The following is a 110,353-nucleotide window of genomic DNA, read 5'->3' as shown; positions in this document are numbered from 1 at the left end:
CGCGACCCCGACCGAGGCGGGCCTCATGACGATCCCGATGATCGCAGGGCTGCTGCTCTCGTCCATCGGCGTCGGAGCCCTCATCACCCGCTACGGACACTGGAAGCCGTACCTCGTGGTGGGCAGCATCCTGCTGACCGCGGGCGCCGCCCTCCTGTCGACCATCCACTACGACACGGACTTCTTCCTCGTGTCGGTGTACATGTTCCTTCTCGGTGCCGGTGTCGGCATGACGATGCAGAACCTCGTCCTGGCCGTCCAGAACAGCGCGAAGCCGAGCGAGATCGGCGTCGCGAGCTCGGGAGTCACCTTCTTCCGCAGCCTCGGCGGCACGATCGGCGTCTCGCTCATGGGCGCCGCGCTCGCCTCGCGGGTCGCCGACCTGTTCGCGGGCTCTCACGAGCGTGTCGTCGCGGCGCTCACCGCGATCGGCCCGGCCGGCGCGACGTGGGGAAAGCAGCTCAGCTCGGGAACGCTCCCCCGTGTCTCGGAGATGCCTGACCAGCTCCGCGTCATCGTCGAGGACATCTACGCCCAGGGGATCTCGTCCGCATTCCTGATCGCGGTGCCCTTCGGCATCCTGAGCATCCTCGCGGTGATCTTCCTGCCGAACCGGTCGCTCAGCACGATGACCACTTCGGAGCGTCGCAACGCCTCGGAGGCGGACCTCGCGACCGTCTCGGTCCCCGCCGCGATGGACAGCATCACCGCCACCGGCACCGTGCCCGTCACCGGTTCCGACGTCGACACCGATGCTCGCTCCGAGGCCGAGGCGACGCCCCGCCGATAATATGGCCGAGATGTCTACGCAGTCCGATCGAGAGGCGCGCACCCTGGCGGTGCGCGCCCTCGAGGGCGAGTTCAGTGATCTGATCGCCTTGTTCCGCCGCCGGATCACCGAGAACGCGAACCGGGTGAGCCCCGGCATGCTGCCGGGTGCGTACAAGGTCTTCACGACGATCGCGCGGCACGAGCCGGTGACGCAGTCCGCTCTCGCCGAGATGCTCGCCGTCGACAAGGGCCAGCTGAGTCGCACCGTCCGGGAGCTGGCCGATCTGGACCTCATCGAGCGCACCCCCGACCCGACCGACGGTCGCTCCAGCCTCCTGTCCGCCACGGCGCGCGGTCACGAGCGCCTCGCGGATGCCCGCGGCCCGCAGGAGGGGGCACTGCTCGAGGCCCTCAGCGACTGGCGCGTCGAGGACATCGAGAACCTCGCGCACCTCCTGCACGCCCTGGTCGCCGGGTCACGGCCCGACGGCAGATCCCTCTCTTAGGCCGCGCCGAGGGCCTCAGGCCGGGCTTCTTGCCCCGGTGATGCCGACGTAACACCGCCGAGACAATGGCGAGGTTGACTGGTCATCCACCGAGCACCTAGAGCGCCCGCCGTCGAGCGCTGGTGAGAAGGAGCCGCCGATGCGATTCCGGCCACTGCGACCCGCAGCCCCCACCGCGAGCGACCTCGTCGAGGTGACCGCTCCCCCCGCTGCCATGCGCGCCGTCGTGTACGACGGGCCGGGCGATGCCGGGGTCCTGCGCGAAGCCGACATCCCGGTCCCCGAGCCGGCGCTCAGCGAGCTGCTCGTGCGCGTGGTCGCGGCCGGCGCGAACCCCATCGATGCGAAGACGCGTTCCGGCCGGGGTGTCTCGGGGCAGATCCCGGAATACCCCTCGACCCTCGGGTTCGACTTCAGCGGCATCGTCGTGAAGAGCCCCTTCGAAGCTCACCCCCTGCAACCGGGTGATCAGGTCTTCGGCATGGTCCCCTTCCCGCGGTCGGGTGGCACTTACGCCGAGTACGTGGTCGTGCCGACGCTCTCCGTCGCACGCAAGCCCGCGTCACTGTCGCACGTCGAGGCCGCGGGGGTCCCCCTGGCCGCGTTGACGGCCTGGGGGCTGGTCGTCGAGACCGCTCACGCGCATGAGGGCCAGCGGGTGCTCGTCCACGCAGGTTCCGGCGGAGTCGGCCACTTCGCCGTGCAGCTGGCCGCCTACTTCGGAGCCCATGTCACCGCGACGGGATCAGACGGCAACCTCGGGTGGCTGCGTGAACTCGGGGCGTCGGTCGCGATCGATTACGCGACGACGCGGTTCGAGGACGTGGTCGGCGACGTGGACGTCGTGATCGACCTCGTCGGCAACGTCCACGACGACACGGGCGCCCGCTCTCTCGGCGTCCTGCGGCCCGGGGGCCTGTACATCATGGTCCCGACGGGCGGATGGGACGGCTACGCGGAGGCCGCCGCCTCGGCCGGCGTGCGCGCGACGACGTACAAGGTCGTGCCCGACGGGTCGGTGCTGGCGACCCTCGGTCGGCTGCTCGAATCGGGCGCCATCCAGGTCTACATCGACAAGGTCTTCGACCTCGCCCACGCCGCGGACGCGCACCGCGAGGTCGAGCGGGGTCACGTCCGCGGCAAGGTCGTCCTCAGCGTGACGGAGGCGTGATGCGGCGCATCCGTCTGGTCGTCCGCGGCATCGTCCAGGGCGTCGGGTTCCGCTACTCCCTGCAGCACATCGCTCGCGGCGCGGGCGCGACGGGATGGGTCAGGAACCTCGCAGGCGGCTCCGTCGAAGCCGAGGTGCAGGGGGATGCCGCCGCCGTCGAGTCCGTGGTGGACTGGGCGGCCACCGGCCCGCGCGGAGCGGTCGTGGACCACGTCGCGATGACCGAGCTGACGCCGGTCACGGACGAGGACGGGTTCGAGATCCGGCGCGACGCCTGAGGCTCAGTCCTCGAGCGGACGCAGGATGCGGTCGAGGAACCGCCGCGTACGCTCGTTCGTCGGCGCGGTGAAGATGTCGCGCGGGTGCCCGCGCTCGACGATGACGCCGTCGTCGAAGAACACGACCTCGTCCGCCACCTGCCGCGCGAAGGCCAGCTCGTGCGTGACGATGACCATCGTCCACCCCTCCTCGGCGAGCTCCTTCAAGACGAGGAGCACCTCGCCGACCAGCTCGGGGTCGAGCGCGCTCGTCGGCTCGTCGAACAGGAGCACGTCGGGCGCGAGGGCGAGCGCCCGGACGATGCCGACACGCTGCTGCTGACCGCCGGAGAGCTCGTGCGGGTACGCATCGCGCTTCTCGGCGAGTCCCACGCGACCCAGCAACCGCTCGGCCTCGGCGGTCGCGGCATCCTTCGACGCACCGTGGGCGTGCACGGGACCTTCGATCACGTTCTCGAGCACGGTGAGATGCGGGAACAGGTTGTTCTGCTGGAACACCATGGCGGACCGGTCGCGAAGGGCCGCGCGGTCGAGCTTGGCCGCGCGGCCCTTGAGAGGCTGTGCGAAGTCGTGACGCTGACCGTCGGAGAAGGCGACGACACCGGCGTCGGGCGTCTCGAGGCCGTTGAGGCAGCGGAGGACCGTCGTCTTGCCCGAACCGCTGGGGCCGATCAGGCAGACGACCTGCCCGGGCGCGACGGAGAAGTCGACGCCGTCGAGGACGACGTTGTCGCCGAACGACTTGCGGAGCCCGGTGACGGCGAGAAGGGGTGCGTCAGTGTGCGACACGGCGGTCGAGCCTCCGTTCGATGCGGTCCTGGCCGAAGGACAGGACGAGGCAGAAGAGCCAGTAGATGAAGGCCGCCTCGATGTAGACGATGAGGAACTCCGAACTGAACGCGGCGATGCGCTGCGCCGCGAGGAAAAGCTCCGCGACGGTGATCGAGGCGACCAGCGACGTGTCCTTCACGAGCGAGATGAAGGTGTTCGACAGCGGCGGGACCGAGACCCGGGCCGCCTGCGGGAGGATGATCCGCCGCAGCGCCGTGGCCCGCGAGAGCCCGACGGTGAAGCCGGCCTCCCACTGCCCCTTCGGCACCGACAGGATGGCCGCCCGGACGACCTCGGCGGCGTAGCCACCCACGTTCAGCGACAGGGCGATGACCGCTGCGAGGTACGCATCGATCCGCACGCCGATCTGCGGCAGACCGTAGAAGATCACGAAGATCTGCACGAGCAGCGGCGTGCCGCGGATGGCGGAGATGTAGACACGCGCGATCCCCGACAGGATCCGGTTGCCCGAGATCCGCATGAGGGCGGCGGTGATGGCGAGGAGCAGCCCGATGGCGAACGAGATCAGCGCGAGCGGGATCGTGACCGTGACCCCGGCGCGGAACATCGGCCAGAACGAGGTCAGGATCAGCTGCCATGTGTCGGTGTCCACCGGCATCCTTTCGCAGAACGGGGAACGGGCTCGGCGGTCGCGTCACCGCGCCGCGCCGAGCCCGTCGGGACGGGTGTCACTCGGTGACGTCGGCTCCGAAGTACTTCTCGCTGATCTTCGCGAGGGTTCCATCTTCGCGCAGGTCGTCCAGCGCGCCATCGATCTTCTCGATGAGCGCCTTCTTGTCCTTCGTCGTGACGACGGCGGTCTCGGCGGGATCAGTCTCGGCGGCGATCTTGAGGCCGGTGGGGCCATCGGTCTTCTCGTAGTCGAGGAACGTCAGCTTGTCATTGACGGTCGCCTCGACGCGGTCCTGACGCAGCAGCTCGACGGCCTGAGCCCAACCCTCGATCGGGGTGACGTCGGCGCCGGCCTCCTCGGCGAGCGTGAAGAAGTTGCTCGTGAGCGACTGCGCGGTTTTCTTGCCCTTGAGGTCGGCGAAGCTCGAGATCGAGTCGTCGCTGTCCTTGACCACCACGACGCTCGGCGACACCGTGTACGGCTCACTGAAGAGGTACTTCGCCTCGCGCTCCGGGTTGATCGAGACCTGGTTGGCGATCACGTCGACGCGACCGGCATCGAGACCGGCGAAGATGCCGTCCCACTGGGTCTCCTGGAACTCGATGTTCAGGTCGAGCTTCTTCGCGACCGCCTCGATGATCTCGACGTCGTAGCCGACGAGCTTGCCGCTCTCGTCGTGGTACGTGAACGGGCGGTACGTGCCCTCGGTGGCGACCGTCAGCGTGCCGCCCTTGGCGAGACCGAGGTCGTCGCCTGCGGCGTCCGTCCCGTTCGAGCTCGAGGAGCAGGCGGTCAGCGCCAGGACGGCGCTGAGGGCGAGGGCTCCGAGTGCGGCGGTACGACGACGGGACATGGGTCTCCTTGGTGAGGGGGAAGGGGAAGGCGCGCGAAGGCTGCGGCCCGCGCAGGCCCCTCAGTACAACACGCATCCGCGTGGATGATTCCCGCAGGTGACGGTCTGTGTCAGCGGGATGCCGGCGGAAGCCCCGCGGCGAGTTCGGCGAAGACCTCGCCCACGTCACCCCGGTGCGACAACCCCGCGGCCTGACCTGCCCAGAGCGAGATGAGGTCCGCGTCGTGAGGCGCAGCGGCGCGGAACGCGGCCGTCAGCCAATTCTGTGCCGGGAAGGGTGCGATCGCGCCCGCAGCCTCGATGGTCCGGACGGCCCGATTCGGGATGCCGCGGGCCAACCGCCCGCTCATCGCCCGCGTCAGCACGGTGTCCGTGTCGGCCGCTGCGCGCAGCGCCGTCCGATGCGCGTCGGAGGCCGCAGACTGCCGCGTCTGCAGGAACGCGCTCCCCACCTGGACGCCGGCCGCACCGAGCGCGAACGCGGCCGCGACGCCCCGTCGATCGGCGACGCCGCCGGCCGCGATGACGGGTACGTCCACAGCGTCCACCACCTGCGGCACGAGCGCGAACGTGCCGACGAGCGATTCCTCCGCCCGGCGCAGGAAGCTCACCCGGTGACCGGCGGCTTCCGCGCCGCTGGCGACGACCGCATCCACTCCCCCCTCCGCCAGCGCGGCGGCCTCGGCGACCGAGGTGGCGGTTCCCACGACACGGATGCCGCGGCGATGCGCCTCGTCGACGATCTCGGCCGCCGGCACGCCGAACACGACGCTGAGCACTGCGGGGGCGGCATCCCACACGGCCTCGAGCTGCTCGCCGAGGTCGGGGAGGAAGGTATCGGGGAGGACGGTCGCCGCCGCACCCGCCGCCGCCAGAAGCGGCGCCACGGCGACCCGGGCGGCATCGAGGTCCGTCTCAGCGGGCGAGACCTCGTCACCCGTCGGGAGCCAGAGATTCAGTGCGAACGGGCGGTTCGTCGCGGCGCGGAGAGCGGACGCCGTCTCGCGGATGCGGGCGCCGGAGTAGCCGTAGAGGCCGAACGAGCCGAGACCTCCGGCGTCGCTGACTGCCGCGGTCAGCGCGACCGAGGACAGACCGCCGAACGGCCCGAGCACGATGGGGGCGTCGATGCCGAACAGCGTCGGGATGTCGCGGGTCACGCGACGACGCTATCAAGGCGGGAACGACGAAGGGGCCCCACCCGGAGGTGGAGCCCCTTACTGTCTGGACGACTCAGACGAGAGCGTTGACGTCCAGCGGGATGCCAGGACCGAACGTGGTCGAGATGGCGCCCTTCTGGATGTAACGGCCCTTCGAGCTCGAGGGCTTCAGACGCACGATCTCTTCGAGCGCGGCGTTGAAGTTCTCGTTGAGCTGGTCCTCCGAGAAGGACGCCTTGCCGACGACGAAGTGCACGTTGGCGTGCTTGTCGACGCGGAACTCGATCTTTCCGCCCTTGATCTCCTCGACGGCCTTGGCCGGGTTGGGGGTCACGGTGCCGGTCTTCGGGTTCGGCATGAGGCCACGGGGTCCGAGGACCTTTCCGAGGCGACCGACCTGGCCCATGAGCTCCGGGGTCGAGACTGCCGAGTCGAACGCGGTGTAGCCACCGGCGACCTTCTCGATGAGCTCGGCGCCACCGACCTCGTCCGCACCAGCGGCGAGAGCGGCTTCAGCGGCGGGACCGGTCGCGAAAACGATGACGCGGGCGGTCTTGCCGGTGCCGTGGGGCAGGATGACCGTGCCACGGACCATCTGGTCCGCCTTGCGCGGGTCGACGGCGAGCTTCAGCGCGACCTCGACGGTCGAGTCGAACTTGGCCGAACCGGTCTCCTTGGCGAGGGCGACAGCCTGCTCGGAGGAGTAGAACGTGGAGCGGTCGATCTTGGCCGCTGCTGCTTCGTAAGCCTTGGACTTAGCCATTGTTCTGTTCCCCTCAGCTCTCGACCGTGATGCCCATGGAACGGGCGGTGCCGGCGATGATCAGCGAGGCGGCCTCGATGTCGTTGGCGTTCAGGTCGGGCATCTTCGTCTCGGCGATCTGGCGAACCTGATCCTTGGTGAGCTTCGCGACCTTGGTGGTGTGCGGGGTCGCAGAACCCTTGGCCACACCGGCGGCCTTCTTGATGAGCTCCGCGGCGGGCGGGGTCTTCAGGATGAACGTGAAGCTGCGGTCCTCGTAGACGGTGATCTCGACGGGGATGACGTTGCCGCGCTGCGACTCGGTCGCGGCGTTGTACGCCTTGCAGAACTCCATGATGTTGACGCCATGCTGACCGAGCGCGGGGCCGATCGGCGGCGCCGGGTTGGCTGCACCGGCGTTGATCTGAAGCTTGATCAGGCCGGTCACCTTCTTCTTCGGTGCCATTTCCTCTTCCTTTCACGAGCGAGGCGGATGCCTCGTTCTCCCACGCTCCCGGCGGATCCGGGTCGTGGTGGTGTCTGCGCGCACGACGAAACGGCGCACAAACCACATGAGTCTACCGCATCCGGCATCCCCCGGCATGACGAAGGCCCCGCCGGAGCGGGGCCTTCGCATCGCGCGATGCTGCGCTTACTGCTTGGTGACCTGATCGAACGACAGCTCGACCGGCGTCTCGCGCTCGAAGAGCGAGACGAGGACGGTGAGCTTGCCGCTCTCGGGCTTGATCTCGGAGATCGATCCGGGCAGGCCCGCGAACGAACCCTCCTTGATCGTGATGGTCTCGCCGATCTCGAAGTCGACCTCGGTGATGACCGAGCGGGCCTGCGTGGCGGAGCCCTTCGTAGCGGCTCCACCCTTGGCAGGCGCGACCTCCTTGGCCTCGACGAGCGGCTTCAGCATGTTGAAGGCCTCTTCGAAGCGCAGCGGCGTCGGGTTGTGGGCGTTGCCCACGAAGCCGGTGACACCGGGGGTGTGGCGCACGACGGACCAGGTGTCCTCGTTGAGCTCCATGCGGACCAGCACGTAGCCGGGGATCCGCACGCGGTTGACCATCTTGCGCTGGCCGTTCTTGATCTCGACGACGTCCTCCATGGGGACCTCGACCTGGTAGATGTCGTCCTCGACCTCGAGCGTGGACTTGCGCTGCTCGATGTTGGCCTTCACCTTGCGCTCGAAGCCGGCGTAGGAGTGGATGACGTACCACTTGCCCTCGAGGGAGCGGAGCTCCTGGCGGAACGCCTCGTACGGGTCGTCGGAGGTCTCGTCCTCGTCGTCGCCGAGCTCGGGACCGTCGTACGGAGCCACCTCGTCGGCGGCTGCCGCGGCGCGCTCCTCCTCTTCGTCGGCGAGAGACTCGGTGAGCACCTCGGCGGCGGCCTCGGCCTCGTCGGCCTGGTCGATCTCGAGCGCGTCGTTGACGATGCGGTCTGCCTCGGGGTCTTCGATCACGACGGCATCCTCTCCGGTCGGCTCGTCCTCGACGGGCTCGTCATCCTCGATGTGCAGGGCGGCGTGCTCGGCGGACTCGGCGGAACGCTCCTGGCTCGCCAGGACGTTGCCCTCCTGGGCTTCGTCGTCCTCGCTGGACTGCTCTGCGGCGGTCGACCAGTCGGCGTCGTCCACATATCTCTCGGTCACGTGATTCACTTCCCTGCAGGTTCGGCTTCGATGTTCAGCGGCGACAGCGGGTGCGTCCGGTTGCCCGGGATGCCGCCCGTCACCGCGACGGATGGTCGTCCGGTCGTCAGCTCGGTACGCCGAAGACGACGTCGACGACCCAGGTGAAGAGCAGGTCGAGGCCGTACACGATGGCCATCACCACCACGACGAAGCCCAGGACGACGAGCGTGAACTTGACCAGCTCCTGGCGAGTCGGCGTGACGACCTTGCGAAGCTCGGCGACCACCTGGCGGATGAAGAGGGCGATTCGCTGGAAGAAGTTGAGCTTCTTCTCACGGGTGGCGCCGCTGCTGGCAGCGACGACCTCGCCGTTCGGCTCATCCTGGACCATTCAACCCACCTGTTGCTCGGTTCGAGTCAGCTGACGCTGACGCGCAGGGCGGACAGGAATCGAACCTGCAACCTGCGGTTTTGGAGACCGCTGCTCTGCCAATTGAGCTACCGCCCTAAGGTCTTGCGACCCGGGAATCCGCATCCTGCCGGGCCCATGGGCACGGCAAAAGAATGCAGACAACTGCGTGGACAAGCATACGGCATGGCTCGGAGGGTGGCGAACGCGCGGCATCCCTCGTCGCCGTCGGGCGCCGTCGGTAGGCTTGATCGGCCGTCCCGCAGCCGGTGCATCGGGGGGTGCGGCATCGGACGAACGACGACTACCGAGGAGCGCGGTGACCGACAGTACTGCCGCCCAACAGTTCCAGGTCGACCTCCGCGGAGTCATCGACCTGCTGAGCCGCCACATCTACTCGAGCCCGCGGGTGTTCCTGCGCGAACTGCTCCAGAACGCCGTCGACGCGATCGCGGCGCGACGGGCGCTCGACGGGGGCGGCGGCCGCATCCGCATCACACCCGTCAGCGACGGGTCGACGGAGTTCGTGATGCGCGACGACGGCGTGGGTCTCACCGAGACCGAGGTCGCGGACCTGCTCGCGACAGTGGGACGCAGCTCGAAACGCGACATCTTCGATCTGCCGCGCGGCGACTTCCTGGGGCAGTTCGGCATCGGGATGCTGTCGTGCTTCATGGTGTGCGACACGATCGTCATCCGCTCACGGAGCGCCGCCGGATCGGCTGCCGTCGAGTGGACCGGCCACTCGGACGGCACCTTCACCGTCGCGCCGTACGCCCAGGACATCCCGGTCGGAACGAGCGTGCACCTGACTCCGCGCGCCGACACCCGGGCGCTCCTCGGCACGAGCACCGTCATGGAACTCGCCGAGACGTTCGGCCGGTACCTGCCGCACACGGTCGTCGTCGACCTCCCCGGCGGCGGCGAGACGACCGTGACCGAACCGGCGCCCTTCCTCGACGGCGACGTGGAACGACAGCTCGCCTACGGCCGCGAGCTCATCGGCGCCGAGCCTCTCGACGTCATCCCGCTGCACGTGCCGGGAACGCAGACGCGGGGCGTGGCCTTCGTCCTGCCCTTCGCCCCTCCCCCGACGGCACGTCAGAGCACCCGTGTCTACCTGCGGCGGATGCTGCTGACCGAGCGCGCCGACGAGCTGCTGCCCGCCTGGGCGTTCTTCGCCCAGGCCGTCGTCGACTCCGGCTCGCTGCACCCCACCGCCAGTCGGGAGTCGCTCGTCGATGACGACGCGCTCGAGCAGACCCGGCAGGAGATCGGCGAGGCGATCCGCCGCTGGATCCTCGACGCAGCGCTGCAGGACCCCCTGCGGCTGTCGCAGTTCGTGTCGATCCACGAGGTGGCCCTCAAATCGCTCGTCCGCCACGACGACGAACTCGCCCGGTTCATCGTGCGATGGCTGTCGGTCGACACGACCGCCGGGCGGTTGCGCATCGAGGAGATCGCCCGCCGTTTCCCGCTGGTGCGCTACGCCGAGAGCGTCGACGAGTTCCGCCAGGTCGCCAGCATGACCTCTGCCGGCGGCATCCTCGTCAACGGCGGCTACCTCTACGACGCGGACCTCGTCCGCCGCATCCCGGAGCTGTTCCCCGGTGTCGAGGTGGAGCGCGTCGACGTCGTCGGCGAGATCGACCGTCTCGATCTGGCGCCGCTCGACGACCGCGCTGCGGCGACCGCTCTCGAAGACCGGGCCCGGGCCGCACTCGAGGACGTGGACGTCGCCGTCCGCACCTTCGAGCGTCCGGAGCTCCCGGGTCTGTTCGTCGCCGACCCCGAAGTCCTGCGCGCACTCGATCGCGGCCGGGCACGCAGCGCCGGCGGAGCCCTGTGGGGCGGCGTCCTCGACCGGGCCGCGAGCGTCGTGTCGGGCCGCGGGGCGGAGGAGCCTGCCGCGCGACTCTGCCTCAACTGGACGAACCCGGTGATCCGCAAGCTCGCCGCGACCCCGGCGGGTCGCGTGTTCGACCTGAGCGTGCAGCTGCTGTACGTGCAGTCGCTGCTCGCGGGCCACCACCCCCTCGGACCGCGCGACCGCACGATGATGTCGACCGCACTCGCGGAGCTGGTCGACCGCGCGATCGACACCGACATCCCGCCCGCGACAGAAGGAGCCTCATGACCGGCTATGCCACCCGCATCCGATCCCTCTTCGACGAGATCGACAACACCCCGTGGGGCCCGCAGGAGCAGGCCCTCGTCGCACAGGCGGTCGCGCTGGCCCAGGAGAGCGGCGACGAGCGCCTGGAGTACGAGGCCCGCCTGCGGCAGACCTCGAGCGCCAACATGGGCGGCGACACCGACCTCATGCTGACGTCGTTCGCGTGGTGCCTGGCCCACCACGACGCCGACCCGGAGCGGTTCCCCGCCGAGGTCGACGGCGCCGGCGACGTGCTGTGGCAGTACAAGTGGATGGCGAGCGCCCTCGGCAACTCGCCGGAGTTCCCCTCCGAGCAGATCGCCGCCGTGCTCGATGACATGGAAGCCCACTATCAGCGCGCGGGCGTCGGTCCCAGCGGGGTGCTCATGGCCCGATTCGAGGATGCCTGGGCCGCGGGGCGCATCGACGAGGCGACGGAGCTGCAGCGGACGCTCGAGGCGACGCCCCGCGACGACTACAGCCACTGCGACGCGTGCGTGCGCAGCCAGTTCGCCGGGTTCTTCATCGAGACCGGCCGCGAGGAGGACGCCATCCGCCTCGTCGGCGAGATGATCGAGAACGGCTTCTCATGCGGCGAAGAGCCCGAGCATGCGCTGGCGCGCATCCTCCTCCCCTACCTGCACGCGGGGATGCTCGACGAGGCCCGAACCGCGCACCTGCGCAGCTACCGCCTCGCGAAGGACAACCCCGACAACCTCGCGATCGTCGCGAAGAACGTCGTGTTCTGCGCCGTCACGGGCAACGAGGCGCGCGCCCTCGCCCTCGTCGAGCGCCACCTGCCGTGGCTCGTCCACGATGGTCTCGATGCCGACGGACACGGCACGGCCCTCGGTGCGTTCGCACTGGCCCTCGACGCCGTCGCTGCGGCCGGCCACCCGGAGCTCACCGTCCGCGGGTCGGGCGCGGAGAACCTGGTCCCCGTCTTCGGTGAACACGACGGCCCGTGGCGCGTCGACGACCTCGCGTCTGCCGCCTGGGCCGCCGCGGGCTCGATCGCCGACGCCTTCGACCGCCGCAACGGCACGGACGCCCACACCCGGAACCTCGAGCGCCTGCGCGAGATCGGCACGGAGCGCTACGACGTGCCGATCCGCTCGCACGACTTCTCGACGGTGATCGCGGCAGCTCCCGTCCTCACGCGGGAGGACCGGGTCGCGCGCGCCGTCGCCCTCGCACACGCCGGCTCGTCCGCCGCGATCGACCCGCTCCGCGATCTGTTGACGGATGCCGATCCCGCTGAGCGCGTGACACTGTCGTCCCACCTGCTGGGCGGCCTCGTCGCCACCGATCGGATCGACGAGGCCGAGGCGTTCCTCCCCGAGCGCCTGGCCATCCTGCGCGCCGCCGGCCACGCCGAGCAGGCCGATCTCGAGGACCGCCTCGGCCTGGTCCTCTTCGGGAAGGATCTGGCGGAGGCCGGCGACGCCCTCCGAGCCGAGGCGGCCGCCGCTGTCGGCGCTCCCCCCGCGGTCCGGGCCGACCTGGTCGCGACGCTGGCGGTCGCGAAGATGTACGAGGGATCGTTCGCAGAGGCCCGCGACGACGCGCGCGAGGGCGTGCGCCTGTTTCTCGAGGCCGGCGACGCGGTGCGCGCGCAGGGCGTGCGACTGCTCGCGGTCGACGCCGCGGCATCCGCGTCGCTCTTCGACGATGCCCGCGCCGATCTGGACGCACTGCTCTCGGAACCGATCAGCGACGGCCGTCGGGCGCGGGCTCTCGCGGCGAAGGCCCGCCTGCACGGCGTGGCCGAGGAGTTCGCCGAGGGCGCGGCCGCCGCAGACGAAGCGGTGAGACTGCTCCTCTCGCTGGCCGCCGACGACCTGCGCGTGGGCGAGGCCTTCGTCCTGGCCGGAGCCCTGCACGAGGATGCGGGGGCCGCTTCCCTCGCCGCGGGGCGCTACCGGTCCGCGGTCGAGCGGTTCGAATCGGCGGGTGCTCCCACGGCCGATCCGCGGTACCGGCTGGGCCGGGCCGTGATCTCCGCCGGGATGCCGGAGGAGGCGGTCGACGCACTCCACCAGGTCCTCTCGGACGAGACCGCCGCTGAGGTGCCCGCCGGATCGCGCGCGATCACGGTGGGGCTTCTTGCCCGGGCCTACGAGGGCGCCCGCGACTTCGGGAACGCCGTCGGGGCGTGGGGCTTCGCCGCCGACCTCCACGAAGAGGCGGGCGAAGCCGAGGGTCAGGCCTTCGCGCTCGTCGCGCAGGGCCGCCACCTCGGCAACTTCGGCGAGTACGACGACTCCGTGATCGCGCTCGACACCGCCATCGCACTGATCGCCGGCCGCGAGGAGCAGATCGGCCTGCACGCCGAGGCGCTCCATCTGCTCGCGCAGGCGAAGATGCAGCGCGGAGACGAGGACGCGTTCGACGTCATCGACCAGGCGCTGACGCTCGGTCGCGCCAACGAGGCGCACTGGTACGTCGCCGACGTGCTCGACACCCGCGCCCGCCTGCTGGCCGCGCGCCAGCGCACCGACGAAGCGGTCGCGACCGCACTCCAGGCCGCGGACGGGTTCGCTCAGGCCGGCGACGCCGGCTCGGGCGCGGGGTCGGAACTCCTCGCCGCCCGGCTGCTCGTCGGCGCGGAGCGACCGGCCGATGCCGTCCCGCTCTACCGAGCCGCCATCGAACACGCGACCGCGAGCGAGAACGAGCCGCTCCGCCAGCAGGCGGCGCTGGAACTCGGCGACGTCTACGAGGGACTCGGTCGCCACGGCGACGCTGCGGAGGTCCGCGCGACGACCTCGGCCTGAGCGGGAACGACAAGGGGCGGCATCCGATCGGATGCCGCCCCTCACCACTCGTTCAGCCGATGCGGACGAGCTTCTTGTTGACGAACTCGTCGGCTGCCAGCAGGCCCAGCTCACGGCCGGTGCCGCTGCGCTTGATGCCGCCGAAGGGCAGGCCCGGCTCGTCGGCGAGGACGAGGTTGACGTAGACCATGCCCGCCTCGATCCGGTCGGCGACGCGGGTCGCCTGCTCGGGGTCGGTCGTGTAGACGTAGGACCCGAGGCCGAACGGGGTGTCGTTGGCGACGCGGACCGCCTCGTCCTCATCGGCCACGCGGTAGACGACGCCGGCGGGACCGAACAGCTCCTCGCGGTAGACGTCCATCTCGGGGGTGACGTCCGTCAGGACGGTCGGCGCGAAGAACGCCCCGTCGCGCGTGCCGCCGGTGACGATCGTCGCGCCCTGGGCCGCGGCATCCTGGATCTGCTTCTCGAGACGCTCGGCCGCAGCGACCGACGAGAGCGGGCCGAGGACGGTGTCGGTGCTCCACGGGTCGCCCACCGATGCCGCCGACATCTTCGCTGTGAACGCCTCGACGAACGCGTCGTACAGGCCGTCGACGACGATGAAGCGCTTCGCGCCGTTGCAGGACTGGCCCGTGTTGTCGAGACGCGCGTCGACGGCGGCCTGCGCAACCGCGTCGATGTCGTCGGCCGACAGCACGATGAACGGGTCCGAGCCACCGAGCTCGAGGGCGACCTTCTTGAGGTTGCGTCCGGCGACCTCGGCGACGGCGGCGCCGGCGCGCTCCGACCCCGTCACCGATGCACCGTGCACACGCGGGTCCGCGATCACGTCGGCGGCCTGCTCGTTCGTGAGGTACACGTTCGTGTAGACCCCCGCCGGGAAGCCCGCATCGCGGTAGATCGCCTCGATGGCGGCCGCTGACTCGGGACACTGCGGTGCGTGCTTGAGCAGGATCGTGTTGCCGACCGCGATGTTGGGGGCGGCGAACCGGGCCACCTGGTAGTACGGGAAGTTCCACGGCATGACGCCCAGCAGCACGCCGAGGGGCGCCTTGCGGATGACGGCGGTCCCCTCCCCCTCGATCGGGATCGGCGCGTCGGCGGTGATCTCGTCGATGTGGTCGGCGTAGTACTCGGTGATGTCGGCGGCGAAGTCGACCTCGCCGAGGGCACCGTCGATCTGCTTGCCCATCTCGCGGACGATGATCTTCGCGAGGTCCTCGCGACGCTCGCGGTGCAGCTGCGCCGCACGGCGCAGGAGGTCGGCGCGCTCGGTGGGAGTGGAGGTCCGCCCCCACCCCCGGGCGGCCTCGTCGGCGGCCCCGAGGGCGCGCTCCACCTCGTCGGCGGTGGCGGTGGGGTACGTCGCGTGGGTCTCGCCGGTGGCGGGGTCGATGACGGCGTAGTCGCTCATGATTCTCTCCAGTGATTCCGGTCGGTCAGGGGATCCGGTCAGGCCGGGATCAGGGTGTACTTCACGTTCAGGTACTCGTGGATGCCTTCGAGGCCACCCTCGCGGCCGATGCCCGACTGCTTCACGCCGCCGAAGGGCGCTGCCGCGTTCGAGACGACACCGACGTTGAGCCCCATCATCCCCGTCTCGAGGCGGTCGATCATGCGGTGCCCGCGGGCGAGGTCCTGGGTGAAGACGTACGAGACGAGGCCGTACTCGGTGTCGTTCGCGAGGCGCACGGCCTCGTCCTCGTCCGAGAACGTGCTGATGGCGAGGACCGGCCCGAAGATCTCCTCGCGGAGGATCGCACTGCCGGGGACGACGCCTTCGACGACGGTCGGCTCGTAGAACGTGCCGGGTCCTTCCAGGGCGTTGCCGCCGACGACGATGCGGGCCCCCCGCTCGACGGCGTCGCCGACGAGGTCCTTCGCCTTCGACACCGCACGGTCGTCGATGAGGGGTCCGATCTGCACGCCGTCCTCGGTACCGCGACCCACGGTCATCTCGCGGACCCGGTCGGCGACGCGGCGCGAGAACCCGGCGGCCACCGACTCGTGCACGATGAAGCGGTTCGCCGCCGTGCAGGCCTGGCCGATGTTGCGGAACTTCGCGAGCATGGCGCCGTCCACCGCCTTGTCGAGGTCGGCGTCGTCGAACACGACGAACGGGGCGTTGCCGCCGAGTTCCATCGAGACGCGGAGGACACCCTCGGCGGCCTGCGCGATGAGCTTCTGGCCCACCGGTGTCGATCCGGTGAAGGACAGCTTCCGCAGTCGCGGGTCGGCGATGATCGGCCCGGAGACCGCGCCCGACGATGCCGTGGTGATGACGTTGACGACACCGGCGGGGACGCCGGCCTCGGCGAGCAGTTCGACGAAGAACAGCGTCGTCAGAGGCGTGAGTTCGGCGGGCTTGATCACGACGGTGCAGCCGGCGGCGAGCGCCGGGGCGATCTTGCGGGTCGCCATCGCGAGCGGGAAGTTCCACGGGGTGATGAAGAACGACGGGCCGACGGGACGCTGCGAGACGACGATGCGCCCGGTCCCTTCGGGGTTCATGCCGTACCGGCCCGAGATACGGACCGCTTCTTCGCTGAACCAGCGGAGGAACTCGCCGCCGTAGGCGACCTCGCCACGGGACTCGCCGAGCGGCTTGCCCATCTCGAGCGTCATGAGGAGCGCGAGGTCCTCCTTGCGCTCCTGCACCAGGTCGAACGCCCGGCGGAGGATCTCGCTCCGCTGGCGCGGGGCGGTCGCCGCCCAGGCCTCCTGCGCGGCGACGGCGGCGTCGAGGGCGCGGATGCCGTCGGCCGGGGACGCGTCCGCGATGCTGCGGATGACCTCGCCCGTCGACGGGTCGACCACGTCGAGCGTCTTGCCTCCTTCGGCATCCACCCACTCCCCGCCGATGAAGAGCTGGTTCGGGATGCGGGACAGGAGGTCGGACTCGCGGGAGGTCATCGGAGGGTCTCACTTTCTGCGCGCAGCTTTCGCGCGCTCGGGGGTGCGTCGAGGGACAGGGTCTGGCCACGGAAGAACGCGGGACGACGGATCGACTGCCAGATCATCGTGACGATCCCGACGACGATGATCAGCATGCCGAGGATGAAGACGATCCCGACGCCGAAGATCTGCGAACCGGACCCGTAGGCGGGGTCCATCGAGTCGACGAGGGTCGTCACGAACAGTACGGCGAGGATCACGCCGCCGATCAGTGGGAAGAGGAACGTGAAGAACACGTTCCTCACCGAGTCGAACCACTGCTTGCGGAAGTACCAGACGCAGGCGAAGGCCGTGATGCCGTAGTAGAAGCAGATCATCATGCCGAGGGTGAGGATCGTGTCCCACAACGTGTCCTCGCTGACGATGCGCATCACGGCGTAGAAGGCGGAGGCCACGATCGCGGAGACGACGGTGGCGTAACCCGGCGTGAAGAACCGCGGGCTGACCTTCGCGAACGAGGGCGGCAGGGCGCCGTAGTGCCCCATCGCCAGGAGCGTCCGCGCGGGTCCCACGAACGTGGACTGCAGCGAGGACGCGGAGCTCGTGAGGACGGCGAGGGAGACGAGGAAGGCCAGCGGCCCGAGCACCGGATCGGACAGGAAGAAGAACACGTTCGCCTGGATGTCCTCGTTGCCGAGGCCGAGCTCCCCCGTGCCGACGCCGGCGAACATGATCATCGCCACCGCCAGCAGCAGGTACAGCGAGACGATGGTGATGACCGTGACAGTGGCGGCGCGACCGGGCGTACGCTCGGGGTCCTTCGTCTCCTCGTTCATCGTCAGGGTGACGTCCCACCCCCAGAAGATGAAGATCGACAGCGAAAGCCCGGCGGCGAAGGCACCGAACGAGGACACCGCGAACGGGTTGAACCATTCGAGGTCGAACGGTTGCGGGTCGAATCCGCCGCCGCTGACCGCCTGGACGATCGCGACGACCGCGAACAGGACGAGCACGGCGATCTGGAACGTGACGAGGACGTACTGGAGCTTCTGCGTCGTCTGCATGTCGCGGTACGAGATCCACGTGGCGGCGAGCATGAACAGCAGACAGACGCCGATGTTGATCGGCAGGATGAACGCCAGGTCGGCGATCCCCGGGTTGCCGGTGATCTGGGAGATCAGGAGGAAGAGGAACTCCACCGCGACTCCCGCGAGGTTCGACAGCACGAGGATCGTCGCGACGACGAGGCCCCAGCCGGCCATCCATCCGATCCACGGACCGAAGGCGCGGGTTGCCCACGTGAACGACGTCCCGGCATCCGGCATCCGGTTGTTCAGTTCGCGGTAGCCGAAGGCCACCAGCAGCATGGGGATGAACCCCACGAGGATGATCGCCGGGATCTGCGAGCCCACGACGGAGGCCGTCGGCCCCACGGCGGCCGTGAACGTGTACGCCGGCGCGATGCAGGAGATGCCGATGACGACAGCCCCGATGAGGCCGATCGTCCCGGCGCTGAGGCCCTTCTTCGAGAGGCCGCCGTCGGCGACGGGGGCCTTCTCTGCTGCGTGCTGGCTCATCGTCGAGCTCCTTCGGGTCAGCGGGACGGGTCGGTGGTACGGATACGGGGGACGACGACCATCGGGACCGGGATCTCGCTCAGGAGCTTCGCGGCGACGGAACCGAGGAAGAGGCGGCGCGGCTGGGCGAGCCGGCTCGACCCGACGAGGATCAGTTCGCCCGGCAGCCAGTCGAGGTGCGCTACGGCGTCCTCGATGCTGTCGCCCTTGGCGGTCACGATGTCGGCGCGGACCCCCTCCGGGATCGCCGCGAGCACATCGGTGAGGACCTGCTCGGCGTGCGCCGCGCCGGCGAGGCGGATGACACCCGTGTCGACGGATGCCGGCAGGTCGACCGTCACGAGCGAGACGAGCCGCAGCGAGGCACCGGTCGCCGAGGCGAGGGCGACGGCCTCCTCGAGGAGGACGTCCGCTCCGGCGCGCGTGCCGACGGCGACGGTGAGGCGCGGGACACCGGCATCCGTCACCCGCTTGCGGGCACCGCGCGGCACGAGGACGACCGGCACGTCGGAGGAGTGCAGGAGCTGGCTCGTCGTGGAACCGAGCCGGTGCCGTCCGCGGGCGCCGCCGTCGGCCGCACCGACGACGAGATGCGTCGCGCCGAACTCGTCCGCGGCCTCGACGAGCCCCTCGGCGAACGACTCGGCGTAGCGCGCGTGCTCACGGTGCACGACTCCCGCCTGCACCGATGCCGCGGCCTCTGCGAGCCAGGACTCCGCCTGACCGAGCAGGTACCGGTCGTACGAGGCGTCGGGCGGGGTGATGACGCTCCGCCCCTCCCCCGGCAGGACGAGGACGATGTCGAGTTCGGATCCGGATGCCGCCGCGATCCCGCCCGCGACGGCCACCGCATCGCGGCCCGCCTTCGTCGCGGTGTACCCGACGACGATGCGGTTGCTCATACCCGGCCGTCCGCGAGGACGTTCCGCGCGGCCAGGCGTCCCATGCGGATCGCGCCGTCGACGTGCTGGTAGCCGGCACCGGCGATGTCACTGCACGCGAACTGGATCGGGCCTACCGGGGTGCGGACGTCGGCGCCGTAGCGGTGCAGACCACCGAGGTCGAAGCTGGCCGCGTACGCGCCGCGGGTCCACTCCTCGGTGCCCCAGTCGCTCTCGTAGTAGACGACGGGGTCCTTCGCCTCGGGACCGTAGTAGTGCGACAGCGACCCGAGGATCCGTTCCTTGCGCTCCTCCGCGGTGAGGCGGAACATGTCGTCGGCGTTCCGGTCCGAGACGAAGCCCACGAGCGTCCCGCGCGGGTCGTCGTGGTTCGTGTTGTCGTACGCCTCGTGGCAGATCTCGTACGGGCTGAACGCGGTTCCCGAGAGCCCCTTCTCGCGCCAGAACGGCGTCTCGTACACGGCGTGGACCTTGATGACGAAGCCCATCGAGATGTGCTGGTGCATCTGGTGCTGCAGGCGCGGCATCGGCGGGACGAAGGAGATGCGGTTGTAGAGCACGGGTGCGACGGCGAGGACGGCGCTCCGGGCGCGGACCGTCAGTCCGTCCGCGTGCGCCGTGACCCCGGCATCCGACCACTCGATGGTGCGGACGGGACGGTTCAGGAAGACGTCGTCGCCGAGCCGCTCGGCCAGGAGGACGGGAACCTGCTGGAGTCCTCCGACGACGCGCTTGTCGAGGATGAAGTCCGCGTCGACGAGGTGCGAGTAGCTGCCCGCGCTCGCCGCCATGAGCAGCGACTGCAGCAGCGAGAACGCGTGCGTGGGCTTGGTGAGCATGGCGGATCCGGTCGCGAACGCGAGGTTGCGGACCGCCTCATCGTCGTCGGTCTGCTGGCGCAGCCACGCATCCCACGTGATCGTGTCCCACTCGGCGGCCTTCGGGTGCGCGAACGGACGGTCGGGGTCGATCTCGGCGACCATCGCGTCGAGACGCTGGGTGATCTCGTCGATCGTCCGCTCGGTCTCGGGGCTCACGGGGAACATCTCCCCCGTGAAGCGCGAGACGGTGCCGTCGGGTCCGACGTAGACGCTGTCTCCTTCGCGGTAGCGGCTGAAGGTGTCGAGACCCAGCTCGGCGACCGTGTCGATGAGCGCGTCCTGGTCGGGCGAGACCCACTGCCCGCCGAGCTCGAGCATGGCGCCGTCGATGACGTCGGTCCACAGACGCCCGCCGACGCGCTCGCGCGCCTCGAGGACCGCGACCGACAGGCCCGCCTTGCGCAGCTCGTGCGCGGCGGTGAGGCCGGCGGCGCCGGCGCCCACGATGACGACGTCTCGGGTGATCTCAGTCATTCACGACTCCTTCGTTGGAGGGGATGCGCTCGTTCGACGCGTGGTCGGGACGGCGACGGAGGTTGCGGCGGACGAGCGGCCAGAACACGAGGAGGACGCCGGTGGCGATGAGGCTCGTCCACACCTGGGAGCGTCCCGATTCGGACGTCAGCATCACGACGACCACGGCGGCGATCGCCGCGATGAGGAGGATGTTGAGCCACGGGTGGAACCACACCTTGAGCTTCAGCTTCGCCACCTCGTCGGGCGTCATCTTCTGGCGCAGTCGCATCTGCGTGAGGGCGATGAAGACATAGACGAAGAGGGCCACGAGGCCCGCCGAGTTCATGATGAAGTCGAAGATGCCCGAGGCGGGGGCGAGGAAGTTGACGAGCGTGGCGATGAGCCCGCCGATCGTCGAGGCGAGAAGCGCGACGACGGGGACGCCGGTCTTGGAGCGTGTGGTCACGGCCTTCGGCGCGAAGCCCTTGTCGGCGAGCGCGGCGAACATGCGCGACGCCGAATACAGGCCGGAGTTGAGAACCGAGAGCACGGCGGTGAAGATCACCAGCTGCATGATGACGTCGGCGCCGGGGATGCCGAACTTGGCGAGCGCGATCGTGAACGGCGCGTTGGCGACGTCGGTCGGCACGGGCAGTTCATCCCACGGGACGACCGCCACGATGACGAGGACCGATCCGACGAAGAAGAGCAGGATGCGCCAGATGATCGTGCTGGTGGCCTGACGGATGCCCTTTGCCGGGTCGACCGACTCGGCGGCGGCCATGACGGCGATCTCGGTTCCGAAGTACGAGAAGATCACGAGCGCGACGCCCGTGAAGGCGACGCCGATGCCGTTGGGGGCGAACCCGCCGTGCTCCCAGAGGTTGGGTACCGAGAAGGTCGCGTTCGGCCACAGTCCGAGCGCGAACAGAAGGCCGGCGCCGAGGAACACGACGATGGCGAGGACCTTGATGCTCGCCAGCCAGAACTCGACCTCACCGAAGGTGCGGACGGAGATCAGGTTCGTGCCGACGAAGATCGCGATGAGGATGAGGGACCACGCCCACGACGGCACGGCGGGGAACCACGTCTGCATCGTCTCGCCCCCGAGGACCGCCTCATAGGCGAGCACGCCGACCCAGAAGTACCAGTAGAGCCAACCCACGAGGTAGGCCGCCCAGTCGCCGAGCCCGACGCGGGCGTACTCCATGAACGAGCCGATCGCGGGACGGGATGCTGCCATCTCGCCGAGCATGCGCATGGCGAAGAACACGAGGAGGCCGCCGACGAGGTAGGACAGGACGGCGGCCGGGCCGACCGTCCGGATGACGTTGCCGGAGCCGACGAACAGACTGGCGCCGATGATCCCGCCCAGGGTGATCATCGTCACGTGACGCGAACGGAGCTTGTTCGAGCGCGCTTTGGTGACCGCTCCGAGTCCCGCCGAGGTCTCGGGCGAGACGGGATTCGACCAGTTGTCCGAACCCGCCATACTCAGGCCTTCCCCAGCGCCTCTGCGACGACGTCGAGTCCCTCCGCCAGGAGCTCGTCCGAGATGGACAGCGGCGGCAGGAACCGGATGACGTTGCCGTACGTACCGCAGGTCAGGACGATGACGCCCGCCGCGATGCATGCCTTCGCGATCGCCCCGGTGAGCGCGGCGTCGGGGGCGCCCGTGGTCGGATCGACGAACTCGGCGGCGATCATGGCGCCCCGTCCGCGCACCTCGCCGATGCGGGGATCGGATGCCGCAAGCTCGCGCAGCCGCGTCGTCAGGACCTTCTCGATCTCCTGCGCCCGCTCGATGAGGCCGTCGTTCTCGAACGCGTCCATCGCAGCGAGAGCGGCGGCGCAGGCGACGGGGTTGCCGCCGTAGGTGCCGCCGAGGCCACCGGTGTGCGTGGCATCCATGATGTCGGCGCGTCCGGTGACCGCGGCCAAGGGCATTCCCCCAGCGATGCCCTTGGCCGTGGTGATCAGGTCCGGCTCGATGCCGAAGTGTTCGCTCGCGAACATGGCGCCGGTGCGGGCGAACCCGGACTGCACCTCGTCGGCGATGAAGACGACGCCGTTCTCGCGGCACCAGTCGACGACGGCCGAAAGGAAGCCGTCGGCCGGGACGACGAAGCCGCCCTCGCCCTGGATGGGTTCGATGATGACGGCGGCCAGGTTGTCGGCACCGACCTGCGTCTCGATCATCGAGATCGCGCGGGCCGCGGCATCCGCCCCGGACAGTCCGTCGCGCAGCGGGTACGAACCGGGCACGCGGTAGATCTCGGAGGCGAACGGACCGAAGCCGCTCTTATAGGGCATCGACTTCGCGGTCAGCGCCATCGTGAGGTTCGTGCGGCCGTGGTACGCGTGGTCGAACGCGACGACGGCCTGCTTGCCGGTGAACTTACGGGCGATCTTCACCGCGTTCTCGACCGCCTCGGCGCCGGAGTTGAACAGCGCGCTCTTCTTGGCGTGGTCTCCGGGAGTAAGCCGGTTGAGGGTCTCGGCGACCTCGACGTACGACTCGTACGGCGAGATCATGAAGCAGGTGTGAGTGAGCTGCGCGGCCTGCGCGGCGATCGCCTCGACGACCTTGGGGTGGGCGTTGCCCACCGTCGTGACGGCGATACCGGAGCCGAGGTCGATGAGCGAGTTGCCGTCGGCGTCGAGGACGACGCCTCCGCCGGCGGCGACGGCCGCGATCGGGACGGTGTGACCGACGCCCGCAGCGACGGCCTCGGCCTTGCGTGCGAGGAGCTCCTGCGAACGGGGGCCGGGGATCGCGGTCTCGAGGCGGCGTTCCTGCGGAAGGGACGGTCCACCGAGGGGCGTGCTGACGGGAGCGATCGAGGTACTCATGCGGCGAGCGTAGAGGTGTGCGCGCGTGCGGTCACTCGCCATTGCGTCTATTCTCGGCGCAGGACTGTACGCGTCGTACACCGGAGAGGCCGACATGGTGGCACGGGATGCCGATCCCACCCTGCGCGCCCTCCTCGGTCGGGGGGAGCTGAGACTACGGCTCGCGGGCGCCGAGGCCGATCTGCCGCCGGGCGCCCTCGACCGGGCGACGCGGTGGGTGCACAGCTCCGACCTCGACGATCCGACACCGTTCCTCGCCGAGGATCTCGTGCTCCTGACGACCGGGACGCAGTTCCCCACCGGCATCCGCTACCCCTTCGACGCTTACGTGGGGAGACTCGTCGACCGCGGTGTCGCCGCACTCGGGTTCGGGACCGAAGTGGTGCGCGACGGCATCCCGCCGGGACTCGCCGTCGCCTGCCGCCGTGCGAACCTGCCGCTGTTCGAGGTGCCCTACAGCACGCCGTTCATCGCCGTCGCGCGCGCCAACGCCGAAGCCGTCGCCGCCCAGGCGTACGCGCGGCGCAGCTGGGCGCTGTCGGCGCAACGCGCGATCGCCCTCGCGGCGCTCCGGCCCGACGGACTCGACGCGACGATCGCCGAGCTCGCCCGTCAGCTCGACACGTGGGTGGGGATGTACGACGCGGCCGGCGAGCTCGTCCGCGAACACCCCGCCGGCGCCCTCTCGGTGGGAGCGGCGGCAGCACTCCGAGCCGAGGTCGGGGCGGTGCTGCGACGCGGCGCGCGCGCCGGTTCGTCGTTGCGCTCCGACTCCGACGCGTTCACGCTGCAGACCCTGGGGCGCGGCGGAGAGCTGCGCGGCGTCCTCGCGATCGCGGCGGGCGAGCTCGACCGCGCCGGCCGAGACGTCGTCACGGCCGTCATCGCGATGGCGGGCCTCGCCCTCGAACAGCACCAACGACTGTCGCGCGCCCGCAAGGCGCTACGGTCCGGGATGGTGCGCTCGATGCTCACCGGCGACCCGGGCCTCGCCCGGCAGATCTCCCGCGACGTGTGGGGCGCCCTTCCGCCCGCGCCGGTCGTGGTCGCGGTGACGAATGCCGCCGGTCGGCGCACGGACGCCCTCCTCGATCTGCTCGAGCTGCGCGCCGAGGAGCGCCGCGGCGGTCTGTTCTTCGGCAGCGTCGACGACGACGTCGTGATCGTGGTCCCCGCATCCGCTGCGCCCGTGCTCGACGAGTTCCCAGAACGGTTCGACGTGCGCCTCGGCCTGTCGGAGCCGGCACCCTACGCCGAATTCGCGCGCGCCCTCGACCAGGCCCGCGCGGCACGGGGCCGCGCCTCGGGCCCGGGGATCGTGAGGTTCGAGGAGGTGCAGGCCCGCGGCATCCTCTCAGCCCTGTCGGCAGGGCAGGCGTCGACGGTCGCCGCGGCGTACCTCGACCCGCTCCGCGAACACGATCGCTCGCACGGCGCCCGGCTCGAGGAGACCCTGCGGGCCTGGGTCGTCGCCGACGGCTCGAACGACGCCGCCGCGACCGCACTCGGGGTCCACCGGCACACCGTCCGCACGCGCCTCGCCGCCGCCGAGCGCATCCTCGGCGTCGACCTGTCGTCGTTCGCCGCCCGCGCCGAGCTGTGGGCGGCCTTGCACCTCGGGCGGTGACGGCGGGGCGGGCATGTCGTGTGGCGCGGTGCGGGACCGAACGGCGGAGAATCTCGCGCCGCGCCGGGCTCGCCGTGGCGGCGGGCGGCGTGTCCCGCTGGATCTCCGCCGTTCGTGGCACCGGGGAGTCCTCCACCCCCGCGGCGGCGGTTGCTCCGTCCACGACCTCGGCGGACGAACGGCCACGGCCGGCGGGTCTGCGGGAGGGTGCCGTCGTGTGCGAGGACGGGGCGGGGCTGACGACGACGGCGGAACTCCGGCGATCGGGGCTGAGCCCCGCGGCGATCGCTGCCGCAGTGCGGGCCGGAACGATCACGCGTATGCGCCGCGGCACGTATGCCGCACGCGGAGCATGCGTGCCCGTGCGGGAGGCGGCGCGGCACGGCGGCGTCCTCGGCTGCCTCAGCGCCGCGCGGCACCGAGGCCTGTGGACGCTCGAGGCCGGTACGGACCTCCACGTCTGGATGCGCGCCGATGGTCACCGCCTTCCCCATGACGGATGCCGGTGCCTCGACCACTGGGATGCCGCACCGTCGGCCGGGCGTCTCGCCGCGGCATCCGTTCCCCGCATCCTGAGGCAGATCTGGCTGTGCCGCGGCGTCGAGGAGTTCTTCGTGGCGGTCGAGTCCGCGCTGCATCTCGGGATGCTGACGCCCGCGGGTCGGGCGTGGCTGCGCCGTACCTGCGGAGACGGCGCCCGCGTGGCGCTGGACTTCGCCGGAAGCGATTCGGAGAGCGGCCTCGAATCGCTCCTGCGTTGGCGCCTGCGGGGCACCGGGGTCTCCCTGCGCGCCCAAGTCGACGTCGCCGGCGTGGGCCGGGTGGACTTCCTCCTCGGCGACCGCGTGATCCTCGAGGCGGACGGAGCGGAGCACCATGCCTCGGAGCGCGCGCGGCACCGCGACCTGCTGCGCGACGCGAATGCCGCAGCCTGGGGCTACGTCACGCTCCGCTTCGACTACGCGATGATCGTGCACGACTGGGACACGGTGCGCGCCGCCGTCGACGGGCTCCTGGCCTCCGGCATACTCGAGCCGTACGGCGGAGATCCGGTCCGACACGCCGGAGAACGGATGCCGCACCGCGGCGCGTCGCGCAGATCTCCGCCCTGCGACCCGAACCTCACTCCGGCGCGTGCGCCTCGAGGAACTCGTACAGGTCGGTCGTGTCGACCCCGGGGAAGGCTCCGGTCGGGAGGGTCGCGAGCAGGGTGCGGGGCGTCCGGACGTTCGGCCACGCCTGGTCGCGCCACGTGCGCTCGAGCTCGACCGGGGGACGCCGGCAGCAGACCTCGACGCCGTGGCGCGACACCCCGCGGTTCGGCGTCTCGCGCCCGATGAACCACTTCGTGTCGTCGAAGCGGACGCCGACGCTGACCGAATGAGCGCCGTCGCTCGAGGACTCCACGCGGGCCGTGCACCAGTACGTCCCGTTGCCGGTGTCGGTGTACTGGTAGTACGGGTTGAACTTGTCGGGGATGTCGAAGACGACCCGGCTCGTCCACCGCCGGCAGCACAGCTGACCCTCGATCGAGCCGAACCGGTCGGCGGGGAAGTTCACGTCGTCGTTCTCGTACGCCTTCGTGATCGTGCCCGATTCGTGCACCTTCAGGAAGTGGACCGGGATGCCGAGATGCCGGGTCGCGAGGTTGGTGAACCGGTGCGCGGCGGTCTCGTATGAGACCGAGTACGCGTCGCGCAGGTCTTCGATCGAGATCGCGCGGCGCGTCTTCGCGTCCTGCAGGAACGCCGTCGCGTGCGACTCGGGCACCATGAGCGCGCCGACGAGGTAATTGGTCTCGACGCGCTGGCGGAGGAACTCGGCGTACGAGGTCGGCTCCGCCTGCCCGAGGATGCGACCGGCGAGCGCCTGCAGCACCGGCGTCCGCGAGTCGCCGCGGCCTGGGATCGTGTTCGAGAGGTACAGCCGCCCGGTGCGGTTGTCGGCGACGGAGCGGGTGGATGCCGGCAGGTCCGACACGTAGTGCAGCGAGTACCCGAGGTGCGCCGCGATCTCGGACGCGGTCCGCTGCGTGAGCGGCCCGCCGGGGTGGTCGACGGCCGCGAGGATGGCTTCGGCCTGCTCCTCGAGTTCGGCGAAGTAGTTGTCCTGCCTGCGCATGAGGTGCCGCAGCTCCACGTTCGCCCGACGTGCCTCTTCGGGTGTCGCGGAGCGCTCGTCGTTCAGCCGCTCGATCTCGCCGTGGAGTGTCAGCAGCGTCTCGAGGACGCCGTCGGGGACGGACTTCCCGATACGGAAGGGCGTGATGCCGAGAGCCTGGAAGGTCGGTCCCTTCATCGCGCGCTCGAGGGAGATCTCGAGGGTCGCGCGCTCGTCGAGCGGCTCTGCCGTCAGGAGCGCGTCGATCGTCGTGCCGAGGGCCCGGGCGATCGCCTGGAGCAGTGAGAGCTTCGGCTCGCGCTTGCCGGTCTCGATCATCGACAGCTGGCTCGGCGCTCGCGAGACGGCGGCCGCCAGCTCGTCGAGGGTCATCCCGCGCGCCGTGCGCACCTGTCGCACGCGCCGCCCGATGCTCAGCGCGTCCGGTCCGTGATCAGCGGATGCCGCTTCCGCCCGATCTTCATCGATCGTCATGACGGGGAGTGTGTCACGGCAGCAGAAGATCGCACAATCTTCCCGTCCCGAATCGTCTCGCAGTACGGCCTTCTTCTCGCACAGTGGTGTCACGACCCGCTCCCGACCCCTCAGGAGGACGCCATGACCTTCCCCACCACCCCGCCGGCCCATCCGATGCGCGCCGGAGATCAGACGCAGAGCGCCGCCGACCTGCAGGCCGAATGGGACGCCGACCCGCGCTGGGACGGCGTCGAACGCACCTACAGCGCCGAGGACGTCATCCGGCTGCGCGGGTCGGTCCGCGAAGAGGCGACCCTCGCCCGTCGCGGCGCGGAGAACCTGTGGAACCTGCTGCACACCGAGGACTACGTGAACGCGCTCGGCGCGTACACCGGCGGCCAGGCCGTCCAGCAGGTGCGCGCCGGACTGAAGGCGATCTACCTCTCGGGGTGGCAGGTCGCCGCCGACGGCAACCTCGCGGGCCAGACGTACCCCGACCAGAGCCTGTACCCCGCCAACTCGGTGCCGTCCGTGGTCCGCCGCATCAACAATGCCCTGACGCGGCAGGACCAGATCGAGCACGCCGAGGGCGGCGCGACCCGCGACTGGCTCGCTCCGATCGTCGCCGACGCCGAGGCCGGATTCGGCGGCCCCCTCAACGCGTACGAGCTGGCGCTGTCGATGATCCAGGCGGGGGCCGCCGGCATCCATTGGGAGGACCAACTCGCCAGCGAGAAGAAGTGCGGCCACCTCGGTGGCAAGGTGCTCGTTCCGACGCAGCAGCACATCCGCACGCTGAACGCGGCCCGGCTCGCCGCGGACGTCGCGGGGGTGCCGACGATCATCATCGCCCGCACCGACGCGCTCGCCGCCGACCTGCTCACGAGCGACGTCGACCCGCGCGATCAGGGATTCACGACGGGCGAGCGCACGGCCGAGGGCTTCTACCGGGTGCGCCCCGGACTCGACGCCGTCATCAGCCGCGGCCTCGCCTTCGCCCCGTACGCCGACCTGCTCTGGGTCGAGACCGGCGAGCCCGACATCGAGCTCGCCCGCGCCTTCGCGGCGGCGATCCACGAGCGCTTCCCGGGCAAGCTGCTGGCCTACAACTGCTCGCCGAGCTTCAACTGGAAACGCCATCTCGACGACGAGCAGATCGCGACCTTCCAGCGCGACCTCGGCGAGCTGGGCTACGCGTTCCAGTTCATCACCCTCGCGGGCTTCCACGCCCTCAACCATTCGATGTTCGACCTCGCGAAGGGCTATGCGGAAAGCGGCATGACCGCGTACGTGGCCCTGCAGGAGGCGGAGTTCGCCGCCGAGAAGCACGGCTACACCGCCACCAAGCACCAGCGGGAAGCCGGAACCGGCTACTTCGACCTCGTCTCCACGGCGCTCAACCCCGACAGCGCCACCCTCGCCCTGGTCGGATCGACCGAGACGGCGCAATTCCACTGACACGACCGGATGCCCCGGCATCCCCTTTCTTCAGGAGTACGACATGACCCTCATCGACACCCCTCCCCCCACGACGACCGCCCTGACCGTGCGCGGACCGCTGCGCGAGCGGTACGAGGAGATCCTCACGCCCGGAGCCCTCGACTTCGTCGCGCAGCTTCACGAGCGGTTCGGCGGACGCCGCCACGACCGTCTCGCCGACCGGATGCGGCGCCGTTTCGAGATCGGCAACGGTCAGGATCCGACCTTCCGCTCCGACACCGCGCACATCCGGGACGACCCGGACTGGCAGGTCGCCGGAGCCGGCCCCGGCCTCGAGGACCGCCGTGTCGAGATCACCGGCCCCACCGACCCGAAGATGACGATCAACGCGCTGAACTCGGGTGCCCGCGTGTGGCTCGCCGACCAGGAGGACGCCACGAGCCCCACCTGGGAGAACGTGATCGAGGGGCAGCTGACGCTCCGCGACGCGATCCGCGGCGAGCTGAGCTTCACGAGCCCCGAAGGGAAGATCTACGAGGTCATCGCGGAACGGACGCCGACGATCGTCATGCGTCCGCGCGGGTGGCACCTGCCCGAGAAGCACATCGACGTCACCGACCGCTTGGGCCGGACGCTCGCGGCATCCGGTTCACTCGTCGACTTCGGCCTCTACGTCTTCCACAACGCCGAACGCCTGATCGCCGACGGCCGCGGCCCCTACTTCTATCTGCCGAAGATCGAGTCGGCCGAGGAGGCGAAGCTGTGGGACGACGTCTTCACCTTCAGCGAGCGGTTCCTCGGGATCGCCCACGGCACGATCCGGGCGACGGTGCTGATCGAGACGCTGCCCGCCGCGTTCGAGATGGAGGAGATCCTCTTCGAGCTCCGCGACCACGCGGCGGGACTGAACGCCGGCCGCTGGGACTACATCTTCTCGATGATCAAGAACTACCGCGGCCGCGGTGCGCGCTTCGTCCTGCCGGACCGCAGCCAGGTGACCATGACCGTGCCGTTCATGCGGGCTTACACCGAACTGCTCGTCCAGACCTGCCACAAGCGGGGCGCCTTCGCGATCGGCGGCATGAGTGCCTTCATCCCGAATCGGCGCGACCCCGAGGCGACCCGCACCGCGTTCGAGAAGGTCGCCGCCGACAAGAAGCGCGAGGCGGGCGACGGGTTCGACGGCACCTGGGTGGCGCACCCCGACCTCATCCCGGTGGCGCAGACCGAGTTCGACGCCGTCCTCGGCGACCGCCCGAATCAGGTCGATCGCCGACGGGACGAGGTCCACGTGTCGCCCGCACAGCTCATCGACTGCCACATCGGGTTGCCGATCACCGCAGCCGGTGTCCACGGCAACGTATCGGTCGCGATCCGGTACATCGAGGCGTGGCTGCGGGGCCTGGGGGCGGTCGCGATCGACGGACTGATGGAGGATGCGGCGACCGCCGAGATCAGCCGTTCGCAGATCTGGCACTGGATCCACCAGGACCTGTCCACCGAGGACGGCACGCGCATCACGCGCGACTACGTCGAGGGCCTCGTCGCACAGGTGCTCGACGAGGCGATCCGCCACGACGGCGACCGGTTCGACGACGCCGCACAGGTGTTCCGCGAGGTCGCGCTCGACGAGGACTTCCCGGCGTTCCTCACCCTCGGCGCCTACGCGCGATTCCTCGTGGAGTGACCCGCCGTCGGGGTGACCGTCAGCCGAGGTCGACGGCCACCCCGCCGGACGCGATGCGGATGGGCGCGACGTGCAGGCCGCGATAGATGTACTGCTCGTCCCAGCCGTGGAAGACGAGCACATCGCCGTCGGCGGTCGACACGACGTCCTGGCCTCCAGGACCACGGAAGGCTCCGTCGCTGCCGGAGGTCGTCAGGATCGGCTCGGGCTGCTTCCGATACGGGCCCTCGAGCTCGTCCGACCAGGCCGCACCGACGGCGTACGAGTCGCCGCCGTAGTCATTCGCCGAGTAGAGAAGGGCGTAGCCCCCGTCGCGGGCGACCAGGGTGGGTGCTTCGACGAGAGCCCCCTCCCACGGCTGGTCCTGCGCGAGGAGGGCGACGGGCGCGGCGGCCAGCGACAGCCCGTCGGCCGCCAACGGGGCCATCATGAGCCGCGTGTCGAGGGCGCAGCAGTTTCCGTCCGTTTTCCACAGCAGGTAGCGGGTGCCGTCCGGGTCGTCGAAGGTGGCGGCGTCGATCGCGCCGCCCTCCTCAACGGGACACACGAGCGGCTCGTCGGATGCCGGGACGAAGGGCTCGTCGAGCGACGGCGCGACGGCGACGCCGATGCACTGCCGACCCGACGCAGCGTGCTCTGCGGTGACGTACATGACGTACTCCTCACCGAGAGCCGTCACCTCGGGCGCCCAGGTCCGCCCGGGTGACGCCCACGCCGGCAGCGTCGGCAGCGCATCGCGCCGTTCGACCGTCCAGCTCTCGAGGTCGGCCGACGTTGCGACGCGGATGTTCAATCCGTGGCTCCCGGTGGCGAACGCGGCGTACCCGGAATCGGTCGACACCACGTCGGGATCGGGGAAATCCTCGTCGAGCACGAAACCCGTTCCGGATGCCGAGTCCGCGGAGGGCGCCGGCGCGGACTGCGACGCGGCGCCGCAACCGCTCATCGCCAGCACCCCCACGATTGTGAACGCTGCCAGCTCTAGGGCGCGTCTCATCCCTTCACCGCCGCTCCGGCCACCGAATCGACGATCTGCCGCTGTGCGAAAGCAAAGAGGATGAGGACCGGAATCGAGGCGATCGCGGCGCCGGCCATGACGATGCCGAAGTGGGTTCGGAACGCGCCCTGAAGCATGGCGAGTCCGGGCTGGAGCGTCATGTTCTCGGGCGAGAGCAGGACGTACACGGGCCACAGGAAATCGTTCCAGTTGCCGAGGAAGGAGAGAACGGCCAGGGTCGCGAGAGCCGGCCGCGCGAGAGGGAGCGCGACCTGGAAGAAGATTCGGAAGTCCCCCGCACCGTCGATGCGGGCCGCCTCCTCGATCTCGGGAGGGATGCCGAGGAAGAACTGGCGGAGGAAGAAGACCCCGAAAGCGCTCGCCGCCCCCGGCACCGTGATCGCGAGGATCGAATCGAGCCACCCGAAGTTTTCGACCAGCAGGTAGTTCGGGATCAGGAAGACGACCGGCGGCACGAGCAAGGTCGCGATGATGAGACCGAAGACGATGTTCCGGCCTGCGAAATCGAGCCGGGCCAGGGCGTAGGCGGCCATCGACGCGGTGACCAGGATGAGTACGGTCTGCAGCGTCGCCGCGGCGAAGCTGTTCCACAGCCAGAGGAAGATCGGCTGCTGACCGCTGAGCAGGAGCGTCTGGTAGGCCTCGAGCGAGGGCGGGGAAGGAAGGGCATACGGGTTGCGGACGGCATCCGCGTCGGTCTTCACCGAGGTGAGCAGCATCCAGATGAGCGGGAAGATCACGACGAGCGCCAGGGCGCCGAGAACGGCGTATGCGGTGAGGTCCCCCGCTCGACGGGGGGATCGGCGGCGCACGGGGCGCGACGGCTTCGTCGTGGCGGGACGGACGGCGGTGTCGGTCATGAGGCGGCTTTCTCGCTGCGCTCGCGCTGCAGGCGGAAGTTGACGACGCTGATGATCGCCAGGAAGGCGAAGAGCACGTAGCTCATCGCCGAGGCCGGCGCCATGTTGTTCTGGGACAGGCCCTGGTCGGCGATGTACATGATCGCGGTGCGGGTCTCGTTGCCGGGACCACCGTTCGTCAACAGGAACGACTGTCCGAACATGTTCGCCGAGGCGAGGATCGTCGTCGTCGTGATGAAGATCATGACTGGGCGCAGTCCGGGCAGCGTCACACTGAAGAACGTGCGGGCGGCTCCCGCGCCGTCAAGCGCCGCGGCCTCATAGAGGTCGGTGTTGATGCCCTTGAGACCGGCCAGGAAGATGACGGTGTTGAGCCCCGCGGTCCACCAGACGGTGACACCGACCAGCGAGACCCACACCCAGGGCGTGTCGACCACCCACGGAGTGTCGCTCGGCAGGCCGAACAGCCCAAGCAGGTGGTTCAGGATGCCGGACTGCGTGTCGAAGACGTAGCTCCAGATCACGCCGACGATCGCGACACCGAGCACGTACGGCGCGAAGAAAACGGTTCGGAAGAAGGTGGCTCCCCGCAGCTTGCGGTTCAGGAGGACGGCGATGAACAGCGGCACGACCACGAGGAAGGGGACGCTCAGGACGACGAACAGCCCCGTCGCCCGCATCGAGTTCCAGAAGTCCGCCGACGTGGTCGAGCCCGCGGTGAAGAGGTCGAGGTAGTTCTTCAGGCCGATGAAGTCCTGACTGTCGCGGAACGGGGACCAGTTGGTGAGGCTGATCCACACGCCGAACACGGCCGGCACGATGACGAACGTGACGAACAACGCCAGGAACGGTGCGAGGAACAGGTAAGCGATGAGGGTGCGCCGACGGCGTGCGGCCGGACGACGGCCACGACCGCCCGGCCGACCGACGATGCGGTCGGCCGGGACGGCCGTCGTGGCGGCGAGGTCACTCGCCATACTTCTGCTGGTTCTGTTCGATGATCGCGTCCGCCTTCGCCTTCGCATCGTCGAGCGCAGCCTGCGGCGTCTTCTTGCCGGTCAGCGCCTCATTGATCGCGGTGGTGATGAGCGCGTTGGCCTCGTTGATGCCGGGCGACACGGTCTCATAGTGGGCGTAATCGAGCTGTTCCATGAACGGCTCGAGGTTGGGGTACTTCTCGAGGATGGCCGGGTCCTCGCGGACCGTGTTGGCCGCGGGGAGCTCGCCCGTCTCCGCCCAGCCGGCCGAGTTGTCGTTCATCCACTTCACGAAGGTCGCGGCGGCCGAGGTCTCGTCAGCGCTCTGTCCCTTGTTCGCGGGGAAAACCCAGTGCGTCGAGCTCGACCAGACGGCCTTCTCGTCGCCGATCTGCGGCACCGGGGCGGCTGCCCAATCGAGGTCGCCGAAGGCGGTGTTGGTGGTCTGCCACACGCCGTTCCAGTTGAAGGCGGTGTCGCCGGCGAGGAGCGCCTTGATGTTGCCGTCCTGCGCGACGTTCTTCGGGCTGTAGCCCTTGTCGACGAGGTCGGTCATCCAGGTGAGCGCCTTGACCCCGGCATCCGAGTTGAAGGTCGCCTCGGTCACGTCGTCGTTGTACAGATCGCCGCCGAACTGCCAGAGCAGGCTCTGGAACTCGAACGTCCCCGTGAAGACGTAGCCGTCGACCCACTCGCCCTGGACGCCGGCCGCCTTCAGCTTCTCGAGCGCGTCGAGGTAGCCCTGACGGTCCGTCGGCACTTCGGTGAGGTCGGCCTTCTTCATGACGTCCTTGTTCGCGAACATCCCGAGCGGCGTGACGCTCCACGGCACGGCGTACTGCGCGTCGCGGAAGTCCCCCATCCCGAACACGTCGGGCGGGAAGTCGCCCTCGCTGTAACCGAGCCCCTCGATGATCTCGTCGGCGGGCTGCAGCAGGTTCTGCGCGGCGTACGTCGCCAGGTCGTCGCCGTGGAGGACGGCGACATCGGGCCCCTTGCCCGCTTTTACCGCCAGCGGCATCTTCGAGTTGATGTCCGCCCATTCCTGGGGAACGTTCTTGACCTTGATGTTGTCGTGCTCGGCGTTGAACTTGTCGATCAGCTTGGGGACGATGGTCGGCGCGGCGCCGCCCGTCCAGCCGTGCCAGAAGGTGACTTCGACGGCGGGGCCGTCGTAGTCCTCGCCCGACACCCCGCCCTCGCTGGAGTTCGTTGCCCCGCAGGCGCTGAGTGTGACGGCGAGCGCCGTGGCGACGCCGAGACCGAGGCCCCGCGAAAGTCGCGTAGTCATGTGATTGCTCTCCTTTGAGTACTCCCCGCCCGGAAGCTCGGGCGCGCTGTGTGAGTGTCGTCGAACTTACAGCGCTAGAAATTTGGTGTCAACGGGCTCGGCCACCGCTCGCCGGAGCGAACCGGGCGAGCGCTGTACTGTGGCCCGCGAGCCGTTGAAGGGAATCTCCATGCGAGGACCGCGCCTACAGGACGTCGCAGAACGGGCGGGCGTGTCGATGAAGACCGTTTCCAACGTCGTCCGCAACCACCCACACGTCTCGGCCGCGATGCGCGAGCGAGTTCAGCGGGCGATCGACGAACTCGGCTACCGGCCCAACGTCGTCGCCCGACGCTTGGCCACCGGGCGAACGGGTTTCGTCGCCGTCGCCTTCGCCGATGTCGCGATCCCCTATTTCGCCGAACTCGCGCACGTGGCGTCGCGACGGGCTCGGGATTTCGACTACCGCGTGCTCCTCGAAGAGACCGACGACACGATCGAGGGCGAGCGCGCCCTCATCGCGAGCTCCGAGGCGGGCCTCGTCGACGGCATGCTCTTCCAGCCGTCGAAGATGAGCCCCTCCGAGATCGCCCAGCATCGTTCGCAGATCCCCATCGTGCTCCTCGGCGAGATGCCCGCGCCCCTGACGATGGACCACGTCATGATCGACAACGTGGCCGCAGCGCGCGAGATCACGACACACCTGCTGGATTCAGGCAGACGACGGATCGGCTTCGTCGGCCACGAGACGACCTCCCTCAGCGAGACGTCCCGCCAGCGCATCCTCGGATACCAGGAAGCCCTGACGGGGGCGGGCGTCCGGGCCGACCCGCGGATGCTCGTGGCCACAGCGTCCATAGATGCCGCCGACACGGCGGCCGCGGTGCGTCAGGCACTGAGCGACGGGTGGGATGTCGACGCGGTCGTGTGCCGCGACGACCTCGCCGCGATGGGCACCCTCCGAGCCTTGCACGAGCGCGGGATCCGCGTGCCGGAGGACGTGGCGGTGACCGGGTGGGACGACACACGCCTCAGCGCCGTCACGTTCCCGAGCCTGACGAGCGTCAGTCCCGACGTCGATGCACTGTTCACCCGTGCCATGGAGCTTCTCCTAGAGCGGGTCGCGGGGTATGACGGCGCAGGGCGGCATGAGATCGCCCCCCATCGGATCGCCATCCGCGAGAGCGCGCCGTCGATCCCTGCACCCTGAACGGGCCCATCGAACCTTCCAGGTTTACAGCGCTGCACAGCATGAGGCATGCTGGACGCCATGATCGATGACGACCACGGCGCCTTGCGTGCCAGCACGCAAGACGGCACCTACCCCCGGCCCCAGCTCGTCCGGTCGACATGGGCAGACCTGAGCGACTCGTGGGCCTTTGCCCACGACGACGCCGACGAGGGCGTCGCCTCCGGGTGGCCGGCATCCGGGGTCGCCCAACGAGACATCGTCGTCCCGTTCCCGCCCGAGTCGTCCGCGTCGGGCGTCGGGGACACCGGGATGCACCCGATCGTCTGGTACTCCCGCGACCTCACCGACGCCGACCTGCGGGCCGCCGGTCACGAGTCGGGCCGGCGCCTCCTCCTGCACTTCGGAGCCGTCGACTACCGCTGCGACGTCTGGGTCGACGGATCACTCGTCGGTTCGCACGAGGGAGGTCACACGCCGTTCGTCCTCGACGTGACCCGCGCTGCACGCTCGGGGTCCCGTGTGGTCGTCCGCGTCGAGGACGACCCGCTCGACATCGCTCAGCCCCGCGGAAAGCAGGACTGGCGCGAGGATCCCCACGTCATCTGGTACCACCGCACGTCCGGGATCTGGCAGCCGGTGTGGCTCGAGAGCGTGCCACCCCTCCACATCACCGGGCTCCGGTGGACGACGGACCCGCGCGCCGGGATCGTCACGGTCGACCTCGAACTATCCGCTCGACCTCGGTCAGGGACGGATGCCGCGATCTCCCTCTCGTTCGCGGGACGTACGCTCGCGACGGTCCGCGCCGTCGTCACCGAGAACGAGGCGACCGTCGTCCTGCCCATCGCCGAGCTCCGCAACGGCCAGGCCTACGAGGAGTTGCTGTGGTCGCCCGAGCATCCGCGCCTCATCGACGCCGAGGTGCGGGTCGGTGACGACGTCGTCGCCTCGTACCTCGGCATCCGCACCGCTCACGTCGCGCGCGGACGGTTCTGGCTCAACGACCGTCCCTACTATGTGCGCTCCGTGCTCAACCAGGGGTACTGGCCCGAGTCGCACCTGGCCGCACCGTCGGCGGCTGCCCTGCGAGAGGAGGCGGAGCTCATCCTGTCGATGGGCTTCAACGCGACGCGGGTGCACCAGAAGTTCGAGGATCCGCGCTTCCTCCTCGCCGCCGACCAACTGGGTCTGCTCGTTTGGGGCGAGGCGCCCGGCACCTACACGTTCACGCAGACCGCCATCGAGCGCACGACGCGCGAGTGGCTCGAGGTCGTTCGCCGCGACGCATCCCACCCGTCGATCGTCACGTGGGTGCCGCTCAACGAGAGCTGGGGTGTGCAGCACATCGCGACGGATCCGCGGATGCAGCACTTCGCCCGCGCTCTCGTGGCGCTCACGAAGGCCCTCGACCCGACCCGGCCCGTCGTGTCGAACGACGGCTGGGAGCAGGTCGACACCGACATCGTCGCGATCCACGACTACGAGTGGCGGCCCGAGGTCGTGCGGGAGCGCTATGCGACGGATGCCGGCATCCGCCGACTCATCGACGCGACCGGACCGGCGGGTCGCGACCTGATCCTCGGCGGCGACGTGTCGGATGCGCCCGTCATGCTCACCGAGTTCGGCGGCATCTCGTTCGACACCGCCGCGGCCGAGGGTGCCTGGGGCTACTCCTCCGCGACCTCGCCCGACGACTTCGCGGAACGCTTCGAGGGGCTCATGGCAGCCGTGCACGCGAGCGAGGCCCTCGCGGGCTTCTGCTACACCCAGCTCGCCGACACCCTGCAGGAGACGAACGGCCTCGTGACCGACGACCGCACGCCGAAGATCCCGATCGACCGCATCCGCGCGGCGATCATCGGGAGTCACGGCGGGTGAGGCGGGGCGCCGGGTGCGCCGTCAGCGGATGCAATAGTTTCGGCACGACACGCCACGGGATCCGGCCCGTGCACGGCGTGTCGCCCGCGATCCATCGCGTCCGCGAACGGCGGCCGGAGGCATCCGCTCGTCAGTGGGTACCCGTGGGCCCGGCCAGGCCTGACCTGGAACCGTCAGCGGATGCAATAGTTTCGGCCCGACACGCCGCGGCATCCGGCCCGCGCACGGCGCGTCGCCCGCGATCCATTGCATCCGCGAACGACGACCAACGTCACCGGTCCAGCCCGCGAAACGGAGAGCCGGCGCATCGCCGAACGAGCGGATGCCGCAGCACGCCGCCCGGTCGGCGGATGCCGTCAGTCGCGGCTGTGGCGGGGCTTGCGCTCCGGGCGGTCGTCGTACGAGCGCTTCGGCCGGTCGTCGAACGAGCGCTGCGGGCGCTCGCCACCGGGACGGCCGCGGTCGGGGCGGATCTCGATGAGCTGGCCCGAGATGCGGGTGCCGCTCAGACGGTCGAGGACCGACGAGTCCATCGACGTCGGCAGCTCGACGAGCGAGAAGTCGGGCCGGATCGTGATCGCGCCGAAGTCGTCACGGCCGAGGCCTCCCTCGTTCGCGAGCGCGCCGACGATCTGACGCGGCTCGACACGGTGACGACGGCCGACCGCGATGCGGTACGTCGTGAAGTCGCCCTTGCCGCGACGCTCGCGCGGAGCGTCGGAACGCTCGCGCGCCGGACGGTCCTTGCTGCGGTTGCCACGGTCGGCGTCGGCGGCCAGCGTCTTCGCGAGCTGGTCGGATGCGGGGTCGAGCAGCAGCGGCGTCTCGCCCTGTGCCACGACGGCGAGGGCGGCGGCGACATCCTGCTCGGGCACGTCGTGGTTGCGGACGTAGTGCGCGATGACGTCGCGGAACCCGGTGATGCGGTCGGTCTCGGCGAGCGCGGCGGTGATCGCGTCGTCGAAGCGGGCGAGTCGCGTCGAGTTGATGTCCTCGGTGGTCGGCAGGTGCATCTGCGTGGGCGCCTGACGCGTCGCGCGCTCGATGTGCGCGAGCAGGTAGCGCTCGCGGGGCGTCACGAAGCTGATCGCGTCGCCCTTGCGGCCGGCACGGCCGGTGCGGCCGATGCGGTGCACGTACGACTCGGTGTCGGTCGGGATGTCGAAGTTCACGACGTGGCTGATGCGCTCCACGTCGAGACCACGAGCGGCGACGTCGGTCGCGACGAGGATGTCGAGCTTGCCGTCCTTGAGCTGAGAGATCGACCGCTCACGCTGCGGCTGCGGGATGTCGCCGTTGATGGGTGCGGCGCTGAATCCGCGGGCGCGGAGCTTCTCGGCGAGGGTCTCGGTCTCGTTCTTCGTGCGGACGAAGATGATCATCCCGTCGAAGTCCTCGACCTCGAGGATGCGGGTGAGTGCGTCGACCTTCTGCTGGTACGACACGATCAGGTAGCGCTGCGTGATGTTCGTGTTGGTGGAGGTCTTGGTCTTGACCGTGATCTCCTCCGGGTCGCGAAGGTACTGCTGCGCGAGACGGCGGATCGACGGCGGCATCGTCGCGGAGAACAGGGCGACCTGCTTCTCGGCGGGCGTCTTGGCCAGGATCTGCTCGACGTCCTCGGCGAACCCCATCTTCAGCATCTCGTCGGCCTCGTCGAGGACGAGGTTCTTGAGCTGCGAGAGGTCGAGGGTGCCCTTCTCGAGGTGGTCCATGATGCGGCCGGGGGTGCCGACGACGATGTGCACGCCGCGGCGGAGGGCCGACAGCTGCACGCCGTAGCCCTGCCCGCCGTAGACGGGGAGGACGTGGACGCCCTTCATGCGGGCGGCGTAGGACTCGAACGCCTCGCACACCTGGAGCGCGAGCTCGCGGGTGGGGGCGAGAACGAGTGCCTGCGGAGTCTTCTGGGCCAGATCCAGGTTCTCCATGATGGGAAGGGCGAATGCGGCGGTCTTGCCGGTGCCGGTCTGCGCCATGCCGACGACGTCGCGGCCGCCGAGGAGGACGGGGATGGTCGCGGCCTGGATCGCGGAGGGCGTCTCGTAGCCGAGGTCCTTGATGGCGGCGAGGACGGGACCGGTCAAACCGAGTTCATCGAAGCCGGGGAGGTCGGGGGTTTCAGCGGATTCGGTCGGGGTCTGGGGGTCACTCACCTATCCACCGTAGTGGAGTGGGCTGAGAAGCGCCCGGGCCGGTCAGCCGGCGGCGCTGCGGTAGCGCCGCGGCTTGCCCTCGCCGAGCTCGATGAGCCGCTCGTACCGCCGCACGTCGACGCCTCGACCGAGCAGCGCCGACAGGACGCGCTCGACGGCATCCGCGTCGCCGCCGACGATCCGCGCGTCGATGCTCCCGTCCGCCGCCTGCTCGATGCTCCACCCCCGAGCCCCGTGGGTCTGCAACTGCTGGGTGAGGTCGACGCACGGGATCCGCCGGCCGTCGGCGGCGAGGAACACGGTGTTCTCCCGCCCCTCGAGGTCCGCGATGCCGATCCCGCCGTCGGCGAAGCGGACCAACCGTCCGGTGTCACCGGTGCGGTAGCGGACGAGCGGCAGCAGCGGGTTCTCCCCCGCCGTCACCGTGATCTCCCCCACCTCACCCTCGGGCACCACGGTTCCCTCTGCGTCGAGGACCTCGACGTGCACGCGCCGGTCGAGCACACGGAACGGTCCGTCGTCCGTGCGGACGGCGATCGGCCGGGTCTCGTGCAGACCGTAGACGTCGAAGACGGGGCATCCGTAGGCCTCTTCGAGGTCGGCGCGAAGCGGCCCCGACAGCGCCATCGCGCCCGAGAAAAGCGCGAGCGGACGCAGGACGCCCCGCAGCTCGGGCTGGAGCAACTCGGCGAGGCTCGTCGGGTGCCCCGAGATCACCTGGGGATCGGCGTCGCGCAGGAACGCGACACGGTCGCCCGGTCGCCGCCACGCGCCGGTGTCGAGGTTCAGACGCGCCATCGCCCGGTGCGCGAACCCGCTCACGAGCGAGACGTACGTGAACGCCTGTCGCTGGAAGACGACGGATGCCACGGCGAACCGCTCGCCGTCCGGAGACCAGTCGATCCCCTGCGCCCGGACGAGCGAGACCATGAGGTGGAAGCCGCGGGCGACCTCTTCGACGTCGTCGGGGATGAGGAGGGCGGCGCCGGTCGACCCCGAGCTCGTGCCGTGCAGCATCCGGTCGAGGTCCGCGTCGAACGGGACGAACGCGGCGAGGTCGTCGACGAGGTGCTGCCGCGTGATCGGCGGGAAGTCCGTGAGCGCGGCGAGGTCGCCGAGCCCCCGGTACGCGAGCAGGTTCCGCGCCGCCCCGAGGTGCTCCTCGAGCCAGCCGTCCGTCGGCAGCGGCCGGCGGGTGCGCTCGACCATCTCGGCCGTCAGCCGGTCGCCGGTCGCGTGGACCCAGTCGGGTGCGGCGGGATGCCGGCGCCACCGGTCCAGGCGTGCGGCACCGGCGGCATCCATCGTCGGCCATCGCTCCGCGTCGGTCAGGACGGCCGCCGAGCCCGGGGTGTACTCGGCGAGGGCGAGGGAGTCGTCGGGGTCACTCACTCGAGTACCTCGCGGCGGCCTCCTTCGCCCGCGCCTCGGCGAGCCGGCGGGCGATCTCGTCGCGGTGGCGGTGCGCGGCGTAGGCCTGCGCGAGGGCGGCGTTCCGGCGCAGGGAATCCCGCGCCTCGAGCAGGCTGCGGGCGGTCGTGACGTCCTCGCCGGCGGGTCGCAGCCCCGCCCACAGGAGGAACGTGCGGACCGCCTCCTCGCGGCGCTCGTCGTCCGACAGCCACTCCCACGGATCGACGACCGGGGAGAGACGGAGCGCGAGGGCGTCGACGGCGCGCCCGATGCCCGGGGCCGCTGCCACCGAGGGTGCGAACGGTTCGACGAGGTCTTCGCTCGCGACGAGCCAGAGGCCGACCGCGGCCCCGCGGCGCACGCGGTCGTCGTCCTCATGGGACACCGCGAGCAGCCGGGGACGGAGCACGTCGCCGGCGAGCGCGGCGATCGAGACCCGCGCGTCCAGGAAGGAGCGCGGGACGCTCGCCATCCGTGCCGCGACCGCAGCGAGAGAAGGACCCGGAACGGTCGCCTCCCACGCGCGGTCCTCGGGCGGGGCCGATGCCGACCATGCCGACAGCAGTTCTCCGGACTCAGCCACGGAGCGCCTCCGCCAATCGGGCGCACGCAGCGGGGGCGTCGTCCATCGTCTGGACGTGCAGGACGTCGTACCCGGCCGCCGCGGCCTGCGCGTCGACGCGCGTCGAGCGCGCCGAGAGCAGGAGGGTCGCCGTCGTCAGCAGCGGCCGCACACGCGTGGCGACGTCGGCGTACTCCGCATTGCCGTCGCCGAACATCGACACGAGACCGTCGTCGGAGAGGACGAGGAGGTGCCGCCGCTCATCCGGTGCGGGTGGGCGGAGCCCTGTGTAGCGGCGCTCGAGCAGGTCGAGGGGGAAGGTCGTCCCGCCGCCGAAGAAGAACGCGAGGTCGCGGACGACGCCGCCGACCGTCCGCTGGTAGTCGTCTGAGCCGGCGACCTGGCCCGGCCCCGAGAAGCTCGTGACGCGCACGCGGCCCCCGCCGCGGAGCACCGACAGCGCGACGATCATGCCGGCGAGGACCGCCGACGATCCGCGGCCCGGCCGCGGCATGGAGCCCGACGAGTCGATGAAGACGTCGAGCGCGATGCTCGCCTCACGCGGCGTCGGCTCGTCGGGCAGGAACGATCGCCGACGCGTCGTGACCCCGGGGAGGACGGTGGCCCCGGCCTGCAGGGTCGCGGGCAGGTCGAGGTCGGCGAGGTCGTCGCCCGTCTCCCAGACCTCGAGCGGCCCCGGCAGCTCCGGAGCGGGGACCGCCGGCATCCGCTGCGTCAACGGTCGCACCCACGGGGCCGCCTCGGCGCGGTACCAGGCGGCCGTGACCTCGTCCGGGTCGCTCGCCCCGTACAGCGCGAGGGTGCGGGCGAGCCCGAGCGCCTGGCCGTTACCGCCGCCGACGCCGGTTCCCCCGCCGGCCTCGCCGATCGCACCCGGACCGCTCGACCCGGGATGAGCCGGGATTCCGCCGTGCAACCGGCGGTCGGAGAGGATGCGGCCGAGCTCCTCGGCGGTCACCGGCGCGTCGTCGGCGGCGCAGCCCGCGCCGTGGCCCGGCCCGGCCGGCGGTGTCCGTCGCGACGACCGCTGCCGCTCCACGATGTAGGGCGCCGTGAGCACCCCGAACCGCAACGCCCCGAGCACCGGATCGTGCGCGAAGGAGCGCACGACGCCGGCGAGCTGGTCGGCATCCGCCTCGGGACGCGTCGTGATCGCTCCCGTGAGCTCGGCGGCGATGCGCTCTCGCTCGCGACGCGCTTCGCGGAGCGCGCGTTCCTGCTCGCGGTGCTTCTCGGGGATCTCCTCCCACGGTGCGTCGGAGCGTCCGCGCGGCGGAGCCGGTGGGGCCGGAGCCGGCGGCGCGGGCGGGCAGAGTCGTCCGGCGGGGAGGCCCCAGACGAGTTCGAAGGTCCGCAGGTAGACCCACCAGAGGCGATCGGCGCTCTCGGGCGCGGGGAGCGTCGCCTGCACGAGTCGCACGATCCCGACCGGCTCCGTGTCGCCGCGGCGGCGTTGCAGCAGCGCGACCCGGGCGTTGACGAGCAGGTCGGTCCAGAGGTTCGACAGGAGCGCGAGGTCGTCCGCCGAGACCGGGTCCGCCCCCGCGGCGGCGAGTGCGCGGGCGAGCTGATGGCGGATCTTCAGCGAATCCATCCGGGTGGCCGGGGCGAGGACGTGATGGCCGATCTCGTGGGCGAACAGGCTCTCGGCCCCGTGTTCGACGCCCCACGTGCGGATCATGTCGGGGTCGACGGTGACCGACGGCGGGAACGAGAACCAGGCAGCGGTGCCCTTCGCGGCGCCCTCACCCGGTGCGAGACGCACGTCGCGCAGGTGCACACCCCAGAGCCCGAGGGCGCTCTCCCACGCCTCCCGCGTCCCGCCCTCCAGCGGGACGACCGTCGCCGGGGCGCTCACGCGGCATCCCGCACGTGGACCCAGGCGAGGTAGGAATCGGGGAACAGCACGATGCTCGCCGCTCCCCCGGCCGCCGCCTCGGGCGCGGCGTCGAGAGCACGCAGCCGCGATCCCCACGCGTCGGCGTCGAGGCGCCACCACTGCTCGCCCGTCCGGACGCCGAAGGCTCCCGGGTCGCCGAGCGGAGCCGCTTCGACGGGCGGTGCGATCCACGCCCCGCCGAGGCCGGCGAAGCCGCCGACGGCGCATACGTAGCCGCGGGATGCCGCCCGCCCCGGCCACCAGAACCGGTCGTCCCGCTGCGCCTCGAGGAACGCGTCGAGGTCGGCGGAATCGAGCCCGAGGGCTGCGGCCGCGGCATCCGGATGCGTCTGCGACAGCCGCGCGAGACGCTGCAGGGCGTCGTCCCGGAACGCGAGGGCGCCGGCTCGCCAGGCGGCGACACCGGCGAGGTCGACGGCGTCGACGTCGGATGCCGCGGCGAACCCGGCGGCGAACGACGCCGCGAAGCGTGCGGGGTCACCCCCGGCTGCCGCCGTGTTCCGGGCGGCGAGGTCGATGTCGAGGCCCTCGACGTGCGGCATCGGCGCGGACGGGGGCGGAGCCGCGAGGTGCCCGGGACGCCGGATCACGCGCGGCGCTCCGCCCACCGCAGGTAGGCCGTGTAGCGCTGGTGGAGGTACTTGAGCGTCACGAGGTCGTCGAAATCGCGGCCGTAGACCTTGCCCGTCGCCGCGATCGCGCGGATGCGCGCTTCGATCTCGGTGAGGCGGCGCGACGCGTCCACAGCGCTGACGCCGTCGAGCCCGCGGTCGAGGTCGGCCAGCAGCGTCCGGACCGGATCGTCCTGCCCGCGGCCGAGCGCCTCGTACTGCCGGCACGACTCCGCGAACATGTCGCTCAGCCAGCTCGACAGGTCGGTGGCGAGCTCGCGTTCGGCGCCGACGTCGAACCGCGGATGCGTCGGGTTCGGCAGCAGCTTGCCGCGCAGGACGAACGGCAGGATCGCGGCGACGTCGGCGATCTCGACCGTCGGCCGGCCGCGGAACCACGCCATCGCCTTCGCGTAGAGGATGAGCGTCTGGAGAGCCCGGACCGACAGCCCGTTGATCGTCTGGGCGCCGAGGTCCGCGGTGAGGTCGGCGCCGGAGTTCGACTCGATGACCTCGGGCACCCGGCCGCCGGCCGTCGTGACGGTGTCCTTCGTCCGGTACTCGAACCGCCGCCCGCCACCCTGGACGAACTCGAAGTGGCTGAAGAAGAACTCCAGGCGGCGACGCACGGCGTCGGGAACGGGCACCGCCCGCACCTCGTCGCGCATCCGACGCTGCTCGTCGCCGTCGAAGACGAGCTCGTCGGGGACGTGCTCCTCCGGCTTCTCGCCCGCCTCGACGCGGGCGACGAGCTCGTCGAAGAACCGACTGTTGAACCCCGCCGCCGGGACGGTGACGTCCATGCGGTCGCGGAGCGCCTGAATGACGGGGAATGTCCCGCCGCCGGCGTCGTCGTTGGCGGTGAAGAACCAGCTCTCGACGCCCGACTCCGGCGCCGTCCGCCGCATCTGATCGTGGCTCTCGACATAGCCCTCGGCGACCATCGTCAGGAGCGCGGACTGGGTCTTGGTCGGGATGCGGTTGTACTCGTCGACGATCTTCACGGGGCGCGTGAGCCACTCGCGCCACGCGATGCCGATCTCGGCGAGTGAACCCGCCTGCACGAGGTCGCGCGGCAGCGGGATGCCGACGAGGTCGCTGATCGTGAGCTGCGGCTGCCCCTGCTGCACGCCGCGGCGCACCTCCTCGGCGGTCGACCCCGAGAGGACGCCCATGAGGACCGCGACGGTCGTCTTGCCGCGTCCGGGTCCGCCGATCAGCAGGCACTTGCCTCCGACGACGAAGGACAGGAGCGGGAGGAGGACGTTCGATGAGAAGGACGGCTGCGTCGGCAGAGTGATCTCCGCCCCGGCATCCCCCACCCCGAAGGTCAGCGGATCGCCGTCGGAGAACTCGATGTCGTAGTACGGCGACATGACGGCGCGGTTGACGATCCAGTAGTAGGCGCGACGGACCTTCTCATCGAGCGCGGGGGCCTCGGCGCGGCCGGGTGCGCGGAAGAGATCCTCCGCGGTGAGCGGTGCGACACCGGCATCCGCTGCACTCGTCGTGGGTGATTCCGAGAGCTTGTGCCAGCGGTCCGCCATCGCGCCAGCCTAACGGGACGCGTCGCCGGCGGTGCGCCCGCGGAGGGCCTCCTGCTCGGCGAGCGGGCGCCCTTCGAGGGGAGCCGCGAACGATGCCGCCCGCACGATCGCCTCGCGGACGGCCGGCAGGACGGCGGCGACCCGCTCGGCGACCGATCCGCGCACCTCCAGCCACGGCACCGACTGCTCGGCGAGCACCTCGCGGAACCGGCGCTGCATGGCGTGCCGGATGTGCTCGCCGTCGCGCATCCCGTCCTGCACGAACGGGATCTCGTCCCCCGTGAGGACGTACAGGGCCGGCCGGTGGCCGTCCGCACGACGACGGATGCCGGGGGCCGGGCGCCCGACGTAGCGCTCATGCCAGAGCGCCGTGGCGAGCACGTCGGTGTCGCAGACGAGCACCGGCATGGGGACGCGGCGGAGTGCGGCATCCTCCATCGCCATCTGGCGGTCGACGACGAGATCGAACTCGTCGCTCCGCCACGGGGCGTCGAGGCCGCCGTCACGGATCTCGGAGTACTCGCGGCCGTACTCGGGCACCCACGTCGTCCCGAGCTCTTCGGCGAGCGCCGCGGCGAGAGTCGTCGAACCGGTCGACTCGGCACCGAGCACGACGATGCGGGCCGCAAGCGACGCCCGGGCCGCGGGGGCGAGTTCGTGCCAGTGCGCAGCGATGTCGGCGCGGATCGCCGTTCCCGAGATGGGGTTGTGGATGCGCCCCGGGTCGACCTGCACCCAGGTCGCGCCGAGGCGTCGGGCGAGCTCCTCGCCGTAGGCGTCGGACGTGAAGACCGCATCCGCCGGGCTGTCGAGCAGGCCCGCGATCGTCGCGGTGTGCGCCTGCCACGCGGTGTCGGAGGCGAAGTCGACGGGGGTGTCGTCGAGGTGGTCGACAACACGAACGGTCGGGTGCTCCTCGCGGATCCAGGCCGCGCGCTCGGCGAGCGGGATCGATTCGACCGACGCGGCGATGACCTCGACCGTCACCCGTTCGCACTGACGCGCCGCGGAGCGGATGAGGTGGGCGTGCCCGGCGTGCAGGGGGTAGAACTTCCCCACCACGACGCCGTGGCGGAACCGCGTGTCAGGCACGCGCGGCCGCGACCTCGCCGGGGGCCGACGTCCGCTCGACGCGCCGCCAGCCCGCGTAGCCGCCGACGCACAGACCGATGAACAGGACGTAGAGGGCCGCGACGATCCACAGGCCGGTCACGATGGACAGCGCGACGAAGGCGATGTCGACCCCGATCCAGACGAACCAGTTCTCGATCCACTTGCGGTTGAGCATGTACTGGGCGACGAGGCTCGCCGCGGTGGTCGCGGCATCCGCCACCGCCACCTGCGAGTCGGTGAAGGTCGCGAGGAACCAGGCGAGCACGGCCGTGCCGCCGATGCCGGCGACCACGAGCCACGGGACGGCACGGCGCGGCGTGCGGGCGATGTAGCCCTTGTCCTGCTCGACGCCGCGCGCCCAGCGCACCCAGCCGTGGACCCCGAGCACGAGGTAGACGACCTGGAGTGCTGCGGCGGCGTAGAGCCCGGCCGGCACGAAGACGGCGAGGAAGACGATGTTGTTGGCGATGCCGAGGGGGTAGGTCCAGATGTTCCGGCGAGCGGCGAGGAACACGCACGCGGCCCCCGTCGCGAATCCGACGATCTGCATCCATTCGGCCAGGATCCACTCGAGCACACGACGAGCCTAGAGGGGCGTCGACCGGCTCCCGACCACGGCGAGGCGCGCGGACGTATGATTGTCCGTTGCGCCTGATGACCGAACGGACTGCCTCGTGATCGAAATCCTCACCCCCGACCAGATCGACCGCGCCCGCACGACGGGTGGACTCGTCGGCGACATCCTGCACGGGATCAAGGAGCGCGTGAAGCCGGGGACGAACCTCCTCGAGATCGACGCGTGGGCGAAGGACATGATCCTCGGCGCGGGTGCCGAATCCTGCTACGTCGACTACGCGCCGTCGTTCGGTCGCGGCCCGTTCGGCCACTACATCTGCACGGCCGTGAACGACGCCGTCCTCCACGGTCGGCCGCGCGATCAGCGAGTCGTCGCGGGCGACCTGTTGACCCTCGACCTCGCGATCAAAACGAGCGGCGTGGCCGCGGACGCCGCGATCAGCTTCACCGTCGGGGGCGGCGCCCACGCCGAGAACGACCCGCTCATCACGGCGACCCAGGAGGCCCTGGCCGCCGGCATCGAGGCGGCGCAGCCCGGCGCCCGAATCGGCGACATCTCGGCCGCGATCGGCGACGTCCTCACCGCCGCGGGCTACCCCGTCAACACCGAGTTCGGCGGGCACGGCATCGGGACGACGATGCACCAGGATCCGCACGTGTCGAACATCGGCCGCGCGGGCCGCGGCTACCGCCTGCGCCCCGGACTCATGCTCGCGATCGAGCCGTGGGTCATGGTCGACACCGACGAGTTGAAGGTCGACGACGACGGCTGGACGCTCCGGAGCGCGACGGGATGCCGCACCGCGCACACCGAGCACACTGTCGCGATCCTCGAATCGGGCAACGAGATCCTCACGCGCCCCACGCGCTGACCCGCGTCACACCTCTCGCCCGGGCGATGCCCGACGGTACGCTCGGAGGGTGACCGAACGCGCCCCCGTCTCCCGCAAACCCCGTGTGTCCGAAAAGCTCAGCGCCATCGCCGAGTCCGCGACCCTCAAGGTCGATGCCAAGGCCAAGGCCCTGCAGGCCGCCGGTCGCCCGGTGATCTCGTACGCGGCCGGAGAGCCCGACTTCGCGACGCCGCAGTTCGTCGTGGATGCCGCGGCCGAGGCCCTGCGCGACCCCGCCAACTTCCGCTACACGCCCGCCGCCGGCCTCCCGGTGCTCCGTGAGGCGATCGCGGCGAAGACCTTCCGCGACTCCGGGCTCGAGGTCGCGCCGTCGCAGGTCATCGTCACCAACGGCGGCAAGCAGTCCGTCTACCAGGCCTTCCAGGCGGTCGTGAACCCCGGCGACGAGGTCCTCCTCCCCGCGCCCTACTGGACCACCTACCCCGAGGCGATCGCCCTCGCCGACGGCGTGCCCGTCGAGGTGTTCGCCGGTGCCGATCAGGAGTACAAGGTCACCGTCGACCAGCTCGAGGCCGCTCGCACCGACAAGACCACGGTGCTCGTGTTCGTCTCGCCGTCGAACCCGACCGGCGCGGTCTACACCCCCGACGAGACGAAGGCCATCGGCGAGTGGGCCCTCGCCCACGGCATCTGGGTGATCAGCGACGAGATCTACCAGAACCTCGTCTACGAGGGCGCGCGGGCCCAGTCGATCGTCGAGACTGTGCCGGAGCTCGCCGGCCAGACGATCCTCGTCAACGGCGTCGCGAAGACGTACGCGATGACCGGCTGGCGCGTGGGCTGGATGGTCGGCCCCGCCAACGCCATCAAGGTCGCCGGCAACCTGCAGTCGCACCTGTCCTCCAACGTCAACAACATCGCGCAGCGCGCGGCCCTCGCCGCCCTCACCGGGCCGCAGGACGAGGCCGAGAAGATGCGACAGGCGTTCGACCGTCGTCGCGGGCTGATCGTCGCCGAACTCGCGAAGATCTCGGGCGTCACCGTCCCGAACCCGCTCGGTGCTTTCTACGTCTACCCCGACGTGACGGGCCTGCTCGGGCGCGAATGGGACGGCGTCCGCATCGAGACCTCCCTCGAGCTGGCGGACTTCATCCTCGAGCGCGCCGAGGTCGCCGTCGTCCCGGGTGAGGCGTTCGGCCCCTCGGGCTACCTGCGCTTGTCCTACGCGCTCGGCGAGGACCAGCTGCTCGAGGGCGTCCAGCGCCTTCAGCGCCTCTTCGCCTGACGTCGGACTTCGTCGACGTCCCACTCCGGCCGGGAATGAGCGCGCTGTTCCCGGCCGGATCGGGACCTCGGCGTCGAACGCCCCGGGTCAGAGTTCGACGTCGAAGAGCACCGGCTCGGGCTGCAGGACCACGCCGAACTCGGACTGCACGCGCTGCTGGATGAGCCGCGCGAGGGCGGCGACCTCTTCGGCCGTCGCCCGGCCGCGGTTCGTGAGCGCGAGCGCGTGCTTGGTCGACAGCGACGCCTGCGAGCCGGGCAGGCGGAAGCCCTTGCGCATCCCCGCGTGCTCGATGAGCCATGCGGCGCTGATCTTGACGGGCGCGGGTCCGCCGGCGCGCGGCGGGATGAACCCGTCGAACCGGTCGAGCGGGATGACGCGATCCGCCTCGAGGGCGGGCGCCATCGACCACCGCGGCGCCTCCGCGGGGAGGGTCGCGGCGAACTGCGCCGACACGACCGGGTTCTGGAAGAACGACCCGGCACTCCACGTGTCGTGGTCGTCCTCGTCGAGCACCATGCCCTTGCGTCCGCGGATCTCGAGGACGGTCTCGCGGATCCACGCGAGGGTGACCTCGGCATCCGCGTCGAGTCCCAGCGCCGACCGCAGCTGCGCACCGCGGACGGGCACCGCGCCGTGGCCGACCTGGGCGAGTTCGAGGGTCACCGACAGGATGACGGCCGAACGCTCCGGCACCGACCCGTAGTGCTTCTTCAGCACCGAGGTGCGCAGACCGAGACCGAGATCGGATGCCGGGACCACCGACACCTCCCCGGTCGCCTCGTCGATGAGCTCGACCTCGACCAGCGTCTCGACGATCTCCTGACCGTACGCACCGACGTTCTGAATGGGCGCGGCGCCCGTCGTGCCGGGGATCCCGGCCATCGCCTCGATGCCGCTGAGCCCAGCCGCGACCGTCTGCGCGACGAGGTCGTCCCACGAGTGACCCGCCTGCACCCTGAGGCGCACGTGACCGGGGTTCGGCGAGGGCAGCCGCTCGATGCCCGACGAGCGGACGAGGATCACGGTGCCTTCGAACTCCTCATCGCAGAAGAGCAGGTTCGATCCGCCGCCGAGGACCAGCCACGGCTCCCCCGCCGCCCAGACCTCGCGGAGCGCGTCGGCGAGTTCGTCGGCCGTCGTCGCCTCGACCATCCGCTGCGGAGACCCGCCGACCCGGAGAGTCGTGAGCTGAGAGAGCGGGACGGGCGTGATCTCGGGCATCAGGATGCCGCGCGGACGCGCACCTGCGCCTTGCCGAGGACGGTCGTGCCGTCGTGGCTGACCGTCAGATCGATACGCACGGCATCGTCGTCGACCGCGCCGACCTTCGCGACGACCGTGACGTCCGCGCCGGCCTCGGTGTCGACGAGGACGGGGCGCGTGAAGCGCACGCCGTACTCGAGGATGCGACCGGAGTCGCCGAGCCACTCGACGAGCGTCTCGACAGCGAGGCCCATCGTCAGCATGCCGTGGGCGAGGACGCCGGGCAGGCCGACGCGCTCGGCGACGGCGTCGTTGTAGTGGATGGGGTTGAAGTCGCCCGACGCTCCCGCGTACCGGACGAGCGACGCGCGCGTCAGGTGGACGGTGCGCTCGGCGACGACCGCGCCGACCTCGAGGGGGATCATTCGTCTCCTCCCACCAGCAGGACGGACGTCGCCGTGACGACGTGGTCGCCACCGGCATCCGTGATCTCGGCTTCGCTCGTCACCATCGCACCCTTGCCGAATGCACGGATGCCGGTGACCGTGAGACGCCCGGTCAGCTCGTCGCCCGCGACGATGGGTCGCGTGTAGCGGAAGCGCTGCTCGGCGTGGACGACGCGCTCGAGCACGATGCCCGAGTCGGGCTCGCCCAGCAGCTGCTGCAGCGCGATGTCCTGGATCACCATCGCGAAGGTGGGCGGCGCGACGACGTCGGCGTAGCCGAGGGCCTGAGCCGCGGCGGGGTCGTCGTGCTGCGGGTCGGTCGCGAAGACGGCACGGGCGAACTCGCGCACCTTCTCACGTCCGACGAGGTACGGGGTGGTCGGCGGGAAGGCTCGACCGAGCAACTCGGGATTCACAGGCACCGGACGATCCTACCGTCCGGGCCTCCCGCGGGTCCGGTCAGCGGGCGCGGTGGGCGCGAATCGCTTTGATCCCGAGCTGCACCGCGATGAAGGTGAGGTACACCGCGAAGAGGACGTTCGCCGTGAAGGGATCGACGAGGGTCGCAAGCCAGGCGCCGAGGGCCGTGGTCGTGCACGCCGCGACGCCGATGACCGCCGCCGCGACGAGGTCGACGTTGTGGCGACGCAGGTTGCCGATCGTCCCCGAGATGGCGGTGGGGATCATCATCAGCAGCGAGGTGCCCTTGGCGACGAGGTCGCTCGTCCCGAAGAGGAACATGAGCGCCGGCACGACGATGACGCCGCCGCCCACCCCGAGGAGCCCCGCCATGATCCCGGTGAAGACGCCGAGCACGGCGAATCCGATGCCGGTGCCCCACGTCAGGGGGACCTCCGCATCACGCGACGGCACCACGATGAACAGCATCACGATCACGACGACGAGGAAGGCGATGAACCCCCACCGGATCGCGTTCTGCGGCAGCCGCGCGAGCAGCCAGGTGCCGACCTGCGCACCGATGACGGCGGCCGCGGCGAGGATGAGCGCGGGGATCCACGCCACCGCGCCGACAGCGGCGTACGAGATGACGCCGACGGCGGCGGTCGGGACGATGGCGGCGAGCGACGTGCCCGCGGCGCGGCGCTGGTCGAAGACGAGGAGCGTCAGCAGGAGCGGGACGATGACCGTGCCGCCGCCGACTCCGAACATGCCCGACATGAGCCCGGCGAGCAGACCGATGCCGAGGGCGCTCAGGTAGTAGCGCGGGGTGCGGTCGATGGTCGGGAGCGCGGTCACGAGGGCAGATCCGACACGAAACGCATGCCTCGACCCTACTCCCGGGGACCGCAGCGGCCGCTCCGGTCAGCGGCATACGATCGGATCATGTCCTCTTCGCTCGTCCTCGTGGCCAATGCCGGTGACTCCTCGATCAGCACGTTCCGCGTGACGGATGCCGGGCTCGAACGCCTCGCCGTCACTGCGGGCACCACCGGCTGCTCGAACTTCGCCGTCGACGTCGACCGTGGCCTCGTGTTCGCATCGGTGAAGGCCGACGACGACAACCCGGACGCCGGCATCCTGACCCTCGCGCTGGCTCGCGAGACCGGCGCGCTCACCCCGCTCTCGCGGGTCGCGCTGCCCGGTGGCGCGATGAACTACCTCTCGCTGACGCGGCAGGGTTCCGTGCTGCTCGGCGCGGCCTACTCGGGCGGGTACGGCATCGTGTGCGCGGTCGGCGACGACGGCGTCGTCTCCGCACCGACCGCCGAGGTGCGGTTCCCGCGGCTGCATTCGGTGCTCGCGAGCGGCGACGGGCGCCACGCCTACTTCGTCTCGCTCGAGACCGACCTCATCGCGCAGTACGCACTGGGCGACGACCTCTGCCTCTCCGCGCTCGACCCGGCGACCGCGGACGCCCCCGCAGGGAGTGGACCGCGGCACCTCGCGTTCAGCGACGACGAGAGGAACGTCTATGTCCTCACCGAGTTCACGGGCGAGGTGCTGCGTTTCCACCGCGACCCGGCGAACGGCATCCTCGACTTCGTCGACGCGACCCCGGCCCACGACCCGTCCGAGAAGCTCCGCCACAGCGTCATCGACGAGGACCCGCGCGAGAACCACTACGTCTGGGGCGCCGACATCCACCTCACCGACGGCGTCGTGTGGGCGTCGGAGCGCACGGCGAGCACCCTCGCGGCGCTGCGCATCGACGCCGACGGCTCGCTCAGCGCGCCGACCGGCTTCGCGGCGACCGAGGAGCAGCCGCGCGGGTTCGCCGTGAGCGACGACCGCGCGCTGCTCGTCGCGGCGGGCGAGCGGTCGACGACAGTCTCGCTGTACCGCGTCGACGGCGCCGACCTGCACCTGCAGGGGCGGTACGAGACCGGCCGCGGCGCGAACTGGGTGCGGTTCGCCTGACCCCGCTCAGCGCAGGAACTGCTCCGGGTCGAACTCGTCGATCGGGATGATCCGCACGCGCGGCAGCTGCGCGTCGAACGCGCCGGCGTCGTATTCGAGATCGAAGAAGCGGATGCCGGGGATCTGAGCGAAGCCGGCGTTGCGGAACTCCTCGAATGCCAGCACGCCGATGCGTCGCGACCCGTCGGCGAGGACGCCGAGGTCGTCGACGAAGTCGCCGTCGTGACTGACGAGCACCACGTCGTCACCGTGCTGCTGCAGTGCCTGGAGCGTCCGCTGGATGGCGAGGTCGACGACCTTCTCGTCGGGGTCGCCCGACAGCGGCACGGGCTGGTAGCCGAGCGCGAGGAGGGCCTGCACGAACGACATCGGCAGGTTCGTCGAGGCATTCAGGAAGAAGAGGCCGCGCGCGTCCTGGTTCCATTGGTCGGCGACGAAGGTGAGGATGCGGTCCCACCGGGGCCGCTCGTCGGGCTGGGGGCGCCGCCCCAGGATCGATCCGCCGAGGGTCGCGTCGATGTTCTCGCCGTCGACGAGAATCCAGGTCCTCCGGTTGTCGGCCATGCCGCCTCCTCCACGCGCACCGTCAGAGCTGTGCCGGTGCGCCCGACTCATCCTAGGCGGCGGCCGCGCGTCACCCGCGGCGGCCGAAGACGCCCGCCAGGAGCGCGTGGGCGAGAGGCAGGAGCGAACCGGTCATCAGGACGCCGCCGAGAACCGGGTCGTCGGGACGCAGTGTCGCCCCACCGACCAGGAGGGCGGCGAACAGCAGTCCCGACAGCGTGCGACGGCCCAGCTGCTCCAGCCGCGCGACGCGGCGTTCCAGTGCCGGGTCGGGGAACGAGATCCGCCGGTCCTCCACACGCGTGATGAGCTCATCCACGCGCCCCGGCAGCCGCGACGCGGTCGTGATGCTCGAGACGGCACGCCGCAGGACGTCGCCAACGGCGTTACGTCCTTCCTCGCGGACGAGACGTGAAGCGTACGGTTCGACCGCATCCCAGAGGTTGAAGGTCGGATCCAGCGCGCTGCAGACACCCGACGTCAGCGACATCGCGCGAACGATGAGGAGGAAGTTCTCCGGCAGCTGGAACGGGAGTGCCCGCACGACGTCCTGGAACTCGATCGCGAACGCGCGGAACTCCCGCGGGTCCACCTCGCGGAGTTCGGCGAACCCCATGCCGCCGAAGCGGGCGAAGAGCTGCGTCATCGCTCGTTCGAGCTCGGTCGTGTCCGCGCTCGGCAGCAGGACGCCCACGTCGCGGATGCTCTGCACGAGCGCGACGCCGTCGCGGGCGGCGACGGCGATCATGAGGCGCCGCAATCCGTTCCGCAGGCCCGGCGGGACCTCGCCCATCATGCCGAAGTCGATGAAGGTGAGCCGCCACGACGGGGCGTCGGCACCGGCGGCATCCGTCCCCGTGAGGGGTGTGACGAAGATGTTCCCCGGATGCGGGTCGGCGTGGAAGAACCCGTGGGTGAACACCTGGTCGAACATGACCGACGCGAACACCTTCGCGACCTCGGCGGGATCGATCCCGGCGGCACGCAACGCGTCGTGGTCGGTGATTTTGATCGCCGTGACGTCCTCGAGCGTGAGCGCGCGACGGGACGTGCGCTCCCAGACGACCGCGGGGACGCCCACGCGGGGATCACCGGCGAAGTCCGCCGCGAACCGCTCGCCGTTGGCCGCCTCCTGCAGGTAGTCGATCTCCTCGAGACTCGTCTCGGCGAACTCCTCGACGAGCTGGGGGGCGTCGACGCGGTCCGACACGATGCGGACGTGGCTGAGCCACCGGCCCACGCGACGCAGCGCCGCGAGATCGGTGTCGACGATCCGCTGGATCCCGGGGCGCTGCACTTTCAGGATGACGGCGTCGAGCCCGGTGAGGGCGGCATCCTCCTCCGACAGCCGGGCCCGATGGGCCTGACCGAGGGATGCCGCGGCCACCGGCACGCTCTCCACGTCGACGAACGCGCGGTCGAGCGGCACGCCGAGCTGCCCTTCGGCCTCGGCACGGATCTCGGGGAACGGGACGGCAGGGACTTCGTCCTGCAGTCCTTCCAGTTCCTTCGTGATCTCGGGAGGGAGGACGTCCAGGCGCGACGACATGAACTGGCCCACCTTGATCATCAGGCCACCGAGGTCGATCGCGAGACCGTGGAATCGGCGGGCGATGCGCTGCATACGCGCCGATCGCCCCCGCACACCGATCCAGCCGAGGCCGATGCGCGGCAGGAAGAGCTCGAACCACCATGTGACGGCAAGTGCCCTCGCCGCGAAACGGAGGATCCGTCGATAGCGCGCCCGCGCGTCGCGGTCGTCGGGAAGGTTCTCGCCTTCCCGACGCCGTGCTGCCACGCGGATCAGCCCTGCGCGAGCAGAGCGTAGAGCCGACGGCGAGCCTCTTCGAGGATCTCCACGGCCTCCGCCACCTGCTCGGGGGACCCGGATCGCGCCACCTGCGCGGCGGCCTGCGCCAATTCGACGCCCGCCTTCGGCAGCGCCGTCGCGCGCGGGTGGTGCTCCTTCGTCGGGCCAGCGGTCTCCCAGGGCGCCGAGCCGGCCGCCTCGTCAGCGACCATCCGACCCGCGTCGGTGAGCGAGTACGTCTTCCGCCCGCCCGCCTCTTCGGCGACGATGAGCCCCTCGTCCGCGAGGAGCTGCAGCGTCGGGTAGACCGACCCCGCACTGGGCTTCCACGATCCGCCGCTTCGCGAATCGATCTCCTGAATGATCTGGTACCCGTGCATGGGCTTCTCGGAGAGGAGCGCGAGCACCGCGGTCCGGACGTCCCCGCGGCTCATACGGGAGGGGCCGGGACGCTGATCGAACGACGTGCGGAACTGTTCGAACGCCTCCATGAGCCCGGCACCGAGGTTGCCGAGATCCATGCCCTGGGGGCCGGATCCGAACCTGCGGCCGCTGCCGCCGAAGCCGCTGGACCCGAAGCCCTGCGAACCGAATGGACTGTTCATGATGTCTCCTTCACGTGGTGACCGATACACAACGATATATCGCTTGGAAGGGTCCGCGGCGGACCTCAGGAAGTTGCCAGGCTCTGTGATCAGGACTTTTGTGAGCGGGTGACCGATCGAGGACATCCAGGTAACGTTCGGGTAACGCTCAGGTACGTCGGCCAGAGTGGGCGACTCGTGCCCGCCCGAACGGTCACGCTCGCCTTTCACAGGCGTGCCCTCGCTACACGGAACCATTACTGCTGCATGCCTACTGACTCAACTGTGCCCTCCACCCGCCGCTCCATCCGCTCCACCCAGATCGAAGCCCGTCGCCTCCGGCGGCGCCCGGTCCTCGTCCTCTCGACGCTGACCACGGCCTTCGTCATCGCCGCGAGCGCGACCGCCATGGCCCCCGCGCCGCAGGCCGCATCATCGGAGACTTCCACTCCGGCGATCGCCCTGGCCTCCTTCACTCAGAAGCTCCCCGAGTCGCTGACCGACGGTGTCGCGACCTCCGCTCCGGAGTCGAAGATCCAGTCCACGCTTCAGCGTGCGCAGGACGCCGCGGCCGCCTCCACCGACGTGACCGCCGACATCACGGCATCCAAGCTCAACGTCGGTACGACGGACATCACGGTCCCCACCGACGGCCTCTCGAAGGCCGTCGACGACCTCGAGACCGTGTCGTCGCTGCCGCTCCTGCTCGACACCCGCGACGCGACGGCCGAGCTCGAGACCGAGATCACCGCCGTCACCGAGAAGACCAGCGCCCTCCGGGGACGTCTCGACGCCGCGATCGCCAAGGAGAAGGAACGCCTCGCCGAGGAGAAGCGCAAGGCCGAGGCTGCCGCCAAGGCCGCAGCCGAGAAGAAGGCTGCCGAAGAGGCAGCGGCCGCAGAGGCCGAGGCCAGCGAGTCCCGCTCGTCGTCCTCTTCTTCGTCCAGCTCGTCGAGCTCCATCCCCACCAGCGGCAAGGCCCGCAGCGGCACGTCGGCCGCCGCCGCGCAGTCGACCGCGCGGGGCATGCTCGGAAACTACGGCTGGGGCGACGACCAGTTCTCCTGCCTCGTCTCGCTCTGGGACAAGGAGTCGAGCTGGAACTACCGCGCGCACAACTCCTCGAGCGGCGCGTACGGCATCCCGCAGGCGCTCCCCGGCAGCAAGATGAGCAGCGCCGGATCCGACTGGGAGACCAACCCCGCCACGCAGATCGCCTGGGGCCTCGGCTACATCGACGGGCGCTACGGCAGCCCGTGCGGCGCCTGGAACCACTCGAAGAACAACGGCTGGTACTGATCACCAGCTGACACCGCGGATGCCGCGGGTCCCCGACATGACGTCGGCGGGACCGCGGCATCCGTCGTTTCGGCGTTGAGCCTCAGGCGGTGAAGAAGGCCTCCGCCACCCGCGACAGGTCGTGCAGGTCGCTCACGCCGGCGAGCTCGCGCGCGGAGTGCATCGACAGGATCGGGATGCCGACGTCCACCGTCGCGATCCCGAGCCGGGTCGCCGTGATCGGACCGATGGTCGAGCCGCACGGCACGGCGTTGTTCGAGACGAACTCCTGCGAACCGACGCCGGCGGTGTCGCACCAGCCGTGCCAGGCGGCGGCGCCGGCGCCGTCGGTGGCGTAGCGCTGGTTCGCGTTGATCTTGAGGATCGGGCCGGAACCGAGGCGAGGCTGGACCACCGGGTCGTGCTTCTCGGCGTAGTTCGGGTGCACCGCGTGCCCGACGTCGCTGGAGACGCACCACGACGAGGCGAGCGAGCGCAGCTGCTGCTCGCGGTCGGCGCCGAGGGAGAGCTGGATGCGCTCGAGGACGTCGGCCAGGAAGGGACCGGCGGCACCCGAGCGGGTCGCGGACCCGACCTCCTCGTGATCGAACACGGCGAGCATCGCGATGCGCTCCGCGTCGAACCCGTCGGCAGCACGCGCGAGGGCGACGACGCCGGCGTGGACCGAGGCGAGGTCGTCGAGACGACCCGAGGCGAAGAACACATCGCCCTTGCCGAACACAGCCCCCCGGGCGGCGTCGGCCGTGACGACGTCGTACCCGCGGATGCGCGAGGCGTCGACGCCGGCTTCGGCGGCGAGCTCGCCGAGCAGGTCGGCGGAGTCCGCGTCGCCGAGGCCCCAGACCGGCTGGGTCTGACGCTGCTTGTCGAGGGCGAGGCCGTCGTTGACCTCGCGGTCGAGGTGGATGGCGAGCTGCGGCAGGCGCAGGAGAGCGCCCGTCGCGGCGAGGACGCTCGTCCCGTCGTCGAGCACGAGGCGGCCGGCGAGGCGCAGTTCTCGGTCGAGCCACGAGTTCAGCAGCGGACCGCCGTAGACCTCGACGCCGGCCTGCAGCCAGCCGAGGCTGCCCGTCGTGGGACGCGGCTTGAGCTTCAGGGCCGGGGAGTCGCTGTGTGCGCCGAAGACATGGACGCCGGTCGCGGCATCCGCCCCGTTCGGGACGACCCACGCGAGGACAGCTCCGTCGCGCACGACGAAGAACCGCCCGCCGGGCTGGGAGGGCCATGCGTCGCGCTCGTCGAGCTCCGTGAAGCCCGCGTCGCGCACTCTGCGGGCGACCTCGGCGGCAGCGTGGTAGCTCGAGGGCGAGGCGGCGACGAAGTCGGCGAGATCGGCGGCGTGGTCGAGCGCTGCCGAGCCGGTGAGGGGCGTGGACATGGGTGTACCTCCAGAGAAGGATGCCGGGCGGGACCCTCCGATCGTAGTTCGGCCGCGCTTCGCGCCACCCCAGCCACTTCCCCTGTCACGACACGCCGCGGCGCCCCGTCGTTCGCGGCAGGGGAAGACTCCCATGGCGGAACTCACTCGCTCCCCTGTCACGACACGCCGCGGCGGCTCGCAGTTCAAGACAGGGGAGGCCTTCTGCACAGGCGGGGATCGGCGGCGTCCCCTCTCCGACTCCACAGCCCAGCGGCGGCGGGGTCGACGTCGGCGGGACGCTGGACGGATGCACCCCCTTCCCGCGTCGCTCGGCGAGCGGTTCTCGGTCGCCTCTGCTCGGGCAGCCGGTATCCCGACGAGTCGACTGCGAAGAGGCGACCTCGTGCGGCCATTCCACGGTGTTCGGGAGCGTCGAGACGCGCACGACGACTCAGGATCTGATCGCTTCGGGATGCCGCGAGGAGACGCCGAGGCGGCGCACCTCCTTCGCGCACGGCAGTACGCCGCAAGGATGGCTCCGCATGAAGCCTTCAGCCATATCACCGCGGCGGTCATCTGGGACATCCCGCTTCCTCCGGGTGTGCTGCATGATCGTCGAGTGCACGTGGGAGTCGAGGGCCCGCGACGGCTCCCCCGTTCCGCCGGGGTGCGCGGCCACGAACTGCTCCCTGGCATCACACGGTTCGCGACCCACCCCACGACCGGACTCCGGGTGACGGACCCCGCGTCGACATGGGCGACGCTCGGCGCGATCCTGCGCTCGCAACCGGACCTCGTGGCCGCGGGCGACGCGATCGTGCGGACGTGGCGGGTGCCGAATCCCCTCGCGACTATCGATGAGCTGGCGGTTGCGATCGACCGCGGCCGGCGGGTCGGCGTCCGCTCACTTCGCGAAGCGCTTCCTCGGCTCCGGACCCGGGCGGCTTCGCGGCCGGAGAGCCATCTGCGGCTCGCGCTGCTCGACGCGGGACTGCCCGAACCACGTCTCAACCACCCGATCGTCGCCGACGGCCGCGTCGTGGCGACGGCGGACCTCGTCTATCCAGGTGCGCGTGTCGCGGTCGAGTACGAGGGCGAGCATCACCTGCTCGATCCCGGGCAGTGGGCATACGACATCGAGCGCTACGACGCGCTGCGCGCCGCCGGATGGACCGTGGTCCGCATCACGAAAGCGGACGTGTTCGGCCATCACGCTCAGGCGGCCGCGAAGGTCAATGCCGCTCTCACGGCGCGCTGACCTCCCCTGTCACGAACGGCGAGACCCGGCGGCGTGTTGTGACAGGCGAGTGCCGGCCAGCGGCGTGGGCTGCGTTCCTCTGTCGCGAACTGCGGCCGCGCGCGGCATGTTGCGACAGGGGAATGACGGTCAGGCCCCCTGGACGCGCTCCACTGGTCGCGCCTCCTGAGCCTCGACGTCGCGGCGGCGGCCGGAACCGAGAGCGAACGTCGCGCCCAGCCCGATGACGAGGAAGCCGGCGGCTGTCAGAGCCGAGGCGCGCGTGCCGTCCGAGAAGGCGGTGCGCGCGGCATCCGCGATCTGCGCCTGCGACGGGTCCGCCTCGAGACCGGCGATCGCCGCTCCCGCCGAGTCGACGACGGCCGTCACGACTTTGTCGGCGGCGGTCGACGGGACACCAGCATCGTCGAGGGATGCCGCGAGCACACCGCCCGTCGTCGTGAACAGCACCGTCCCGAGGATCGCGACGCCGAGCGCCGACCCGACCTGGCGGGCGGTGGACTGCATGCCCGAGCCCTGGCCCGACTTCTCGACGGGGACGTCCTGCAGGATGACACCGGTCAGCTGGGCCGTCGCGAGTCCGACGCCGAACCCGTAGACGGCGAGAGCGGGGATGAGCCAGCCCCAGGCGGCCTCCGGTCCGATGATGAACCCCGCCCAGGCGATGCCGATGATTTCGGCGAGGATGCCGACGCGCACCACGACGACCGCCGGGACCTTGCCGCTGAACGCGCCCGCGGCGCCGCTCGCGACGAACGATCCCCCGGCGAGGGCCAGGAGGAGGAGCCCGACCTGGAGCGCGTCGAAGCCGAGGACGAACTGGAGCCACAGCGGCAGCGCGAGGATGAGCCCGAACTCGCCGAGCGAGACGACGAGAGCCGCGATGTTGCCGTTCCTGAACGACGAGATGCTCAGCAGCGAGAAATCGATGAGCGGGTCCTGGCCGCGGCGACCGCGACGGAGGCCCCACCGGACGAACAGGACCAGCGCGATGAGCGTGATGGTGAAGGCGAAGGGGATCGGCGAGACGGAGAGCGGCCAGGTCCAGCCGCCGATCGTGAGCCCGGGCTCGGCGATCCACCAGCCGAACGTCCTGCCCTCGATCAGGCCGAACACGAGCGAGCCGAAGAGGATGACGGACAGCAGAGCGCCCACCCCGTCGATCGAGCGCTTACGGCTCTCCCGCGACTCGGCGACGGTCAGCAGCACACCGATGACGATGATGATGCCGAGCGGGATGTTGATGCCGAACGCCCACCGCCACGAGAACGCCGTGGTGAGCCAGCCGCCGAGGAGCGGGCCGACCGCGGCCATGCCGCCGATCGTCGATCCCCAGACGGCGAACGCGATGCCGCGCTCGCGGCCGCGGAACGTCGAGTTGATGAGTGACAGGGTGGTCGGCAGGATCATCGCTCCGCCGACGCCCTGCACGAAGCGGGCGAGGATCAGCAGCTCACCCGTCGGCGCGAAGCTCGCCAGCACCGACGACGCCGCGAAGACCGAGACGCCGATGAGCATGACGCGACGACGGCCGAAGCGGTCGGCGAAGGCACCGAACAGCAGCAGCAGCGAGGCGAAGACGAGGGTGTAGACCTCCTGGACCCACTGCACCTCGGTCGAGCTGATCTTCAGCTCCTCGACGATCGACGGCACCGCGACGTTGACGATCGTCGAGTCGACGATGATCAGCGACACCGCGACACTGATGAAGACCAGTCCGAGCCACCGGCGGGAGTCCTTCGCCATGAGATTTACCTCGCTTTTCTAGCAATCCGACAGCGATAGTACTCCTCCGACGGCGGGGTGCAACCCGTCAGATGCGACGAAGATCCACGGAACGGATGCCGCCGTCCGCGAGCTCCACCACCATCAGCGTGTGATGGGGCTGACGCCGTCGATCGGTCGGCGAACCGGGGTTCAGGAGCCGCATCCCGCTCGGCGACGTCGTGTCCCACGGGATGTGGCTGTGGCCGAAGACCAGCAGGTCGGCATCGGGGAAGGCAGCATCCATCCGCTCCTCGCGGCGGTGCTTCTGCCCGGTCTCGTGCACCACGGCGACGCGAACCCCCTCGATCTCGCGACGCGCGATCTCGGGGAGGACGGCGCGCAGGTCCTCGCCGTCGTTGTTGCCGTACACGCCGAGCACGTCACCGTGCTCACGAAGGTCACTGAGGACGGATGCCGCGACCCAGTCCCCCGCATGGACGATGAGGTCGGCGGCATCCGCTTCACGCCTGACCGCGTCGGGCAGAGTGCGCGCACGGCCGGGGATGTGGGTGTCGGAGATCAGCAGCAGTCGCGTGGTCACCGCGGCAGGGTAGCCCAGCCCGGCGCGACGCGACAGCCTCTGCGTGAGCAAGGTGGAGTGGGTGAAGGTGGGGTTCTCGAAGGAAGGAACAACCATGAGCACTCCCGAGCAGACCGGCGACGACGGCATCCGCCTCGACCCGAATGACGCACCCACCGAGGACACCACGGTCGGAGACACCGCGGCCGCCGACGCCGAGTTCGAGGGACGCCCCCTCGACATCCCCGCGGACGAGCCCGAAGAGACATATGCCGCAACCGACATCCAGCCCGAATCGCAGGGTGAGGATCCGGTGGTCGTCGAGCTCGGCGAGGAGGGCGAGGGCGACCTCTCCCCCATCGACGTCTGAGCTCTCGAACGACGCATCGCGTTCACCGATGCCATAGATCGTGCTCGACACGCCGCCCACCGACCCGGTGAGGCGGCGTGTCTCGTCGAATCCCTTGCATCCGTCGACAGGTGAGGATGCCGCGGTTCGACCTGCGTCTTCATCTCCCCGAAGATCTGTGTCAGATTCAGGTCATGGATACCGCTCCCGATGCGCAGGTGCCGTTCACGTCGGCCGACATCACGGTGCACACGCTCACGACGTGGGCGCTCGGATCGGTCATGGTCGGCGCGTACTGGGGGGCCGAGGCCTCCTCGCCGGGCGGCGGGTTCGACTATCTCGGCTGGTTCCTCGCTTTCAGCACCGTCGCCGTATTCATCCTCTGCTGCCTCGGCTCGCCGCTGGCGTGGCTGACGGCGCGAGCGTTGCGGACCGTCACCTCGACGTGGCTGCACATCGTCGCGTTCGGGGCGTTGGGCGCTGTGGCCTCCGTCCCCGTCGTCTGGGTCATGCTCCCGTGGACGTCGCTGGAGGGCGAACCCGTCCTTAGTCTGCGGATGCTGGGTGTCGCCGTACTCTGCGGCATCTGCGTAGCAGCGGCGCGAGCAATGGCGTTCCTGTCACGTGCACGCCGTGAGCGGAGGCCACCGCGACCGGTCGATCCGGAGGATGCGCTGCTGGACGCGATGGGAACGGCGAGCTAACCCCCGCCCGGACATGACAAAACCCCCGGGGTGGAGCCCAGGGGTTTTGCGTAGCGGGAGCGGGGCTTGAACCCGCGACCTCACGATTATGAGTCGTGCGCTCTGACCAGCTGAGCTACCCCGCCGTGGCGCATCTGAAGGATGCTGCGAGCCCCGAGTCAGGATTGAACTGACGACCCCTTCCTTACCATGGAAGTGCTCTGCCACTGAGCTATCGGGGCGTGCTGCCCGCAAGCGGGCAACTAGAAGAGGATACCAGAGTCGCGGCATCCCTCTGTAACCGGGTCAGCCTCGCGTGTGCTCCTTCAGCCACGGAAGCGGATCGATGCGGGTGGTTCCGCCGAGCAGCACCTCGAGGTGGAGGTGAGGACCGGTGGACTTGCCCGTGCTGCCGACCTTGCCGAGGACCTGGCCGGCCTTGACGGTCTCGCCGGGCGAAACGCGGAGGGAGCCGTACTCCATGTGGCCGTAGCGGGTCGACACGAGCTGGCCGTCGATGATGTGGTCGAGGACGACCGTCACGCCGTAGTCCCCGCCCGCTTCGGTGGCGATGCGCACGGTACCCGCTGCGACCGCGTGGATCTCGGCGCCTCGCCCGGGGGTGAAGTCGGTGCCGTGATGCACCCGCGAGAACTTCGACAGGTACGAGGTGGATCCGAACTGCGCCGAGATCGGCACACCGACCGGGAACGGCCACTGCACCTCGGCGGTCGCATCGTTCACCCACGTTCCCGCGAACTTGGTGACGCCGGATTCGGCGGCCACGTCGGCCATGGACTCGATGTCGTACTCGTCCGAACGCGCGAGATCGCCGGCCGCGGCCGTCGATCCCGAGACGTACGCCTGGATCTCGGGAGCCTCGGTCGTGGTCTTCTCGCTGGCGAGCGTCATGTCGCCGCGGACCTCCTGGCCGAACGCACCCACGGCCGCAACCGGGGTCGTCGTTCCGATGGCGAGAAGGCCGACGACGCCGACGACGCTGACCGAGAAGGATGCCGCGGCCAGCCGCTTGAACACGACGCGGCCCCGCCGGGGGCGCTGGGGCTGGTCGGCCATGCGGACACGGGTCTTGCGCTGAGTCTGCTCGTCGGCGTCAGCGGCTGCGCGGGCGACCTGGATCGGCGTCTCGCCGGTGAAGGAGAACACCTTCGCCGCGAGTTCGAATTCGTCGATGCCGGGAGCCGCGTCGTGGCCGGAGGCGTGCGTCGAGTCCGCGGACGGGAGGACGATCGTCTCGTCGAGGAACTCGCGAAACGGCGTCGCCTCGGGGGTCGCGGTGGCCTCGGCAGTCGTGGAGCGCGCAGAGCGAACGCGACGACGCAGCGGGACGGAGGCGACCGGCGTCTGCGCGACCGGGCTCGCCGCAATGGCGGATGCGACATCGGCAGACGGCACGGGGACCGAGTCGGCGATGACGGCGTCGGCGATGGTCTCGGACACGACGGATTCCGCCAGCGACACGGGCGCGAGGTCTGCTGCCGAGGAGTCCGCCGCAACGGCACGCGTGCGGCGACGGCGCAGCGCCGGGGCGTCGGCGGCCTGGATCATGGCGATGACGTCACCCATGGCGGCGACGGCCTGGACAGCTGCCGTCTCGGCGTCGCTGACCGGGGCCGCAGCCTGCTTGCGATACTCCGCACGGGTCAACGGCTTGGAGCCGGACGCGGCGGGTCGCCGATCGCGACGCGCAGCGGGCGCGTCAGTCGGGGAGGTCTCGAAAGTCAAACGTGCGGGCTCTCGGGTAGAGCGGCCTGGGCCGCGGGGCTTCAAGGACAGACACCCTCGCTCGGGCAGCGAAGGTAACGATCAGATAAACACGCTACACGAACGGGCCTGGGAATGGGATGTCCATTCCCAGGCCGATGGTGTCCGTCAGTCGCGCGAAGAGCTCGGGGCCCGCCGCGACGGTCATGTCGCGCCCGGGGAATCCACCGGGAGCGCCCGCGACCCGCCCGCCCGCCTCGGTCACCAGCAGTGCGCCGGCGGCGTGATCCCAGGGGTGGAGGCCGCGCTCGAAGTAGCCGTCCAGCCGCCCGGCGGCCACGTAGGCGAGGTCGAGCGACGCCGCTCCGGCGCGCCGCAGGTCGCGCAAGAGCGGCATGACCGCGGCGACGCGGGCGAGGTCCTCCTCGTGGTACTTCGGGTCGTACCCGAAGCCGGTGGCCACGAGCCCACCCGCCTCGCCGACGCTCGACACGGCGAGGCGCTCCTCGCCCCGCCAGGCTCCGCCACCGCGCACCGCGTAGAACGTCTCGCCGACAGCCGGGTTGTGGACGACACCGGCGAGGGCCGTCCAGGTCGGGGGCGTGGGCTCTCCGGACACCGCCGCGATGCTCACGGCGTAGTGCGGCATCCCGTAGGCGTAGTTGACGGTCCCGTCGATCGGGTCGACGACCCACGTGATGTCGGAGGTGCCCCGCTCGGCGCCGGACTCCTCTCCGAGGAAGCCGTCGTCGGGGCGCTCGGCGGCGAGCCGCGCGCGGATGAGGGCTTCGACCTCGCGGTCCGCCTCGGTGACGATGTCGGCGATCACGGACTTGGTCGCGGCGATCGCGACACCCTCCTGGCGACGGCGCAGCGCCAGGGCGCCGGCGTCACGGGCGATGTCGAGGGCGAGGTCGGCGAGCGCAGCGGCATCCATCCCTCCACGGTACGCCGCTAGGTTGAGCATCATGAGCGCCATCCGCGACGTCGTCATCGTGGGCGGAGGGCACAACGCCCTCGTCGCCGCTGCCTATCTCGCCCGCGCGGGACGCACCGTGACGGTGCTCGAACGTCAGGGTCACGTCGGCGGCGCAGCCGTCTCGGAGCGCCCCTGGCCGGGAGTGGACGCGCGCCTGTCTCGTTACTCGTACCTCGTCAGCCTGCTCCCCCGCACCGTGATCGACGATCTCGGACTCGACATCCGACTCGAGCGGCGACGCTACTCGTCGTACACGCCCATGCCGGACTCCCCGGACCGCGGCATCCTCATCGACAACGCGGATGCCGCCGCCACCGCGGCGAGCTTCGCGCACGCGACGGGCGACGACGGCGAGGCGGCACGGTTCTCGGCACTGTACGAGAGGGTGGCCCCGCTGGGCAGGGCGCTCTTCCCGACCGTCACGGCGCCTCTGCGGAGAGAGTCCACCGTCCGCGCCGCCGTCGGCGACGACGCCCTCTGGGAGGCGGTGTCGGGCCGTCCGCTCGGCGAGTTCATCCGAGGGGCACTGGCGACCGACGTCGCCCGCGGCATCGCGTTCACCGACGGCCTGATCGGAACCTTCGCCCACTCAGACGACGAGTCGCTCCGTCAGAACCGCTGCTTCCTCTATCACGTCATCGGTGGCGGAACCGGGAACTGGGACGTCCCGGTCGGTGGCATGGGTGCCGTCAGCGCCGATCTCGAGCGCGCGGCCCGGTCGGCGGGCGCCGAGATCCGAACCGGCGCCGAGGTCGTCGCGGTCTCCCCCGACGGTGACGTGGAACTCGCCGACGGCGAACGGCTCGGGGCGCGGCTCATTCTGAGCGGCGTGGGCGCGGCGGTGCTCGACGGCCTCCTGCGCGCCGGCGGCAGCATCGGCACCGGCGCCGCCCGTCCCGAGGGGGCGCAGATCAAGGTCAACATGCTGTTGTCCCGCCTGCCCCGACTGCGGGACACCTCGGTCGACGCTCGCGCCGCGTTCGCCGGCACGTTCCACATCAATGAGACCCTGTCGCAGGTGGATGCCGCCCACGACCGTGCGGCGGGTGGAGCCATCCCGGATCCGCTGCCGGCGGAGATCTACTGCCACTCCCTCACCGACCCGTCGATCCTGGGACCCGAGCTGCGCGCGTCGGGGGCGCAAACACTCACCCTGTTCGGGCTGCAGGTCCCCCATCGACTGGTCGCCGGAGGTGCCGCGGACCGTCACGCCCTGTGGGCGGCGGCCGAGCGGTCGCTGGACTCGGTGCTGGCCGAGCCGATCGCCGACCTCCTGTACCGGGCACCGGACGGGAGCCCCTGCGTCGAGGCCCGCACGACGGCGGACCTCGAGCGGGACCTCGGCATGGTCGGAGGCGACATCTTCCACGGCGAGCTGTCGTGGCCGTGGGCTCGAGACGACGAACCGCTCGAGACCCCCGCCGAACGGTGGGGAGTCTCGAGCGGTGTCGAGGGTGTGCTGCTCTGCGGATCGAGTGCCCGCCGTGGTGGAGCGGTCAGCGGGATCGGCGGACACAACGCGGCGATGGCCGCTCTCGAGATGCTGCCGGGCTAGCCGGCCCGCGGTCTCAGTAGCGCGGCGGCGGCGGCACGTCCGGCGCGCCCGGCGCAGGCGGGACCGGCGGTGCGGGCTGATCGGGCTGGGACGCGTCGCCCGGAACCGGTGGTGCCGGGGGAACCGCCGGCGCATCCGCGGGAACGGACTCGGGAGCCGGGGGTGCCTGGGGAGCCGTCGCGCCGTACGGCTGCTGCGGGTAGCTCGGCTGGCCGGTGTAGTAGGCGTTCCAGTCGGGCGACCCGTCGGGCATGACCGGGAGCGGGGTGCGGCCGTCCGCGTACGTCGGCCAGGCCTGGACGGGAGCCGCCGGAGCGGTCAGCGCGGGGTCGAGCTGCGCGACGGAGCCGTACGGCTGGGCGGTGTAGCCCTGGGAACCGTAGCCGGAGACCGGGGAACGATCGCGCTTCGGGGCGAACAGCGCGTTGACGAGCGGGACGAGGGCAGTGCCGACGGCGGCGAGGATCGTCACCGAAACGACGACCTTCCAGTAGATGTCGCGGAAGTCGGTGAACTCGGCGAAGAGCAGCGGGATGATCAGCATGACGGCCAGGATGACGACGAGGCCCATGGTGACGTAGGCGACGATGCTCGTGAAGGTCGTCTGGTGTCGCGCGAACGACTTGCTGTAGAGCCGGATGTGGAGCAGGGCCGCCTGCAGGATCAGCACGATCAGGATGAACTTGAAGAACCGCTCGGCGCCGACGCCATAGTCGCCGGGAGCTTCCGGCATCCAAATCATGAACGCCCCCGCGATCAGCGCGACGACCCACGACACGATGCTCGCCAGCGCGAACCAGGCCGGGCGGCGCTCAGCAAGGGATGCCTCGAGGATCGACACTCCCGCGAAGGCGGCGAGCAGGAGGATCGTCAGGAATGCCCGGGCCACCATCCCGTTGGAGTCGCCCACCAGGACCCAGACGACGCAGACGATCGCCGCGGCGATCAAGGCGCCGATCGCGACCCAGATCGCGGCTCGGAAGATCTTGCTCGAATTCGGCGCAGTGCTCGGTTCGCTCATCCTCGGCATCCCTTCGGCGGAGGCCTCCCCCGCCCTCGATCCCCCATCCTGTCAGACCGCCCCGTGGGCGACGGAGATGTCCACAGGGGTTGCGCACGCCGGGAGAAACAAGAAAGAGCCGCGGAGATGTCCGCAGCTCTTTCGTCTGGTGGCGAGTGAGGGATTCGAACCCCCGAATGCAATGCAGTCTGATTTACAGTCAGATCCCTTTGGCCGCTTGGGTAACTCGCCAGGTGCGCACCCGCCCGGCTTTCTCAGTCGACCGGAGGCGCGATCACCGATACTACCCTCCCCGAGGGCATGTCGAAAACCGAGGCCTCAGGCGGCGGAGGCGACGCGCTCCACGAAGGATTCGAGTCGGTGCCGGGTGCCGTCTATGCGCCGATCGACGCTCGCGCGGATCTCGCTCGGCGCGAGCGGACCGGCGATCCGCACGTTGTCATGGCAGGTCAGATCGGCGCACACGTAGGTACCGACGCTGTCGCCCCGGTCACCGGCATCCCCCGCCCGTCGCGCGGTGAACATCGTCACTTGGTTGCCCGGCTGCATCGTGTGGCAGATGTTGCACATCGCCGACCGGGCGCGGGCGGCGCCGTTCGCGGCGCGCAGGACGATGCCGGTGGGCTCGCCGCCGATCTCGGCGACGACGTAACCCCGGCTGCGCGTCGTGGGGTCTCGCCAGGCGAGGAAATCGAGGTGATCCCACTCGAGGATCGGAAAGTCGTGGGGCAGTTCGAGACGTTCCCGCTCGTCTCTCGTCGCATTGACGAGCACGTCGCGCAACTGGTCCTCTGTCAGCGGCCGCATCACTCCAGTCTACGAAGCGACGGATGCCGCGGCTCCGCCGTCAGCTCCCGACGGCCAGGATGATCGAGGCCGCGCCGACGAGTGCGATCCCGAGGACTGTTCCGGCCGCGGGCCAGACGAACCCACGTCGACGGATGCCGGCGAACACCAGACCGACGATGCCGGCGAGCATCGCCGCCGACCCGCCCGCGACGAGCAGCGCGAAGGTGAGGATGAGGAGCCACCCGTACTGCTCGTCGACCGTCGCGACCAGGACGAGCACGAGGAGGGTCGGCAGAACCGACAGGACGACCATGGCGACAGCGGCGATTCCCCACGCGCGTTGCGCGAGCTGAGGAGGTGCGGGCGTGCTCACCCCGTCAGGCTACGGGCGGAACGCGCCCGCGCCGGGCGGCGCGCGGGGCTCAGCCCTTGGCCTCGATGGACCGGCTGGTCGGCCGGAGCTGCACCCGGTCGCCCGGCTGCAGGACGTGCTCGGGACCGCCGGCTTCGTTGAAGCGCTGCACCGTGATCGCGTCGACGCAGAAGCGGTCGCCGATACCTCGATAGGTGTCGCCGGGCTGCACGGTGTAGAACGTGGGCTTCCCGTCCACCTTCTCGACGGGACCCTCCGCGTACTCGCCGGTACCGGTGTCGGTGAGGGCGCCGGACATGCTCACGGAGATCCGTCCCGACGAGGTGGGCTCGGACACCTCGATGCGGGCGATGCCGTCGCAGTCCTGGTGGGTGCGATAGCCGCCCTTCTTCGCCTCGTTGAGCGCCGCCGCCGTCGCCGTACCCTCGGGGAGGATCGCGAGGTAGTCGCCCTCGTAGATCTCGCCCGCACCGTCGAACGCGTTGGCGGCGTCGAAATCGCCGCTGTCGAGGCAGAAGCGCTCGACGATCGCCCAGTACGAATCGTTCGACACCACGCGGTAGACCGTCGCGAGACCCTTCCCGTTGGATCGCTCGACGACGCCGGTGGCCCCGGGAGAGATCGACCCGCGATCCTTGCCGGGTGCGACGCCCAGGCACTTGCTCTCGGGCGGTGCGGGCGTCGTCTCGACGGGTGCGGGCTCCGTGGGTTCCGGCGTCGGGGTCGGAGTCGGGGTCGGCGGCGCGATGCGCGCGGGACTGGCCGACGGCGACGGCGCCTCCGCCACCACCTCATCCGTCGGGATCATGCCGATGACCGCCGGCGCCGCAAGCGCCAGCAACCCCACGACCGCCCCCACGGCGATACCGAGCATGATCTTCCCCCGACGATCCATGCCTCGACGCTATCGGTCCCCGATCACGGGCGCGCAACGATGCGGATGCCGGGACCCGCGGCATCCGCTCGGTACAGCGGTACCCTCGAACGCATGGCATCAGACTCTTCGTTCGACGTGGTCAGCAAGGTGGATCGTCAGGAGGCGGACAACGCCCTCAACCAGGCGCGCAAGGAGGTCGAGCAGCGCTACGACTTCAAGGGCACCGCCGCCTCGATCGAGTGGAGCGGCGAGTCGATCCTCATCAAAGCGAACAGCGACGAGCGGGCGAAGGCCGTGCTCGACGTCTTCCAGTCGAAGCTGATCAAGCGCGGCATCTCGCTGAAGAGCCTCGAGTCCGAGGACCCGCAGCCGTCGGGCAAGGAGTTCCGTCTCGTGTCGACGCTCAAGGAGGGCATTTCCTCCGAGGACGCGAAGAAGATCACGAAGCTGATCCGCGATGAGGGACCCAAGTCGGTCAAGGCGCAGATCCAGGGCGACGAGCTGCGCGTGCAGTCGAAGTCGCGCGACGATCTGCAGGAGGTGCAGCGGATGCTGAAGGCTGCCGACCTCGACGTCGACCTGCAGTTCATCAACTACCGCTGACTCGCGGGTGAGCGGCCAACGGGTTGTCAAGCCCGCGCGGCTGTCGGGGCCCTCACCTACCGTGGCTACTCTGCACCACGAGTAAGTGAGGTCCCCGTGTCTGAGCACCACCCATCCCCCGGCACGGTCTGGGCGCGCGTCGAAGACGGCTTCCACGTCGGCAGCCGTGACGGCAACTTCCTCGGCTACATCGAGCGACGTCGGGACGGGCGTTACGACGCATTCGACATGCGTTCGGCGGTGATCGGCACGTTCGCCGACCTGGTCTCCGCGATGCGGACGCTCTCGTCGTCGCCGACACCCGCGCCGGGGACGAACGGCATCCTCACGATCCGGGAGAACCGATGACCGCCACCGACGACACCGTCTTCTCCGTCGTGTACTCCAGCAACGCGACCGCCCCGTTCAGCGACGACGCGCTCGGCGAGCTGCTCCAGCAGAGCCGGGCCTCGAACGCGCAGCGAGACATCACCGGGATGCTGCTGTACCGCAACGGCCGCTTCATCCAGATCCTCGAGGGCCCCGAGCAGGCGGTCCGAGAGACGATGGGCAAGATCGAACGCGATCCGCGCCACGACCACCTGCGCGTCCTCATCGACGAATTCATCGAGGAACGCAACTTCGCCGAGTGGACGATGGGCTTCGAGCCCATAGCGATGCCCGACGAGAACGCGCCCGAAGGCTTCCGCGACACCTTCGACGACCTCGAAGCGCACGGCGACCCGTCGGCCACGCTCCGAGCCGCACGCGAGCTGAGCCTCTGGTTCCGGGTGCGCGCACACCAACCGCGCTGACGAACGGACGACGGCCCGGACCCCGCCGAGGGATCCGGGCCGTCGTGCTGTCAGCTGATCAGAGCGTGCGGGCGAAGGGGTCGAAATCGACCGGGACCGCAGGCACCGGCGCGACCGTGCTGTCGATCTCGAGGTACTGGCCGGTCTCGGCCGAGTCCTGCGCCGACAGCAGCACGTCGAGCACGTGGAAGCCGAGCTCCCCGGTAGCGACGTGCGTGCGGTCCTCCGCGATCGCGCGGACCATGTCGAGCACGCCGAGGCCGCGTCCGACGACCGTCCCCTGCTGCTCGACGTCGATCCACTCCTGCTCGGTCTTCATCCCGTCGCGGAAGACGCCGAGCGGCTTCACGTAACGGGTCGGACCGTCGAAGCGGTTGGGGTCGGGCAGCACGATCGAGCCCTCGGTGCCGTGGATCTCCACGACGCCGTGACGCTCAAGCGCCGAGTCGAAGCTCAGCAGGTGCGTGCCGTGCTGGCCGCCCTCGAACGTCGACAGGACCTGCACCGAGGACGGCACCTCGACGGGGAACGTCTCGCCGGCGCGGGGGCCGGTGTGGATGTGACGCTCCGTGCGGAAGCGCGAACCGCGCGCCGCGACACCGGCGATCGGGCCGAGCAGGCTGACGAGCGCCGAGAAGTAGTACGGCCCCATGTCGAGGAGCGGTCCCGCACCCTTCGCGAACAGGAACGCCGGTTCGGGATGCCACAGGTCGGGCCCCTGCGTCTGGAAAGCCGTCTGCACGAACAGGGGCGTGCCGATGACGCCCTCGGCGATCGCACGCTTCGCGGACTGGAAGCCCGGGCCGAGGATCGTGTCGGGCGCCGAGCCGACGCGGACGCCGGCAGCGTCGGCATCCTTCAACAACTGGCGAGCACCCTCGCGGTCGAGACCCAGCGGCTTCTCGGTCCACACGTGCTTGCCGGCCGCGACCGCCTGCGACGAGACCGCGATGTGCGACTCGGGGATCGTGAGGTTGACGACGAGCTCGACCTCGGGGTTTCCGAGGACGTCCTCGAGGGTGCCCCACGAGGGGACGCCGTGCTCCTCGGCCTTGGCCTGGGCGCGCTCAGGGATGATGTCGCCGATGGCGACGACCTTCACGTCGGGGAACGACGTCAGGTTCTCGAGGTAGGTCTGGCTGATGACACCGGCACCGACGATGCCGACTCCGACGGGACCGGTCATGCGATGAACCCGCCGTCCTTCAGGAAGGCGTAGGACGCCGCGATGTCCTCGAACACGTCGCCGGGGGCCTTGTCGTACTCGATGACGGCGTACCGGATGTTCGTGCCGGCGCGCAGCGATGCCGCGAGCGGGACGTCTCCGGTGCCGGCGCGCAACTGCTCGAGCGAGTCGGAGCCGAACTCGTCGGAGCCGGGAGCCCACGGGTTGGATGCCGGGGCGATGCCGTCCTTCACGTGCACAGCGATGAGCCGGTCGCCGAGCCTCTCGACGAGAGCCGGCACATCCTGGCCGCCGGTGAGCGCCCAGAACAGGTCGAGCTCGATCTCGACGCGGTCGTCGGTGAGCTCGAGGAAGCGCTCGTAGGCAGTCTGTCCGTCGAAGGACTTCACGAACTCCTGCGCGTGGTTGTGGTAGCCGACGGTCATGCCGAAACCGGCGGCCGTCTCGGCGAGCCGGTTGAGGCGCTCGGCGATGTCGGCGACGCCCTCCTCGGTGAACCAGCGCTCGGCGGGGACGAAGGGGTCGATGACCGTGGTCATCCCGATCTTCGCGGCGGCCTCGAAGACGACCTCGGGCGCGGGGGTGGGGATCGAGCCGTCCGGCGTCCACAGCTCGTCCGACAGCAGGGGCGCGTGGCCGGTCGGCGAGGCGAGGCCGCTGGCGTCGAGCGCCGCGCGGATCTCATCGGGACGGCGGACGAAGTCGAACGCCTCGACGTTGCGCAGGCCGAGAGCAGCCAGCTTGTCGAGCGATCCGGACATGTCCTCGCTGAACTCTTTCGCGAGCGTGTAGAGCTGGACTGAGGCGAGTGGCAGAGCCATGGGCCTTCCTTCGTAACGTCGTTGTCGGATGCCGCGAGGCGGCGTGACCCCGACGATAACAGAATTAACCTCCATGTGGAGGTTTTGATTCTGCGGGCCTACGCTGGCCCCATGCAGCAGGGTCAGGACGACGTCATCGGTCGCCGCGGATCGATGCCCAAGGGCGTCGCGAGGCGCCAGGAGATCCTCGACCGCGCCATCGAGGTGTTCCGCGAGCGGGGTGCCAGCGGCACGTCGCTCCGCAGGATCGCCGAAGCCATCGGGGTTTCCCACGCCGCTCTCCTGCACTACTTCGACTCGCGCGAGCAGCTGCTCGTCGCCGTCTACGCGCACGCCGAGCAGAACCACGAGAATCCGCCCGAGCTCCGACCCGGCATCGACACGATGATCCACGCCGCGCGGCGCAACGTCGACATCCCGGGCCTCGTGACCCTCTACTCCACGCTGCTCGCCGCGTCCCTCCAGGACGAGGAGGGCGTCGGGCGGGACTTCTTCACCGCCCGTTTCGAGGGACTCCGCGGATCCATCACCGAGAGCCTCCGGGTCCAGCAGCGCGAAGGCCTCGTGCGGGACGACGTTCCCGCCGAGCACCTCGCAGCCCTTCTCATCGCGGCATCCGACGGTCTGCAGATCCAGTGGTTGCTTGACCCCGGCGTCGGGCTGGAGTCCACACTCCAGACCCTCGGCGCCCTGTTGCGGCCGGCCTGACCGCGTCCGCCGTCAGTGCGCGGACCGCCCTCGCCGCGATCCGCGTGGTCGCCCGAGGGCACCCTGGGCGAGCCATCGCTCAAGCGTCCGGTAGGCCTGTTCGCGCGGGGCGGGACGGGACAGGAAGAGGTCGTGAATGCCGCCGTCGATCCGCGCGAGCGTGACGTCGCGGCCGATGCGGGTCGCGGCGCGCGCGATGTCGTCGACGACCAGGACCGAATCACTCCCGGTCATCTCCGCGTTCCAGGCGAAGGGATTCGTGGACTTCGTCGACAGCAGCACGATCGTCGGGCAGGCCACGTCGATGCCCGAGGCGACCCGCCGGTGCGCCTCGACCACCGCCGCCAACCAGGCGGGATGCGTCGGGAACCCTCGCTCGGGCCGCCACTCGCGCCGATACCCGCGCACGGGAAGAGCACCGACCTCGGTCTGTGCGCGCGTGTAGAACCCGAGGTCCACGACCGGGTGGGCACCCATCGGGTCGACCCGAGCGCGCATCTGCACCAGCGGCGACAGCGCCTGCCGACCGAGGGTCCCCAATTGCAGCTCGAGCCATGGGCTGTTCAGGACGAGCGCCGAGAGCCGGCCGGGATGCCGCGACGCCCACAGCGTCGCGGTGAGACCACCCGTGGAGTGACCCATCATCACGAGTCGGCGACGTGAGGGCGGCCCCTCGAGCGGATGCCCCATGGCCTCGAGAGCCGCGGCGATGTCGGCGTCGTACACGTCGAGCGAGGTGACGAAGCCGGGCGTCTGCCCCGGCCGGAGGCTTCGACCGTACTTGCGGAGGTCGAGGGCGTGGAACCGCGCGCCGAGCGACGCCCAGAACCGGGCGAGCTCCACCTGGAAGAAGTAGTCCGACCAGCCGTGCAGGTACAGAACGTCGACGTCGCGCAGCGGACCGGTCAGGCCCGCGAGTCTCGGCGGATCGAGCCGGACGAGCGTCGCGACGACCTCGCCTTCCTGGTCGCTGCCCAGGGGCAGCGTGAGCCGCTCGAACGGACGCCCCAGGACGTCCTGCTCCCAGCCGCCGGTCATCGCGTGATCACTCCCCGCGCGAGACCCGCACCATCTCGTCGCGGTCGACGACCTTGATGCGCTCGCGCTCGTGCGGGGCGCCGAGGGCGACCTCGTGCTCGTCGAGTCGGTGCCAGCCGTCCAGGTCGGTCCAGGCGACCTGGCGCTCGGCGAGCAGCGAGATGATCGCCTCGTCGGACGGGTCCTCGGGAGTCCACCAGGACGCCTGGTCGTTGATGAGGTGACGGATGGTCTCCATGGCGTCGGACTTGGTGTGGCCGATGAGTCCGACCGGGCCCCGCTTGATCCAGCCCGTCGCGTAGACGCCGGGGACGCGCTCGTTCGAGCCCTTCTCGACGACCTGACCCTCGTGGTTCGGGATGACGCCGTGGCGCTTGTCGAACGGGACGTCGGGCAGCGGCGAACCGAAGTAACCGACCGCGCGGTAGACCTGGCCGATGGCGATCTCGCGCATCTCGCCCGTGCCCTCGACGCCGCCGGAGTTGTTGGGCCGCGTGCGCTCGGTGACGATCGCGCTGACGCGACCGTCGGCATCCTTCTTGATCTCGACGGGACGCGCCCAGAAGTGGAGGTGAAGACGACGACTGGCCTCGCCGCCGGCGTTGTTGACACTGGGCCGCTTGCGCCACGACTGCAGCACGCGGTCGATGACCATGACCTGCTTGTTCGACGCGATCGCCGCCTTGGAGGCCTCGTCATAGTCGAAGTCCTCGTCGTAGACGACCATGTCGACGTCGTTCAGCTCGCCGAGCTCGCGGAGCTCGAGCGGCGTGAACTTCACCTGCGCGGGACCGCGGCGACCGAAGACGTGGACGTCGGTGACGGGCGACGCCTTCAGGCCCTCGTAGACGTTCGCAGGGATCTCGGTGGGCAGCAGGTCGTCGGCGTGCTTCGCGAGTACCCGTGCCACATCGAGGGCGACGTTTCCGTTGCCCAGGACCGCGACGGATGCCGCGTCGAGCGGCCACTCCCGCGGGAAGTCCGGGTGCCCGTCGTACCAGCTGACGAAGTCCGCGGCGCCGTACGACCCGTCGGCGTCGATGCCGGGGATGTCGAGGTCGGCGTCCTTGATGGCACCGGTCGCGAAGATGACCGCGTTGTAATGCTTCTTGAGGTCGGCGAGGGTGATGTCGGTGCCGAAGCGGACGTTGCCGAAGATGCGGATGTCACCGCGGTCCAGCACGTCGCGGAGGGCGTTGATGATGCCCTTGATGCGCGGGTGGTCGGGGGCGACGCCGTAGCGGACGAGCCCGTACGGGGCGGGCAGGTGGTCGAACAGGTCGATCGAGACGTCGAACTTGCGCTCTGCCTTGAGGAGGATGTCCGCCGCGTAGATGCCGGCGGGTCCTGCGCCGACGATGGCCAGCCGGAGCTTGGTCATGGGTGTCCTTTCCGAGAGCCCGCGAACGGGCGTGACGAAGAAGCGGCGATTCCGCCGGGTTTCAGCTGGAGCGGTCGACGACGACCTGGGCGAAGCGGGTCAACGCATCCCGCACCTGCCCGTCGGGAAGCGGCGCGAGAGCCGCGACGGCGCGGTCGGACCACTCGTGCGCGAGCAGGCGGGTCGCCTCTGTCGCGGGGTGGACGCGCAGCTGCGCGAGTGGTTCGTCGAGGATCGCGGGGTCGGCGCCGTCGGAGATGCGCGCGACACCCTCGTCGATCGTGACCTTGAGGGCCTGCGAGGCCGGGTCGGTCGCGCGGCCGAGAAGCAGGTACGGCATGGTCGGGACGCCGGCACGCAGGTCGGTGCCGGGCACCTTGCCGGTCTCGGCGGGGTCGGCCGACAGGTCGATGACGTCGTCGAGCAGCTGGAAGGCGACGCCCACGCGCTCACCGAACTCGCGCACGGGAGCCGCGTACTCGTCGGACGCGTCGGAGAAGACGACGCCCGTCTCGGCGGCGGCGGCGATGAGCGAACCGGTCTTGTCGCTCAGGACCTGCAGATAGAACTCGACCGGGTCGTCGCCTGGCTGGGCGCCCACCGTCTCGTGCATCTGCCCGAGGACGAGACGTTCGAAGGTGTCGGCCTGCAGGCGAATCGCCCGCTCCCCCACCTGCGCCATGAGCTGGCTCGCACGGGAGAAGAGCAGGTCGCCGGTGAGGATCGCGACGTTGTTGCCCCACACGGCGTGGGCGCTGGGAACGCCACGTCGACGGTCGGCCTCGTCCATGACGTCGTCGTGGTACAGCGAGCCGAGGTGGGTCATCTCCAGCGCCGTCGCACCCGCGAGGACGTCATCGGTCACCCCCGAGCCGAGCTGCGCGGTGAGGATCGCCAGCATGGGCCGCATCCGCTTCCCACCGGCCTCGTAGAGGTAGCGGGACGTGACGTCGGCGAGCGAGTCGCCGACCTTCAACTCACCGGCGAGGCGGGCTTCGACGAGGTCGAGCCCTTCTTCGACCGTGGTGAGGAGCTTCCGCATCCGCGGTCCCACGAAAATGCGTTCGGTGACGCCGAGTCGGCTCGCGATCTGCGAGCCCGGAGTACCGGGGCGGGGGGTCATGGCTCCAGCGTACCCGTCGCGCCCTACGCCTGGTCCGGGGTGGCGGGCTTGCGTGCCCGGTGCAGGGCCACGATCCCGAAGCTGAGGTCGCGCCAGGCCACCTGATCCCAGCCGGCCTCGCGCATGCGACCGGCGAGGGTGCGCTGGTCGGGCCAGTCGCGGATGGACTCGTTGAGGTAGTCGTAGGCGGCGGCGTTCGAGCTGAACGCGCGGGCGACGATGGGCAGGACGCGGTCGTTGTAGAACCGGTACAGCACGCGCATGAGCGCTGCCGGCGGGTGCGAGAACTCGCAGATCACGAGCGTTCCCCCGGGCTTCGTGACGCGGAGCATCTCGCGGAGCGCCTTCTCGGGATCGTTGACGTTGCGGAGGCCGAACGAGATCGTGACGGTGTCGAACTCCTCGTCGGCGAAGGGCAGGGCCGTCGCGTCGGCCTCGACGAACGACAGGTTCGGGATGCCGCCGTGCCGCCGATTCCCTTCGGCGATCATCCCGGCCGAGAAGTCGCCGGCGACGACCTCGGCACCCGAGCGGGCGAGCGAGACCGAGCTCGCCCCGGTGCCGGCAGCCAGGTCCAGGATGCGCTGACCGCGACGCGGGGCGACGGCTCGGGTGGTCGCAATGCGCCACAGCTTGTCGTTGCCGAGGCTCAGCACCGTGTTGGTGCGGTCGTAGGCCGCCGCGACCTCGTCGAACATGCCGCTGACGCGCGCGGGGTCCTTGCCGAGGTCCGCGCGGGTGGACGGGGTGCGGGAGGGCTGGTCGGTCACGTGTCGAGCCTAATCCGGGCAGGGTGCGGTGAGGCTGTGCGGCGGGGCTGAGAGGCGCGGCCCGCCGCATCACCGCCGGATTAGGCTGGCGGGGTGACCACGTCTGCACTCGGCATCCCGCGGCTGCGTGCCGTCACCCGCCGGATCGAACCGGTCGACGAGCCGCTCGTCTACGCCTCTCCCGACGACCCGACCGTGTGGTCGCGTCGCGGTGATCTGCTCGTCGGTGTCGGTCGTGCGGCCGAGCTCCCCGCGGGCACGCCTGCTGCGCAGTGGTGGCGCGACGTCGCTGCCGTCGCGGAGATCGACGACAAGGTGGGGATGCCGGGGTCCGGCCTCGTCGCCTTCGGCACGCTGCCGTTCGACCCCGCGAACAGCTCGGCGAGCGCCGCGCTGGCCGTGCCGCGCATGATCATCGGTCGCCGCGGCGACACGAGCTGGGTCACCCATGTCTTCGTCGAGGGCGAGCCGGAGCGCGACGAGCCGCAGGCGATCGGTTTCGGACCGCACTGGTCGGCGACCGTTGGCCCCGGCGCCTGCACGCCCGACGGCTACCAGGGCGAAGTGCGCGCCGGGCTCGAGGCGATCGCCTCCGGCGAGGTCGCCAAGGTCGTCCTCGCCCGCGACCTGGTGGGCACCGTGCCGGCGGGTTCCGATCTGCGCCGGCTCGTCCGTGCGCTGGCGACGGCGTACCCCGACACCTGGACGTTCGCCGTCGACGGCGCGATCGGGGCGAGCCCCGAGACCCTCGTGACCGTCTCGGACGGCACGGTCACTGCCCGCGTGCTGGCCGGGACCGCCGCGCGCGGAGCCGACGCGGATGCCGACACCGCGGCATCCCTCGCCCTGGCGACGAGCCCGAAGGACCTCGACGAGCACCGGTACGCCGTGCAGAGCGTTCTCACCTCGCTGCGTGCGCACACGTCGGCCCTGGTCGCCGAGCCCGAGCCGTTCATGCTGAAACTGCCGAACGTCTGGCACCTGGCGACGGACGTCGAGGGCACCCTGTCAGGCCACGCGTCGTCCCTCGACCTCGTCGAGGTCCTGCACCCGACGGCGGCCGTCGCCGGCACGCCGACACAGGCTGCGCTCGAGGTCATCCGCCGGGTCGAGCCGTTCGACCGAGGCCGCTACGCCGGCCCGGTCGGCTGGATCGACGCCGCGGGTGACGGAGAGTGGGCGATCGCCCTGCGCTGCGCGCAGTTCGACGTGCACACGGATGCCGGGGCGGACATCCCGCTCATCGCGCACGCCGGTGCGGGAATCGTCGCCGGCAGCGACCCCGAGACGGAGATGCTCGAGACCCGGGTGAAGTTCCGCCCGATCGTCGACGCGCTCGCCTGACGGGCGCGTCGCTCACCTTTCGGAGGTCAGCTTCGACAGCAGCCCGGCGAGCGTGTCCCGCTCAGCGCCCGTGAGCGGTGCGAGGATCTCGCGCTCGGTCGCCAGATGATCGGGCAGGACCGCGTCGAGCAGCTCACGTCCGGCATCGGTGAGTCGCACGAACTTGCCGCGTCCGTCGTCGGGATTCGGCTCGCGGACCACGAGACCCAGCCGATCCAGGCGGTTGAGGCGCTGGGCGACGGCGCTCGACGTGATCATGGCGTCGGCGGCGAGTTCGGCGGGAGTGATCCGGAAGGGCTCGCCCTGACGCGCGAGCGTCGCGAGCACGTCGAACGTCCCGGCATCGATGCCGTGAGACGCGAAGGTCGCCGCAAGTCTCGCGTCGACGACGGCCGCGGCGCGACTGAGGCGACCGATCACCGCCATCGGACTCACATCGAGACCGGGCCGAGCGGCGCGCCACTGGCTGAGGATGCGATCGACGTGATCCATCCCTCCACCGTATCGCTAAGCAGTGAGCTATATTAACTAAGTGCTTAGCAAAACGATGTCGGTCGTCGCGATGACCGCGGTCGCTCCGATCCTCTGGGGCACCACGTACCTCACGGCGACGACCCTCCTCATCGGGGGCCACCCGCTCCTGACCGCGGCCGTGCGCGCACTGCCCGCCGGCATCCTGCTCCTCCTCATCGGACGGCGACTCCCCCGCGGCTCGTGGTGGTGGAAGTCGGCGGTGCTCGGCGCGCTCAACATCGGCGGCTTCTTCGCGTTCCTCTTCATCGCCGCCGACCGACTGCCCGGCGGCGTCGCGGCGGTGGTCGGGGGCATCCAACCGCTTCTGGTCGCGGTGCTCGCCTCGCGCGTGCTCGCCGAAAAACTGACGGGGCGGGTCGTCGCCGCAGGGGTCGCCGGGGTGATCGGCGTCGCCCTCATCGTCCTGCGGGCCTCGGGCGGGCTCGATGCGATCGGCGTCGCCGCCGCCCTTCTGGGTGCCGTGTCGATGGCGACGGGCGTCGTGTTGACGAAGGCGTGGTCGCACGATCACCCGCCCCTCGTGGTCACCGCCTGGCAGCTCGTCGCCGGCGGCCTCATCCTCGCCGCGCTCGTCGCCGTCTTCGAGCCGCTCCCCGCGCTGCCGCCCACGCTCACCAATATCGCCGGTTACGCCTATCTCGCGCTCATCGGCACCGCGCTCGCCTACGCCGTGTGGTTCCGCGGCGTCGCCGCACTGCCGGCAAGGGTTCCTGCCTTTCTCGGACTCCTGAGCCCGGTCGTGGCGCTCGCGATCGGCGGCCTCGTCGCGGGAGAAACCCTCACCCTGACGCAGGTCTGCGGCGTCGCGCTGGTGTTCGCCTCCGTTGCGGCCGTCGTCGCAGGAGAGGTGCGCCGTAGGCCCCGGCGCTCGGTGGTTTCAGCCGTGCCGGCGGGAATCGATCGCGGACGAGTCGGGAACCGAGACGTCTGAGCCGAGCCACGTCGCATCGGCGAAGAAGCCCCGGAGCGCGTCGATGAGCCGGGCGGTGTGGAAGCCGTCCGCCGCCGCGTGGTGTACCTGCACAGCGAGCGGAAGGAAGGTCCTCACGTCGCGCTCGACGTACCGGCCGAGCGTGAAGATCGGGGCGAGATGGTCCCACGCGCCGTCGACGTTGAGGGTGAAGCCGGTGAAGCTGGTCCACGGGATGCTGGAGACGTCGAAGGTGTTCGCCGGCGGCGCGCCCTGGGGGAAGAGCTCGGTCGCGCGCACACGGCGGCGATAGTGATCGAAGTGCGAGCGGCGCGGCCAGGTATCGAGGTCGATCGGCACGGCGGTGTCCATCGTTCCATCCTCCGCCACGGCAGCGCCTCGAGGAACTCATCGACGATGACCGCCCGCCGTAGTCTCACCGGTATGAACGACGACGCCTGCAGCTTCTGTCGGAACATCGCCGAGGACGGCTTCGACGTCGTGGCCCGCGGCGAACGCGTCCTCGCGGTCCTCGACCGGCATCCGATCAACCGCGGGCACGTGCTGGTCATCCCGCTCCGCCACGCCCCCGATCTCGCGTCGCTGACGTCCGACGAGGTGACCGAGCTCGCCCTGGTCGCACAGTCCGCCGATCGCGCCATCCGGGATGTCCTCGCGGCGACGACGACCGGGACGAACCTCGTGATGTCGAACGGAGAGGATGCCGACCAGGGCACCCCGCACGCGCACCTCCACGTCATCCCCCGCCAGCCGGGCGACGGCTACGAGTTCCGCGAGGACGCCACCCGCTACCCGCTCGCTCCCCTCAGTGACGGGGAGCGTGCCGCGCTCCAGTCGGGCATGGACCCGCGCACCCCTAGGCTGACGCTGTGATCATGACCTTCCCCGTGGGCGACACCGAGAAGCACACCGTCGTCTTCTCCTTCGACAAGTTCTGGGGTCGGCTGACCATCACCGTCGACGGCCAGAGCGTCGTCGACACCGTTCGCGGATTCTCCGTGAGCACGGTGAAGACGTGGGCATTCGAGGTCGGCCAGCAGGAACGGCACGCTGTGCGCATCGAGAAGCATCGCGCGACGTTCTTCGCAGGGTTCCGTCCGCAGCTGGTCTACGCCTTCGTCGACGACGCGCTCGTCGCTCAGGGCGTGGCCTGACCGTTCGGACTCCCGTCGCCCTCCGACAGGGCGATCAGTTCCGCGATGACACGAGGGTCCGCGAGCACCCTGAAGTGGCCGCCGGTGTCCAACCGGACGTTCTTCGCCGCACCGGCGAGCTCGCTCCCTTCCGGGATGTGCGGGTCGAACTCCCCGAAGACCGAGACGATCCGGCCATTCGCCTCCCGCTCCTTCGCGAGGGTACGGATCGTCGCGCTCCTCGGTGAGAAGATCCGGAGGGACGGCAACACCATGAGCCGGCCGTACCGCGATCCGCCGAAGGGCGTCGCGACGGCGAGCATGCGGGCGATCCGCCCGTCCCCCGCGTCGATCACCATCGCGCGTTTACCGACGAGCCCGCCCTTGCTGTGTGCGAGGAGAACGCAGCCGCGCAGACCGTTCGCGCGCAGATACTCGATGACCCGGGCGGCCGCCTCGTCGACCGGGCGACGGTTGTGGTGCAGCACCTGGACGACGTGGACCGGATGCCCCCGGTCGTGCATCGCGGTGATGAGGGGATACATGAACTGCCAGGTCTCGTAGACGCCCGGGAGGATGACGATGGGCGTGCGATCCCCCTCCGAGAAAGTCTGGGGGTCGGTGCGGTTCAGCGTCGCCCGGATCTGCCACACCGCCGCATACAGGTAGTCCCTCGCCCACCACACCGCGTTGCGCACGAGCGCCGTCATCGCGACGACCTTCCCGGGCTCGGCGGCGTATGCCCGAAAAGGAACGCTTCCATCGCTCCGGCGACCGCCCGCGGAGCGCGGTCCTGCACGACGTGCCATCCCCGCGGAACCTCGATCACCGCGGCATCCGGAGCGGCATCCCGCAACCGGCGGCACCACGTCAGCCCTGCGATCGGGTCCTGCGCACCGCGGAGCACGAGCAGCGGCCTCGTCAGCAGTCCCACGCGCTCCTCGATCGGGTATGCGACCATGTGCCGCAGCTGACGCAGGTACCAGGGGATGCCGCATCGCACGTAGTCGCTCAGCACCTGCCAGTTCGCGCGCGGCGTCTCACCCACCACGTCGAGTGCGAGGGCGCGCGCCTGTGCGAACGCCGTCCGGTGGTGATCGTCGGCGACGGGTCCCATCGCGATGACGTGCGTCACCAGGTCGGGGCGCTGCACCGCGAGCTCGACGACCCATTGGCTCCCCATCGAGTGGCCGACGGCGACGGCATCCGTCACCGCCACGCGGTCGAGCAGCGTCGCGAGGGCACCCGCCATCGCGCGGACGTCGAGGTCCCGAGAGGGGCGGGGCAGGCCGCCAAAGCCGGGCAGATCGATCGAGATCACGGAGTGCATGAGCGCGAGCTCGGCGTGGAGCCGACGCAGGTACCGATGCGACATCCCGATTCCGTGGATGAGGAGGAAAGTGCGCTGAGCAGCGGCATGGAACGAACGCACGATGCGGAAGTTCAGCCCGTCCACCGTCAGCACATGGACGACCGGCTCGCTTCGACGAAGTCTCACACGTTCCCTCCCGCTCGTCTCTAGAAGCGCGTCCGAGATCGAGGAGCACCACGCTAGCCGTCACCGGCGCCGACGAATGCGGGGTTGACCTACTTCAGCCGACGCGTCAGGTGGACGGTCACCGTGTCGCCGATGCCCTTGCCCAGCTTCCGGCGGACCCCAGCGTTCAGCGACACCATGTGCCCACCCGTGCCCGTCACCATCAACCCGACGTTCGACATCTCGACATCGTCGACGGTGAGGTCCACCCGGACGGAACGGCCGGTGCCGAAGAAGTCCGCCGAACCGGGCATCTCTACGCAGGACCAGGTCTCACCCTTGACCTCCACGCCGATCGGGGCCGTGAAGGTGTGGTCGAGCGCAACGGGTTCGAAAGGCAACGGATCTCCCTGAGAGACAGTCAGCGGAAGGAGGAACGGCGTCGGATCCTCCGGGCGACGAGCGGGACGCTCACGCCGAGGGCGGCGACGACGACGAGTGCCACGAGCGACCACGTCATCGTGCTGTAGGCGCCGTCGAGGGCGGGTGTCGAGGCGAGCCCGTCGTCCCCACCGGGCACCTGATCCACGAGGATCGTCGCCGTGATCGCGGCCGAGACGAGCACGCCTGCCAGAACCAGGGCGATGAGCCCTGAGCCGACGATCCAGACGACGAGCGCTTTCCGTCGTGGCATGGTCCCCCCTCTCGCAGCCGCGGATGCGGCGCGTCCCCCGCCGCATATTACCGGGTGGCCGCGCGCGGCTCCACGCCGATCAGGGTCGGGCCTGCGGCATCCGCGGAGTCGCCGCTAGCCTCGCAGCATGACTGTCGTCCTGTTGCACGGGTGGCCGGGGCTCCCCTCCGATTACGACGAGGTGGCCGCGGCCCTTGCCGCCGAGAGTGTGATCATCCCCGACCTCCGCGGGATGGGCGCCGCGTACGCCGGCATCCCGGACGTCGAGGATGCCGCGGCGCAGGCGCACGCGGACCGTGTGCTCGAGACGCTCGACGATCACGGCGCCGCCGACGGAATCGTCATCGTCGGGTACGACATCGGCAGCCGCATCGCGCAGGCCGCCCTCCGCACGGCTCCGCACCGGTTCCGCGGCGCGGTGCTCACGCCCGCCTATCCGGGAATCGGCGACCGCGCGGCATCCCCCGCCCTCGCCTCGACCTTCTGGTACCAGCACTTCCACCGCGAACCCGTCGCCGCCGCCCTCATCGACGGTGACGAACGCGCCGTCCGCACGTACCTCACCTACCTCTGGGACACGTGGCGAGCGGATGCCGCGCCGCCGCCGCACCTCGACGAGATCGTCGCGGCTTACGCGCGGCCGGGGGCCTTCGCCGCGAGCCTGCAGTGGTACGCGGCCAACCGGGGATACGCCGCGGACGACGAGCCGATCACCGTGCCGACGACGATGTTGTGGCCCGACAGCGACCCGCTGTTCCCCGTCGACTGGGCAGACAAGCTCTCCGAGCATTTCTCCGACGCCCGCCTCGAGGTCGTCACCGACTGCGGGCACTTCGTCCCGGTCGAGCGAGCGGATGCCGTTGTGCGCGCCATCCGCTCCCATCTGCCCTGACGGTCGTCACGTCGCCGCGAGACGCGCCTTCTCGGCCTCGACGTCGAAGTCCGCCACGGGCCACTGCGGATTGATGCGTTCCAGGACGTCGATCAGCAGCGCCTGCACGGCCAGCCTGGCGTACCACTTGGCGTTCGCGGGGACGACGAACCACGGCGCCCGGTCGGTGGAGGTGCGTTCGAACACCGATTGGTAGGCCTCCATGTACGCCGGCCACAGTTCGCGCTCGTCGACGTCGCCGGGGTTGTACTTCCAGTGCTTGTCGGGGCGGTCGAGCCGCTCGGCGAGCCTGGACTTCTGCTCGTCGCCCGAGATGTGGAGCATCACCTTCACGATGTGCACCCCACGCCTCGCCATCTGCTCCTCGAAATCGACGATCGCTCCGTAACGTCGTTCGATCTCCTCCGCGGGTGCGAGCTGGCGGACCCGGCCGATCAGGACGTCCTCGTAGTGCGAACGGTCGAAGACGCCGATGTACCCCGGCTCCGGCACCTCCTTCTCGATGCGCCACAGGAAGTCGTGCGCCGACTCCTCTGCCGTGGGCTTCTTGAACGCCTTCAGATGCACGCCCTGCGGGTCGGTCGCCCCGATCACGTGACGGACGATGCCGCCCTTGCCCGCAGAGTCCATCGCCTGCAGCACGAGCAGGACCGACGGCGAATCCGGCTGCGTGCGGCTCTGCGCGTAGAGCCGCTCCTGCAGCTGGTCGAACCGCTCCGCCGCGGCGGCGAGATCCGCCTGCCCCGCCTTCTTGTCGCCGTCGTAACCGGGGGTGGATGCCGGGTCCACGTCCGCGAGCCCGAATCCCGGCCCCACCCGCAGCAGCGTCGACGGGGAAGCGGTCCAGTGAGCGTCAGTCATGCGCCACATCCTGCCGTGCCGCCGTGACCGGCGCGACCGCCTTGCGGATGCCGCGACTACCGGCTCAGGGGCACTTCGATGATCTGGCGTCCTCCCGCGGGCGACGTGAGCGCCTGATCCAAGGCACCCCGCGTCGTGATGCGCTGGTACTCCCAGCCGTAGGCGCGGGCGAGTTCCTCGAGACGCGCGGTCTGCGGGGTGTACTGCACCCGATCGAACGCCGGCGGGCTCGCGACGCCGGCGACCTCGAGGCCGTCGAAGATCGTCCCGCCGCCGTCGTTGCCGACGATGACCTGGATGCGCGGTTCGTCTTCTGCGGCCGGATGCAGGAGCGCTCCGACGTCGTGGAGGAAGGCGAGATCGCCGAGCAGCACCCGGGTGACGCCCGGTACCGCGCCGCGCTGAGACGCCGCAGCGATGCCGAGACCCGTCGCGATGGTGCCGTCGATGCCGGCGAGCCCACGGTTCGCGTGAACGGGGACCTTCTTTCCGCCGAGCAGTTCGTCGGCCACGCGCACCAGCCGCGACGATCCGAAGAGCAGCCGGTCGTGCGGCCACGTCGCCCGCCACACCGCGTCGACGAGAGCGGCCCGATCGACCGGGGCACGGATCGCCCCTAGCTCGGCCGAGATCGCGCCGAGCCGTTCGGCGGGAACGGCCGAGGACAGCGCATCCGCGTCGGGTGCCGCCGGGCTGAGGTCGACCACCTGGTCTCGCGACGCGCGCATCCACGCCCCCAGCCAGTCGCGGTCGCCCGTGCCTCGCGCCACGGTCACATCGTCGACCGCGACCGTCACGCCGTTGAGATTCAGCTGCTCCCCCGGCCCGCGGACCGCCATCACCTCGACGTCGCTGCGGCTGAGCAGTCTCGCGACCTCGCGGCTCAGAGTCGGATGCCCGAACACGACGACTCGTTCGATGCGACCGCCGAGCTCCGCATCCGACAGCAGCGTGCGGTAGCCGTGGACCAGGTGCCGTCCGTACCGCGCGCCGCTCACGATCTCCGCGATCAGCGGGAAGCCGCCGGCGTGCGCGAGTTCCTCGGCATCCGGCCCGGCATCCGCGCCGGCGACGACCACCGTGCGCGGTCCCGCCTCGAGGACGACCGGCTCCGACTCGACGACCTCGAATGCCGCACCGACACCGCCGCCGCCCTGGTAATGCGCGCCCCATTCGGCCTCGACGGTCTCCGCCTCGACGTCGGCCTCGGTCGGATCGGATGCCGCATCCTCCGCACTCGACGACGGCACCCACCCGGGGAGTTCGCCCGCGAGCGGCTCCCGGAACGGGATGTTGAGGTGCACGGGCCCCGCGACCCGCGAACCGCTGCCGACGGCGGCATCCCACCCCTCGTCGGCGGCCGCCCGGAAGGCGGCGGCCTCGTCGGCCTCGGCGGACTCGGCGAGCGCCTCGGCGACGGGAAGGTCGGATTCGAGGCGCACGAAACCGGAGAACATGCCCGGCTGACGCGTGGCCTGGTTGGCGCCGATGCCACGGAGCTCCGGCGGCCGATCGGCGGTGAGGAGGAGAAGGGGCACACCGGAATGATGGGCTTCGAGGACGGCGGGGAGGAAGTTCGCGACGGCGGTACCCGAGGTGCAGACGACGACCGCCGGCATCCGGTCCTCGCGGCCGATCCCGAGCGCGGTGAAACCCGCGACGCGCTCGTCGATGCGGACGTGCAGACGGACCAGCCCGCGCGCCTCGAGCTCGGCGGCGACGAGGGCGAGCCCCTGAGAGCGCGACCCGGGTGAGAGGACGATGTGACGCAGACCCCGCTCGACGAGTCGCGTCAGAAGCGCCGCTGCGGCATCGGTCGCGGGCGCACGGCCAGGTCCGTCCGTCGCCATCTCAGGACCGCGAGCCGCGCGACTGCTCGTCGCTGTCGTCCTCGGCGGGTGGATCCGCCGGACGGTCCCGCGGGTCCGGCGCTTCGGAGTCGAGCGCGGCGAGCTCCTCTTCGAGGCGGCGGATGCGGTCGTCCTGGTCGCTCGACGTGCCGATGCGTCCGAGGAAGTCGGGGTCGTCGTCGGGCGCCCTGAACACGACCCGGCTCGACGAGGCCCGCGACCGGCCGATGACGAACCACAGCACACCGCCCACGACCGGCAGCAGGATGACGATGAGCAGCCAGATCGGCTTGCTGACACCGCGATGCCGTGTCGGCGGCTGAACCGCGCAGTCGACGATGCTGTAGACCCAGAAGGCGGCCAGCAGCAGCGCCAGAACGAGGTACACGCGCGCCATCCCCCCATCCTAGGCGCGCGCCCCCGCACCGAGGCCGCCGCGCACCGACGCCGACCGCACGGCCGGCGGCCGTAGAATGTCCGCATGCGTGCCCGGTCCGCCTTCGTCTACGCGCTGCTGCGGTTGCTCGCCTTCTTCGTCCCCTTCGGGGTCATGATGCTGTTCCCGGTGCTGCGCGAGCAGTACTGGCTCGCGGCCATCTTCGCGGCCCTCATCGGCCTGAGCCTGTCGGTGCTGTTCCTGCGGCGCCCCCTCGACGAGGTCTCCGTCGGCATGGCCGAGCGCCGAGAGGCGCGGCGCCGGACCGACAGCGACGAGGCCGTCGAAGACGCCTTCCGTGACGAGCAGGATCCGGATGCCGCGGCGACGCCGCAGTCGGCATCCGACGACTCCGCCCGCTGAGCGTCAGGCGGCGACGTACGCCCAGAGGATGAAGCCGCTCCAGGCGAGCGACGCCAGCGAACTGAGCTGCAGCGCGACGATCAGTTCGCGCGCCGTGCGGTAGGTCCAGACGATGAGCGTCGCCGACAGCGTCGCCAGGAGGACCAGCAGCGACAGCCACGCCACCGGGTAGAACGGTGCGACGATGGGCACGGTCGCGAACGGCACCAGCATGAGCACGGTGTAGAGGACCTGCGATGCGCGCTTGCCGATGAGCACCGTCAGCGTGCGCTTGCCCGCCACGCGATCCTGCGCGATGTCGCGGAGGTTGTTGGTGACCAGCACACCGCACGCGAGCGCTCCCACCCCGATCGAGGGGATCCACGACTCCTGCGGCACCGATCCGGCCTGCACGAAGGTCGTCCCGATCGTGGCGACGGGCCCGAAGAAGACGAAGACGAACACCTCGCCGAGGCCCGAGTAGCCGTAAGGGCGTTTGCCGCCGGTGTAGAACCACGCGGCGACGATGCACACCGCGCCCACCGCGAGCAGCCACCAGTGCTGCGTGCGGATGATCACGGCGATGCCGACGAGCGCGGCGATCGCGAAGAACAGCAGGGCGGCGATCAGCACGGCGCGGGGGGTGACGCGGCCCGACGCCGTGAGCCTGGCGGGCCCGACGCGGTGGTCGTCGGTCCCGCGGATGCCGTCGCTGTAGTCGTTGGCGAAGTTCACCGCGATCTGCAGCGAAACGGCGACGGCGAGGCAGCAGAGGGCGAGCACCCAGTGGAAGCCGCCGCCGACGGCGATCGCCGCGCCCGTGCCCACCAGGATCGGGCTGATCGCGAGGGGGAGCGTCCGGAGACGGGCCGCCCCGATCCAGTCGCGAGCGGTCACCGGGGCGGGCTTCGGCGGCGCCGACGACACGCGCGCCTTCGCCGGGTTGCCTCGCGGCGCCGAGCGCTTCGCGGCGGGCTTGCGGGGGGTCTTTCGGGATGCGGCCACGAGCAAGGATCCTATTCCCCGCGCGGCGTGGGCTCCTCGTCGTCCGCGAGCAGTCGGCGAAGGAGCGCGCGATCGGGCTTGCCGGTCGAGGTCATCGGCACCTCATCGAGCACGAGCAGCTCACGAGGTCGCGCGGGTGCCCCGATCGCCTCGGCGACGACCCGGCGCACGTCGTGGAGTACGTCGGGCTCGGCCCGGCCCCTGAGCGCGCGGCGCGCCAGGACGACGATGGATGCCTCACCCCACCGCTCGTCGCGCGTCGGCACGACGACCGCGCCCTCGAGACCCTCGAGCGCCCGGACGGCCTGTTCGACGCGGTCGAGCGAAACGTTCACGCCGCCCGAGACGATGACGTTGTCGAGACGGCCCGTGATGCGGAGGACCCCGTCCTCGACCGACCCGGAATCGCCCGTGCGGTACCAGCGCGCACCGTCGGCGTCGCGGACGAACGTCTCGGCCGTACGCTCGGGATCGCCGAGGTAGCCGTCGGCAAGTGTCGGACCGCCGAGCTGGACCTCGCCGTCCTCGACACGCAGCCGCACACCCTCGAGCGGGCGCCCGTCGTAGACGCATCCGCCGCTCGTCTCGGTCGACCCGTAGGTGCGGACGATGCGGGCGCCGAGCGCTGCGGCGCGGTCGGCGAGCGCGGGCGGCAGCGCCTGCCCGCCGACGAGCACGGCGTCGAACGAGGCGAACGCGCGGGCGACCGCGGCATCCGTCTCCCCCGCCTCCACCAGGGTCTGCACCTGGGCGGGGACGAGGGACGTGTAGGTCGGGACCCGGTGTCCGCCCTCGCTCGCGGCCATCGCGGACGCTGCGGCCGTGAAGGTCTGCGCCGTGAAGGAGCCGGCCAGGATCGCCGGGTCGCGACCGGCGACCAGTGCCCGCACCATCACCTGGACGCCGGCGACGTAGGTCGCGGGGAGGGCGAGCAGCCACGAGCCGCTGCCGATCCGGTCCGCCGTCGCGAGTGCAGACGAGGTCAGCGCCGACCGGCTGAGCGCGACGGACTTCGGGTACCCGGTCGAGCCGCTCGTCGTGACCACGACGGCCGTGCCCGCGGGGACGTCGGTCGGAAGATCGGATGCCGCGCCGAGAGCGACCGCCGGTCCCGCGCCGAGCACCGCGGCACGGAGCGCGCGGAGCACGTCACGTGGATCCGCGGAATCGAGGCGGCTCAGCTGCATGGCGCGGACTCAGTAGTGGTATGGGTACGGCGACCAGTCCGGATCGCGCTTCTCGAGGAAGGCGTCGCGCCCTTCGACGGCCTCGTCGGTGCCGTAGGCGAGGCGCGTCGCCTCGCCGGCGAAGACCTGCTGGCCGACCATGCCGTCGTCGATCGCGTTGAACGCGAACTTCAGCATGCGGATCGCCGTCGGGGACTTGCCGAGGATCGTCCGCGCCATCGAGATCGCCTCGCGCTCGAGGTCGGCGTGCGGGACGACGCGGTTCACCGCGCCCATCTCGTACGCGCGCTCGGCGGAGTACTCCTCAGCGAGGAAGAACACCTCGCGCGCGACCTTCTGACCGACCTGGCGAGCCATGTACGCCGAGCCGTACCCGGCGTCGAACGACCCGACGTCGGCATCCGTCTGCTTGAACTTGCCGTGCTCCGCGCTCGCGATCGACAGGTCGCAGACGATGTGCAGCGAGTGCCCGCCACCCGCCGCCCAGCCCGGGATGACGGCGATGACGACCTTGGGCATGAAGCGGATGAGGCGCTGCACCTCGAGGATGTGGAGCCTCCCCGCGCGTGCCGGATCGGGTGTCGTCGCGTCATCCGCGGCGTACGTGTAGCCGTCTCGGCCGCGGATGCGCTGGTCGCCGCCGGAGCAGAACGCCCAGCCGCCGTCCTTCGCGCTCGGGCCGTTGCCCGTGAGCAGCACGACGCCGATCTTCGGGTCCTGCCGCGCGATGTCGAGCGCGCGGTACAGCTCGTCGACGGTGTGCGGCCGGAAGGCGTTCCGGACCTCGGGACGATCGAACGCGATGCGGGCGATCCGTCCGTCCGTCGAGACGTGCGCGGTGATGTCGGTGTAGCCCTGGGCGCCGGGCGCCCCGGTCCACTCCGACGGGTCGAAGAGCTCGGAGACGGTCACCCCGCCAGCCTACGCGCGGGCCCCACGGGCGTCCCGATCGTGCGAAGCTTGTACGGCGGCCCTCACCCCGAAACGAGCGCCGCGGAGGGACCCCCGCATGAAGATCACGAGATCATCCGACTGGCGGGACGCTCTTCCGTTCGAGGTCCCCGTCCTCGCCGCCGACGCCGTGCCCGGCGAGCCGACGCGCTGCGTGGGCTGCCCCGCCGGCAGCGAGCCGCGGGAGCGGACCGAACTGTGGGCCGTCAAGCACCGGCATCCCAACAACCACGCCGGATTCGTGCGCTACTACTGCGCCGAGCACGCCCCCAAGACCGCCCCGCCGCCCCCGCCGTCGGTCGCCCGCCCGGGCAAGGCCCGCGGCACCGCGCCGAAGCCGCGTCTCGAGCGGACCGTCGCACCGAAGCGTCCTGCGGCCTCGCTCGACGTCGTCCGCGCCATGTGCCCGAACTGCTTCGTCGAGGTCTCCGCGACCGGCGAGTGCGGGATGTGCGGCCAGCAGGTCGCCTGAGCCGGATTCAGGGCTCGGTCGGCTCGATGTCCGTCCCGTGGAGACGCCACCACTGCTCGATGTGATCGACCGCGACCACCGGAAGCAGGCCGGACGACGTCGAGCGCAGCCCGGGTGCGTCTGACAGACGGAGACTCTGGAACGCGAAGATCCGATCCCCTTCCACATCCAGCCGGAGGTACGGCTCGTCGCCGTCACGCAGTTCGAGCCGCTGTCCTTCGCCGGTGACGGCGGAGAGGACGCCGTCGCACGCGGTGACGGCGTCGACGAATGGGGCCTTCTGCGCTGCGGCGGGTGAGTCGAAGCGCCAGACCGACATGCGGTAGAGGAATTGCTCATCCCTCGTGCTGCGTCCCGATACCGAGGCCTGGATCTGCGAAGTCGCTCCCGCCGCGAACATGTGCTCGGTCGGTGCGAGATACGCGGAGACGCCGTCCCGCGCGACCTGCGGGGCACACAGCGCGTTGACGGCCTCCGTTCCGGCGGGCACGCAGGCGCCGTCGCCGCGTTCGAAGAGAGCGACGCCGGCGGTGTACTCAGGACCGCGGTCGACCCCCGGCATCCCGTCGATCGACTGCTCGACCGCCAGGGTCGTATCGCCCCCTCGTGTGCAGGACGGGTCGTCCGTCTCGCCATCGACGATCACGCGCGTCGGGCGCGGTGACGGCGAGGGCGACTGCTCCGATTCGAGGCTCGCGGTCGAGACGCAACCGGTCAGCCCGGCGACGAGCGCGGCGACGAGGACGACGGATCGAAGTGCACGCATCTCCGCAGTATGCCGTGTCCGAGCCCCCGCTTACCGTCGGCACCGTGACGGAACCGGTGCGGTGGTGGTGGGAGCGGCGGCAGTTCTCGCGCGGCGCCGACGTCCCGTACGCCGTCGGGACCTACCGATCCGCGTGGGCCGCATACCCGGAGCTCGTCCGGCAGTACCACCCCGACCTCAACGGCGGCATCGTCCTGTCGCAGATCCCGCCGGCCGCCGACGTCCTGCTGTGCTGGGAGTGCTCCGCCGGCCATCGGTTCGCCGCGACGCCGACCGAGCAGCGTGAACGCCCGGGACGCGTGCGACGCCGGTCGGCCTGGTGCCCGGAGTGCTCGGCGCTCGCGGCGCCCCGCCCCGTGAGGGTCGTCGAACGCATCGACGCGGGCGCGGTCCTCGCCGCCGTGCAGCAGGCGAAAGCGGTGCGGATGCCGGTGGCCCCCGCTCAAGCTTCCGCGCGGAAGCGCGCGGTGCCGGCCATCTGCGAAAAGACCCCGGACCTTCCCGCGGGCGAGCCGTTCGTCAGCGCGTGCGCTCCCCCACCGGCATCCGCTGCCGAAGCGCGGCTGCGCGCGGATCTGACCGCGGCGATGCTGTTCACCGAGGGGATGACGGCGGTCCGGGTGACGCGACCGTTCTTCCGCCATCGGGAGGTGTGGCCCGACATCCTGCTCCCCGAGCTGCGGGTCGCGGTCGAGTACGACACCCCCGGGCGCCACGGGCTCGAGCACGTAGGCAAGAGGGAGGCATCCGATCGGCGCAAGGACGCGCTCCTGCGCACCGCGGGGTGGGAGGTCGTGCGCGTGCGCACGGGAGGGCTCGAACCGCTGGGGCCGCATGACGTCGTCCTCCGGACGGCGGGCACGCGAACCGTTCCCACGATCGTCGACGCGCTCCGCCGGATCCGGGGTGACCTCGTGGTCGACGCGTACCTGCGGTGAGATCAGGCGTATGCGCGATGCACGTGCCAGTGGTCGCCGTCGTCGTAGATGTCGAAGACGAAGGCCTCCCCGCCGTGGTCGGTCGCTTGGAACCGCCATGCGCGAGCGGCCGACGCGGGCAGTGCAGGCCACATCCCTCGACCGAGGCGGGTGGGGGTGTCGGACACGGTCCACCGCCGGCCGCCGAAGAACATGCGGGCGGGCACGTCGTCGACGAACCACAGCGTCAGATCGTGTTCGAATGCCCGGGCTTCCATGAGACCCAGATTAGAACATCTGTTCTCATCCGTCGAATCCGAAACTCGAATCAATGTCCTGCTCCCAGCTGATCACGTGGGCCCGGTGGAGCGGCACCGCTCCCGGCGCGAGGACGTGGGGGATGCCGTGGAACCACGCCCCGCTGACGCCGCGACGCACCATCTCCTCGAGCCAGGCACGGTTCGCCGCGGGCACCTCCATGGCCGACGTGAACGATGCCGGATCGAACGGTGCGACCTCTGCCGGCTCGATCGGGTCGCCGACCGCCGAGATCGTCCGGTCGAGGACGACCGTCGCGCGCGGCAGGTCGTCCGCCGGGATCGCCCAGAACTCCGCCCGCGGCAGCTCCTTCCCGCGGACATCGCGCCACGCCCGCCAAATCGCGTGAGGGTGGACGGGACTCAAGAACACAACCTCGGTCCACCGCCTGCCGAGGCCGGGGATGACCGTGTCGCGCAGACCGCGGCGTTCCGGCGTGTCGTCGTATTTCGCCATCGCCCGCGCGTACGCCGCGGGGTCGACAGACGCGAGACCGGATGCCGGGACGAGTACCTCGCCCACGAGATCGACGCACTGGTGGAAGACGAACCTCACGTCGCCGACCGAACGCCGTCGAACGGCGTGATCGTCCGCCACGTGCCGCCCTCATCGAAGAGGAACAGGCGGAGGGGCGTCGAGCCGAGCATCGGGTCACCGGCGGCATCCCCGTACGGATAGGTGCCGCACGCGTCCGCGGTCGAGGCGACGCGAATTTTGTCGCCGGCCGCGATGTCACCCTTCTCGGCCACGTCCACGGTGACGAGATACACGTTCGTGTCGTACTCCATGATCCGCGTCGTGCCGTCCGACTCGACCGAGCTCGTCACCACGACCGCCTGCGATCCGGCGGCGCGCTCCTCGTCGGTCTCGTACGACACCCACGACGCACACGCCTGGACCTCGACGAAAGGGAGCCGGACACCGTCGCATCCGGCGAGCGCGACCCCCAGCACCACCAGCCCGACCGCGATCGTCGTTCGTCGCCGCATCCCGCACCCCCTGCCGAGGAGTGTCCCATCCGGGGACATCGTCTCGCCAGGGGTGCGGAACGGCAGAACTCAGCCGAGCGCGACCGCCGTCCACGACACCGGCGGGAGCGTGATGGTCAGGGTCCCGTCATCGACGCGGGCCGACTCGTTCGGCCGCGGGGCGACGCGCTCGCGGTCGGCGAGGGTGTTCTTCGCGTAGACGTCGTCGTCCGAGAGGGTGTGCGTCTCGACGATCGAGCCGGCACCGAGCCCCGTCACGTCGACGGTGACCTCGATCGACTCGGTCGTGCTGCGGTTGACGAGGAAGACGGCGCTGCGACCCGTGGCGTCGTCGTGCGTCGCAACGGCATCGACGAGCGGCACCTCGCCGAACGCGGCGGTCTCGTAAGACGGCGCATCGACGAGGACCCGCATCGCGTCGCCCTGCGCGAGGCGCGAGGTGATCGAGAAGGGGAAGAACGTCGTCTGACGCCAGGCCGGGCCGCCGGGCTCGGTCATGATCGGCGCGATCACGTTGACCAGCTGCGCGAGCGAAGCGCTGGCCACCCGGTCGGCGTGCTTGAGCAGCGAGATCATGAGGCCGCTGAACACCACGGCATCCACCACGGAGTACACGTCCTCGAGAAGGCGCGGCGCGACCGGCCAGTTGTCGATGCCGTCGATCTTCTCGACGTTCTCCCACCGCGACAGGTACCAGACGTTCCACTCGTCGAACGAGATGTCGATCTTCTTCGACGACCGCTTCACGGCGGCGACGTGGTCGGCCGTCGCGACGACGGTCTCGATGAAGCGGTCCATGTCGACCGCCGAGGCGAGGAAGCTGCCGATGTCGCCGTCCTTTTCCTCGTAGTACGCGTGGCACGAGATGAGATCGACATCGTCATAGGTGTGCGACAGGACGACGCGCTCCCATTCGCCGAACGTGGGCATCGTCGCGCCCGACGAACCGCAGACGACCAGCTGGATAGACGGGTCGAGCTGCCGCATCCCCTTCGCGGTCCGCGACGCGAGCTTGCCGTAGTCCTCCGCCGACCGGTGCCCGAGCTGCCACGGACCGTCCATCTCGTTGCCCAGGCACCACATGCGGATGCCGAACGGGTCGGTCGCGCCGTTGGCGACGCGCTGGTCGCTGAGCGCAGTGCCCGAGCGGATGTTGCAGTACTCGAGCAGATCGATCGCCTCGAGCGTGCCGCGGGTGCCGAGGTTGACGGCCATCATCAGGTCGCTGCCGACCTTGTCGAGCCACGACGAGAACTCGTGTAGGCCGACCTCGTTCGTCTCGGTCGAGTGCCAGGCGAGGTCGAGCCGGCGGGGCCGCTCGTCGACGGGACCGACAGAGTCCTCCCACCGGAAGCCCGACACGAAGTTGCCGCCGGGGTAGCGGATCGTGTCGACCCCGAGCTCCTTGACGAGGTCGATGACGTCCGTGCGGAAACCCTCGGCATCCGCTGTCTCATGACCCGGCTCGAAGATGCCGTCGTAGATGTGGCGGCCGAGGTGTTCGACGAAACCGCCGAAGATCTTGCGGCGGACCTCCCCGATGGGCGATGCGGCGTCGACGGTGAGGCGTGCGGAGGTCATGTGGGGCGTCCTTGTCCGGGAGGTAAACGTTGTAAATCATGATGGCGACGCGGATGCCGGGCGTCAAGGCCTCCGCCCCTCTCACCGCGTCGACGGATGCAATGGATCCGGCCCGACACGCCGGTGCCCGCCCGCGAGGCACGGCGTGGCGCGCACGAACTCTTGCATCCGCGAACGCCAGGCCCGCGCCACGCGCCGCGCCGCCGACCGCGATCAGCGACGCCCCGGCGCCGACTCCCGCACGCGCAGCGTGAATTCGCCCGACAGCACCCGGTGAGGGATGTCGGATGCCGCGCCGACGCGACCGAGCAGGGTGTCGACCGCGGTCTGGGCGATCCACCGTCGGCCGGGATCGATCGTGGTCAGGGAGGGTATCGAGTACTGCGCCTCGTCGAGGTCGTCGAACCCAACCACGGCGACGTCGTGAGGCACCCGGAGTCCCGCCTCCTGCAACGCGCGGATGGCACCGAGCGCGAGGGTGTCGTTGAGCCCGAAGACGGCGTCGAAGGCGACGCCACGGGCCACGAGGTCGCGCACGGCGTCGGCTCCTCCCGAGCGGTCCCAGAAGCGCGTGGCGACGATCAGCTCGGGGTCGAGCGCGACCCCGGCCGCCGCCAGCGCGGCGCGATGCCCCTGCAGGCGAAGACCCGCCGCGCCGTCGGCATCGCCGTCGTGGGCGCCGAGGACGGCGATGCGACCCCTGCCCGCGTCGAGCAGATGCGCCGTCGCCGCCTGTGCGGCCTCGGCGTTCCGCATCGTGACGTGGTCCAGCGGCGCGTCGAACACCCGCTCCCCGAGCAAGACAGTCGGGTACGCCCCCGGGCGCGCGGCGAGGTCCGCCGCATCCAGACCCAATGGACTCATGATCAAGCCGTCGGTGAGACCGAGGCGGCGGCTCCGCAGCAGCTCGCGCTCACGCTCCCGCTCGCCGCCGGTCTGCTCGACCAGGACGACCACGCCGCGCTCCTCGGCTCGTGCGATGACCATGCCGGCGAGCTCGGCGAAGTAGCTGAGCGCGAGATCGGGGACGGCGAGGGCGATGGCGCCCGTTCGGCCGCTCCGGAGGTTGCGCGCCGTCAGGTTCGGCGTGTATCCGAGCTCGGCGACCGCTCGCTCGACGTTCCGGCGGGTATCGGGTCGGACGTGGGGGTGACCGTTGATGACGTTCGAGACCGTCTTGATCGATACACCCGCCAGCCGCGCGACGTCGTGCAGTGTCGGTGTCATCCGGCCCTCCTGGGCGTCACTGTACCGCGCGCGCAACCCCCGCGCGGACCGGCGGCGGCGTCACTACGCTGGCGCGATGAGCTCCTCAGCCAAGACCGCAGCACACGGCGCGAAGAACAGCAGGGCGGTGCATGTGCTCGCACGAGCGGGCTTCGCAGCGAGCGGCGTGGTCCACATCATCGTCGGCCTCATCGCCGTCTCCCTCGCCCTGGGACTCTCCGGCGGAGGGCAGGCCGACCAGTCGGGAGCCCTCGCCCAGCTCGCGGCCGCCCCCGGGGGCGTGTTCCTGCTCTGGGCCGCCACGATCGGCCTCGCCGCCCTGGGGCTCTGGCACCTGTTGAGCGCCTTCCTCGACCGGAGTGCCTCCGACGGCAAGGAGCGCGCAGTCCACATCGTGAAGAACGCGTCGAAGGGCGTCGTCTACCTCGTCATCGCGTTCAGCGCGGGCACCTTCGCGGCCGGCGGATCCACGAGTTCGGCCGGGTCGACCCGCTCGCTCACCGCGGATCTCCTCTCGACCCCGGGCGGCGTGTTCCTCGTCGTCGCGATCGGCCTCGTCGTCATCGGCATCGCCGGGTACCTCGTCTTCAAGGGCGCGACCCGCCGTTTCGAGCGCGACCTGTCCCTGCCGTCGGGCACGGCGGGCCGGGGCGTCCGGATCCTGGGCACGGTCGGATACATCGCCCGTGGCGTCGCATTCGCCGGCGTCGGCGTGCTGTTCCTGGTCGGCGCGGCGACGAACGACCCCGAGAAGTCGACCGGTCTCGACGGGGCGCTGCGGTCGTTCGCCGAGCTCCCCGCGGGAAAGATCCTCCTCGTCCTCATCGGTGCGGGCTGGATCGCGTACGGCGTCTACGCCTTCTTCCGCGCCCGCTACACCCGCCTCTGACGTGCGATCGTCGGACCTTCCGCGCAACGGCGCCCGCGGGGGCCAGGATGGGGTCATGCATCTGCCCTCGCTCGCCGACCTCCGCGCGAGCGCGCGCGTCGTATCGCTCCCGCTCCACACCCGGTTCCGCGGCATCGACATCCGCGAGGCGATGCTCTTCGAAGGCCCCGAGGGGTGGACCGAGTTCTCGCCGTTCACCGAGTACGGCGATGTCGAGTCGGCGTCGTGGCTCGCCGCGGCGATCGAATACGGCTGGCAGCCGACCCCGGCGGCGCTGCGCGACGAGATCGGGGTAAACGCGACGGTGCCGGCGGTGGCCGCGGCATCCGTTCCCGATGTCCTGGCGCGATTCGACGGATGCCGGACTGCGAAGGTCAAGGTCGCCGAGCCCGGTCAGGTGCTGGCCGACGACGTCGCGCGGGTGCGCGCCGTCCGCGAGGCGATGGGTCCTGAGGGGCGCATCCGCATCGACGCCAACGGCGGGTGGAACCTGGACGAGGCGGAGCACGCCGTCCACTCGCTCGCCGCGTTCGACCTCGAGTACGTGGAACAGCCCTGCGCGACGGTGGCCGAGCTCGCCGAGCTGCGCGGACGCATCCGGTACATGGACATCCCGGTCGCCGCCGATGAGAGCGTGCGCAAGGCCGACGACCCGGTCGCCGTCGCGCGGGCCGGCGCGGCCGACCTGCTCGTGATCAAGGCGCAGCCGCTCGGCGGGGTGCGGCGGGCCCTGTCGGTCGTCGCCGAAGCGGGGCTCCCCGCCGTCGTGTCGAGCGCCCTCGACACCTCGGTCGGCCTCGCCATGGGGGTCGCCCTGGCGGCATCCCTCCCCGAGCTGGACGTCGACTGCGGATTGGGGACGGCGTCGCTCCTCGCGGCGGACGTCACCGGCGAGCCGCTGCGGCCCGAGGGCGGGATGCTGCCCGTCCGCCGCGTCGTGCCCGATGCCGCGCTGCTCGACGCGCACGCCGCGACGCCGGAGCGCCGGGACTGGTGGCTCGCCCGCCTGGAGCGGTGCCACGCGGTCCTGCAGGCCGGCTGACGATCCCCAGGAGACCCGGGTCAGCCGACGAGGAGCGGCACGAGCTGCTCGAGCCGCGACTGCATGGCCCGGTTCGCCTGACGCTCCGACAGCCGCTCGAGTGCGGCCTGCACGCTGCACTGCTCCGAGACGTCGAGCAGCAGTTGGGCGGCGTCGGCGACCGTCATCCGCAGGGGCAGTCCATGCCGTTCGCTCACGTCGCCGACGATCGTCTCGATGCGTCGCAGCATCTGTGCGCGCCACGAGAGGAACGCCTCCGCCAGGCGCGGGTCGCGGAGCGCCTGCGTGCGGACCTCGCTGAGCAGCTGCGGCTCCATCCGTTCGGACAGTGACATCGCGGCGATCTGACGGACGAGATCGACCACGTCGCCGCCGCCCGAGAGCGTCTTGACGCGCACCGACACCTCGTCGAGCTTGTCCTCGGACAGCTGCGTGATGAGGGCGAGGAAGAGCTCGTCCTTCGACTCGAAGTTGGAGTAGAACGCGCCCCGCGTGAATCCCGCGCGCTCGCAGATCATCTCGACGGATGCCGCATCGAGCCCGACCTCGGCGAACACCTCGTGTGCGGCTTCGAGCAGGCGCGCACGCGTGTTCTCGCGACTTCGCGCCATCTCACACCCGCCCTTCAGGATTGGGAGCTGTTTTCGGGTCTACGATACACATGTGTATTGGATACAGCGCTGTATCGAAACCGTCCGACTCTGATCCAGGAGCGCCTGTGTCCACAATCCTCTTCACCCTCGGCCGATGGGCCTACCGGCACTCGTGGCGCGTGCTGATCGCCTGGATCCTGCTGCTCGGCATCATCGGCGGCGGTGTCGCCCTCTTCATGAAGGGCACCGACAACTCGTTCACGATCCCCGGGACCGAGGCGCAGCAGGGACTCGAGCTGCTGAACCGCACGTTCCCGCAGGCCAGCGGGGCGAGCGCCCAGCTCATCGTCGTCGCACCCGACGGCGAGACGGTGAAGGATCAGCCGCTCCGCGGCGAGATCGACGACCTGGTCACCCGGCTCGGCGACATCGACGGCGTCACCTCGGCGACCTCCCCCTTCGACGAGATGGTCACCGGCCTCGTGTCGGACGACGACCGCGCCGCGCTCGTGCAGATGCAGTTCGACGGTACGTCCACCGAGGTCAGCCACGCGACCGTCGACGCGGTCGAGAAAGCCGCCGCCGACTTCCACGCGAACCTGCCCGACGGCGCACAGTCCGCGCTCGGCGGCGACCTCTTCGCGGCATCCATCCCGGCACTGTCGATCGTCGAGGTCGTCGGTGTGCTCGTCGCACTGTTCGTCCTGATCGTGACGTTCCGCTCGTTCGCCGTCGCCTGGTTCCCGCTCGTCAGCGCTCTGATCGGCGTCGGACTCGCGATCGCCCTCATCTTCCTCGCGACCGCGGTGACGACGATCTCCGCCACGACCCCCATGCTCGCCGTCATGCTCGGCCTCGCCGTCGGGATCGACTACGCGCTGTTCATCGTGTCGCGACATCAGGACCAGGTCCGCGCCGGCATGGATCCCGAGGAGTCCGCCGCCCGTGCCGTCGGCACCGCCGGATCGGCCGTCGTCTTCGCCGGAGTGACGGTCATGATCGCCCTCGTGGGACTCAGCATCGCCGGCATCCCGTTCCTGTCGACGATGGGCATCGCGGCTGCCGTCGCCGTCGCGGTCGCGGTCGCCGTCGCGATCAGCCTCACCCCCGCACTGCTCGGATTCGCGAAGGGTCGCGTCGTCGGCTGGGGCGGGGGGATGCTGCAGCGCGGCCTCCCGACCCGCCGTCGCCGCGCGGCCGAGGTCGACGCAGCGGCGACCGAGGGTGACGACGCCGCACCCGAGCCCGAGCCGGCACCCGCCCCCGGGCCGGTGGCACCCGCGCGACCCAACCGCTGGGTGATGCTCGTGACGCGGCATCCGATCATCGCGACCGTCGCCGTCGTCGTCGGACTCGGCATCATGGCCATCCCGTCGGCGAGCCTCCACCTCGCACTGCCGAACGCCGGTGTCCAGCCGCCGTCGAGTCAAGCGCGCCAGGCGTACGACCTGAACGCCGAGTACTTCGGCGCGGGGTCGAACGGTCCCCTCGTCATGGCCGGCACGATCGTCACCTCGACCGATCCGCTCGGCCTCATGGGAGATCTCAAGAAGGAGGTCGAGGCGATCCCCGGCGTGAAGCGCGTCGCCCTCGCGACCCCCAACGCCACCGCCGACACCGGCCTCATCCAGATCGTGCCGACCACGGCGCCCGACGACCCGGCGACCGCCGACCTCGTGCGCGAGCTCCGCTCGCACCACGACGAGTGGCAGGACGAGTACGGCGTGGATCTGAAGGTCACCGGCTACACCGCCGTCGGCATCGACGTCTCCGACCGGCTCGGGGCCGCACTGCTGCCCTTCGGCATCTTCGTCGTCGGGCTGTCCTTCATCCTCCTGATGATCGTGTTCCGCTCGATCTGGGTGCCGCTGAAGGCGACCCTCGGCTACCTGCTGTCGATCCTCGCCGCGTTCGGCGCCGTCGCCGCGGTGTTCGAATGGGGCTGGCTCGCCGACGCCCTGCACGTGACGCGCACCGGCCCCGTGATCAGCTTCATGCCGATCATCCTCATGGGCGTCCTGTTCGGCCTCGCCATGGACTACGAGGTGTTCCTCGTCTCCCGCATGCGAGAGGACTTCGTCCACGCGGTGCGCGCCCGAGGCGGACGCGCGAACCGCGAGACCGCGATCGCGGCCGTCCGCAGCGGTTTCACCGCCTCGGCCCGCGTCGTCGTCGCAGCGGCCGTCATCATGTTCGCCGTCTTCGCCGCCTTCGTCCCCGAAGGCGACAGTTCGATCAAACCGATCGCCCTGGGCCTCGCCGTGGGCATCGCCGTCGACGCCTTCCTCGTCCGCATGACCCTGACCCCGGCGGTCATGGCCCTGCTGGGCGACAAGGCCTGGTGGATGCCGCGCTGGCTCGAGCGCCTACTCCCCAAGGTCGACATCGAGGGCGAGGCGGTCGAGCACGAGCGCGCACACGCCGACTGGCCCGAGCCCGACTGGAACGGTGCACTCGCTGCCGACGACCTCGAGGTGCGGGCCGAGTCGGCCGACACGGACGTCGTGCTCTTCTCGGGCGCGCACGCCCGGGTCGAGGACGGCGGCACGCTCCTCGTGACGGCAGCCGATCCGCACGCCTCCCGCGCGTTCCTGCTGACCGTGGCGGGGCGCATCGCCCCGACCTCCGGCCTGCTGCGCGTCTCCGGCCACCTGCTCCCCGGGCGCGCCGCATGGGTGAGAGCCCATGTGTCCGTCGCCGAGCTGACCGGCTCGGAGTCGCCGCTCGCCGACCTGCGGCGAGCCCTCGCCGGCCGCACCCGGTTCGTCGTGATCATCGGTCTCGACGCCCTCACCGGAGCCGACCGCGATCAGGCCGCCGCCCTCCTCCGCGACGCATCGAACGCCGTCGCCGCGAAGGCCGGGCAGCTCACCGTCGCGGCCTCGGCCCGCGACCTCGGCGCCGCCCGCGAGCTGCTCGCCGACGCCTACCGCCCGAAACCCGACACCCTGCGTCTCGACACCTCCGCCGCCCTCGACGCCGACACCCCCACCCAGGTGATCCCCTCATGACTCTCCCCATCGAACGCGCGCAGACCCGGCGCCCCATCTCGTGGCTCACCCTCCTGGGTGTGCTCCTGCTGCCGGCCGTCATCGGCGGCATCCTCGTCGCTGCCCTCTACAACCCCACCGAGCGGCTCGACGCACTGAACACCGCGATCGTGAACAACGACAAGCCGGTGGAGGTGAACGGCCAGACCACACCTCTCGGCCGCCTGCTGACGGCGGGCCTCGTCGAGGGCTCCGACGACCTGGACAGCAACCTCACGTGGACGATCTCCAACTCGGATGACGCGAAGGAAGGGCTCGAGGACGGCACGTACGACGCGATCGTCACCATCCCGAAGAACTTCTCCGCCGCGGCGACCTCGACCGCTCCCGGCAAGACGCCCGAGCGCGCGACGATCGAACTGACGTCATCGCCCGACTCGCGCATCGTCGACGAAGCCATCACGTCGCAAGTGACCTCGACCGCGGCATCCGTCCTCGGAGAGCGGCTCACGAGCGGCTACCTCGAGAACGTGTTCCTCGGCTTCACGACGCTCGGCGAGCAGCTGGGCAAGGCGGCCGACGGGGCGACCCAGCTCACCGACGGCGCCCAGAGCGCCGCCGACGGTGCTGCCCAGCTCGCCGACGGCGCGTCGACCGCGTCCGACGGCGGGTACTCCCTGGCCGACGGCATCCGTAAGCTGCAGACCGGTGCCGCCGGCATCGCGAGCGGCGCCGGCGCGATCTCCACCGGCGCGTCGGGCCTCGCCACCGGCGCCCACCAGCTCGCCGACGGCGCAGGCGCTGCGGCCGATGGGCTCGACACCCTCGCGGGTGGCGCGGACCAGCTCGCGGACGGCGCTGCCGCCACCTCGCGCGGGCTCGACGAATGGTCCGCGGGCGCGCGGCCGATCGCGGACGGCACGAAGGAGCTCGCCGACGGCCTGGCCAAGGCCGCCGAGCAGACCGCCGCGATCCCCGCGATCCCTTCGGAACTCGTCGACGGGGTGAAGGCCCTCACCGCCAACGGCGAGCAGAACAGCCAGGCCGTGACGTCCATCGTCGACGCCCTGTCGTCCGCCGCGAAGGCGTGCGTCCCCGCGCAGGCGGGCACCGCACTGTGCGACCAGTTGACGGCCGCCGCGGCCCAGGCGACCAAAGCGCTGCCCCAGCTGCAGAACACCGTGGGCGACTCGGAGCAGCTGGCGAAGGACCTCGACGCGCTGGCGAACTTCGGTCCGAACCTGAGCGAGGGTCTCAGCACGTCGGCCGCCGCCGCGAAGAAGCTCGCCGGCGGAATGGACCAGCTCGCCGACGGGGCCGACAAGCTCGCCACCGGCGCGGGCGGGCTCTCGAGCGGCGCCTCGGGCCTCGCGGACGGCGCGGGCGCGGCGGCGACCGGCGTGCGGCAGCTCGCCGGCGGTGCCGACAAGCTCGCGGGTGGAGCCGACAAGCTCTCGTCCGGCGCAGGCCAGCTCGCGACCGGTGCGCAGGCCCTCGCCACCGGCGCCGGCACCGCCGCGGACGGCTCGGACCAGCTCGCAGACGGCGTCGGCTCGCTCGCCGACGGCGCCGGCGAACTGTCGACGGGTGTCGGCAAGCTCGCAGACGGCACCGGCGACCTCGCGACCGGTCTCGACAAGGCCGTCGACGGCGTCCCGAGCTACACGAAGTCCCAGGCGGCGGACCTCGCGTCGATCGTCGCGAACCCCGTCGTCGCCGAAGGCGCGGGCACCTCGCTGTTCGGCGCCTCCGCCGTCCCGCTGCTCGCGACGCTCGCGCTCTGGTTCGGTGGGCTGGCATCGTTCATCGTGCTTCGCGCCGTCCCCCGCGCCGCACTCTCGTCGCGCCGCTCCTCCGCCGCACTCGCACTGCGCGCCCTCGCCCCCGGAGCGCTGCTCGGCGCCCTGCAGGGCGTCCTGGTGGCCACCGTCGTCCAGCTCGCCGCCGGCTACGACTGGGGCGCCTGGTGGCTCTTCGCCTCGATGTGCGTGCTCGCCGGCGTCGCGTTCGCGGCGGTCAACCACGCCCTCGTCGCGCTGTTCGGCGGCATCGGACGGTGGGTCTCGGCGCTCGTCGGCGTCATGGCCCTCGCCACCGGGATCGTCTCGACGGTTCCCGGCACGCTCCTCGACGTGGCCGGCCTCCTGCCGACCGCCCCGGCCTACACGGCCATGCTGGCCGCGCTGACGGATGCCGGGGGCGGCGCCCCCGCAACCGTGGGACTCGTCCTCTGGACGCTCGTGGCGATCGGCGCCGGCATCCTCGCCGTCACCCGGCACCGCTCCACGTCGGCCCGGGCCGTCCTCACCCAGCCCGCCTGAGCCGGACGCGGCGTCGGGCCCGCAGGGCTCGGCGCCGCCCGGTCGACGGCAGCGCGCGACTCAGCCGGCGAGGCGGATCGTCGTCGTCATGACGAGTTCGAGGCCGCCCGGGACCTCGGTCGACGCGAGCGCCACGGTGATCGCCTCGATCCCCGCCAGGGATGTCAGGTGCGTCCCGCCGCAGGGCAGTTCGACGGCGCCCTCGGGCAGCTCGCAGCGCCAGGTACGTCGGCCCGCGAGCGTGTGGTCGTCGCGGTGGATGCCGATGGCTCCCGGCGCGCCCGCCCACTCGGCGAGCGTCGCGTCGGCGCGAGCCTCGACGGCTCGAAGGTCAGCCAGCGCAGCGGGGTCGAACCCCTTCTTCCGCAGCGACTTGCCGATGCGGTAGACGTCGGTGGAGCCGTACGGGGCGATGCGGGACGTCTGGATGGCGAGCATGTCGAACGCGGGACGACCCGCGGCATCCGTCGGCACCTGCTTCGTCCAGGCGTCCTCGAGCGCGGCGTCCAGGGCGAGGGATGCCAGGTGGCAGGCGGTGTGCCCGGCGGACAGCGCAGCGCGCAGCTCGGGGTCGACGTGAGCGTCGACGCTCTCCCCGACGGCGGGCGCCGACCCCTCGACGACGTGGACGACGACGAAGGTCCACCCTTCCGTCCCCATGCGGACCGGCAGGTCGGGTCCGATGACGAGCGCGCCGTCGCGGATGCCGCCCGTCAGCGTCGCGAGCACCGGCACGTCGCCCGCGGCCGTCCGCAGCACGCCGATGTCGGCGGGCTGGTCGGGCCACGCCGTGTCGACGGGGTGGAACGGGGTGCGGTCGAGCACGACGCCGGAACGCCCGTCGGGCAACGGCGCGATGTGGACGACGTTGGCCGTTCCCGTGAGCTCCCCGTCGGGGTAGGTCACGACGGTGGCGGGGATGACGGTCACGGGATCAGCTGGGCAGGCCGCTGTAGGAGTGCAGCCCCTGGAAGAACTGGTTCACGATCGTGAAGTTGAACAGCACGGCGGTGAACCCGACGATCGACAACCAGGCCGACCGCGTCCCCCGCCACCCGCGGGTCGCCCGCGCGTGGATGTAGCCGGCGTAGACCACCCAGATCACGAAGGTCCAGACTTCCTTGGTGTCGAAGCCCCAGTAGCGCCCCCACGCGTCGTTCGCCCAGATCGCCCCGGCGATGAGGGTGAAGGTCCAGAGGACGAAGCCGATGATCGCGAAGCGGTAGGCGAGGGACTCGAGCACCTCGGCGCTCGGCAGCGTCCGCAGGAACGGCAGCCGGGTGCGGGGTGCGGCATCCGACCCGACGGCCGCGAGAGCGATGCGCTCCCGTCGCGACTGGAGGAGCTGCACGATCGACAGGGCGAACGCGAGTGCGAAGAAGGCCGACGCGAGCGAGGCGACGAAGACGTGGATGACGAGCCAGACGCTCTTCAGCGGGTCCGACAGCGGGACGACCTCGACGTAGTAGGCCAGGGCGGCACCGCCGAGGAGGATGACGATGAGGCCGTTGATGAACGCGCCGAGGAAGCGGAGGTCGTACTTCACGAGCACGGTGAGGAACACCATCACGACGAGCATCGTGCCGGTGAGGGCGAACTCGTAGTTGTTCGACCACGGCACACGGCCGGCGGCGATGCCGCGGGTGACGTCGGCGCCCACGTGGAAGAGGAAGCCGATCGTCGTCAGCACGACGCCGAGGCGCGCGAACAGGTAGCGGCCGCGCTTCGACGGCGCGGCTTCGAGGGCGACCTTAGCGGCCGCCTCCTCGGCGTGGATCTCGTCGATGGTCTGACCGCCGCCGCCGGCCGCGACGAGCGTGCGCGCCTTCGCGTCCTGCGCCTTGATCGCCAGCTCGGAACGGCGAGCGAGGTCGACGGTGAACGCGAGGAAGCCGAGCGTGTAGATCGCGATCGCGGTCCACAGCAGCAGCACGGAGATGTCATCGAACGACATGAGGGTCCTCCGGAGGAGATGGGTGGGTTCAGTTTACGTTCGCGGGGACGCCTGGGGCGGATGCCGGTTCGTCATCGAGCACCCTGCCGTGTCGCCGGGCGAGGTCGGCGACCGCAATCGCGATCGCAGGATCCTCGCCGCGGGCCAGTCCCGCGTACTCGAGCGTCACGGCGTCGCCGTCCGGGGTCGCCTTCACCCACATGCGTCGGCGCGGGACGAACAGGGCCGTGAAGAGACCGACCATCGCGAGGATCGCGAACGCGAGCACCCACGGGGCGCTCGAGTCGTTGTGGATCGACAGCGAGACGTAGCGCTTCACCGACTCCGCGGCGCCATTCTTCGTCTCGTCCTCGAAGGTCACGCTGCCGCGGCCGCCCGGCAGCTGGACGGTCTGCCCCGGCGAGAGCTCGAGCGACGGGGTGTCGGCGTTGCGCCCGGCGATTTCGGTCATGCCGTCGGTGTCGAGCGCGTAGACGGACCGCGCGTCGCCGTTGTCGATGCCGAGGTCGCCCTCGTAGACGAAGAACGTCAGGCGCGGGTCGACGAGGTCGCCGTACGCCGAGGTGAGGGCGCCGCTCTGGAGCGTGGCGACCGTCGGGTAGAAGAAGCCGACGAGGCCGAGCTGCTCA

At 70.5% G+C, this 110,353-nt stretch carries 107 protein-coding genes, 4 tRNA genes and 1 pseudogene (2 of these 112 only partly in view); 36 read left to right on the top strand and 76 right to left on the bottom strand.

Annotated features, from left to right (window positions below):
* The 4 genes from MRBLMI1x_RS06230 to MRBLMI1x_RS06215 form a co-directional block, all read left to right on the top strand.
* On the top strand, positions 1–790 hold the end of the coding sequence (locus tag MRBLMI1x_RS06230; RefSeq protein ID WP_363457253.1) for an MDR family MFS transporter. It extends 896 nt beyond the left edge of the window; 790 of the gene's 1,686 nt are visible here — the last part of the coding sequence; its start codon lies beyond the left edge, outside the window; its stop codon occupies positions 788–790.
* 1 nt (position 791) lies between these two features.
* A complete protein-coding gene (locus tag MRBLMI1x_RS06225; RefSeq protein WP_311869335.1) occupies positions 792–1,277 on the top strand; it encodes a MarR family winged helix-turn-helix transcriptional regulator in 486 nt (161 codons plus the stop codon).
* Between the two features lie 139 nt (positions 1,278–1,416).
* Positions 1,417–2,448, top strand: coding sequence for an NADP-dependent oxidoreductase (locus MRBLMI1x_RS06220; protein ID WP_363457250.1), 1,032 nt, complete (start codon positions 1,417–1,419; stop codon positions 2,446–2,448).
* Positions 2,448–2,726, top strand: a complete 279-nt coding sequence (locus tag MRBLMI1x_RS06215; protein ID WP_363457247.1) for an acylphosphatase — start codon at positions 2,448–2,450, stop codon at positions 2,724–2,726. Before MRBLMI1x_RS06220 ends, MRBLMI1x_RS06215 begins: the two co-directional genes overlap by 1 nt.
* 3 nt (positions 2,727–2,729) lie before the next feature.
* Here MRBLMI1x_RS06215 and MRBLMI1x_RS06210 read toward each other — a convergent pair whose 3' ends face one another.
* The 9 genes from MRBLMI1x_RS06210 to MRBLMI1x_RS06170 form a co-directional block, all read right to left on the bottom strand.
* Positions 2,730–3,515 (bottom strand): amino acid ABC transporter ATP-binding protein, encoded by a 786-nt coding sequence (locus MRBLMI1x_RS06210; RefSeq protein ID WP_018186965.1) that lies wholly within the window; start codon positions 3,513–3,515, stop codon positions 2,730–2,732.
* Positions 3,502–4,176: an amino acid ABC transporter permease gene (locus MRBLMI1x_RS06205; RefSeq protein ID WP_363457243.1), complete on the bottom strand. Its 675-nt coding sequence runs from the start codon at positions 4,174–4,176 to the stop codon at positions 3,502–3,504. Before MRBLMI1x_RS06205 ends, MRBLMI1x_RS06210 begins: the two co-directional genes overlap by 14 nt.
* 70 nt (positions 4,177–4,246) lie before the next feature.
* On the bottom strand, positions 4,247–5,044 hold the full coding sequence (locus MRBLMI1x_RS06200; RefSeq protein ID WP_363457240.1) for an amino acid ABC transporter substrate-binding protein: 798 nt from the start codon (positions 5,042–5,044) through the stop codon (positions 4,247–4,249).
* 110 nt (positions 5,045–5,154) lie between these two features.
* Positions 5,155–6,204 (bottom strand): NAD(P)H-dependent flavin oxidoreductase, encoded by a 1,050-nt coding sequence (locus tag MRBLMI1x_RS06195; RefSeq protein ID WP_363457237.1) that lies wholly within the window; start codon positions 6,202–6,204, stop codon positions 5,155–5,157.
* 73 nt (positions 6,205–6,277) lie between these two features.
* Positions 6,278–6,967, bottom strand: a complete 690-nt coding sequence (gene rplA, locus MRBLMI1x_RS06190) for a 50S ribosomal protein L1 (RefSeq protein WP_018186961.1) — start codon at positions 6,965–6,967, stop codon at positions 6,278–6,280.
* A gap of 13 nt (positions 6,968–6,980) precedes the next feature.
* On the bottom strand, positions 6,981–7,412 hold the full coding sequence (rplK, locus tag MRBLMI1x_RS06185) for a 50S ribosomal protein L11 (protein ID WP_018186960.1): 432 nt from the start codon (positions 7,410–7,412) through the stop codon (positions 6,981–6,983).
* Between the two features lie 186 nt (positions 7,413–7,598).
* Positions 7,599–8,606: a transcription termination/antitermination protein NusG gene (gene nusG / locus MRBLMI1x_RS06180; protein WP_026302872.1), complete on the bottom strand. Its 1,008-nt coding sequence runs from the start codon at positions 8,604–8,606 to the stop codon at positions 7,599–7,601.
* A gap of 106 nt (positions 8,607–8,712) precedes the next feature.
* Complete coding sequence (gene secE, locus MRBLMI1x_RS06175) at positions 8,713–8,979, bottom strand: preprotein translocase subunit SecE (protein WP_018186958.1); 267 nt, start codon at positions 8,977–8,979, stop codon at positions 8,713–8,715.
* A gap of 44 nt (positions 8,980–9,023) precedes the next feature.
* Positions 9,024–9,096, bottom strand: a tRNA-Trp gene (locus MRBLMI1x_RS06170).
* A gap of 220 nt (positions 9,097–9,316) precedes the next feature.
* Here MRBLMI1x_RS06170 and MRBLMI1x_RS06165 point away from each other — a divergent pair.
* Together MRBLMI1x_RS06165 and MRBLMI1x_RS06160 are read left to right on the top strand one after the other, a co-directional pair.
* The gene (locus MRBLMI1x_RS06165; protein WP_363457232.1) at positions 9,317–11,134 is read left to right on the top strand and encodes an HSP90 family protein; all 1,818 of its coding nucleotides are present in this window, start codon (positions 9,317–9,319) and stop codon (positions 11,132–11,134) included.
* A complete protein-coding gene (locus MRBLMI1x_RS06160; protein WP_363457229.1) occupies positions 11,131–13,929 on the top strand; it encodes a hypothetical protein in 2,799 nt (932 codons plus the stop codon). The genes MRBLMI1x_RS06165 and MRBLMI1x_RS06160 overlap by 4 nt, the downstream gene beginning before the upstream one ends.
* Positions 13,930–13,981: 52 nt before the next feature.
* On the opposite strand, the gene MRBLMI1x_RS06155 is transcribed toward MRBLMI1x_RS06160, so the two are convergent.
* The 7 genes from MRBLMI1x_RS06155 to gabT are packed head-to-tail and all read right to left on the bottom strand — an operon-like array spanning position 13,982 to position 23,496.
* Positions 13,982–15,346 (bottom strand): NAD-dependent succinate-semialdehyde dehydrogenase, encoded by a 1,365-nt coding sequence (locus MRBLMI1x_RS06155; protein ID WP_116228244.1) that lies wholly within the window; start codon positions 15,344–15,346, stop codon positions 13,982–13,984.
* 38 nt (positions 15,347–15,384) lie between these two features.
* Positions 15,385–16,845, bottom strand: a complete 1,461-nt coding sequence (locus MRBLMI1x_RS06150) for an NAD-dependent succinate-semialdehyde dehydrogenase (RefSeq protein ID WP_363457225.1) — start codon at positions 16,843–16,845, stop codon at positions 15,385–15,387.
* Positions 16,842–18,404, bottom strand: coding sequence for an APC family permease (locus tag MRBLMI1x_RS06145; RefSeq protein WP_018186953.1), 1,563 nt, complete (start codon positions 18,402–18,404; stop codon positions 16,842–16,844). Before MRBLMI1x_RS06145 ends, MRBLMI1x_RS06150 begins: the two co-directional genes overlap by 4 nt.
* A 17-nt stretch (positions 18,405–18,421) precedes the next feature.
* Positions 18,422–19,306, bottom strand: coding sequence for a universal stress protein (locus MRBLMI1x_RS06140; protein WP_363457221.1), 885 nt, complete (start codon positions 19,304–19,306; stop codon positions 18,422–18,424).
* A complete protein-coding gene (locus tag MRBLMI1x_RS06135) occupies positions 19,303–20,661 on the bottom strand; it encodes a flavin monoamine oxidase family protein (protein ID WP_363457218.1) in 1,359 nt (452 codons plus the stop codon). Before MRBLMI1x_RS06135 ends, MRBLMI1x_RS06140 begins: the two co-directional genes overlap by 4 nt.
* The gene (locus tag MRBLMI1x_RS06130) at positions 20,654–22,135 is read right to left on the bottom strand and encodes an amino acid permease (protein ID WP_363457215.1); all 1,482 of its coding nucleotides are present in this window, start codon (positions 22,133–22,135) and stop codon (positions 20,654–20,656) included. Before MRBLMI1x_RS06130 ends, MRBLMI1x_RS06135 begins: the two co-directional genes overlap by 8 nt.
* A gap of 2 nt (positions 22,136–22,137) precedes the next feature.
* Positions 22,138–23,496 (bottom strand): 4-aminobutyrate--2-oxoglutarate transaminase, encoded by a 1,359-nt coding sequence (gabT, locus tag MRBLMI1x_RS06125; protein ID WP_363457212.1) that lies wholly within the window; start codon positions 23,494–23,496, stop codon positions 22,138–22,140.
* Between the two features lie 94 nt (positions 23,497–23,590).
* Between gabT and MRBLMI1x_RS06120 the strand changes: the two genes are divergently transcribed.
* Positions 23,591–25,123, top strand: a complete 1,533-nt coding sequence (locus tag MRBLMI1x_RS06120) for a PucR family transcriptional regulator (protein WP_363457839.1) — start codon at positions 23,591–23,593, stop codon at positions 25,121–25,123.
* Positions 25,124–25,767: 644 nt separating this feature from the next.
* Positions 25,768–26,112: pseudogene (locus tag MRBLMI1x_RS06110) on the top strand (endonuclease domain-containing protein); the annotation flags it as partial.
* A gap of 133 nt (positions 26,113–26,245) precedes the next feature.
* On the opposite strand, the gene MRBLMI1x_RS06105 reads toward MRBLMI1x_RS06110, so the two are convergent.
* Positions 26,246–27,718, bottom strand: coding sequence for a helix-turn-helix domain-containing protein (locus MRBLMI1x_RS06105; RefSeq protein WP_363457209.1), 1,473 nt, complete (start codon positions 27,716–27,718; stop codon positions 26,246–26,248).
* A 123-nt stretch (positions 27,719–27,841) separates the two neighbouring features.
* Between MRBLMI1x_RS06105 and aceA the strand changes: the two genes are divergently transcribed.
* A complete protein-coding gene (aceA, locus tag MRBLMI1x_RS06100) occupies positions 27,842–29,158 on the top strand; it encodes an isocitrate lyase (RefSeq protein WP_311859134.1) in 1,317 nt (438 codons plus the stop codon).
* Between the two features lie 43 nt (positions 29,159–29,201).
* Complete coding sequence (gene aceB / locus MRBLMI1x_RS06095; RefSeq protein WP_363457205.1) at positions 29,202–30,827, top strand: malate synthase A; 1,626 nt, start codon at positions 29,202–29,204, stop codon at positions 30,825–30,827.
* A 19-nt stretch (positions 30,828–30,846) separates the two neighbouring features.
* Here the strand turns inward: aceB and MRBLMI1x_RS06090 are convergent, their stop codons facing one another.
* Genes MRBLMI1x_RS06090 through MRBLMI1x_RS06075 form a run of 4 tightly spaced genes read right to left on the bottom strand, consistent with a single transcriptional unit; the run spans position 30,847 to position 34,973 of the window.
* Entirely contained in the window at positions 30,847–31,824 is a 978-nt protein-coding gene (locus tag MRBLMI1x_RS06090; RefSeq protein ID WP_028497485.1) for a glycoside hydrolase family 43 protein, read from the bottom strand.
* Positions 31,821–32,705: a carbohydrate ABC transporter permease gene (locus MRBLMI1x_RS06085; RefSeq protein WP_018186942.1), complete on the bottom strand. Its 885-nt coding sequence runs from the start codon at positions 32,703–32,705 to the stop codon at positions 31,821–31,823. The genes MRBLMI1x_RS06090 and MRBLMI1x_RS06085 overlap by 4 nt, the downstream gene beginning before the upstream one ends.
* Positions 32,702–33,682, bottom strand: coding sequence for a carbohydrate ABC transporter permease (locus MRBLMI1x_RS06080; RefSeq protein WP_018186941.1), 981 nt, complete (start codon positions 33,680–33,682; stop codon positions 32,702–32,704). Before MRBLMI1x_RS06080 ends, MRBLMI1x_RS06085 begins: the two co-directional genes overlap by 4 nt.
* A complete protein-coding gene (locus tag MRBLMI1x_RS06075; RefSeq protein WP_363457200.1) occupies positions 33,672–34,973 on the bottom strand; it encodes an ABC transporter substrate-binding protein in 1,302 nt (433 codons plus the stop codon). Before MRBLMI1x_RS06075 ends, MRBLMI1x_RS06080 begins: the two co-directional genes overlap by 11 nt.
* 217 nt (positions 34,974–35,190) lie before the next feature.
* Here MRBLMI1x_RS06075 and MRBLMI1x_RS06070 point away from each other — a divergent pair, with 217 nt between their 5' ends.
* Complete coding sequence (locus MRBLMI1x_RS06070) at positions 35,191–36,162, top strand: LacI family DNA-binding transcriptional regulator (protein WP_376716644.1); 972 nt, start codon at positions 35,191–35,193, stop codon at positions 36,160–36,162.
* A 48-nt stretch (positions 36,163–36,210) separates the two neighbouring features.
* Positions 36,211–38,022, top strand: a complete 1,812-nt coding sequence (locus tag MRBLMI1x_RS06065) for a glycoside hydrolase family 2 protein (RefSeq protein ID WP_363457196.1) — start codon at positions 36,211–36,213, stop codon at positions 38,020–38,022.
* 356 nt (positions 38,023–38,378) lie between these two features.
* Here the strand turns inward: MRBLMI1x_RS06065 and MRBLMI1x_RS06060 are convergent, their stop codons facing one another.
* The 8 genes from MRBLMI1x_RS06060 to pnuC are packed head-to-tail and all read right to left on the bottom strand — an operon-like array spanning position 38,379 to position 47,922.
* Positions 38,379–40,178 carry a DEAD/DEAH box helicase gene (locus MRBLMI1x_RS06060; RefSeq protein WP_363457193.1) on the bottom strand — a complete coding sequence of 600 codons (1,800 nt, stop codon included), beginning with the start codon at positions 40,176–40,178 and terminating at the stop codon, positions 38,379–38,381.
* A 42-nt stretch (positions 40,179–40,220) separates the two neighbouring features.
* A complete protein-coding gene (locus MRBLMI1x_RS06055; RefSeq protein WP_363457190.1) occupies positions 40,221–41,570 on the bottom strand; it encodes an AMP-binding protein in 1,350 nt (449 codons plus the stop codon).
* Positions 41,563–42,174 (bottom strand): phosphohydrolase, encoded by a 612-nt coding sequence (locus MRBLMI1x_RS06050; RefSeq protein ID WP_363457187.1) that lies wholly within the window; start codon positions 42,172–42,174, stop codon positions 41,563–41,565. The genes MRBLMI1x_RS06055 and MRBLMI1x_RS06050 overlap by 8 nt, the downstream gene beginning before the upstream one ends.
* Positions 42,167–44,032, bottom strand: coding sequence for a VWA domain-containing protein (locus MRBLMI1x_RS06045; protein ID WP_363457184.1), 1,866 nt, complete (start codon positions 44,030–44,032; stop codon positions 42,167–42,169). The genes MRBLMI1x_RS06050 and MRBLMI1x_RS06045 overlap by 8 nt, the downstream gene beginning before the upstream one ends.
* Positions 44,029–44,664, bottom strand: coding sequence for a potassium transporter Kef (locus MRBLMI1x_RS06040; RefSeq protein ID WP_363457181.1), 636 nt, complete (start codon positions 44,662–44,664; stop codon positions 44,029–44,031). Before MRBLMI1x_RS06040 ends, MRBLMI1x_RS06045 begins: the two co-directional genes overlap by 4 nt.
* Entirely contained in the window at positions 44,661–46,232 is a 1,572-nt protein-coding gene (locus MRBLMI1x_RS06035) for an AAA family ATPase (protein ID WP_363457178.1), read from the bottom strand. The genes MRBLMI1x_RS06040 and MRBLMI1x_RS06035 overlap by 4 nt, the downstream gene beginning before the upstream one ends.
* Before the next feature lie 9 nt (positions 46,233–46,241).
* Positions 46,242–47,324, bottom strand: coding sequence for an AAA family ATPase (locus MRBLMI1x_RS06030; protein WP_363457175.1), 1,083 nt, complete (start codon positions 47,322–47,324; stop codon positions 46,242–46,244).
* The gene (pnuC, locus tag MRBLMI1x_RS06025) at positions 47,317–47,922 is read right to left on the bottom strand and encodes a nicotinamide riboside transporter PnuC (protein ID WP_363457172.1); all 606 of its coding nucleotides are present in this window, start codon (positions 47,920–47,922) and stop codon (positions 47,317–47,319) included. Before pnuC ends, MRBLMI1x_RS06030 begins: the two co-directional genes overlap by 8 nt.
* A gap of 97 nt (positions 47,923–48,019) precedes the next feature.
* Between pnuC and map the strand changes: the two genes are divergently transcribed.
* Positions 48,020–48,793, top strand: coding sequence for a type I methionyl aminopeptidase (gene map, locus MRBLMI1x_RS06020; RefSeq protein ID WP_020098103.1), 774 nt, complete (start codon positions 48,020–48,022; stop codon positions 48,791–48,793).
* Positions 48,794–48,842: 49 nt separating this feature from the next.
* Positions 48,843–50,060: a pyridoxal phosphate-dependent aminotransferase gene (locus MRBLMI1x_RS06015; RefSeq protein ID WP_363457169.1), complete on the top strand. Its 1,218-nt coding sequence runs from the start codon at positions 48,843–48,845 to the stop codon at positions 50,058–50,060.
* A gap of 87 nt (positions 50,061–50,147) precedes the next feature.
* Here the strand turns inward: MRBLMI1x_RS06015 and MRBLMI1x_RS06010 are convergent, their stop codons facing one another.
* Genes MRBLMI1x_RS06010 through MRBLMI1x_RS05995 form a run of 4 tightly spaced genes read right to left on the bottom strand, consistent with a single transcriptional unit; the run spans position 50,148 to position 52,969 of the window.
* Positions 50,148–51,284 (bottom strand): UDP-N-acetylmuramate dehydrogenase, encoded by a 1,137-nt coding sequence (locus tag MRBLMI1x_RS06010; protein ID WP_363457166.1) that lies wholly within the window; start codon positions 51,282–51,284, stop codon positions 50,148–50,150.
* The gene (locus tag MRBLMI1x_RS06005) at positions 51,284–51,691 is read right to left on the bottom strand and encodes a MaoC/PaaZ C-terminal domain-containing protein (RefSeq protein ID WP_363457163.1); all 408 of its coding nucleotides are present in this window, start codon (positions 51,689–51,691) and stop codon (positions 51,284–51,286) included. The genes MRBLMI1x_RS06010 and MRBLMI1x_RS06005 overlap by 1 nt, the downstream gene beginning before the upstream one ends.
* Entirely contained in the window at positions 51,688–52,134 is a 447-nt protein-coding gene (locus tag MRBLMI1x_RS06000) for an FAS1-like dehydratase domain-containing protein (protein WP_363457160.1), read from the bottom strand. The genes MRBLMI1x_RS06005 and MRBLMI1x_RS06000 overlap by 4 nt, the downstream gene beginning before the upstream one ends.
* A gap of 37 nt (positions 52,135–52,171) precedes the next feature.
* Positions 52,172–52,969 (bottom strand): sulfite exporter TauE/SafE family protein, encoded by a 798-nt coding sequence (locus MRBLMI1x_RS05995; RefSeq protein WP_018186919.1) that lies wholly within the window; start codon positions 52,967–52,969, stop codon positions 52,172–52,174.
* 87 nt (positions 52,970–53,056) lie between these two features.
* Here MRBLMI1x_RS05995 and MRBLMI1x_RS05990 point away from each other — a divergent pair, with 87 nt between their 5' ends.
* Positions 53,057–54,091: a lactonase family protein gene (locus MRBLMI1x_RS05990; RefSeq protein WP_363457157.1), complete on the top strand. Its 1,035-nt coding sequence runs from the start codon at positions 53,057–53,059 to the stop codon at positions 54,089–54,091.
* A gap of 6 nt (positions 54,092–54,097) precedes the next feature.
* Here the strand turns inward: MRBLMI1x_RS05990 and MRBLMI1x_RS05985 are convergent, their stop codons facing one another.
* The 3 genes from MRBLMI1x_RS05985 to MRBLMI1x_RS05975 form a co-directional block, all read right to left on the bottom strand.
* Positions 54,098–54,655: an NYN domain-containing protein gene (locus MRBLMI1x_RS05985; protein WP_018186917.1), complete on the bottom strand. Its 558-nt coding sequence runs from the start codon at positions 54,653–54,655 to the stop codon at positions 54,098–54,100.
* 70 nt (positions 54,656–54,725) lie between these two features.
* Complete coding sequence (locus MRBLMI1x_RS05980) at positions 54,726–56,453, bottom strand: ABC1 kinase family protein (protein ID WP_363457154.1); 1,728 nt, start codon at positions 56,451–56,453, stop codon at positions 54,726–54,728.
* 5 nt (positions 56,454–56,458) lie between these two features.
* Positions 56,459–57,070, bottom strand: a complete 612-nt coding sequence (locus tag MRBLMI1x_RS05975) for a PadR family transcriptional regulator (RefSeq protein WP_363457151.1) — start codon at positions 57,068–57,070, stop codon at positions 56,459–56,461.
* Between the two features lie 246 nt (positions 57,071–57,316).
* Between MRBLMI1x_RS05975 and MRBLMI1x_RS05970 the strand changes: the two genes are divergently transcribed.
* Positions 57,317–58,348: a hypothetical protein gene (locus tag MRBLMI1x_RS05970; RefSeq protein WP_363457148.1), complete on the top strand. Its 1,032-nt coding sequence runs from the start codon at positions 57,317–57,319 to the stop codon at positions 58,346–58,348.
* Positions 58,349–58,430: 82 nt separating this feature from the next.
* Here the strand turns inward: MRBLMI1x_RS05970 and MRBLMI1x_RS05965 are convergent, their stop codons facing one another.
* Positions 58,431–59,726 (bottom strand): M18 family aminopeptidase, encoded by a 1,296-nt coding sequence (locus MRBLMI1x_RS05965; protein ID WP_363457145.1) that lies wholly within the window; start codon positions 59,724–59,726, stop codon positions 58,431–58,433.
* Positions 59,727–60,240: 514 nt separating this feature from the next.
* Here MRBLMI1x_RS05965 and MRBLMI1x_RS05960 point away from each other — a divergent pair.
* Positions 60,241–60,966, top strand: a complete 726-nt coding sequence (locus MRBLMI1x_RS05960; protein WP_363457142.1) for an endonuclease domain-containing protein — start codon at positions 60,241–60,243, stop codon at positions 60,964–60,966.
* Positions 60,967–61,095: 129 nt separating this feature from the next.
* On the opposite strand, the gene MRBLMI1x_RS05955 is transcribed toward MRBLMI1x_RS05960, so the two are convergent.
* The gene (locus tag MRBLMI1x_RS05955; RefSeq protein WP_363457139.1) at positions 61,096–62,712 is read right to left on the bottom strand and encodes a DHA2 family efflux MFS transporter permease subunit; all 1,617 of its coding nucleotides are present in this window, start codon (positions 62,710–62,712) and stop codon (positions 61,096–61,098) included.
* A 67-nt stretch (positions 62,713–62,779) separates the two neighbouring features.
* Positions 62,780–63,370, bottom strand: coding sequence for a metallophosphoesterase family protein (locus MRBLMI1x_RS05950; RefSeq protein ID WP_414685565.1), 591 nt, complete (start codon positions 63,368–63,370; stop codon positions 62,780–62,782).
* Between MRBLMI1x_RS05950 and MRBLMI1x_RS05945 the strand changes: the two genes are divergently transcribed.
* Both MRBLMI1x_RS05945 and MRBLMI1x_RS05940 read left to right on the top strand, forming a co-directional pair.
* Positions 63,369–63,623, top strand: coding sequence for a hypothetical protein (locus MRBLMI1x_RS05945; RefSeq protein ID WP_363457136.1), 255 nt, complete (start codon positions 63,369–63,371; stop codon positions 63,621–63,623). The two genes, MRBLMI1x_RS05950 and MRBLMI1x_RS05945, sit on opposite strands and share 2 nt — an antisense overlap.
* 173 nt (positions 63,624–63,796) lie before the next feature.
* Positions 63,797–64,306 (top strand): hypothetical protein, encoded by a 510-nt coding sequence (locus tag MRBLMI1x_RS05940; RefSeq protein WP_363457133.1) that lies wholly within the window; start codon positions 63,797–63,799, stop codon positions 64,304–64,306.
* Positions 64,307–64,357: 51 nt separating this feature from the next.
* Here MRBLMI1x_RS05940 and MRBLMI1x_RS05935 read toward each other — a convergent pair.
* From MRBLMI1x_RS05935 to MRBLMI1x_RS05920, 4 genes are all read right to left on the bottom strand, one after another.
* Positions 64,358–64,431 (bottom strand) — tRNA-Met (locus MRBLMI1x_RS05935).
* A 24-nt stretch (positions 64,432–64,455) separates the two neighbouring features.
* Positions 64,456–64,527: transfer RNA gene (locus MRBLMI1x_RS05930), tRNA-Thr, on the bottom strand.
* 64 nt (positions 64,528–64,591) lie between these two features.
* Entirely contained in the window at positions 64,592–65,953 is a 1,362-nt protein-coding gene (locus MRBLMI1x_RS05925) for a M23 family metallopeptidase (RefSeq protein WP_363457130.1), read from the bottom strand.
* Positions 65,954–66,125: 172 nt separating this feature from the next.
* Positions 66,126–66,947: an inositol monophosphatase family protein gene (locus MRBLMI1x_RS05920; protein ID WP_363457833.1), complete on the bottom strand. Its 822-nt coding sequence runs from the start codon at positions 66,945–66,947 to the stop codon at positions 66,126–66,128.
* A gap of 31 nt (positions 66,948–66,978) precedes the next feature.
* On the opposite strand from MRBLMI1x_RS05920, the gene MRBLMI1x_RS05915 reads away from it, so the two are divergent.
* Complete coding sequence (locus tag MRBLMI1x_RS05915) at positions 66,979–68,544, top strand: phytoene desaturase family protein (protein WP_363457127.1); 1,566 nt, start codon at positions 66,979–66,981, stop codon at positions 68,542–68,544.
* 13 nt (positions 68,545–68,557) lie between these two features.
* Here MRBLMI1x_RS05915 and MRBLMI1x_RS05910 read toward each other — a convergent pair whose 3' ends face one another.
* The 5 genes from MRBLMI1x_RS05910 to MRBLMI1x_RS05890 all read right to left on the bottom strand — a co-directional run bounded on the left by MRBLMI1x_RS05910 (position 68,558) and on the right by MRBLMI1x_RS05890 (position 71,622).
* Positions 68,558–69,565, bottom strand: a complete 1,008-nt coding sequence (locus tag MRBLMI1x_RS05910; protein ID WP_363457124.1) for a hypothetical protein — start codon at positions 69,563–69,565, stop codon at positions 68,558–68,560.
* A 146-nt stretch (positions 69,566–69,711) separates the two neighbouring features.
* Positions 69,712–69,796, bottom strand: a tRNA-Tyr gene (locus tag MRBLMI1x_RS05905).
* An 87-nt stretch (positions 69,797–69,883) separates the two neighbouring features.
* Entirely contained in the window at positions 69,884–70,372 is a 489-nt protein-coding gene (locus MRBLMI1x_RS05900) for an FBP domain-containing protein (RefSeq protein WP_018186904.1), read from the bottom strand.
* A 40-nt stretch (positions 70,373–70,412) separates the two neighbouring features.
* Positions 70,413–70,727 carry a hypothetical protein gene (locus MRBLMI1x_RS05895; protein WP_040570560.1) on the bottom strand — a complete coding sequence of 105 codons (315 nt, stop codon included), beginning with the start codon at positions 70,725–70,727 and terminating at the stop codon, positions 70,413–70,415.
* A 49-nt stretch (positions 70,728–70,776) separates the two neighbouring features.
* Positions 70,777–71,622 (bottom strand): LysM domain-containing protein, encoded by an 846-nt coding sequence (locus tag MRBLMI1x_RS05890; protein WP_363457120.1) that lies wholly within the window; start codon positions 71,620–71,622, stop codon positions 70,777–70,779.
* A gap of 93 nt (positions 71,623–71,715) precedes the next feature.
* Between MRBLMI1x_RS05890 and MRBLMI1x_RS05885 the strand changes: the two genes are divergently transcribed.
* The 3 genes from MRBLMI1x_RS05885 to MRBLMI1x_RS05875 all read left to right on the top strand — a co-directional run bounded on the left by MRBLMI1x_RS05885 (position 71,716) and on the right by MRBLMI1x_RS05875 (position 73,001).
* Positions 71,716–72,207: a YajQ family cyclic di-GMP-binding protein gene (locus tag MRBLMI1x_RS05885; protein WP_363457117.1), complete on the top strand. Its 492-nt coding sequence runs from the start codon at positions 71,716–71,718 to the stop codon at positions 72,205–72,207.
* Between the two features lie 96 nt (positions 72,208–72,303).
* Positions 72,304–72,555: a hypothetical protein gene (locus MRBLMI1x_RS05880; protein WP_363457114.1), complete on the top strand. Its 252-nt coding sequence runs from the start codon at positions 72,304–72,306 to the stop codon at positions 72,553–72,555.
* Entirely contained in the window at positions 72,552–73,001 is a 450-nt protein-coding gene (locus tag MRBLMI1x_RS05875; protein ID WP_363457111.1) for a BLUF domain-containing protein, read from the top strand. Before MRBLMI1x_RS05880 ends, MRBLMI1x_RS05875 begins: the two co-directional genes overlap by 4 nt.
* A 58-nt stretch (positions 73,002–73,059) precedes the next feature.
* Here the strand turns inward: MRBLMI1x_RS05875 and MRBLMI1x_RS05870 are convergent, their stop codons facing one another.
* On the bottom strand, positions 73,060–74,187 hold the full coding sequence (locus MRBLMI1x_RS05870) for a Gfo/Idh/MocA family protein (protein WP_336126183.1): 1,128 nt from the start codon (positions 74,185–74,187) through the stop codon (positions 73,060–73,062).
* The gene (locus MRBLMI1x_RS05865) at positions 74,184–75,008 is read right to left on the bottom strand and encodes a sugar phosphate isomerase/epimerase family protein (protein WP_020098081.1); all 825 of its coding nucleotides are present in this window, start codon (positions 75,006–75,008) and stop codon (positions 74,184–74,186) included. The genes MRBLMI1x_RS05870 and MRBLMI1x_RS05865 overlap by 4 nt, the downstream gene beginning before the upstream one ends.
* A 111-nt stretch (positions 75,009–75,119) precedes the next feature.
* On the opposite strand from MRBLMI1x_RS05865, the gene MRBLMI1x_RS05860 reads away from it, so the two are divergent.
* Positions 75,120–75,716, top strand: a complete 597-nt coding sequence (locus MRBLMI1x_RS05860) for a TetR/AcrR family transcriptional regulator (protein WP_020098080.1) — start codon at positions 75,120–75,122, stop codon at positions 75,714–75,716.
* A gap of 12 nt (positions 75,717–75,728) precedes the next feature.
* Here MRBLMI1x_RS05860 and MRBLMI1x_RS05855 read toward each other — a convergent pair whose 3' ends face one another.
* The 4 genes from MRBLMI1x_RS05855 to MRBLMI1x_RS05840 form a co-directional block, all read right to left on the bottom strand.
* Complete coding sequence (locus MRBLMI1x_RS05855; protein WP_336126181.1) at positions 75,729–76,754, bottom strand: alpha/beta hydrolase; 1,026 nt, start codon at positions 76,752–76,754, stop codon at positions 75,729–75,731.
* Positions 76,755–76,761: 7 nt separating this feature from the next.
* Entirely contained in the window at positions 76,762–78,135 is a 1,374-nt protein-coding gene (locus tag MRBLMI1x_RS05850) for an FAD-dependent oxidoreductase (RefSeq protein ID WP_311869234.1), read from the bottom strand.
* Positions 78,136–78,196: 61 nt separating this feature from the next.
* Positions 78,197–79,258 carry a polyprenyl synthetase family protein gene (locus MRBLMI1x_RS05845; RefSeq protein ID WP_018186891.1) on the bottom strand — a complete coding sequence of 354 codons (1,062 nt, stop codon included), beginning with the start codon at positions 79,256–79,258 and terminating at the stop codon, positions 78,197–78,199.
* A 23-nt stretch (positions 79,259–79,281) separates the two neighbouring features.
* Positions 79,282–80,028, bottom strand: coding sequence for a demethylmenaquinone methyltransferase (locus MRBLMI1x_RS05840; RefSeq protein ID WP_363457104.1), 747 nt, complete (start codon positions 80,026–80,028; stop codon positions 79,282–79,284).
* A gap of 93 nt (positions 80,029–80,121) precedes the next feature.
* On the opposite strand from MRBLMI1x_RS05840, the gene MRBLMI1x_RS05835 reads away from it, so the two are divergent.
* Positions 80,122–81,372 carry an isochorismate synthase gene (locus MRBLMI1x_RS05835; protein ID WP_363457101.1) on the top strand — a complete coding sequence of 417 codons (1,251 nt, stop codon included), beginning with the start codon at positions 80,122–80,124 and terminating at the stop codon, positions 81,370–81,372.
* Positions 81,373–81,384: 12 nt separating this feature from the next.
* On the opposite strand, the gene MRBLMI1x_RS05830 is transcribed toward MRBLMI1x_RS05835, so the two are convergent.
* Positions 81,385–81,864 (bottom strand): MarR family winged helix-turn-helix transcriptional regulator, encoded by a 480-nt coding sequence (locus MRBLMI1x_RS05830; RefSeq protein WP_363457098.1) that lies wholly within the window; start codon positions 81,862–81,864, stop codon positions 81,385–81,387.
* Between the two features lie 40 nt (positions 81,865–81,904).
* Here MRBLMI1x_RS05830 and MRBLMI1x_RS05825 point away from each other — a divergent pair, with 40 nt between their 5' ends.
* Positions 81,905–82,837, top strand: coding sequence for an EamA family transporter (locus MRBLMI1x_RS05825; RefSeq protein WP_363457095.1), 933 nt, complete (start codon positions 81,905–81,907; stop codon positions 82,835–82,837).
* Here the strand turns inward: MRBLMI1x_RS05825 and MRBLMI1x_RS05820 are convergent.
* On the bottom strand, positions 82,784–83,188 hold the full coding sequence (locus MRBLMI1x_RS05820) for a CatA-like O-acetyltransferase (protein ID WP_363457092.1): 405 nt from the start codon (positions 83,186–83,188) through the stop codon (positions 82,784–82,786). The genes MRBLMI1x_RS05825 and MRBLMI1x_RS05820 overlap by 54 nt on opposite strands.
* A gap of 72 nt (positions 83,189–83,260) precedes the next feature.
* Here MRBLMI1x_RS05820 and MRBLMI1x_RS05815 point away from each other — a divergent pair, with 72 nt between their 5' ends.
* Both MRBLMI1x_RS05815 and MRBLMI1x_RS05810 read left to right on the top strand, forming a co-directional pair.
* The gene (locus tag MRBLMI1x_RS05815) at positions 83,261–83,710 is read left to right on the top strand and encodes an HIT family protein (RefSeq protein ID WP_363457089.1); all 450 of its coding nucleotides are present in this window, start codon (positions 83,261–83,263) and stop codon (positions 83,708–83,710) included.
* A 2-nt stretch (positions 83,711–83,712) separates the two neighbouring features.
* A complete protein-coding gene (locus MRBLMI1x_RS05810; protein WP_363457086.1) occupies positions 83,713–83,991 on the top strand; it encodes a hypothetical protein in 279 nt (92 codons plus the stop codon).
* On the opposite strand, the gene MRBLMI1x_RS05805 is transcribed toward MRBLMI1x_RS05810, so the two are convergent.
* The 4 genes from MRBLMI1x_RS05805 to MRBLMI1x_RS05790 all read right to left on the bottom strand — a co-directional run bounded on the left by MRBLMI1x_RS05805 (position 83,976) and on the right by MRBLMI1x_RS05790 (position 86,141).
* Complete coding sequence (locus tag MRBLMI1x_RS05805; RefSeq protein WP_363457083.1) at positions 83,976–84,680, bottom strand: esterase/lipase family protein; 705 nt, start codon at positions 84,678–84,680, stop codon at positions 83,976–83,978. The genes MRBLMI1x_RS05810 and MRBLMI1x_RS05805 overlap by 16 nt on opposite strands.
* A complete protein-coding gene (locus tag MRBLMI1x_RS05800; RefSeq protein ID WP_363457080.1) occupies positions 84,677–85,468 on the bottom strand; it encodes an alpha/beta fold hydrolase in 792 nt (263 codons plus the stop codon). Before MRBLMI1x_RS05800 ends, MRBLMI1x_RS05805 begins: the two co-directional genes overlap by 4 nt.
* A gap of 89 nt (positions 85,469–85,557) precedes the next feature.
* Entirely contained in the window at positions 85,558–85,848 is a 291-nt protein-coding gene (locus tag MRBLMI1x_RS05795; protein ID WP_363457077.1) for a DUF1905 domain-containing protein, read from the bottom strand.
* A 20-nt stretch (positions 85,849–85,868) separates the two neighbouring features.
* A complete protein-coding gene (locus MRBLMI1x_RS05790) occupies positions 85,869–86,141 on the bottom strand; it encodes a hypothetical protein (protein WP_363457074.1) in 273 nt (90 codons plus the stop codon).
* Positions 86,142–86,268: 127 nt separating this feature from the next.
* On the opposite strand from MRBLMI1x_RS05790, the gene MRBLMI1x_RS05785 reads away from it, so the two are divergent.
* The gene (locus MRBLMI1x_RS05785) at positions 86,269–87,033 is read left to right on the top strand and encodes an alpha/beta fold hydrolase (protein ID WP_363457071.1); all 765 of its coding nucleotides are present in this window, start codon (positions 86,269–86,271) and stop codon (positions 87,031–87,033) included.
* Positions 87,034–87,039: 6 nt separating this feature from the next.
* Here the strand turns inward: MRBLMI1x_RS05785 and MRBLMI1x_RS05780 are convergent, their stop codons facing one another.
* From MRBLMI1x_RS05780 to MRBLMI1x_RS05770, 3 genes are read right to left on the bottom strand one after another with little or no spacing between them, the layout of a single operon-like run.
* A complete protein-coding gene (locus MRBLMI1x_RS05780) occupies positions 87,040–87,894 on the bottom strand; it encodes a PPK2 family polyphosphate kinase (RefSeq protein ID WP_363457068.1) in 855 nt (284 codons plus the stop codon).
* Between the two features lie 56 nt (positions 87,895–87,950).
* Entirely contained in the window at positions 87,951–89,744 is a 1,794-nt protein-coding gene (gene menD / locus MRBLMI1x_RS05775; RefSeq protein WP_363457065.1) for a 2-succinyl-5-enolpyruvyl-6-hydroxy-3-cyclohexene-1-carboxylic-acid synthase, read from the bottom strand.
* A 1-nt stretch (position 89,745) separates the two neighbouring features.
* Entirely contained in the window at positions 89,746–90,141 is a 396-nt protein-coding gene (locus MRBLMI1x_RS05770) for a PLD nuclease N-terminal domain-containing protein (RefSeq protein WP_018186876.1), read from the bottom strand.
* An 84-nt stretch (positions 90,142–90,225) separates the two neighbouring features.
* On the opposite strand from MRBLMI1x_RS05770, the gene MRBLMI1x_RS05765 reads away from it, so the two are divergent.
* Positions 90,226–90,543: a DUF4229 domain-containing protein gene (locus MRBLMI1x_RS05765; RefSeq protein WP_363457062.1), complete on the top strand. Its 318-nt coding sequence runs from the start codon at positions 90,226–90,228 to the stop codon at positions 90,541–90,543.
* Positions 90,544–90,546: 3 nt separating this feature from the next.
* Here the strand turns inward: MRBLMI1x_RS05765 and MRBLMI1x_RS05760 are convergent, their stop codons facing one another.
* From MRBLMI1x_RS05760 to MRBLMI1x_RS05750, 3 genes are read right to left on the bottom strand one after another with little or no spacing between them, the layout of a single operon-like run.
* Positions 90,547–91,527: a 1,4-dihydroxy-2-naphthoate polyprenyltransferase gene (locus MRBLMI1x_RS05760; protein WP_363457059.1), complete on the bottom strand. Its 981-nt coding sequence runs from the start codon at positions 91,525–91,527 to the stop codon at positions 90,547–90,549.
* 11 nt (positions 91,528–91,538) lie between these two features.
* Complete coding sequence (locus MRBLMI1x_RS05755) at positions 91,539–92,714, bottom strand: AMP-binding protein (RefSeq protein WP_363457056.1); 1,176 nt, start codon at positions 92,712–92,714, stop codon at positions 91,539–91,541.
* Between the two features lie 9 nt (positions 92,715–92,723).
* A complete protein-coding gene (locus MRBLMI1x_RS05750) occupies positions 92,724–93,626 on the bottom strand; it encodes a 1,4-dihydroxy-2-naphthoyl-CoA synthase (protein WP_363457053.1) in 903 nt (300 codons plus the stop codon).
* Positions 93,627–93,723: 97 nt separating this feature from the next.
* On the opposite strand from MRBLMI1x_RS05750, the gene MRBLMI1x_RS05745 reads away from it, so the two are divergent.
* Entirely contained in the window at positions 93,724–94,137 is a 414-nt protein-coding gene (locus MRBLMI1x_RS05745; protein WP_363457050.1) for a glucose-6-phosphate dehydrogenase, read from the top strand.
* Positions 94,138–94,144: 7 nt separating this feature from the next.
* Here MRBLMI1x_RS05745 and MRBLMI1x_RS05740 read toward each other — a convergent pair whose 3' ends face one another.
* Positions 94,145–94,903 carry a hypothetical protein gene (locus tag MRBLMI1x_RS05740; protein WP_363457047.1) on the bottom strand — a complete coding sequence of 253 codons (759 nt, stop codon included), beginning with the start codon at positions 94,901–94,903 and terminating at the stop codon, positions 94,145–94,147.
* A gap of 44 nt (positions 94,904–94,947) precedes the next feature.
* Between MRBLMI1x_RS05740 and MRBLMI1x_RS05735 the strand changes: the two genes are divergently transcribed.
* A complete protein-coding gene (locus MRBLMI1x_RS05735; RefSeq protein ID WP_363457044.1) occupies positions 94,948–95,841 on the top strand; it encodes a zinc-ribbon domain-containing protein in 894 nt (297 codons plus the stop codon).
* 2 nt (positions 95,842–95,843) lie between these two features.
* On the opposite strand, the gene MRBLMI1x_RS05730 is transcribed toward MRBLMI1x_RS05735, so the two are convergent.
* The 5 genes from MRBLMI1x_RS05730 to MRBLMI1x_RS05710 all read right to left on the bottom strand — a co-directional run bounded on the left by MRBLMI1x_RS05730 (position 95,844) and on the right by MRBLMI1x_RS05710 (position 99,935).
* Positions 95,844–96,098 carry a hypothetical protein gene (locus tag MRBLMI1x_RS05730; protein WP_020098058.1) on the bottom strand — a complete coding sequence of 85 codons (255 nt, stop codon included), beginning with the start codon at positions 96,096–96,098 and terminating at the stop codon, positions 95,844–95,846.
* A gap of 25 nt (positions 96,099–96,123) precedes the next feature.
* Positions 96,124–96,693, bottom strand: a complete 570-nt coding sequence (locus tag MRBLMI1x_RS05725) for a hypothetical protein (RefSeq protein WP_363457041.1) — start codon at positions 96,691–96,693, stop codon at positions 96,124–96,126.
* Positions 96,690–97,127: a hypothetical protein gene (locus tag MRBLMI1x_RS05720; protein WP_116228192.1), complete on the bottom strand. Its 438-nt coding sequence runs from the start codon at positions 97,125–97,127 to the stop codon at positions 96,690–96,692. The genes MRBLMI1x_RS05725 and MRBLMI1x_RS05720 overlap by 4 nt, the downstream gene beginning before the upstream one ends.
* Before the next feature lie 69 nt (positions 97,128–97,196).
* Positions 97,197–98,708, bottom strand: coding sequence for an alpha-N-arabinofuranosidase (locus MRBLMI1x_RS05715; RefSeq protein WP_363457038.1), 1,512 nt, complete (start codon positions 98,706–98,708; stop codon positions 97,197–97,199).
* Between the two features lie 213 nt (positions 98,709–98,921).
* Positions 98,922–99,935 (bottom strand): LacI family DNA-binding transcriptional regulator, encoded by a 1,014-nt coding sequence (locus tag MRBLMI1x_RS05710; RefSeq protein ID WP_363457035.1) that lies wholly within the window; start codon positions 99,933–99,935, stop codon positions 98,922–98,924.
* A gap of 76 nt (positions 99,936–100,011) precedes the next feature.
* On the opposite strand from MRBLMI1x_RS05710, the gene MRBLMI1x_RS05705 reads away from it, so the two are divergent.
* Complete coding sequence (locus MRBLMI1x_RS05705; protein WP_363457032.1) at positions 100,012–100,824, top strand: DUF1206 domain-containing protein; 813 nt, start codon at positions 100,012–100,014, stop codon at positions 100,822–100,824.
* A 55-nt stretch (positions 100,825–100,879) separates the two neighbouring features.
* Positions 100,880–101,866, top strand: coding sequence for an o-succinylbenzoate synthase (locus MRBLMI1x_RS05700; protein WP_363457029.1), 987 nt, complete (start codon positions 100,880–100,882; stop codon positions 101,864–101,866).
* A 20-nt stretch (positions 101,867–101,886) separates the two neighbouring features.
* On the opposite strand, the gene MRBLMI1x_RS05695 is transcribed toward MRBLMI1x_RS05700, so the two are convergent.
* Positions 101,887–102,477: a TetR/AcrR family transcriptional regulator gene (locus MRBLMI1x_RS05695; RefSeq protein WP_018186861.1), complete on the bottom strand. Its 591-nt coding sequence runs from the start codon at positions 102,475–102,477 to the stop codon at positions 101,887–101,889.
* A gap of 107 nt (positions 102,478–102,584) precedes the next feature.
* Between MRBLMI1x_RS05695 and MRBLMI1x_RS05690 the strand changes: the two genes are divergently transcribed.
* Both MRBLMI1x_RS05690 and MRBLMI1x_RS05685 read left to right on the top strand, forming a co-directional pair.
* Complete coding sequence (locus MRBLMI1x_RS05690) at positions 102,585–105,470, top strand: MMPL family transporter (protein WP_363457026.1); 2,886 nt, start codon at positions 102,585–102,587, stop codon at positions 105,468–105,470.
* A complete protein-coding gene (locus tag MRBLMI1x_RS05685) occupies positions 105,467–107,770 on the top strand; it encodes a YhgE/Pip domain-containing protein (protein ID WP_363457023.1) in 2,304 nt (767 codons plus the stop codon). Before MRBLMI1x_RS05690 ends, MRBLMI1x_RS05685 begins: the two co-directional genes overlap by 4 nt.
* Before the next feature lie 60 nt (positions 107,771–107,830).
* Here MRBLMI1x_RS05685 and MRBLMI1x_RS05680 read toward each other — a convergent pair whose 3' ends face one another.
* The 3 genes in view from MRBLMI1x_RS05680 to resB are tightly spaced (at most 28 nt apart) and all read right to left on the bottom strand, a layout consistent with a single transcriptional unit that may run on beyond the window.
* Entirely contained in the window at positions 107,831–108,700 is an 870-nt protein-coding gene (locus MRBLMI1x_RS05680; protein ID WP_363457021.1) for a metal-dependent hydrolase, read from the bottom strand.
* Positions 108,701–108,704: 4 nt separating this feature from the next.
* On the bottom strand, positions 108,705–109,724 hold the full coding sequence (gene ccsB / locus MRBLMI1x_RS05675; RefSeq protein ID WP_020098048.1) for a c-type cytochrome biogenesis protein CcsB: 1,020 nt from the start codon (positions 109,722–109,724) through the stop codon (positions 108,705–108,707).
* A gap of 28 nt (positions 109,725–109,752) precedes the next feature.
* Positions 109,753–110,353, bottom strand: partial view of a cytochrome c biogenesis protein ResB gene (gene resB, locus MRBLMI1x_RS05670; RefSeq protein ID WP_336126124.1) — the 3' end only. It continues 1,136 nt past the right edge of the window; 601 of the gene's 1,737 nt are visible here — the last part of the coding sequence; its start codon lies off the right edge, out of view; the stop codon is at positions 109,753–109,755.

The sequence above is a fragment of the Microbacterium sp. LMI1x-1-1.1 genome (assembly GCF_040676205.1).
GTDB classification, from domain to species: Bacteria; Actinomycetota; Actinomycetes; order Actinomycetales; family Microbacteriaceae; genus Microbacterium; species Microbacterium aquilitoris.
Note: the sequence above shows the minus strand (reverse complement) of the source record. Positions and strands in the feature narration are given on the sequence as shown.

What these genes read in the sequence shown, in the direction of transcription:
- MRBLMI1x_RS06225 (WP_311869335.1), top strand. Translation starts at nt 792, where the DNA reads ATGGCCGAGATGTCTACGCAGTCCGATCGAGAGGCGCGCACCCTGGCG.
- MRBLMI1x_RS06220 (WP_363457250.1), top strand. Translation starts at nt 1,417, where the DNA reads ATGCGATTCCGGCCACTGCGACCCGCAGCCCCCACCGCGAGCGACCTC.
- MRBLMI1x_RS06215 (WP_363457247.1), top strand. Translation starts at nt 2,448, where the DNA reads ATGCGGCGCATCCGTCTGGTCGTCCGCGGCATCGTCCAGGGCGTCGGG.
- MRBLMI1x_RS06205 (WP_363457243.1), bottom strand. Translation starts at nt 4,176, where the DNA reads ATGCCGGTGGACACCGACACATGGCAGCTGATCCTGACCTCGTTCTGG.
- MRBLMI1x_RS06200 (WP_363457240.1), bottom strand. Translation starts at nt 5,044, where the DNA reads ATGTCCCGTCGTCGTACCGCCGCACTCGGAGCCCTCGCCCTCAGCGCC.
- rplA (WP_018186961.1), bottom strand. Translation starts at nt 6,967, where the DNA reads ATGGCTAAGTCCAAGGCTTACGAAGCAGCAGCGGCCAAGATCGACCGC.
- rplK (WP_018186960.1), bottom strand. Translation starts at nt 7,412, where the DNA reads ATGGCACCGAAGAAGAAGGTGACCGGCCTGATCAAGCTTCAGATCAAC.
- secE (WP_018186958.1), bottom strand. Translation starts at nt 8,979, where the DNA reads ATGGTCCAGGATGAGCCGAACGGCGAGGTCGTCGCTGCCAGCAGCGGC.
- MRBLMI1x_RS06160 (WP_363457229.1), top strand. Translation starts at nt 11,131, where the DNA reads ATGACCGGCTATGCCACCCGCATCCGATCCCTCTTCGACGAGATCGAC.
- MRBLMI1x_RS06155 (WP_116228244.1), bottom strand. Translation starts at nt 15,346, where the DNA reads ATGAGCGACTACGCCGTCATCGACCCCGCCACCGGCGAGACCCACGCG.
- MRBLMI1x_RS06150 (WP_363457225.1), bottom strand. Translation starts at nt 16,845, where the DNA reads ATGACCTCCCGCGAGTCCGACCTCCTGTCCCGCATCCCGAACCAGCTC.
- MRBLMI1x_RS06145 (WP_018186953.1), bottom strand. Translation starts at nt 18,404, where the DNA reads ATGAGCCAGCACGCAGCAGAGAAGGCCCCCGTCGCCGACGGCGGCCTC.
- MRBLMI1x_RS06140 (WP_363457221.1), bottom strand. Translation starts at nt 19,306, where the DNA reads ATGAGCAACCGCATCGTCGTCGGGTACACCGCGACGAAGGCGGGCCGC.
- MRBLMI1x_RS06135 (WP_363457218.1), bottom strand. Translation starts at nt 20,661, where the DNA reads ATGACTGAGATCACCCGAGACGTCGTCATCGTGGGCGCCGGCGCCGCC.
- MRBLMI1x_RS06130 (WP_363457215.1), bottom strand. Translation starts at nt 22,135, where the DNA reads ATGGCGGGTTCGGACAACTGGTCGAATCCCGTCTCGCCCGAGACCTCG.
- gabT (WP_363457212.1), bottom strand. Translation starts at nt 23,496, where the DNA reads ATGAGTACCTCGATCGCTCCCGTCAGCACGCCCCTCGGTGGACCGTCC.
- MRBLMI1x_RS06120 (WP_363457839.1), top strand. Translation starts at nt 23,591, where the DNA reads ATGGTGGCACGGGATGCCGATCCCACCCTGCGCGCCCTCCTCGGTCGG.
- MRBLMI1x_RS06105 (WP_363457209.1), bottom strand. Translation starts at nt 27,718, where the DNA reads ATGACGATCGATGAAGATCGGGCGGAAGCGGCATCCGCTGATCACGGA.
- aceA (WP_311859134.1), top strand. Translation starts at nt 27,842, where the DNA reads ATGACCTTCCCCACCACCCCGCCGGCCCATCCGATGCGCGCCGGAGAT.
- aceB (WP_363457205.1), top strand. Translation starts at nt 29,202, where the DNA reads ATGACCCTCATCGACACCCCTCCCCCCACGACGACCGCCCTGACCGTG.
- MRBLMI1x_RS06090 (WP_028497485.1), bottom strand. Translation starts at nt 31,824, where the DNA reads ATGAGACGCGCCCTAGAGCTGGCAGCGTTCACAATCGTGGGGGTGCTG.
- MRBLMI1x_RS06085 (WP_018186942.1), bottom strand. Translation starts at nt 32,705, where the DNA reads ATGACCGACACCGCCGTCCGTCCCGCCACGACGAAGCCGTCGCGCCCC.
- MRBLMI1x_RS06080 (WP_018186941.1), bottom strand. Translation starts at nt 33,682, where the DNA reads ATGGCGAGTGACCTCGCCGCCACGACGGCCGTCCCGGCCGACCGCATC.
- MRBLMI1x_RS06075 (WP_363457200.1), bottom strand. Translation starts at nt 34,973, where the DNA reads ATGACTACGCGACTTTCGCGGGGCCTCGGTCTCGGCGTCGCCACGGCG.
- MRBLMI1x_RS06070 (WP_376716644.1), top strand. Translation starts at nt 35,191, where the DNA reads ATGAAGACCGTTTCCAACGTCGTCCGCAACCACCCACACGTCTCGGCC.
- MRBLMI1x_RS06065 (WP_363457196.1), top strand. Translation starts at nt 36,211, where the DNA reads ATGCTGGACGCCATGATCGATGACGACCACGGCGCCTTGCGTGCCAGC.
- MRBLMI1x_RS06035 (WP_363457178.1), bottom strand. Translation starts at nt 46,232, where the DNA reads ATGGCGGACCGCTGGCACAAGCTCTCGGAATCACCCACGACGAGTGCA.
- MRBLMI1x_RS06010 (WP_363457166.1), bottom strand. Translation starts at nt 51,284, where the DNA reads ATGCCCGAGATCACGCCCGTCCCGCTCTCTCAGCTCACGACTCTCCGG.
- MRBLMI1x_RS06005 (WP_363457163.1), bottom strand. Translation starts at nt 51,691, where the DNA reads ATGATCCCCCTCGAGGTCGGCGCGGTCGTCGCCGAGCGCACCGTCCAC.
- MRBLMI1x_RS05990 (WP_363457157.1), top strand. Translation starts at nt 53,057, where the DNA reads ATGTCCTCTTCGCTCGTCCTCGTGGCCAATGCCGGTGACTCCTCGATC.
- MRBLMI1x_RS05985 (WP_018186917.1), bottom strand. Translation starts at nt 54,655, where the DNA reads ATGGCCGACAACCGGAGGACCTGGATTCTCGTCGACGGCGAGAACATC.
- MRBLMI1x_RS05975 (WP_363457151.1), bottom strand. Translation starts at nt 57,070, where the DNA reads ATGAACAGTCCATTCGGTTCGCAGGGCTTCGGGTCCAGCGGCTTCGGC.
- MRBLMI1x_RS05970 (WP_363457148.1), top strand. Translation starts at nt 57,317, where the DNA reads ATGCCTACTGACTCAACTGTGCCCTCCACCCGCCGCTCCATCCGCTCC.
- MRBLMI1x_RS05965 (WP_363457145.1), bottom strand. Translation starts at nt 59,726, where the DNA reads ATGTCCACGCCCCTCACCGGCTCGGCAGCGCTCGACCACGCCGCCGAT.
- MRBLMI1x_RS05960 (WP_363457142.1), top strand. Translation starts at nt 60,241, where the DNA reads ATGGCTCCGCATGAAGCCTTCAGCCATATCACCGCGGCGGTCATCTGG.
- MRBLMI1x_RS05955 (WP_363457139.1), bottom strand. Translation starts at nt 62,712, where the DNA reads ATGGCGAAGGACTCCCGCCGGTGGCTCGGACTGGTCTTCATCAGTGTC.
- MRBLMI1x_RS05945 (WP_363457136.1), top strand. Translation starts at nt 63,369, where the DNA reads ATGAGCACTCCCGAGCAGACCGGCGACGACGGCATCCGCCTCGACCCG.
- MRBLMI1x_RS05950 (WP_414685565.1), bottom strand. Translation starts at nt 63,370, where the DNA reads ATGGTTGTTCCTTCCTTCGAGAACCCCACCTTCACCCACTCCACCTTG.
- MRBLMI1x_RS05940 (WP_363457133.1), top strand. Translation starts at nt 63,797, where the DNA reads ATGGATACCGCTCCCGATGCGCAGGTGCCGTTCACGTCGGCCGACATC.
- MRBLMI1x_RS05920 (WP_363457833.1), bottom strand. Translation starts at nt 66,947, where the DNA reads ATGGATGCCGCTGCGCTCGCCGACCTCGCCCTCGACATCGCCCGTGAC.
- MRBLMI1x_RS05915 (WP_363457127.1), top strand. Translation starts at nt 66,979, where the DNA reads ATGAGCGCCATCCGCGACGTCGTCATCGTGGGCGGAGGGCACAACGCC.
- MRBLMI1x_RS05910 (WP_363457124.1), bottom strand. Translation starts at nt 69,565, where the DNA reads ATGAGCGAACCGAGCACTGCGCCGAATTCGAGCAAGATCTTCCGAGCC.
- MRBLMI1x_RS05900 (WP_018186904.1), bottom strand. Translation starts at nt 70,372, where the DNA reads ATGCGGCCGCTGACAGAGGACCAGTTGCGCGACGTGCTCGTCAATGCG.
- MRBLMI1x_RS05890 (WP_363457120.1), bottom strand. Translation starts at nt 71,622, where the DNA reads ATGGATCGTCGGGGGAAGATCATGCTCGGTATCGCCGTGGGGGCGGTC.
- MRBLMI1x_RS05885 (WP_363457117.1), top strand. Translation starts at nt 71,716, where the DNA reads ATGGCATCAGACTCTTCGTTCGACGTGGTCAGCAAGGTGGATCGTCAG.
- MRBLMI1x_RS05875 (WP_363457111.1), top strand. Translation starts at nt 72,552, where the DNA reads ATGACCGCCACCGACGACACCGTCTTCTCCGTCGTGTACTCCAGCAAC.
- MRBLMI1x_RS05870 (WP_336126183.1), bottom strand. Translation starts at nt 74,187, where the DNA reads ATGACCGGTCCCGTCGGAGTCGGCATCGTCGGTGCCGGTGTCATCAGC.
- MRBLMI1x_RS05865 (WP_020098081.1), bottom strand. Translation starts at nt 75,008, where the DNA reads ATGGCTCTGCCACTCGCCTCAGTCCAGCTCTACACGCTCGCGAAAGAG.
- MRBLMI1x_RS05860 (WP_020098080.1), top strand. Translation starts at nt 75,120, where the DNA reads ATGCAGCAGGGTCAGGACGACGTCATCGGTCGCCGCGGATCGATGCCC.
- MRBLMI1x_RS05855 (WP_336126181.1), bottom strand. Translation starts at nt 76,754, where the DNA reads ATGACCGGCGGCTGGGAGCAGGACGTCCTGGGGCGTCCGTTCGAGCGG.
- MRBLMI1x_RS05850 (WP_311869234.1), bottom strand. Translation starts at nt 78,135, where the DNA reads ATGACCAAGCTCCGGCTGGCCATCGTCGGCGCAGGACCCGCCGGCATC.
- MRBLMI1x_RS05845 (WP_018186891.1), bottom strand. Translation starts at nt 79,258, where the DNA reads ATGACCCCCCGCCCCGGTACTCCGGGCTCGCAGATCGCGAGCCGACTC.
- MRBLMI1x_RS05830 (WP_363457098.1), bottom strand. Translation starts at nt 81,864, where the DNA reads ATGGATCACGTCGATCGCATCCTCAGCCAGTGGCGCGCCGCTCGGCCC.
- MRBLMI1x_RS05820 (WP_363457092.1), bottom strand. Translation starts at nt 83,188, where the DNA reads ATGGACACCGCCGTGCCGATCGACCTCGATACCTGGCCGCGCCGCTCG.
- MRBLMI1x_RS05815 (WP_363457089.1), top strand. Translation starts at nt 83,261, where the DNA reads ATGAACGACGACGCCTGCAGCTTCTGTCGGAACATCGCCGAGGACGGC.
- MRBLMI1x_RS05810 (WP_363457086.1), top strand. Translation starts at nt 83,713, where the DNA reads ATGACCTTCCCCGTGGGCGACACCGAGAAGCACACCGTCGTCTTCTCC.
- MRBLMI1x_RS05805 (WP_363457083.1), bottom strand. Translation starts at nt 84,680, where the DNA reads ATGACGGCGCTCGTGCGCAACGCGGTGTGGTGGGCGAGGGACTACCTG.
- MRBLMI1x_RS05790 (WP_363457074.1), bottom strand. Translation starts at nt 86,141, where the DNA reads ATGCCACGACGGAAAGCGCTCGTCGTCTGGATCGTCGGCTCAGGGCTC.
- MRBLMI1x_RS05785 (WP_363457071.1), top strand. Translation starts at nt 86,269, where the DNA reads ATGACTGTCGTCCTGTTGCACGGGTGGCCGGGGCTCCCCTCCGATTAC.
- MRBLMI1x_RS05780 (WP_363457068.1), bottom strand. Translation starts at nt 87,894, where the DNA reads ATGACTGACGCTCACTGGACCGCTTCCCCGTCGACGCTGCTGCGGGTG.
- menD (WP_363457065.1), bottom strand. Translation starts at nt 89,744, where the DNA reads ATGGCGACGGACGGACCTGGCCGTGCGCCCGCGACCGATGCCGCAGCG.
- MRBLMI1x_RS05770 (WP_018186876.1), bottom strand. Translation starts at nt 90,141, where the DNA reads ATGGCGCGCGTGTACCTCGTTCTGGCGCTGCTGCTGGCCGCCTTCTGG.
- MRBLMI1x_RS05765 (WP_363457062.1), top strand. Translation starts at nt 90,226, where the DNA reads ATGCGTGCCCGGTCCGCCTTCGTCTACGCGCTGCTGCGGTTGCTCGCC.
- MRBLMI1x_RS05755 (WP_363457056.1), bottom strand. Translation starts at nt 92,714, where the DNA reads ATGCAGCTGAGCCGCCTCGATTCCGCGGATCCACGTGACGTGCTCCGC.
- MRBLMI1x_RS05745 (WP_363457050.1), top strand. Translation starts at nt 93,724, where the DNA reads ATGAAGATCACGAGATCATCCGACTGGCGGGACGCTCTTCCGTTCGAG.
- MRBLMI1x_RS05740 (WP_363457047.1), bottom strand. Translation starts at nt 94,903, where the DNA reads ATGCGTGCACTTCGATCCGTCGTCCTCGTCGCCGCGCTCGTCGCCGGG.
- MRBLMI1x_RS05730 (WP_020098058.1), bottom strand. Translation starts at nt 96,098, where the DNA reads ATGGAAGCCCGGGCATTCGAACACGATCTGACGCTGTGGTTCGTCGAC.
- MRBLMI1x_RS05720 (WP_116228192.1), bottom strand. Translation starts at nt 97,127, where the DNA reads ATGCGGCGACGAACGACGATCGCGGTCGGGCTGGTGGTGCTGGGGGTC.
- MRBLMI1x_RS05715 (WP_363457038.1), bottom strand. Translation starts at nt 98,708, where the DNA reads ATGACCTCCGCACGCCTCACCGTCGACGCCGCATCGCCCATCGGGGAG.
- MRBLMI1x_RS05710 (WP_363457035.1), bottom strand. Translation starts at nt 99,935, where the DNA reads ATGACACCGACACTGCACGACGTCGCGCGGCTGGCGGGTGTATCGATC.
- MRBLMI1x_RS05705 (WP_363457032.1), top strand. Translation starts at nt 100,012, where the DNA reads ATGAGCTCCTCAGCCAAGACCGCAGCACACGGCGCGAAGAACAGCAGG.
- MRBLMI1x_RS05700 (WP_363457029.1), top strand. Translation starts at nt 100,880, where the DNA reads ATGCATCTGCCCTCGCTCGCCGACCTCCGCGCGAGCGCGCGCGTCGTA.
- MRBLMI1x_RS05695 (WP_018186861.1), bottom strand. Translation starts at nt 102,477, where the DNA reads ATGGCGCGAAGTCGCGAGAACACGCGTGCGCGCCTGCTCGAAGCCGCA.
- MRBLMI1x_RS05685 (WP_363457023.1), top strand. Translation starts at nt 105,467, where the DNA reads ATGACTCTCCCCATCGAACGCGCGCAGACCCGGCGCCCCATCTCGTGG.
- ccsB (WP_020098048.1), bottom strand. Translation starts at nt 109,724, where the DNA reads ATGTCGTTCGATGACATCTCCGTGCTGCTGCTGTGGACCGCGATCGCG.